Raw genomic sequence first — 112,619 nt, 5'->3', positions numbered from 1 at the left:
AAGACCCCAAGCCGTTCATCTGGACCAAGACCGCCGAGGAAATCCTCGACTCCCTCGCCCGCATCTGCCGACGGATCTCTGGCGCAGGACACTAGCCGGGCATCATGTGTAACCACCGCGGCAGGCAGTCGTGTACCGCCGTTCGACACGATCGGTCCATTCAAGGACGCGGCGACCAGCCCTGCTACACGAAGGCTCGTCGCGGCCCACCCCGTGCCGCGTCGGAATGCCTGATCGGTCTCACGCATGAGCCGGGCTAGGGGCTCCAGTAGGCGCCCATCGCGGGCGGTCTTGCCGATGGCAGCGAACATCGCTTGCTCATATCCGCTCCAGCAGCGGCTCGGCTCACTGGCGTACCTCAAATCCGAGGTGCACGTTATCGTGCTGACGGCCATCACCTCGACAGCCGCCTCCAGACAGCGCCGGGCCTCTGCCAAAGCCACCTCGTCGGCCACCGGCCCCAAGCGCAAGCACAGCGCCTCGATGAGCACATCTTTGTCGGACAGTCCCCGCAACAGGCCACGCACCACGTCCGGGTCGCTGTGCTGCGGAACGGCCCAGACAGCCAGCTCGCGGCGATGCGGCTGCCGCAGCTCACCGGCCAGGTCCGTGCCCGTACAGGACCACACCAGGGCCTCGGCGGCGAGCATCTGGGCGTACCACTCATGCCGGAACTCGACCCGCTGATGCCGGACCCGCACCACAGGCGACCTCAACGCCTCGTCCACTACGCCCACGGTCGCACCGAGCGCAATCAGTAGCTGGGCGGCACTGCGCTGTGCTTCCGCCAGCGGCAGCCACCCCGTCAACCGCTCGTCCATCAACATGGCCCAGTGGTGCAGCACCCGCCGTAGAGCCGTCGGCTGTGATGCCTGCTGCAACTGCTCGCCTATGTAGGCGGCCAGGAGGGCTGCTCGGCCCGCGTTCGTCGGTAGCCGCTGTGTCAGCTGTGCTGCCAGGGACAGCTCCAGGACGGTACTGAACGCCTTGCACTCCTCCTCGACGCTCCTTTCGTCCTCGGGACGTACTCCGTAGGACCGCAAGAGCGCCGCACGCTGCCGCGGGGCCGGATCGACCGTCCTCAGTCGTGCACCACCGATCACCACGGGCACGTGTACGAACTCGTGGCTGCTGGATACCACCGTCGCCTCAGCGCGGAGACACCACGAACTGACCTGCTGCATCAACCGATCTGAAACCGGACGGGACATTCGTTGATCGCATCCACGAGCAAGACGACTGGAAGCCTCTCCGACCGGCCGGCACGTACCAGAAAGTCCGCCGTCTGCGGGGTGAACGGAGCCACGCTCTCGTCGAGGCTGTCCTCCAATCGTCCTCCGTATACGCCCGCTCGCAGCAGGATGGGCAACCAGCTGGCCTGCGCCAGCCCCAGGGCGGCGTGGGCCAGGGTATGACTCTTGCCCGTTCCCGAGCTGCCGGCCACCTGGACATGACGCCCGGCCCGCAGCCAGGCCGCCAACTCCGTCGACGACAACCTTTCTGACCTGTCTTGATCCTCCAGCGTCAGCGCAACCAGCTCATGCAAACCCTCGCTCAAATATGAACCGAGGCGGGTCAGGTAAGCCTCCACCACCCGCTGGCCCGTTGCACTGCTGCTTTCGGACTGCGCCTCCCGGTCAGGCAGCGGTCGGCAGAACACTCGCATCGTGTCCTCGCCGAAGAACCGCCGCACCAGGTCCGGCAACGCAAACAGCATGTCGGACAACTGCTGCCGACCCCAGAGATCGATCACCAGATCCCGATGCTGCTCGCGTAGCCGCGTCAGCTCCAGGTCGACCTTCGTATCCCGCACGTCCGCCGTGGTGACGACCACCAGACGTCGGGCATCGAAGGGTCGGCTTCCACCGGCATACGCAAGCACAGCTTTGTGGAGATCAGAGGCCGTGAACTTCTCATACCTCTTGGCCTGATACACCGCAGCGGGCTGGGAAGCGAAGAACGCCACCACGTCGACCCCGTCCTGGGCCTGGCCGCCGCGCCCGAAGGGCCGGGCCTCGAGAGCATGGTCGGCCTGGACTGCCAACGCCACCACGAGATGCTCCAGGGCCTCCCAAGACAGCTCATGCGTACGAAGCAGTAAAGGCGCCGTGACCGTCAAGGGCGACAGGTCCGGCAGTGCCCTAGCTTGGTCCGCGCCATCTGGCCCGACGGCGGCATCGTCGTCGCCACCGACACTGTTCCCCCTCGGCACTGCTCCCCCCTACAAGATCCATGGGAGGTTCCCCTGTGCGGTCTCCCACCAGTGCTATCAGCGGAACGCCAAGATGCTCCCTGAAGCGCCGTCAGGCTACTCAACTTACTGCTCCTACCTGGCAAATGCGCTGATGTTTGCTGCTATGCCCCGACCGCAGAGGGCCGGCGGCTGAGTACGCCACCGCACGGCAGGCTCACGCTCGTGCCCAGCTGCCGGTGGAGCAGGGTCAGCCAAGAGGAGCGTTGTCAGTGCTGTACGCCATCATCGGCGCATGACCGCTACCTCCTCGCCGAAAGCCCGGGATGCTTCTGCAGGTGAGCCGCCACGCACAGGGGCGCTTACTCTTCCGGAACCGCTCGTCGGTCTGTGCCGGGCAGATCAGTACGAGCGTCAAAAGAAGTTCTGGCAGGAGCTGACGCAGCAGTGGCGTGCTGAGGTCGCCGCCTCGCTGGAACAGGTACGTGCGAAGATGGAGAAGCAGAACGCTGCCAACCGGGAGCTCCGGGACAACATCCTCACTGCTGTGCAGGCTGCCCCTGTTCCGCGCGAGCTGTCTGTAGCCGACGTCACGGTGCTGAAGAACCAGTGGGCGGACACGGTGGACGCCGCGCGCGTGGGCGTGCGGGATGCGACCGACAGAAGATGGCGCTGCACTGTGGAACCGGGACATGGCTCGTGGATGGCTCCGCCGAAGGACCGCAGCCGCACCGACCGGCCCAGCATGTGCGGGAAGTGCTCCGGCGCGGCCCCGCGGCCAGGAGAGCGACCCGCCTTCGAGCGATCCGTGGCGGCCATTTCTGCGCTGGCCGCTGAGCTCCACCCCGACTCTGGTGCGCCGGAGGAGATCAGCTACGGCAGCAACAAGCCGGTGACCTGGTGGCATCAGGTTCCTGCCGTTCAGCCCAGTACCGGAGAGTGGCATTGGGCAACCCATATGTGGGAGCAGCCTCCCAAGAGCCGCACCGGCCTGCGGATCAGGAACGGGAAAGCGGCTGGGATCAACGGCTGCCCGATCTGTAATTCCGGCCAAGCCGACGCCTCCAACAGCCTGGCTGCGTGGTATCCGGAACTCGCGGAGCAGTGGGTGCGTGGCCCGACGGGCCGGAACGCGCACAACACCCCCGTCGGGTCCAAGATCGAGGTGATGTGGCGCTGTACGTCCTCGCAAGGGAAGCATGAGGACTGGCCGGCACCGCCCAATCGCCGCACCGCGAAGGCGCTGCGGTCCGGCTGCCTGAAGTGCAGCAAGAACGTCTCCGCCAAGGCGCTGGCGCTCTACCACGAGCTGTGTACCCACCTGCCCGCCTTGGAGCTTGAGGCGCCGATTCCGCTCAATCCAGCGCCCGGCAAGCGGTACCGCGGCGCGCGGGTCGACATGTGGGAAGAGGCATTGCAGCTTGTTGTGGAGTTCGACGGCTGGAAGACCCACGGTCCTGAGTCCTGGCGCGATCGCGCAGCAGACGACCGCCTGAAGACCGAGCGTCTTGCCGCCGCTGGCCAGACGGTGATCCGAGTCCGCGAAGACCTCGACCCGGTTGGACCTCACGATGTCGTTGTCGGCTCAGGCTGGAGTGCGTGGAAGGTAGCGGCCGCAGTCGTGCTGCGTATCCACCAACTCGGCCTACACCCGCTACCTGGCCTCGCCAGCTACCTGGAGCGCGGCACGGAGATAGCGGCGGCCGATGTGGAGAAGGCTCTGCTAGGGATGCCGTACCGGCCCCGCCGGTTTCCCAAGGCTTCGAAAGTGGCCGCCGCGCCACGGCAACTGAAGGCCACCGAGCCGCATGCGGACAGCTGGCTGACACCGACGGGCCCCCCATACCGCAATCCGAAGAAGCGAGCTGGATCGCTGCGGGACTACCAGTGCAGGTGCAAGACGGTTGTCACCGGGCTTGCGCAGGCCGACGTCACTCGCGGGAACACCAAGAGCTGCGGATGCCGACAAGATGCGTCCCGTGCCCTCCCGCGAGGCCGGGTGGATCGGGAGCTGACCCAGGCGGCTCGCCACTGGGCGCGGAAGGCAGGAATCGAGGTCAGGTCAAATGGCGCGTTGGACGCTCGAGTCCTGGCCTCCTACCAGCTCCACGCTGTAGGCATGGGAAGTTTCCTCGGTGACGACAGCCTCATTTCCGAGAGCGTCGTACGCAGATGGGCCGATGATGAGGAGATCACTCTCAGTGCGCGCGGACGTCTGCCCCGGCACACCTGGCTCGACTACGCGGCTTCTGTACTGGCCCAGCTCGCGAAGGTTTCAGACGAGGACGCGTAGGTCATGGTGGATGCCCCGAAGCAACCGCCACTTCAATTGCGCTTTAGCACATGCATCATGATCCCTCTCAGAGTGTGGGATGAAAGGTAACAGTCGAGGAGGAAGCCCTGCACCTCAGTGGTGAGGCGCAGGGTGTCTTGCATCAGCAACCGGAGGCCCTCGGAATGTGTTCGTAGCCATGAGGTTAGCGTTTCTCGCTACCCGCCATGTCGTGACTCCTGACCAGCGTGCTGAGCCGCGTCGACCGCTCCGCCATTACCTGCGCGATCGCAGGGATGCGTCAAATCAGACACCGCCCCAGCCCGAACACAGATCGAACATCGTGCGGTTCCAGCCGAGACCGAGAGCTGCCGCGACAAGCACCTGAAGCTGTCGTCCCATCACTCAGGCATGACCGATCTGCTACACACTGTCAATGCTCGCTCTTCGGCCACATCTACCAACGACCGATTTCCCATCTGTCCGCACCCTTAGCCACCCTCATGCGGTGAAGCCCGTTTTTGCCCGTGTACTTGCCTGTCGCACCTACCGATGGGAAATGCGGCGGTCATGCGGGCTTAGGGGAGGAAGCGCACATGGATCCGTTGGCATTTCCCGTCCTTGCCGGAACGATGCTGACCGAGGCGGTCAGGTTTCTCTTCGACCGAGAAAGTGCAGTGTTGGACCGGCGCACAGGTCCAGCATCCGTGGAAGAACCGGAGCAAGTGCCGGGGCAGACAGAGCCCCTGCTGGTCAGGGCCTCAGCACTCACCGACGAGCGCGTAGCACGCATCACCGGGGCTCACGGCGCGCTCCGCGTTTACCTGTCGCGGCCCGAATTTCTCCAGGGAGATGACACCGAATTGCGGAAGGTCCTGGGGCGCCTCCGCCGAGACTTGGAGGAGGTATACGGACGCCGCTTGCCTTTCGACGATGAAAAGGAGGCAGACCGCCCCGGGGTGGAAGTCTCACAGCGGGCCGACTCTCTCCATGGCAAGCAGCTCGGCATGCGGGTCGGCCGTGACATCACAGAACGTGGTCGGGCACGAGTCGACCAGGAAGCCGGGACCATCGAAGAGACAGGTGAACAGGTCGGCATCGAGGTAGAGGGCACCATCGGCTGAGGCAGGGCGACAACAACATGAGCTTCGATGACAGCCGTACCGAAGACCGTCTACCGCAGACACTCCCCACGTCCAGGGGAAATGAGATGCCGCAGGACGAGCAGCCAGCGGCTCAAGTTCAGCCCTCGCCGGCATCACAGGCCTCTGGTCCCAAGCCGAACGGCTTGCCAACGCTGCCCCCACCACCTCCTGTGCCGCCCAGTATCCCTGCATCAACCGCACCAGCCCTCGGAATCCCGGCCGAGACCGGAGCCGCCGAGGATTCCTCCGACGACCACTTCTGGCGACGGCCTCCAGCAGGGGTACCGACCCGAGACGTGGTGGAGGCAGTCGGGCAGGCCGCCGTGCTGCAACGGGCCTTCAACAACTACGGCGAGCAGATCGGCACGAAGTACGTCTACGAGCAGACGCTCGACTCGCACGCCCCGATCTCGCCCGAGTACCTGGCTGTAGTCCGCGAAGTGTACGCAGAGCCCCGCCGTGAGGACCGCCTGGCGCCCAGCCCTTTCAAGCAGGCTCTTGAAGCCCTGCGTGCGGCAGGCTCTGTACTGGTCATCAACCGCCCGCCGAACAGCAGCCGGACCTTCACCGCCTACGCGCTGTTCGCTCATCTCCTGGACGACGGCGTCATCACCGAAGTACGCCCGCTGTCCTTCGGTGGCTCCAAACACTTCCCCACCAGACGTCTGCCGCACGACCGCCAATGCGGCTATCTGCTGGAACTGCCGCCCGACGAAGATGACTTCGCAGTCGATGCCTCCTTCGGAGGCAACCTGCACAAGCTCGTCGAGCGCCTCCAGCGACGGGACTGCCGGCTCGTCGTCCTCTCCCGCCCAGAGCAGTGGAGGCGTATCAGCCACGGGGCACCGAGCGGAGTCGCCCCGGAGTTAGGCACGGTGAGTCCGCGCGACATCGCCGAACGGTGGCTCCTCGGGCAGGAGCCTGACTTTCCAGTAGACCAGTGGCTTGATCACCAGGACATCAAGCCTCTCCTTGCCCGCCAAGCCCCGACCGATGTGCTCAACCTTGTGTACCTCATGCTGGACGAGCACCGGGCAGGCCAGTTCGTAGCGGCAGATGCGTCCTCCTCAGACCAAGCGCTCAGGCATCAGCGAGAAGGGTCTCTTCGCCGGACGTTCGAGGAGCAAGTGGCCTACGTTGCGGCTGCCCACAGCAACTGGGAAGAGGCGCTCTATCTCTGGCATGAACCTGAAGGGCGTTCCCGTACCAGCTTTCAGCGCAACTTTCTGCTGGCCGCAGCTGTTCTGCGCGGTGACCCGGTCGGGCATATCTACGCCAGGGCGGCGGAGCTGACCGAACAGCTCGACGGCGACAAAGTCGAGGTGGACGGCCAGCGGGAACCCGGGGTCATCGCCATGACGAGGGCCATCGAAGCACGGCGCGAGGAGAACGGCACCCTCACCTTCACCCGCCCGCACTGGGACGACGCCGTCATCGAGTACTTCTGGAACGACCGTCCCCTGGCTCGTACGACGTTCCTCAACTGGCTCGCACAGGCACCCGTCGCCGACACAAGCACGAGCAGGGAAGCACTGGAGATCATCAGCAAGGATGGGCGACTCGCCTTGGCAGAGCGCGTGGGACAGTTCGCTCTGCAATGGGCCGTGCGCCACCGACGCCAGACGCCGCTGGAGCGGATCGTCGAGGAGTGGTACAAGCATGGAACGGCCAAGGAGCTGTGGCCCATGGCCGTTGAACTCCTGGATTCCGCGGCCATCCACGCTGCCAGCGCGCCGTACATCCATTCCATGCTGCTGGCGTGGTCGAGTCGGAGCCAGCCCCATCTGCAAAGAGCAGTTGTAGAGGTGTGTACGGGCGCGTTCGGCCGCCGGCATACCGCCAAGGCGCTGCGGAGGCTCAGGAATGTGGCCGCGCAAGGTCATCCTGACGTGATCGACACCTTACGCGAGGCAGTACGCGTCCTGTGGGAGGACGGCACCGTACGGCAGATGCTGTTCGGGTACGTCGTCGATTGGTGCAAGGCGGAGACGACCAGCCAGTCCGTTGGACACCGCACGTTCACCGCGCTGGCCCTCAACGCCCCGCCCGAGGCAGCCGGCCTTCCGCCACTCCTCCAAGCCATGGTCGATGAGAACCCCGACGAAGAAGACGCGTTCCGCCCCACCGTGCAAGGGCTCGTAACAGGGTGGCGCACATTGCTGCGCCAGGCCGCGGGGCCGACAGGGGAACGAGACCTCGACAAGGCCGTTTTCACCTGGCTTGATGCGACCCTGGAACGGAACGAGCTCAAGTCCATCGTCTTCGACACCCTGCGCCAGACCGTGAACGTTCCTGGCACCGAAGGGCCGATCCTTCGCGAAACCCTGCGTACTTCTGCCCAGTGGTGGGTTCAGGGACAGGACCGCCCATACTCCGCGGAGAAGGAAGTTCTCAAGCGCGAGCTGTCCGCCTTGCTCGACCAGGACCTCATCGCCCGGCGCAATCAGCCAGTATCGTCTCAGCCACCGCCGTCAGACGCTGCAGGCGACAAACCCCAGGCCGATGCGGAAGCCGCCGCATGAGACGCCGGACGGCCAAAGTCCCTGCCCCTGTAGCAGCAGGCAATGCCAGTTGGACATCCGTCTTCACGGATCGTCTCAAGAGCATCGACCCCGTGCTGCCCTTCACCGCTGAGATCCGGGTGACCTGGCGCCGCACTGGTACCACCGCGCCAGCGAGTCGTCACACAGCATCGCGCCTCGCGAGAGTGGAGATCGAGAAGACGGCCCAGCAGTGTGACGTCCTCCGTCCCATGGCCGCTGATCAGGACATTCTCGTCGCCGTCCAAGGTCAACTGCCTCTCGTCGCTGACGGTGTGATGGTCACTGATGTGCAGGCGCGCGTCACTGTGGAGGACGCCATCCGGGAGGCCGCTCTCAGTGCGGAACGCCTGCGGCAGGAGTACCAGCGGCAACAAGAGCGCATCCGACGAGACCACGAGCTGGACGAGTTGGCACGGCGGCAGGTGCGCGCCCGCGAGACGTTCCTCCGGGAAGAGATTCTCGCCAACCCGGCCACCGCCCGTCTCTACGGGCTGTTGGAGGGGGCGTCGAAGCAGTGGTCCCGACTCGGCGGTCCGCCGTCGGGCACCGACCTCGACGACCTGGTGCGCGAGGTCCAGCAATGGCAACCAGGACAGCAATGGGTGACTGTCGCGCAAATACTCCACGACTTCGTCGCCAGCCTGACCACGGAAGGACGCAAAGAGCTACTCACCCTCCTCGCCGACGCTGTCCGCGCGTTCGGCGACGATCGCACCGCCCATCGCCTCGCCCTCCTCGCGGGCGAAGCGCGGTGAGGAGCGCTGTGCTGCGCTGGGTGCTCGACCCTGTCACCAGCGCGTTGGCTCTACGACTGCGTGTGCGAGAACGCGGCCGTTTATCCTACGACGCTGCCTGGCGCCTTGCTCGAGTGATGCGGCATCCGGACGAGATGGGCTACCGCCTTCATGGACACCGCGGCGAAGACACACAGTAGAAATCCGTGTCAACCGCCCAGTTGTAGACGCTCGCCTCATGCGGCGGCTACGCGCCCGCAACAGCCGAGCTGAGTACCTGCGCCCAACCTCCGAGCACTGCTGAACCAGCGGATACCTGAAACCTGATAGAGCGTCATGTAGCCCAAGAACCACACGGACTATACGCCGCTGCCCGGCATGTGGCCAGACATTCACATGACGCCTGCGCAGGGGGTTCAGGCCCATCTTGACCTGCAGGGAGGCGCTGCGGGCGGGGTGCTGCTGCCGATCCACTGGGGGACGTTCAACCTGGCTCCGCATCCGTGGGCGGAGCCGGGTGAGTGGATGAAGGACGCGGTCGAGGAGGTCGGGCAGGCGGTGGCGTTCCCGCGGCCGGGGGAGCCGTTCGAGCCGGCGGGGGAGCTGCCGGCGGAGGCGTGGTGGCGGGCGGTGTCGGCTCCGATCGCGCACCCGTGGCGCCGTCCCCGGATCACTGAAGGGGCGGCCGAGACGAGCAAGGGCGTTCTCGACCTTGCCGGTGATCGGTGACATCGGGTGAGGACGAGCTGGGCAGAGTCGTGGCCCTGCTGGCCCGTTTCTCGAGCGAGGAGCGTGATCGTGTGGTGCGCGTGCTGGACGGCCCGTTCCGGCGGGAGCCTTCGGTGAGTGCCCAACAGTTCGTGCCGTTGCCGACCAGAGCGGGTTCGTCCTCGGTTGTCGTCCGAACGCGCGTCGTGGGTGCCTGAGCATGCACCCGGAGGAGCCTCACTGGTTCGCCGGCGGGGCCTCTTCTGTTCTTCATCGGCTCACTCGGATGCAGCTGAAGCATTGAGCTTCTGCGGCGCTGACGCTCCCGGGTGAGCGTGACCGCGGCGATGGTGTCATGCGGTTGGGCCGCAGCGGAGGGCGCGCGTGCGGGAGCTGCTGGGGATGCCGGACGGCCGCCCCGTGCTCAGACTCGTCTGGGGCATGCCGAGCCTTCCGTGATGTCGTCGGGTTCCTCGCCCTCGGCCGTGTTCAGAACAGCGAGGGAATCTGCTGCGTCGGTGCTGTCTGCTGCTTCCGCCGTGTCCTCGGTCAGATCCTCGTGGAGAAGAGGTCAAGCGCGGGCCACCGCACCGCGGAGGGCGCGGTGGACGTGGTCAGGGAATGGGCGAGCACGGTCCTCGGACTGCTGGGAGAAGTGTCAATGTCGGTGCAGGTTTGTCAGTGGCGGCTCGTAGGATCCGTTCACCCGTTGTGGTGGGTTCAGGATCGGAGCGACGCACATGGCACAGCCCCGGCCGTGGGTCCTTGAGGATTCCGCGATCGATTCACAGGAGCAGGACCGCTTCGACCACCTGTCGGTGGCACAGGAGTTGTCCGTGATCTTGCGGGGGTCTCGTCAGTCCCTTGCAATCGGCCTGCTCGGACCGTTCGGTAGTGGCAAATCGTCCGTTGTCCGTCTGCTCGACGCGGAACTGAAGGGCAACAAGGACTGGGCGGTCGTTCATCTCAGTGCGGAGCGGCACAGCGGGACCGCCCGGGCCCGTGGACTGCTGTATGGGCTGCTGGACGACCTGAAGCGACAGGGTCTGATCAACGACAAGACCTGGCACAGCGAGCGGGTATGCCTGGAGAGCGGCCGGCAGCGGGTCGACTCGAGGCGCAGCGCGACGTCTGGCCAGCCGGGCACGTCCCGACGGAAGTACGTGATGGCCGCGCTGGAAGCGCTGGGCTGGATGGCGGCCACGCTCGGGTTCATCTGGCTGGTTGGCGCCGTCCTGGTCCTCATAGGCCGCGTGGTCGGCGTGGGTGCCGGCGTTTCGCCCTGGGCGTGGTTCGCCGCGCCCGGGGCCAGCCCGCTGGTGGCTGTCGCGTTCAGCGCCGCAGTCGCAGCCAATGTCCTGGGAACCGTGAAGGAAGGAGCCCTGGCCGCACTGAAGCGGTACGACATCACCTTGACCACCCCGCGTCCGGAGTCGACCGACGACCTGGAACAGGTCTTCGCCCGCCTCATCGGTGGCATCAGACGGCGCCTGGTCATCGCCATCGACGACATCGACCGTCTGTCTGCCACGGAAGTCCTCGAAGCACTCACGACTGTGCGGAGCCTGCTGCTGACCGGTACCCACCACACGCATCCGCCCGTGTTCCTGCTCTCCTGCGACGAGGACATCGTCCGGGAGGCCATCGTCGGAGTCCGGCCCGGTCTCGCGCATCGCCCTGCCCACACAGCCGAGCACGACAGCAGTCCGTCTCCGACCCCGGCGCCGGAGAGGAAGGCCACCGAAGAAGCTGCCCAGGAGTACCTGAACAAGCTGTTCACCGTGCGCATGGTCCTGCCCGCGCACCATGGGGGAGACCTCAGGGACTACGCCGAGCGTCTTCTGACACACCCCACGGAGCACGACGTTGTTGCGGCGCTGGGAGGTATGCGGCGAGTACACGACGTTCTCGACCTCCTCGTGCACCAGGAAGTCAAGGACCCCCGGCACGTCATCCGTCTGCTCAATGCGTTCCTCGCCGACTACGCCCTGGCGATGCGCCGCGAGCGACCGGATGAGACCGGCACCGCTCGTATTGCGCCCGGTGAAGTCACGGGCCATCCACTGACCCTGGCGCGCCTGACGGTCCTGCGTCACGACTTTCCCGGCCTATACCACGCGATCCGTACGGAGCACGACCTTCTCGCCGTCCTCGACGACGCTCTTCTCGGCTCCACCACGGCGGTGAACGACCCGCTCCTGCGAGCGTTCACCCAAACCATTCCGGCGCAGGACATTGCCGACGGCCAACAGACCGTTCGCCGTCTGACCACGACGGCCCAGCCCGGCCTCACCTACCTTCTCGCCACAGCCGGCCGGACACGCGCCGGCCGACCTGCGCATCTGATGCCGCTGCTCACCCTCGGCTCCACCCCCGCAAGCAGGCTTCTCGGCAGCGAGCAGGCAGCGGCGATCCACCGAGAACTCGTCCAGCGAGACACCGAAGCCTTCACCACTCGACTCATCGACACACAGGGCCGTCACCGCATACTGAGCGCCGCAGCCCACACCATCGCCCAGGCGCGCCAGGGCCTCGATGTGGAAAACGCTTTGATCGTTGCTGTCCAGGCACTCGGCCGGATCCCAGACCTTGCCGACCACGCGGCAGCGGACCCGCAGAGCGCCAGAGCACTGCAAGCGCTGACCGAGGAAATCGCCCGCAGGCGCGCCGATGCCGCCACTGCCATACCGGCCCATGATCTCATTGCCGTTCTGGATCTTTTCCCCGAGGCATACCTTCCCGCCCTGCACCAAGCGCTGAGCACGCCACCAGCGGCAGGACTCGAGGGAACAGCTGGCGCCGAATGGCCCACGTTCCTGTGGGCCCAGGCCTTGATCGCTCTGCCGACCGGCCGACACGCCGACCAGTTGCATGCGCCGCTGACCGCCTACCTCACCACTCTTGCCGACAACGGCAGCACCGGCGACCTCACGACCTGGATCACCGCCTACGAGGACGCCCCCGCGATACAGCGAGCGGCATGGCCGCCGCAAGCACACCAGGCACTACTCGCGATGGCAGCGCGCGTCGGCGATGACAAAGCAACCCAACGCGTGCACCAGATCACCGTCGAATCTGCGGACGTCCACCAGTGGCAGCGGCCTGTTGCCGAGGGGCTGTTGGCCTGGCTCGCCACCGATGACAACAACCTGCGAGCCAAGGCCGTCGAGCTCCTGGACCACGCCACTGTGCCTGAAAACGGATGGGGCCACCCGGCTGCGACACCTGCTGCGCCCGCCGACTCCACCCTGGCAGCACAAATTGCCGAGCGGGCAGCCGGATTCCTGGAAGACGATGACGATGCGGGCAGCTCCCAGGCCACTGCGAAGCTGTTGCACACCTGGCTTCCCACGATCGGCCACCACGCGGCCATCACCCCGGGCGCGCTGGTGAGCACCGTGACGGCCCGTGCAGTGGGAAATGCCGCGCACACCTGCCTGGACTTGGCCGCCGACGCCGCATCGATCATGGCTGACCTGCCGGAACAGGACGCGGCGGTCTGCGCGGTGGCCATCGTCGGCAACCTTCACGACCCCATCGTCACCGAGGCTGTACGCGACGCACTCGTGGAAGCAGTGGTCACCTACCTACGCCACACGCAACACAGTGAAGAGCCCGAGGTGCGAGAAGCAGCCGGGACGTGCGTGACCGCCCTGACAGTATCCCTGAACCAGCCTGACGAACGCGGAGCCCATGCTCGACGCTGTCTGCCCGCACTGATGACCACACAGCAGGGTCGTGCAGAAGGTTCCCGGCTCGCCGACCAGCTCATGATGCTGCTCGGTAACTACAACCAGCCCCACATTGCCGAGGTACTGGAGGGTCTGCAGGTGCTCTTCCGGGACCCCGACCTGCGCACAGCAAAGCTCGCCGGGGTACTGCAGCATCTGCAGAACTGGATCGGAAGCGCCCCGGTGCCGGCCGTCACGTTCGCCGCACATCACGCCCAGGACTCCGCGGTCAGTGTCACATGGCTCTCCTGGATCGCGCAGTTCTGGCAGCAGCTCCCGCCGCATGCCCGCACGTCAGCCGTTGCCGCTGCTGATCGGGGCGATCTGCGGGAAACTGCGCTGCCCAGCCTGCTCGTCCAGCAGATCCTGGACGGCAACGACACCATGGCCTGGGCACACGCCGCCTCTGTGTGGGACAAGGTCGCCCCCACCCAGCAGGCGTCCCTCCTTGCCGCAGCAAACGGCCGGTGCCCCGACCTCGCTGAAACGACGCCCTCGACCTCGCCGACACCGAACAGTTGCCGGCGCTCCTTGAGCTCATCGCACACAGCGGTCAGTTCACCGAAGCGGTCTGTGCTCACGTGCAGCAGCGTCTAACAGACCGCGATTGGGACGCGGCACGTATGACCGACATCGTCACCGCCGTTGCCGACTCCCCATCCGTTTGGGACGTGTTGTTCGAGGAAGCGGGCAGTGACCAGACGACACTCGGCCATGCCACCAGCTTCATCGGGGCGCTGATCTCAGAAAACCCGGACTGCGTTCCTGCCGCTTTCATCGAGCACATGGGAGCAGCGCTGCAGACGGCGACACCCGCGAACGCCTCCGCGCTGGGCCAGGCCGTCCGGCCCCTTCCCGACCTGGCCCGCCGACTGGGCCGCACACTGACCGGCCAAGGCAAGACTCCTGAAGGCAAGGAGCGAATGAGGGCGTTCAAGAGTGCTGCCGGAATCCGCTGATATCACCTTCAAATGAAGAGAGGCTCGCTCCTCCGGAACACCCCGCTCGCGCGGAGACCACCTGAATGGATGTCAGCTCTTGTAGTACGTCGTCTTGATGGCCTCGGCGATGAGCGCGCCCTTGGCCTTGTCGACGCTGCCGGTGCCGCCGTCGCACCGGTAGGCGGCGTTCTTTGCCACTGTGGTGTCGTCCTTGCCCTTGCGCATGTCGTTGCAGACGCCGACGGAACGACTGACGGCCCGGTCCCGCTTCACGGTGAGGGCGGGGTCGATCGTTCCACCGAAGATCCAGGTGGAGCGGAAGGAGGACGTAGTCGCTCGCCTCGGCCGCTCCCCGGACCGAGGCGACGCCGTGGTGATGGCCATGCGGGCGGAGAACCTCGCGTACTCCTCGGTCCAGTCCCCGGCGCAGCGCAGTGGCAGGCCGACGGCGGCGGCCTCCCGGTATGGACGTAGCTTCGGCAGCGGCCGGACAAGCGGGGGTGGACGTCGGTAGGCATGTTGTCCTGATCCACTCACTGACCCGGCTTCACCCTGGGATGATCAGGTCGTTACCGGACAGCAGCAGTAGGTGAGGGGGAGCGCGGTGTGGGACTTCGCGGAACTCAGTGAGGAAGCCAGCAAACTGGGAGGCCCTGCTGCCCTACGGGCTGCTTACATCGACAAGGGATTCCAGAAAGCCGTCCAACTGGCTGCCCAGAGCCTCCGGCAGGGGCGGATCCAGGGGTTCGTCGGTGGTGTCCTCGCCGTCGGTGTGTCAGCGGCCGGGTGGAAGGCGTTCAAGGCGTACTGCGACCGCACCGAGGCCGCGACCTCCGAGGCCGCGGCAGTGACCGCCGATACTGCGCCTGCCGCGGAGGAGGCCGTGATCGCGGAGGCGGAGGCGGTGATCGATGAGCCGGAGCCGGACCCCGCCACCGAGTCCTCGCCCTCGGCCGCGGCCCAGCCCGGCCCTGCGGCTGGCGAGCAGCCCAGAGCATAGGGAGGACGTCGTCGCCCGCCTCGGCCGCTCCACGGACCGAGGCGACGCGGTCGTGGTGGCCATGGGCGGAGAACCTCGCGCACTCCGCCATCCAGGCCCCCCACTCGACGCGGCGGCCGGCCGACGTCCGCCTCCCGGTACGGGGCAGCTTTGGCAGGGGGGTGCCCCTATGTGTTTGGTCAAGGTCCAAGGCCAGTAGGTTCATGCGGGCAAGGGCGGGCCGAGCCGTAGGGGTGTGCATGGGTGATAGCCAGGTCACGATCAAGCTCACGAGTGATGAGGCGCTGGTGCTGTCGCACTGGCTGGAGAAGCTCCAGATGACGGACCTCAGCCGTGTTGTCGACGATCCGGCGGTCTGGGTGCCGATCCATCGGATCGCCGGAACGCTCGACAAGGCACTTCCGGGGCTGTTCGCGCCTGACTATGACCAGCGGCTTGAGGCCGCTCGTCAGCGGCTTCGGCCGGAGGACTGATCGAGCGTTCTGGACTCCTCACCTGGCCGCAGCCGGTTGGGGCTCATAGAAGGTTCCGTCGCGGAGCATGGCGAAGAGGACGTCGGCCCGGCGTCGGGCGAGGCAGAGCAGGGCCTGAGTGTGCTGCTTTCCCTGGGCGATCTTTTTGTCGTAGTAGGCCCGCGAGGCCGGGTCGCCCAGGGCGGCGAACGCGGAGAGGAAGAAGGCCCGTTTGGGCTGCTTGTTTCCCCGGCTGGAGGGTTGTTCGCCGCGAATCGATGAGCCCGAGCTCCGGATTGCCGGAGCGAGACCCGCGTAAGCGGCGAGGTGGCCGGCGGTCGGGAACGTGCTGCCGTCGCCGACCTCGATCAGGTTCCTCGCTCCGGTCCTGACGCCGACTCCCAGCATCGAGGTCAGGACCTTAGCCACCGCACCCAGGCTGTGAAGTAGTGGTGGCTGCCGACCTGGCGGCCACTCACCTCCAACACCTTGTCCAGCGCCACCGCGTTCGGTCGACGAAGCACCCCTGCAAGCGCGGGGGACAGGCTTCCTGAGCTGGGCATTTAGGAGGGTCTTACGCTTCTTTTGCCCTCGGGTTACGGGTGGTCGACGAAATTCTGACACACGGGAAGGTCCGCAAGAGTCGGACTGCTCGCAACTGGCATGGGTGAATATCAATGATGATCGTTTCGATCTTCCTGTGCATATCGCTGCGCCCGGTGTGCTCCATGCTCGAGGATGAGTTTTCGTCAGCAGGAAGTCTATTGGCGACATGGGGGAGGGCGTAGTGAGTGATGGGCAGCTGTTCACGATGGCTTTGGACGCTGAGGGCAGCGACACTGCCGTGTTCGAGGTTGACGGCGAGTTCGGAGGATCGGATCTCGAGCTTGCGGCCGGTGGTGACGTCGTTGCACGGGCACGGGTGTCACTGTCCGAGGCCTTGGATCAGGTGAGGCCCGTGCTGGCACGTGTCGTGGAGACGACACGGGACCTGGGGCCGGAGGAAGTGGAGATCCAGTTCGGGTTGAAGATGGGGGGAGAGACCGGAGTGATCATTGCGAAGGGGACGGCAGAGGTGAACTTCGCCGTCCGTCTGGTCTGGCACCGCTCCGCCTGAGCCGCATGAGGGTCCAGCGTGAGGGTTTCATCGTCAAAGTCCGCCAGGGCACCTCGGACGAGGCCATCGGCGTCGGTTTCGTGGTGGGGGACAAGCAGCTGGTCACGTGTGCCCATGTCGTCAATGTGGCGCTGGGCCGGCAGAAGACTGACCGGAGGGATCCCCCGGAAGGAGCGCGGGTCCAGGTCGAGTTCGTCCTACTGGGCGATGCTGAAGGCGGGCCCGTCCGCAACTGCCGGATCAGCGCATGGGACCCGCCTTCCGCCACCGGCTCCGAGGGACGTGATGTGGCCGGGCTGACCGTTGTGGGAGGGGACGAGCTCCCTTCCAGAGCCGGCCCGGCCCGTCTGCTCGCCGCACAGTCGAGCGGTACAGGCGTCTTAGCATTCGGCTACCCGCGTGTGCCCGCACGCGGGACGAACGGTGCCTGGAGCTCTTGCGTCCTCAGAGGAGCTGTCGGCGGCGGCCTGATCCAGCTGGACGTCGGCAGCGAGGCGGCGTTGCGTGCACAGCCGGGCTACAGCGGATCGCCGGTAGTGGTCAAGGACCGGTGGGGCGACGCCGTCGTCGGGATGCTCACCATCGCCAGCAAGGACGGAGCAGCCGCGGACGCCTACGCCGTTCCGCTGTCGGAGATCGCCGCCGCCTGGCCGGAAGTGCTCGGCCGCACGGTCCTGCCGCCGTGCCCCTACCGCGGGCTGCAAGCCTTCACGGCCGCGGACGCTGAAGCCGGGCTGTTCGGGGGGCGGGACTGGGAGGTGCAGCGCCTCCGGGACATGGTCAAGACCCAGCCGCTCGCGATGGTGACCGGCCCTTCCGGAGTCGGCAAGTCGTCCCTCGTTGCCGCAGGGCTTCAGCCCGCCCTTGAGGAAGAAGGCTGGGCGGTGGCCTCATTCCGGCCCGGGGCATCACCCTACGAGTCCGTCGCACGGGCGCTCCTCGAACTTGAGCACCCCGATGCCCCGCCCACCCTTGAACAACTCGAGACCCGTACCGCCTTCCTGCGAAGAGACGGCTTCTGGAAGGTCGCCGAGCGCCTGGCCGTTCTCACAGGCCACCGCCTGCTGTTGATCGGCGACCAGTTCGAAGAGCTTTTCAGCGGTGGAGCGGACGCTCAGGAGCGGCTCGCGTTCCTGCGGCATCTGTTTCCTCCCGCAGATACTCTGCCGAGCCCAAGTGTGCGGCTCGTGTGCACTCTCCGAGCGGACTTCTTGCCCGACCTGCTCGAACTTCCCGACGTCGGCTCACGCTTCCAGGACCGCCAGCTGAACGTGTCACCGCTGGACAAAGACGCGCTCACCACGGTGATCGTGGAGCCGGCGAAACGCGCAGGCGTGATGTTCACCCCCGGACTCGCCGAGGCCATCGCCAACGAAGCAAGCAAATCCGCGGGAAGCCTGCCCCTGCTTGAGTTCGCCCTGACAGAACTGTGGCCGCTGCAACGGGACCGCCATATCAGCTTCGACAGCTACCACAGCGTCGATGGAGTCTCCGGAGCACTGAACCGGCACGCGGAGAAGGTCTACACCTTCCTGGTCGAGCAGTTTCCCGAGCCCCGGATCCGCCGAGCCCTGTTGTCCATGGTGCGCGCCCGCACAGGCTCCGCAAGCGCCGTCCGCGTAACAGCTCAGCGCGCTCACCTGGGCAGCGACTGGTTCATCGCCCAACTCCTGGCGCAGCCTGAGCACCGACTCGTCGTGATCGGACCAGGAGGGGCTGACACCGCCGAGATCGCACACGAGGCCCTCATCCGCGAGTGGAAGCGACTGGCCGGCTGGGTGGACGAGGATGCCGACTTCCAGCAGTGGCTCGCCGTCATGGAGGAACGCGCCAGCGAAGCGGACCTCCTGTCGGCACCTCGCGTGGCAGAGGCACAACGCTGGCTCGGCGAGCGGCACACCGACATACCCGAGGCCGTTCGCCGGCTCATCGAGCACAGCAGCTCGGAGATACTCCAGCAGCAGCGAACCCAAGAGTTGCTCAGCAAGTCACAGGAGCTCACCGAAGAACTCCAAGAGCGCTCACGCCAACTGGAGAAGAGGGCAGAGGAGCTCGAGCGGCAGAACCATGACATCGGGCTCAGGCACATGGAGACCGAAGAAGCCCGCCAGGTCCTGGAAGAACGCGCCGAGCAGCTCGCCGTCTCCATGCGCTACAAGTCCGAGTTCCTCGCCAACATGTCGCACGAGCTGCGTACGCCGCTCAACTCGCTGCTCATCCTGGCCAAGCTGCTCGCGGACAACGCGGAGACCAACCTCACCCCGAGGCAAGTGGAGTTCGCCGAGACCATCTACGGGGCCGGCTCCGACCTGCTCCAGCTCATCAACGACATCCTCGACCTGTCGAGAGTCGAAGCGGGCAAGATGGACGTCTCCCCGACCTGGATACCGCTGGTGCAGCTCGTCGACTACCTAGAGGCCATTTTCCGGCCATTGACCGAAGAGAAGAAACTCAGCTTCGCCGTGCGGGTCTCACCCGAACTGCCTCCCACGCTCTACACCGACCACCAGAGACTGCTTCAGGTGCTGCGGAACCTGCTTTCGAACGCGGTGAAGTTCACCGACTCCGGCACTGTGGAGCTTGTTATCCGGCTGGCGGCCTCTGACATGCCCGACACGATCCTCGAACTGTTCCGAGAGACAGGTGTAGTGCCGGACGGGAGCGAGTCAGTGATCGCGTTCTCGGTGAGCGACACCGGCATGGGCATCCCCCCGGACAAGGTGGGTGAAATCTTCGAGTCCCTGAAGCAGGACGGTAGGGTGAACCGTAGATACGGCGGATCGGGCCTGGGCCTGCCCGTCAGCCGAGAGATCGCCCGACTACTGCTCGGTGGCGAGATCTGGGTGACAAGCGAACCGGGCCGCGGTTCCACCTTCACCTTGTACCTGCCCCTTCACGCCTTTGCCCCAGAACCAGACAGCACACGAGATTTGCCTCGCGTGCCGGCCGAAGAGGCCGCTCTGACCCCTGTCTGGCGGCCAGCGGAACGAGGCCCAGAGCCAGCTCTGATCAGACTCCCCGGAACGCAGCCCAACCGCACCATCGCCTTCAGAGGCGAGACGGTGCTGATCGTCGATGACGACATCCGCACCGTGTTCGCGCTTGCCACCCTTCTGGAGGATCACGACCTGAACGTCCTGTACGCCGAGGACGGCTTGGAGAGCCTGGAAATCCTTCGGGAGAATACCGACGTTTCGGTGGTTCTCATGGACATCGCTATGCCACGGATGGACGGCCACACAGCCATCGAGACAATCCGCCACATGCCGCAGCTGAGGAAGCTGCCGATCATCGCACTGACCGCCAACGCCATGAACGGAGACCGCAAGAAGGCCCTGGCGTCCGGAGCCTCCGACTACATCTCCAAGCCTGTCGACCCGGACCACCTCCTCGCGAAGGTCGAGCAGTGGACACGATCAACGTGAGGCGTTCAGCGCTGCGGGGAGCGGAGGACGAGCAGGATGATCTCGCTGGGGGCGAAGCCGCGAAACGGCGGCCCGTCAGGCCTTTGTTGACTCCAAGAGTCAAGAACGGCTTCTGGCCCAAGAACCACACGGACTATACGCCGCTGCCCGGCATGTGGCCAGACATTCACATGACGCCTGCGCAGGGGGTTCAGGCCCACCTTGACCTGCAGGGAGGCGCTCCGGGAGGGGTGCTGCTGCCGATCCACTGGGGGACGTTCAACCTGGCGCCGCATCCGTGGGCGGAGCCGGGTGAGTGGACGAAGGACGCGGCCGAGGAGGTCGGGCAGACGGTGGCGTTCCCGCGGCCGGGGGAGCCGTTCGAGCCGGCGGGGAAGCTGCCGGTGGAGGCGTGGTGGCGGGCGGTCTCCGGTCCGATCGCGCACCCTTGGCGCCGTCCCCGGATCGCTCAAGGCGTGGCCGAGACGAGCAAGGGTGATCTCGACCTCGCGGGGGAGAGGTGACGTCGGTCGGGCAGGAGCTGGGGGAGATGGTCCAGATGCTGGAGCGTCTCCCTGCTGACGAGCAGGATCGTTTGCTGCGCGCCTTGGACGGAGCGTCCCGCGTGGAGTGCGAAGTCACTGCCCAGCGCGTCAGGCCCTTGCCGTCCCTGGAAGGCCCGTCTCGGGTTGTCGTCCGAACGCGCATCGTGCGGCGCTGAGCTTTGCAGGAGGGGGGGCCGACTGGGCAGGGGCCCGTCGGCGGATCGGCGGGCGGTGGCGGCTGGGCGGACCATGGCGCGCACCGTGGCGGTGTCCGGGGCTTGGAGGCCGCTGTGGGCGAGCGTGGCGAGGCGGCGGGTGATTAGGCTCCTCGACGATGTCCGTACGGCTGGAGACGGCAATCAGGGCGCGTTGGGACAGGCGTAGTCGAGCGCGGCCGCGGCGGCCGGGGCGCTGTCTCGCATGCGAGACGTCTCGGTGTCGGCGGTGACCGCGCAGTGGATCGCGGCCAGGACGCCGGGCGATGTCCAGGAGCCGGTCACCGCATTTTCCTCTCGGGGCTGACCATTGGTCTGGCCGCCGAACTCAATCAGTTCGCTGCGCGCGTCGCGAGGTCAGGTGTCGCCTTCCGGTAGAGACCAGTCCACAACACGCAGCCCGGCCCTCTTCAGCTGGTCAGGGGTTATACCGAGTCGTTGTATCGGCGTTTTCCCATGCCGTGCGAGCCAGTGTTTCCTCCGAGTACGTTCCTCCGGACTGAGCGCCTCCCAACTGTCGCGGTGAAGGCCAGCGTCGGCGGTCGAGCCGGCCTCGTTCGTGGCCTGCTGTATGTACGCGAACTCGCGGGGGCTGGTCGCCAGAGTGATGAGCGCCCAGGCGGTCGGGTAGTCGAGGGACGGGCCGTGCTGTCGTATGAGGTGGTGGGCGCGCCACTGGCGCAGTGGGGCGAGGATCCAGCGTCTGGTGCGTACGGTCATGCCGTATCGGCTCCGGGTTGAGTGTCGAAGGTGGACAGCCAGCGGCCGGCCATGTTCTGGAGATCGATGCTGCCGAGCGTGCGCAGGGTCTGGGTAAGGGCGCGCAGGAAGACCTCACGCTGGTGTGGGGTGTGAAGATCGGTAAGCAGCTGCTCGACAAACCAGGCCACTTCCGCGTGCAGGCCGTCGCGGGTGGAGTCCCGTGGCGGCCTGAGGTCTTTCACGGCGGTGGACAGCTGAGCAAGTTCGCCGAGGCGCTCGGGGTACTGGTCGATCCACCACACAACGTGCTGGTCCGGATCGGACAGGATGGCCTGGAGGAAGGCGATGCGGTGGAGGGTCTCCTCTCGTTCGAGAGCGTCCTGTTGCGCGCGTCGGAGGTGCTCTTCGGCCAGGGTCCGGTCCGCGGCGGCGACCGTCAGGTGTGCGGTGCCCCGCGTCTCGAGCCACGGCTCGGGAGACATCGGGCGCGCGATCGTCGCGTTTACGGCATCCCGCGCCGCGAGCAGCTCCTGCACGGAGTAATGGCGAAGGATCCGGGCGGTGTGCTCGCGCAGGTGATGCCGAGCGAGTGCAGCTGGAGCATGGTGTCCTGCCGTCGTTTCGCCCAGAGGATGCCAGGTGCCCTCGATCCGTACGGTGAAGTGGACGCCGGTCATCCGACTGGGCATGTGCTCATCCTCGATGAGCACATGCCGCCCGGCCTGCTCCTCGGCCGGGACCGCCGCCACTCCTGGCGGGGCGGGCGGCGGTCCCGGCAGCCGGTTCCGCCTGGAGAACAGGCTCATGCGTCGGGCGTACTCAACTCATCTGGCGACGGCTGTGATTCACCAGGCGTTTCCGATGGCTGGGCCGGGTCTGGGGCAGCGGGCAGGAGATGGCCGAGTACCGCTATACGCCGTGTGCGACCGGGGCCGGTCGGCACGCTCTGTCCCACCAGCAACTCGGAGACGCGAGCGTCCCTCAGGCGCCCTGACAAGACGGCCACGGCGATACCGACGGCGTGCTCCTCCGGCACTGCCGGCGAGTCCAGCCAGGCGGCCAGCGATGTCAGGGCCTGGTCGGCGGCGGGTTCATGGCGCCAGGCCGCGCGCCATCCGCGGACAAATAGCTGATCCTCCGAGCCATTTTCGTCGCTCGCGGTCAGGTCGTTCACCAGCGCCAAGGCGAGTGGTGTCTCGCCCGGCAGACTAGTCAGGTCGGTCAGTGCGAGAAACGCCTGCGCCCCGGCCTGGCGGATCACAGCATCGTCGGTCTCGGCCCAGTCGACGATCTCACCCAGAACCAAATTGCGGAGTTTCGGCTCGGCGGCGAGCTCACGAATCGCCCGCGCGACAGCATCGGCTCCCCGCCGGTCCGCGCGGCTCGCCAGGAGCCTCAGGCGGGTGAGAGCGACACGCGGGTAGGCACGCCCAAGCTCGCCCGCGCAGACGTCGGCCACCGTCCGGGCGAGCGCTTCGCTCAGGTTCTTCTGGTTCGCGGCGTCGTAGAGGTACTTGCGGACCGCCACACCGATTCCCGGATGCGTCGCGGTGCTCTCCAGGATGCCTGCGGCCAGGCGGCGGTGGGTCTCGCTGTCCGAGGCGATCCACTGTGTGACGATCCGCAGGACCGCTTGCCCTCCTGGACCCGTGGCCAGGCGGGTGAGCGCGTCGGCGACCTGCGCACGATACTTGACCGCGACGCCTTTCGGCCCGGTGATCTGCGATGCCCACTGCAGCAGTTCGTCCCGCAGGTGCGGTCGCTGGGCCCAGACGTGTGAGAGAACGGCCTCGTCCAAGCCATGGCGTACGTCGCTGAGCGACAATCCGTCGTCGTCGGTCCGCTTCGCCTCGATGATCTCCAGGCGCGTTTCCAGATCGGGGCCGGCCAGAGCACCGCCGGGTGGCAGTTCGCCCTTCACCCGCTCGAAGAGCTGGTCGGCGGCGGCCATGACGACATCGGCGGAGAGTCCGTCCAGCAGAGCGGTCGCGATGAGCAGCGCCCGGTCGCGAAGGTGCTCAGCTCCGTCGTGCTCCTTGAACCAGCCGAGCAGATGAGCCTGCCACTCCTCGAACTCCTCCTTCACCTCACTCTGGGCGTCATCGTCCGCTTCAGCGATGATCTCGGCCAGCCAGACCGCGTCGTCGGGTGACGAGGCAGGAGTCAGCAGTCCTGCCAGATCGGAGCCGTCGGCCAGCCAGGGGAGCCGCTCGGCGTTGAGCTCCTTGAGGTGGGACCGCGCTACGTCCAAGGCCGGAGGCGCCATGTGCTCGATCTGCGGGATGGACGCCAGCGTCCCGGGCCGCCACGTGGCGGGGACGGCCAGGATCACGAGGTACGCCCCGGCACCGAGTGCTTCCTTCTGGTACCCGCTCAAACCCTGGTAGAAGTCCGCAGGCAGGCTGCTGTAGCCGGACAGGTCCAGCACGAACCCATGCTGAGGCGTGGCGGGGAGCTGCTCCGTACGCGGGCGATCCCAGTCCAGGACAAGGCTGTGGATGTTCTCCGGATCCACCCCGACGTCGCGGAGCACGCGCAGAGCCGTGGTCCGGCGCCCGGTGTCGACGGGGCCGGTCAGCACTATGACATTGTGCTGACCGGCCGGTCGCTTCAGCAGCCGAACCGCTTGCGTGACCTGCCGTCCCCCAGAAGCGGTTGCCCCCTCGGCGTGGACGTAGGCGCGCTCCACGAGGCGGGCCTCGTCCGCGTCGATTCCTACGGACCCCAGGTACTCCCAGCCGCGGACGTAGCGGTGGTGGTGCTCCTCATAGTCCCCGGCCACCTGCGTGACCACGGCGTTCTCGGAGGCTTCGGCCTCCTGCCGGATTTGATCCTCGGCGGGCTCGGCCACGGCGCTCATGACCGCCTCGGGTTGATGGTGATCTGGTCGCGGCCCACCTGCGTGATCCGGGACTTCCCCGTTGCCTTCGCCCGCTGGCTGACCGCTCCGACCTCCGGTGCGGCCTGCGGGTTCTCGGCCAGCCATTGCTTCAGGTACGCGAGCAGTTCCTGTCCGGCCTCAGGGTCCTCATCCGCCAGGTCTTGCAGGCGCACGGCCCATGCCGATGACAGGTCTCCAGCGCGAGCCTCCCGCTCTTCCTCCGGCAGGGCCAGGAGTGTCTCGCGGTCCCGGTCGAGCCGGCCGAGTTGACGGGCTGCGGTTCTGTCACCATCGCGCCCGAACCAATCCCTGATCCCGCGCCATCCGTCCCCCGTCATGGCCACGACCAGCGCAGATGCCGCAGTGGTCCCCACCGTGGCCAGTTCCCCTGATACGTCCAAGATCATTCCCGTCTCTGCGTCCTTGCGGCAACGAGACCCATATGTTCCCTCTCGCCCCCTGACCCCCATGAGCCCTCTCCGGAACCTGACGCATTCATAGCGCTACATGGCTGGAAAGCGGCAGCCGCCAGCGAGGTGCCGGCCTGGGCGCCCCGGCTCCCGCACATTCCGGGCGGCAAGAAATTCGTGGGAACTTGCCTTCAGCGCTCCAGCCGGTAGCAGCAACTCTTAGAAAGCCGCTGGTGAGAGGCCGTTGTCAGTGCCTGGCCCTATTCTTCGCTGTCACTACGACTCCTCCGGTAACTCGGAGGCCGAGGAAGCAACTTGAGGGTTTCCGTTTGGCCGTGAGCACGGCCCCTGCCTCAGCTGATCACCGGGGCAATGGGGGATGGATGTTTCCCGATCTGGTAGTGGAGGTGTCCGGGCCGCTGGCCTGCTTCACCCGGCCCGAGCTGAAGGTGGAGCGGGTGTCGTACCCGGTGATGACTCCGTCGGCCGCAGTGGGGGTGCTGGAGGCGATCTTCTGGAAGCCGGAGATGGTGTACGTCATCACGGCGATCGAGGTGCTGAAGCCGATCGAGTGGACGAAGATCCGGCGGAACGAGGTGAAGTCCGTGATCAGCGCAACAGCATGCTCCTGCGCGATGTGCACTACCGGATCCGCGCGCAGATCCTGCGTGCTCCGCACGCCGCGGACGTGCCCGAGCAGAAGTACCGCGATCAGCTCCGCCGACGCGTCGACAAGGGCGCCTGCTTCTCCGAGCCCTATCTCGGCTGCCGGGAGTTCAGCGCCTTTTTCGGACCGCAGACGGACGCCCGGCCGATCGACCGCGACGAAGAACTCGGCGTCATGCTGCACTCCATCATCCTCCCAGCCTCCGGCGGGGAGCGGTACCGCTGGTTCCACGCGCAGCTGCACCAGGGCGTGATGCCGGTGCCTGTCGCCCCGCTGGGCGCGGACAAGGAGCGGGGGATGCGGTTGAGTCGCTGTGGGCTGAAAGAATCAAGAACGACTTCTGGCCCAAGAACCACACGGACTATACGCCGCTGCCTGGCATGTGGCCAGACATTCACATGACGCCTGCGCAGGGGGTCCAGGCGCACCTTGACCTGCAGGGAGGCGCTCCGGGCGGTGTGATGCTGCCGATCCACTGGGGCACGTTCAACCTGGCTCCGCATCCGTGGGCGGAGCCGGGGGAGTGGACGAAGGACGCGGCGGAGGAGGCGGGGCAGGCGGTGGCGTTTCCTCGTCCTGGTGAGCCGTTCGAGCCGGCGGGGAAGCTGCCCGCGGATGCTTGGTGGCGCGGGGTGTCTCAGCCGATCGCTCATCCGTGGCGCCGGCCGAAGCCGACTCCTGTCGAGGCGCCCGAGCGTGATCTCGATCTGGCGGGTGATCGGTGACGTCGGGTGAGGACGAGCTGGGCAGAGTCGTGGCCTTGCTGGCTCGTCTCTCGGGCGAGGAGCGCGACCGTGTGGTGCGCGCTCTGGATGGTCCGTCCCGGCGGGAGCCTTCGGTGAGCACGCCACGTTTCGTGCCCTTGCCGACCAGAGCGAGATCGTTTGCGGTTGTCGTCCGAACAGGCATCGTGGAGGGCTGAGCCTGCAGATCAAGCGGGCTGGATATCGGGTGAGGCGACGGCGGTCATCTCACCCGAAGCACGCCTCAGCACCGTGGCACTGGTCGCCTGCTCGCCCACTCCCTCACTCTCTTGATCGTCTCGTCCGGCGTAGGCATCGCCGAGTACACCACAAACTCCGCGTAGTTCGGATTGTCGATCGGCAGCGGCGGCAGAGGATGCTCGCGTAGCCTGGCCACCAGGTATCCGGCCGCTAGCAGATCGCGGGACTTCTCGATGTCGAGATCGACCTTGTCCGCGTGCCAGTAGGAACCGTCGTATTCGATGGCCAGCTTGTGCTCCTCGAATGTCTCAACCGTGATGTCGACGAGCCAGTTTGCGCGCCGGGCGAATGCCTCGTGTCGTATCGACTGGCCAGACGAGGCCCGACCGAAGGCCCGCTCAGCAGCGGACCAGTGATCGAGCTCTATACGGGACTTACCGTGCTCTCGGCACTCGGGGCAGCCGCTGCCGTTCGCCCGTGAGGGCAGGGGCGCCTGCCATGTGTGATCTGGGTTCGCGGAGCAGATCCAGGCCGGTGTGAACGAGGTCTGGGCGGTGGGCCGCACCTGCCACGCGGACAGAGGATTCGTGGGTGACCATTCCTCCGCCAGATCAGGGAAGTGGCAGGCGAGCGAGTCGAGGATGGTGCGGCATTCCGGGCAGCGCAGACGTTGGCCCTGCTCCCGGCGGGCCGGTGTCTCCTGCCATTCATGGCCGCAGTCTTCATTCCGCCACCACACGAGCTTGCGTGAACGGGGCGACACCTTCGACAACTGAGTCTTGCCGTTCTTGGCCGGGTGCCACTGTGCGGCGATTTCGGTGTTGAGTCCGAAGGCATCGGGATCGGCCTCGACTGCCTCGAGACGCGTCGCGCGTGTGTCCTGGCCGCGGCAGGACGGGCAGCCGTTACGCAGATACGTGAGCGGCGACTGGCGAGGGCGATGCCCTCGTGGGCAGCGTAGCTGGCGCTGCTGGTAGTCCGCGACCATCACGATGCGGGGATCCGCGTCATCGTCCCAGGCGGCGAGTAGCTCAGGTATGTCTGCGACCGGCGTCGTCTGGTAGCGGGCGTGCTGCGCTTTCCATTCGGCGCGTCGCTTCGGTTCGCACTCCGGACACTCGCTCATGTTGACCATGTCGAGGATCCGTTTCCTGAACTGCAGTCCGCAGTCGGGGCAGCGCCAGGCCGCTTCCCGCAGAGCCTTGACGGTGACGGTTTCCCAGGTGGCGGTGTCGTTCTCCTCATGGTCCCACCAGTCGAGGACGGGCAGTTCGCTGTCCTTGAGGAGATTGCGCTGCTTGGACCCGGCGCGCTTCGTCGTCTGCCGCTCACGCCGAGGGTTGATCTGGCACTGGCAGCCGAACCCGATGTCCCCGAGTCGCTCGGCGCTCACACGACCGCAGTACCGGCACCGGACATGGTGCGGGTCGTCAGAGAAGGAGGGGGTGGTCAGTGCGCTGAGGTAGTCGTATCCGTTCTTCTCGGCGTGCTCCCGCGCCTTGGCCTCGGGAACCGGGCTCAGGTCCACGTACGCACCCATGGCCTGCCGAGCCTTGCGCGCCCACTGCCGCCAGTAGCAGGCCCGGCACGTCGCTTCCCCGTACGTGTTCTTTTCCAGGGTGTACTCGAAGCGGTAGTGCGCCTCGCAGCCGCATGCCAGGCATCGGGTCAGGCGCCACGCTTTCGGCTTCGTGAAGGGCTCCAGCGGCTCCAGGCCGCCCTCACGCAGCATGTGCGTGATGTGAGTGTCGCACCAGGTGCTTTTCGTGCGTGTGGAGAATGCAGCAGGCTCCCCGCAGTCCGGCTCGGAGCACAGTTGGGGCGACTTACGGGGCAACGTGGAACTCATGCGAGGATTTTCGCAGGTCGGCGACTTCAACGGCACGAGAACAGCTCGTTGCCGATGGTTCGGCAACGAGCTGGTGCATGGTTAGCGGCGAGAGGTCGAGGGCCTCGGTGGCACCGATGCTCACCTCGGCCATTGAGGACCCAGGTCCACAGTCTGCTGGTGGGAGAGCAGGCCGGCGACGGCCTGGACTATGTCACTCATGTGATCGCGACGGCCGAGGGGGACGGGTCTGCGCCCGCCGGTTCTTGAGGTGGGCGATGCCGTGCCTGACCCAGATGCGTCGGGAAGAGTACGCCGTGTGCTGTCGCTCCCGGGGGAGAGAGACTGCAGTGGTGGTGGTCATGCGGTTAGGCCGCATCAGCGGACGTAAATGCGGGAGCTGCTGGGGCCGTCCCGTGCTCAGGCTCGTCTGACGAGCCTGAGCACGGGACGGTGCGGTCCGGACGATCAGACTGCCTTCGGCTGGGAGTCGGCGAGGTCGTTCAGAACCGCGTTGACCACGGGCCAGCACATGTCCAGGGTGTCGCGGTCCGGGGCGTGAGCTTCCCGGATCTCGGCGCGCGGATGCACGAAGTTGCGGTACTTGCGCAACTCGTGGCAGAAGCGTTCGACGTCGGCCCCGATCCAGCCGGCGTCGTGACAGGTCTTGATCAGGGAATCCAGGCTCACCCTGTCGGGGGAGGTGCGACCGAGCAGGGAAGCGTCACGCTCGTGAACGACGTGGACGAGGACGCCTTCGAGGAGGCTGCCGAGCATGATGATGGCGGCCACGTGGGCGCCGTTGGCGTAGCAGGTGTGGGCCTCGTCCAGGCGGTGCTGGAGGAGGACGGCCATGTTCTTGTCCGTGATGAGGTCGGTCATGGTGGCTCGGAGTTCGACTGGGCCCTGGCTGCCCGGATGGGCGAGAGAGGGGTCGCAGGCGACGAGGCGGGGGCGGCCGCCGGGGTTCTCCAGGCGTACGCCCTCATGGATAAGGAAGGCGTTGACGGCAGAGATGACGACGGGGAGTTGTTCGGGCTCGTCGAGGTACTCGCGGGGGTCGGCGAGCCGGAGCAGGACCCTCTCCAGCTCGGTGGGGTCCTCGCGGCGCTCGGTGAGCTGTGCGAGGGCCCACTCCATGCGGTACTCGCCGTCGTACTCCGGCACGCGCTGCCAGCCGGCGTGTTCCAGGAACCGGGCGATCTCATAGCCCTTGCGGTAGTAGAGGTGTTCGTCGCCGCAGATGACGCGGGCCAGTTCCTCCAGGGTGTTGGCATCCAGGATGCCGAGAGGGGAGTGCGGGGTCATGCCGAGCCTTCCGTGATGTCTTCGAGTTCCTCGTCCTCGGCCGTTTGCAGGACAGCGAGGGGATCTGCTGCGGCGGTGGTGTCCGCGGCTTCCGCCGTGTCCTCGGTCAGGTCCTCGTCGGAGGAGAGGTCGAGCGGGGTCCACTGCACAGCGGCGGGCGCGGTGGATGGGGTGGGGGAGCGGGCGTCGTCGAAGGTGGCCGGATGGATGCCCAGCCGGTTCAGCTCCGCCCACAGCCCGGTCAGTGACTCGTCGGGGTCGAAACGGAACTCGCTCTCTCGGATACGCCAGAACGTCCAGCCCACCCGCTGGAGTTCACGGTCGCGCCGTTGGTCGCGCCGGATCTGCCCGGGCGTGGAGTGGAATCGGTCGCCGTCGCACTCCACCGCCAGACGGCTGCGGGCACCCACCACCACGAGGTCGATGCGCCTGTTCCCAGCGGGGAACTGCGGGATGACGTGGTAGCCGCGTGCCTTCAGGCGCAGGTAGACCTGCTGCTCGAAGAGGGACTCGAACGGATCCTGCGGGATATCCGCCGAGACGTCGCCGATCTGGTCGGCGCTCGCCAGAACGGCGGGCGGGTTCTCCATGTAGGCGAGGAGGTTGAACCGGAGGTCTTCGTTCTTCAGGCGGTCCGGCGGAATCGAGTAGAACAGCCGCATCTGGTCCTGCGCCCGGGAGGCGGCGACGTTGTACGCCTGCCGTTCGCTGCGTGCACCGCCCGCGATGCGTGGCGGGTTCGTCGCCACCATCGACAGCAGGATGACGTGCCGCTCGTCTCCCTGGAACGAGGCGGGATTGCCCACCCGAATCTGGTGGCGTTCGCGTACCGGCGCCGGAATCCTCTCGTTGATCAACTGTTCCAGCAGCTTGACCTGCCCCACCGGGCCTTGCAGGGTGATGACGCCCATGGTCTTGTCCTGGTAGGCGGGATCCTCGACCAGCCGGGCCAGGCAATCGGCGACTGCCTCGGCTTCCTTGGGGTTGCGTAGGCGACTGTCGCGGCCCTGGGTGACGGCTCCCTCGACGAAGTGCGTCACGAGCGGGTCAAGGCGCTCACCGCCGAACTGCCGAAGCGGCTGCAGCTTGTCGTTGTAGAAGGTCCGGGAGGACCAGCCGATGATCTCGGGCATGCAGCGGAAGTGCTCTTCCAGCCGGATCACCTTCGGGAAGAACGTGGACAGCAGCTGGTAGAGATTGGTGGCAGGGGTGTAGAGCTGGCGCAGCATGGGCGGCATGTCCGGTAGATGCGTGAGGAGCCGGTCCTGAATCGCCTGGAGCCGGCCCATGCCGCTGACCGGAGGCGCGCACTGCTTGTCGTCACCGACGACAATCACGCGGGGAGCGAGCCACAGCAGGAACAGCGCGTCCATGCCGGCCTGGCTGGCTTCATCGACGATGACGACGTCGAAGACGTCGCGCTTGGGCGACACCATCTCCGCCACCTGAGAGATAGGCATCACCCATGCGGGCACCGCTCCCTGCGCCGTCCGCATGGCGTCGTGCGCTGCGGCACGGTAGCGGCCCGCGTTGCGTCCCTTGCCCTTGCCGTACGAAGCCATGTGATTGCGGTATGCCTGCAGCGCCGAACGCTGCTCCTGCGTCATGCGCTCCAGGCAATGCAATCTGCCCCATGCGGCCGCAAGATCGCCGGTTAGTGCCTCCAGACGGCGCTCGCACTCAGCCAACTCGCCTTCCAGCTGACGCTCTCTCCCCGGCGTGCGTAGGCGCTTCACGAACGCGGAGGCCGTCGCCCAGGCCCATGCCTCGGCCAGGGAGCCCAGTCGCTTTTCCCAGGTCGGGACGTCGGGATCCTCCGTCAGCTGGTCCGCGAGCAGCGGGTGTGCCCGGCGTAGACTGTCCAGGAGCACAGCGCATCGTCGCTGGCTGTGCTCGCGCCGATGCGCCTCCCGCAACGCGTCAAGTTCCTTGGAATAGCGCTCGGTGTCCTGTTCCCGGATGGCGTGTGCTGCGGCCAGCGCCTCGGGGGCGGGATGCGAACCCTCCGACGGTGTACGCAACTGCGCTTCCCACGTGGCCAGTCGGATCAGTGCCTCGTCCGCGGCCCGCCGATCCGACAGTGCCGCCAGTGCATCGGTGAAGTCCTGCCAGGCCATGCGTGAGGTGAGATCGATGTGCAGGCCGTGGTGGACGAGGACGTCGTCGATGCGCTCGCGGGAGGCACCGAAGGCGTCGACCTGCCTCAGGCGTGTGTATGCCTCCGTCAATGACGCCAGTCGGAGTTCCAAAGGACCGTCGGAGAGGGGGGCGCCTACCTGCGCCCACCGGTGCGCGATCGCGTCCACGATGGAGAGCGCCTGCAAGTGCGCGAGGACAGCGTCGAGTTCGCTCGTCGTACCGGGCGAATGACCATCGACAGAGCAGACGTCGAGGAGGTCCTGGGCATCCTTCTGAGCCTTCGAGGCCAGGAGGCTGCCGCGCTTGCGCAGCCTGCCGCCCCCGGCGAGATGGGCTCGCAGGGCGGCGCCGGCGGTGCTGAACGCGTCGGCCTGCTGCCCCGTGAGCGCCTGGGGCAGGACCACGCGCCGTGTGATGACGGCTTCCAGCTGCTGTGACACCTCGGTGAGCTGGTCGTTGAGAGCGTCCACCTGACGCCACATGGCGAAGTTTTCGCGTGACAGACGGTCGGACAGGGCTTTCGTCGTCCACTTGCCGGTGTCCCAGTGCCTGGCGCTTGACGGCAGGCCGAGGTGGTGCAGGGCCGTACGGCAATCGCTCGCGAGCGAGGCCAGTTCGTCGGTGACGGAGGTGTCGAGTTGCGCGAGACTGTCGCGGATGCCGATCGCCTCGAGGGACAGGCCATCGTCGGTGATGCGTCCCGCCTCAATAGCCTGACTCAGATCCTCGGGAGAGGGGAGGGTGTCGGGATCCGGCAAAGTACCTCCGGCCCGGGGTTCCGCGGCGCCCTCGCGCAGCAGGCTCAGCAGTTCGGCTGCCTGGGCGGGTGACAGCGGAGGGAAGGAGGACGCCGGATCGCCCTCCGGAACCAGGCCGATCCAGGAGTGGTGCTCGGCGTTGTCGCGGACGCGCTGCACGATGTCAGCGAGAACACCCCCGTACCCTGGAGCGATCTCCGGGTGCCGGTACACCTCTGCCTCCCGCAGTGAGATCACCTCCTCGGTGAGTGTGGCGATCCGTTCACGTACCTCCTCGCGCTGCCCCGCAAGTTGGCGGATCTCGTCCCGCAGCTGCTCCGGATCGCTGGCAGCGACCTGGTCAGTCAGGGCGTTGATCGTCCGCTCCAGTTCGTCCGCCCCGTCCTGGCGGGCGGAGCTGAGCAGGAGGACGCATAAGTCGCGTACGGCAGGAGGAAGTTTGTCTCGCAGGACGGTCAGGGCCTGGTCCCGGGCGCTGGTCACCAGGACCCTCTGCCCCTGGGCCAGCAATGCCGAGACGAGGTTGGCGATGGTGTGCGTCTTGCCGGTCCCTGGTGGACCCTGCACGACTACGCCGGTGTCGTGTTCCAGGCGCCGCAGCACACTGCGCTGGCGTTCGTTGGTCTTGCCCGGGAAGAGCGGGTCGTCCCCGAACAGGGGCGGGATCTCTCGCCCGTCCCAGTTCGCACGAGCGTCGGCGTCCAGGGGCAGCACCAGCTGTGCCAGCGCCAACGGTGCGTACGCTTCCGACGCCACGCTGTCGGCGATTCGCTCATAGAAATTCAACAGGGCGTTTCGGTCCCGGGGGCGCAACACCAGCGCCGGGGCGTACGTGAGGCGTGCCCCCGGCTCCGGCTCGCGGGGAGGCTGCCACTCGGCGCTGAACGTAACAGGACGCTGCAGTACGCGTTCCTGCCACTGGGCCAGGTGTTCCAAGGTTTCCGAGCCGAGGAGGTGCAGCGGCTGGGCCGCGATCTCCTCGGCGAGCGCGGCCGACCGCTCGGGGATCCAGCCGTCGTCGGTGTCGAGAAACGCCTGGTCCTCCAGCCGTACCGCCCCTTCGACCGTCAGCCGGACAGTGAGCCGGGCGGTTTTGCGGTCCACCGAAGTCTCCACCCGGTGGGTGAGGATGTGACGATGGACTGCGTCGCCGCGTGGGTCACTCCATGTCAACAGGCCTGTGACCAGAACGAGTTCGAGCTGGTCATCCTGCTGGGTCAGTTTCTGGTGCCAGTGGTAGACCTGCTCGTACAGCTCCCGCAGGGCCCGCTCGGCGCGCTCCCGCTCGGCCCAGCGTCGCCACCGGGCCAACCACGGTCCGTAGGCCCGCAACACTTCGGCCGCGTCTTCGCGGCGAACGCTGTGGTCGTCGGCCTCCTCCCGCCATTGGCGACCGTCCTCGGCCCGCACCAACTCCTTCCCCGGTCCCTCGCTCGCGAGCGGCGGATCCTCACCGTCCGCGTCCTGGCACAGTTCAGGGGACACCCACCCGTCAAGCACTTCCGGCAGCGGCGGCGGGGCTGCCTGGGGCACGTGGTCGAGGGTGAGCAGGATGCCGTCGGGCCGGTCGACGGGGCGCCGTGCAGAGGCCGGCAGACTGGCGAGCCACAAACGCTCCCGCGAACGCCGGTCGTCCCGTAGACGCTGGTGGCTGCTTTGGACGACCTCTCGCAAGAAGCCGATCAGCCCAGTGGTCTGCCCGATGACATCAGGGCTGTTCGCGGCGTACCGTGGCACCTTTACCTGTCTCCCCTCAGCTGGTGACGAACGTTCCAGAATCGGGTGACCGGGGAGGCACGACAACACGGTTCGGGAGAATGGCGTGATCCACACGCTGTATAGGCTGGATTGACGCACTGTAATTGGACGGCGAGGGGCTCGCTTCTGAGGGGCCCGCGCAGAGCGTGGGGCCGTTGCGTAGCGATTCAGGTCCTTGCACCGCCTTCCCTTTGGGGGCCCTTCTCGCGTTGTCGTCCGAGCACGCGTTGTGGAGAGCTGAGCTTGGAGGGGGGAGCCGCGCAGTGCCCGGCGGTACTGCGCAGCCAATGTCGGTGGCAACGTCTAGAGTCCGGCACATGGCTGCTTCGTCAACTGAGCTCAAGGCTGAGGAACCCCTGGCGCCGGTGTACCCCTTTAATGCGCCAGGGGAGCCGATCACCCTCTACGACGGACCCATTGGACCGGCCGGGGCTGAGGTGCCCGGGGTTGTCCAGTACGACTGCTCCCCGAAGCCCGGGGTCTCTTGGCGGTTGCGTACCGAGGACTATGACCCCACCTCTATGGACAGGACTGAGCTGAGTCTGCTCGACCTCGGCATCGAACTACCGGTGTCCGCCAGAGACGCTGTGAGCGGCTGGTCCAACGGCACTTCCTACGGGGACCCCACCGCCCCGCTCGACCGTGTTGTTGCCCACTGGTTCAATCTGCCCCGATGGCGTGGATCAGCCCACCTTGAGGCGCATGTCACTGATGGGACGCCGCGATTGGTGTCGGCCGGACGCAGTGTGTATGAGGCTGACGGGTGGAGGATCACGCTCGACGTCCGCCCCGATCACAAGGCCGTCTTCTCTGATGTGCGCCAGGCCGACGTCTACGTCATGACCCATGTGATGGAGATCCGTCGGTTGGACGGAGCCACGTTCACGTCCGCCGAGGTCACCCCGGTTCTCAGTGCGCTGCACGTCGGACTGTCCTTCGCGCTCGGCCGGTGGGTCGCCCCCGCCCTGCCCGTCGGCCTGAACGACCAGGAGCATACGGTGTGGGGCCAGTGGGGCCCGATGCTCTGCGACCCGGCACGCCGCATCAGCTCCGGCTGGTGGTACCCCGAAGACCAGAAGTCCTTGGCAGATCTGCTGGCCTGCCTCCTGCCCACCTTCCGCGATCCCGGCAAGGGGCAGGCGCTTCGCCTGCAGATGCAGTACGCGATCACTGCCATTGCCGATCGAGGATTTGTCGAACAGCGGATCATGAGTGGAGCTGCCGGACTGGAGCATGTGATGTGGCAGGAACTCGTGCTTAGCGGTCGGCTCACTGAAGCCGAGTACGCATCCCGCGCACGGCCGGCTCATGACAAGCTGCGTATGCTCCTGACGGAGTCCGGGGTCGACCTGAGGGTGCGCACAGACCGTCTGCCTGCAGCCGCTGCCTATGCGACCAGACAGCAGGTAGACGGGGTTCGGCCGGCGGACGGCGCCGACGTCGTCACCCGAGTCCGTAACCGTCTTGTGCATCCCAAGGAGACACAAGAGCCCGTCTACGGGGTCAAAGGACTGGTCGCCGACACCTGGCTCCTGACCCGCCACTACCTCGCGCTGTTGGTGCTCCGCTCGATCGGCTATCGCGGCTCCTACCAGGACCTCTCCAGGACCAACAGGTGGGTCGGTGAGACCGAGCCTGTCCCATGGGCGTGAGGTCGCGCAAGCCTTCAGGAGCCGACAGCGCTCTCTCCGGGCAAGGCCGACTGCCCCCGCATCCCGGGGGCCCCGCGCCGGGGTCATTCCTCCATACGCTGCAGGTCGGCCGCCCGGTGGTCACCCGCGGATGCCAACCCGTCGACGAGGCGTCGCCACCGTGCGATCTGGTCCGGAGACATGGCATCACGTGAGTGAAGCGTCCGGAGCCAGTCGGGGAGGTACCAGCACCTGTTAGCGGCGATGTGATGACTACTGTCGATCAGTCGCTCCGCCAGGCGGAGTCCCGTGTCCCTCTGCCATGTGAGCGGGGCGCACTTGCCGAGTTGTGCGAGTGCATCGAGGGCCTTCGGTTCCTGACGGGCGAGTACTGCCCAGCGGTCCAGAAGGCTGGTGAGGGCGTCAGGATGGAGCCAGTCCTGCCGGGCGCGAGCCAGGGTCGCGTCGATGTCGGTGTCACTTATGTCGATTTCGGGCGCGGGCAGGAGCGACCCCAGCGCGAGGCCGTCCCAGTGATGGCTGGTGCGCAGTCCGGTGCCGTCGCCGATGGCGTCGAGGGCGGCCTTCATGACGACGGGCCAGATGGCAGGGAGGGACGGGCGCAGGCCGTCGTCGTAGGTGAAGAGTATGGCGAGATCGCGGAGGAACTGGTGCAGGGCGCGGCTGTTAGTAGAGAAGTCCTGTGCGTGTACTTTGAGCGGCTCGGTGTTGCCGCTGACCGCTAGGTCGACGATGACGCGCGCGCTTCGCCTGCTGTGTCGGTTTTCGTACCCCTCTTTGGCCCAGTGGTCGGTGGCGCGGATGTGGGCGGCGAGCAGGGTTTCGGTGAGCCTGTTCGCCCGATCCGCCACACAACTGTCGCTGAGGGAAGCCGCGCCGGCGGCCACGAGCGGAGGGATCAGCGAGATCAGGTACAGCTGTTCCGTATCGACCTCGGGCAGCGTTCGCTCGTAGGGGCCGTCGAGCCGGGGACGCTCCCGTGTGCCGGTCTTCGGGTCCCAGCCGCCCAGTCGACAGTCCCGCAGTCCCGCCTCCACGGCGTCTAGCGCCACCTGGTGGCGGCAGGGGCCCGGCTGTCGGTCGGTGTCGCATGGCGCGGCCCAGACGTATTCGAGAGCCCGGGCGAACGCCATGCGCACCTCGTCGAAGTGGTTCGTGCTGCAGCGGGTCAAGACGTCGATGATCGCCTGCCGGTCGAGGACGGCATCGTCGGAGGTCACCGCTAGGAGCGCCGCCAGGCCGGTCGCCGCGGACCGGTCGGCTCCCATCGAGTAGTAGGAGGAGGCGGCGTACCCGGTACGGCTCGGTTCGGTGATCGCCTCGATCAGGACGGTCGTCGCCCATCGCAGGTCGTCAACCGGAACCCGGAGCCGTCCGCGAGCCTGTGCGACGGCAGCGGTGGCGGCGACGGCGGCGATCGGGTCAAGCCGGTCGAGAGGAAGACCGGGTGTGTCGTCGCCCAAGGACCGCGCCTCGGCTATGTCGGCCAGAAGCGTGTCGGGAGGGGCGGTGCGACCGTCGGATCCGGCGTAGGTGTTCTGCAGGCGCAGGGCCCGGCCGGCCCGGTCGAGCATCTCGGTGTCGGGCCGCATGCGAGTCGCCAGCGGCTCGGGATGCTGGTACTGCACGGTCAAGTTGCCGGATCCGGCGGTTTCCAGGCGGAAGTTCTCCGGCCTGAACGTCGCTGCCCACACCTGCACCGAGGCGAGGAAGTGGTCGGCCTCCGAGTCGTCCTGAGAGTCGGCGACCATTTCCTCCGCGCGGCGGATGAGTTCCTCTCCGGTGGCCGCGAGCTCGTCCACCCGGCCATGGTCCCCCGAGAGGACCGCGCGCATAGTGAGTTCGGCGGCGACATCGCGCGGGCTGCTTCGACGACGGGACCGCCCCACGAGATCGGTCTCGTCCGGGCCTTGTACGTGCAGTACTCCTTCACCGGCGACTCGCACAAACTCCAGCTGCCACACGTTCGGATCCCGCATCCAGGGGATCAGTAGATCGCCGGCCTGCTCCAGATGGCGCACCAGGAACCCGACGGCCAGACCGGGCATGGCCAAGTTGTTGCAGTCGCGCAACAGAAGCTCCACGACCTGGGCGGGAGAGATGCCGACCACGGCCACGAGTTGGTCCGCGAGGCGCTCGACCGCGAGCAGCGCACTCACACACGGGTACGGGCCGATCGACCCTCCCCGGTACCAGGCCCATACGTGTCCATCCCCGACACAGTGCCGAACTCCCACCCCCGGCAGATCCAGTTCTGCTCCGGTCGGCTCGTCAGCGGATGCTCGAACATCGTCGCCGTGCACCCCGACCCGGACGGCCGCAGCGTGGTCAAGCATCCGGTTGATCAGGGCCAGTGCAGGGAGGGTGTGCGCCTTCAGGAGCGGCCAGAAGGGCCCCCGATACCACCCCGCCATCTGTTCGGTGATGCTTCCGCGGGCGCGGTGATGTCGGATGCCGTCGTCGAACGGGTACGAGTGGGACCAGCCGTATCTGTCCTCCTCAGGGTCGTGCTGTTCGATGTAGTAGGACTCGGCCAGGGCCAACAGCAGATCCGGCTGACGCCTGGCCATTTCCGTCGCGGCCCAGAAGCTCTCCACGGCGGGCTCGAGACGCGCACCGTCGTCATCGGCGATTCCCCTGAGGAACGCCTCGGCGCGCCTGTCAAGGTCGGTGCCGAGCATCGCCAGGGCTTCCACTGCGAATTCGTCCGAGTGCTCCGGATCGGATGCGAGCACGCGGTCCCGCAGCGCCTGCCGGATCGGGATTGGCTCGCTTGTCTCGGCCTGCACTAGTCCACACAGCCACGCCAGCACCAGTTCGCGGACTCTGCGGCCCACGCCATGGGCGGTCCGTGAGTCGCTGTCGGAGCCGGTGTCGTGTGGGTGGCAGAAGGCCAGCTCGACAAGGGGCGCGAGTATCAGCGGGTCGCCGACGCCATGGGGCGCGTAACGCTGCATGGCCAGCCGGATTACCGTGCGCAAGCCGGCTTGCTGGTCCATCTGCAGCGCGGGCCATACACGGCCGAGTACCTTTCCGGCGGCACCGAGGGTGAGCACTGCCTCCCACGGCACGTCCGACCACCGCTCGCCATGGTCGGACGCGATCCCGTCGAAGACGGCGCGCAGGTGGGCGAGCGACCGTTCGACGTCATCGGCGCCGAGTAGATGGGCCTGGCACGCGATACGTGCGGCACGCAGCGCCCAACGCGGTGCGTCAGCGGTTGAGAGGAGAGCGAAGCCGTCCGTGACGAGCAGCCGCACCACCGCCATGTCTCGCACGAGATCGCTGGCGAACCGATCAGACGGGCTCCAGGCGCTGGTCGCGCCGAGCGGCGCCAGCAGACCGTCGGAGCGCAGGGAGGGCAAGGCGGCCGGGTCCGGGGGCACGGCGGTTTCGCGGGGAAGTAGTTGGCGTCTGGCCAGTGCCTGGAGAGACTGGTCGCGAGCGTCGGGGGAGGGACCTCCCGCCGTCATCATCTCTCCGCGGCGTACAAGATTGCGCCAGACGGCGGCGAACAGATCGGCCTCCGACGCTGCCCCCTGAGGGGCCGCCACGCCCGGGCCCGCGCGCAACAGCATGTCCACCAGACCAGGTCTGCCCAGCAACCACCGCGTCCGCTCGTCACCAGCCCACTGCCGCAGCTGCGGAAAGACCTCGACGAGCCGCGTGGTCTCGGCTGGAGTCAGCCGGGGGACCTCGTGCTCGCGGACGAGGTCCTCGACGATTCCGTCGTCCCGCGTCACGCTCTCCGCAGCCTGAACGAGCACGTCACGTGCGGCTCCCGAACCGTCGGCACGGGTGACCGTCACCACGCCGAGTCCGGCGGCCATGGCCGCCCGCGCGAGGTCCGAGAGCAGCTGGGCGCGTCCTTCCAGCACCGACTCCGCGCCGTCGACGACCAGCAGACGCCCCTTGCCCACCGCAGAGGCACCCAGCACCGTTGCGAGGCGGGCGCCGAGCAGCGCCTCGAATTCCGCAAGCGTTGCGGGGACCTCTCGCAGGTTCAGCACGGTGACCGCGACTCCGTCGGCTCGCAGCCGCTCAGCGGTACGCAGGGCCAAGGCCGACTTGCCGGCGTCGGGCTCTCCATGGATGACCAGCGCGGTCGCCCGCGAGGCGACTGCCCTCGCTTCGGCGGCCAGAGCATTTCCGGCTTCGGCGCGCTCCAGTTCGAGGTTCTCGCCGGCGCCGGTCAACCGGAACCGGACGAGGTTCTCGGCTGTTTCCGACAGGGCGTCGAGTGCACGCCAAGCCGGGGCATAGGACGGGGAGCGGTCGACGACCGCAGCCCCAGAGAGCTGCCTCCGGAGCATGCTCTCGGTGACGGTGGCCGCTGTCGGGGCGTAACTCCGGGACAGTCTCTCCAACGCTTCAAAGAGGGTGGCGGAGCTCTCCACGGAGGCATCTGGGACGATACTCCGCAGGCGGGCCACGGCCGCCGTACGGTCGGACTCGTCGGCCCCCTCCAGCCTCAGCTGCCACAACCAGAGCACGTGAAGGAATCGCCAGGTCAACCCTGCGGTAGGTATTTGGGTGCTTACCTTCGGGCTGCTGGCCGCCTGGGCGATCAACGCGTCCAGATGGCTCAGCCGCCTGCGAACTGCTTCAGTCGTGCGTCCCGGCTGCTTCATTACCGCACGGAACGACTCCTCATCGGGCTGCCCCCGCGCGATCACGGTCAGCTCATTCACCTGCCGTACGGCAGGACTGGTGCTGGCCACAGCGAGCGCCAGCCGCCAACGTCCCGCGCCGGCCTCGGCCCAATGATCCGTGACGATCCGCAAGTAGGACACGAGCAGGTCCGCCGTGGAGTCGTCGCTGGTCGTGAACGCCGGGGCCCGGCGCACACCGATCGACAACCGCCGCTGTCCTCCGTCGGACGTGTCTCCAACGACGATCAGGTCGTCCACGGGACTGAAACTGCTGTCCTGAAAGCGGATGGATACCGGCGTCACGTCATCACCCAGTGCCGGTACGGGATCGCCGAGGAGGAGGTGCGCCAGCAGGACGGCACCGAAGTTGTGCTCCAAGACCGTGCCACCGCCACCGGTCGCGTACGGGCTGGCCACCTGCTCTACTGCGTCACTCCCCGCCATCTCCGCATCATAGGACGCGCCACCGACACCACAGACAGGCATTCATACGAGTCGCGTCTGCTCCGGTGCGACGGATCCGCCCGCAGTGCTGTACCTCAGGGCGTGCAAGGTCTGCCGAACCTGCAAAGGAGAGGGGCTGACGTACATCCTGCATGGCCTTCCAGACCTGCTCCTACTCCTCGGGTCGGGACACCAGCCGTCGAGACGTAGAACGCGTGTTTGTCCTTCTTCCCGCCGGAATCTCTCTGATCTGCCAGCGGCGCCCGAAGGCGTCCTGACGGTGCTCTACGTTCCCTGATGCCCCGCGGCATTGAGACCACCATCTGCCTTCGGCCATTTTGTTGAGCCATCTCGGCTCACCCTCTGAATTCATTTCAGGTGGGTGGAAGCTCGTCGTGCGGTGTACGCCAGCACCGCACCCGCTGGTTTCTGCGTTGATGAGGTGAGCCACGCCGTTGCCTCTGCGTGGAGCGGTGGCCCTGCTGGCTCGTCTTTCGGGTGAGGAGCGTGAACGTGCGCTCCGTGCTCTGGACGGCCCATCCCGGCGGGGGACTTCGGTGAGTGCCCAACGGTTCGTACCCTTGCCGCCCAGACGATGCCGTCCTACGGAGCGCGGAAGAGCCCGCCACCCGATTAGGTGGCGGGCTTCGTCGTGACCCGCCAGCCGTCAGCGGGGTTGTCTGTCCGTGGATGACTTCGCTGACGCCGACTTCTCGTCCGCCCCTCGCCTGCCGCTGCTGACGGCGGCGGAGGCCCGTGAGGCGGTGGGCTACCTGCAGCTCCTGGAGCAGTTGGACCTCACGCCCCGGGGCGAGGCTGCCGGTCAGCTGGCGGCGGATCTGGCTCGGCGGCTGCCTGCGGACTAGGCAGGCTCACATCTCGGGCCAGGGCTCACATTCCTGGATGCACTCGTCATGCTTCCACGCGCAGCAGTTGCCGCCGCGCGTCGTGCCTCGATCGACGAATTCGGTGATGATGCGTCCGTCCTCGATGCGTGACACGCCCACCTGCCTGCCGAAGTCGATCTTCAGGCCATCGAGCTCTATCGACATGCACTTGATCGCGTACTTGGCAGCAGCTTCTGGGTACTGGGCAAACAGTTCGTTGAGTGCGTCGAAGAACTCGGGGTCGCTCTGCGGCCCGCAGCCAGCCTTGGCCTTCATGGCAACACTCCTGAAGAGGTAGGGCTTCGCCCCCTGGCGAGTGCTGTGTACTCGTCGAATTCTCATCGTCTCGCGGTGATCTGGCTCGTGCCACCGCGTGGGCCCTGGCCGGCTGTCCCGGGCCAGGGCGAGTGTCTGCTGCGGCCTACGGGGCAGGGTTGTACTGGACGACATCGAAATCGCAGCGGCCGCCAGCATTGACCTTCATGGCGTCGATCTCGTCCTGGTCGGCGCGGAGGCATGGGAGACGACGATCGTGCTTACGCCCCCGCTCCATGACGACTGTGCCCGGGTCGACCCCCTTCGTCCCGGGGGCGGATCCTTCGGCCCGCTCCGGCCCGGCGGATGTGACGGCCCGTTCAGTGCTGCGGGGAGCGGAGGATGAGCAGGGTGATCTCACTGGGGGCGAAGACGCGGAAGGGCGGGCCCCAGAAGCCGGTGCCGCGGCTGGTGTAGAGGAGGGTGCGAGCGCCGTGGTGGCTGAGGCCGGCGACGGTGGGTTGGTCGAGGCGGACCAAGTGGTGGAAGGGCCAGATCTGGCCGCCGTGCGTGTGGCCGGAGAGCTGGAGGTCGATGCCAGCGGCCGCCGCGCGGTCGATGAACTTGGGCTGGTGCGCCAGGAGCAGCACGGGCAGGCCGGGGTCGGTGCCGTCCAGGGCGCCGTCGAGGTGGGCGCGGTGACCCGCCAGGCCGGAGGACTCGGCGGTGACGTCGTCGACACCTGCGACCACGAGGGTGTCACCACCGCGTTCGAGCAGCAAGTGCCGGTTGCGCAGCGGCTCCCAGCCCAGCTCGTCCATCAGGTCGACCCAGCCCTGCGCCTCGCTGTAGTACTCGTGGTTGCCGGTCACGTACACCCGGGCCCGGGTCGCCCGCACGGTGCCGAGCGGTGCGGCCTGGGCGCGACGGCGTTCGGCCGTGCCGTCCGCGATGTCACCGGTGTGGCAGACCAGATCGGCCTCCAAGGTGTTCACCGTCTCGCACACCCGGGCCGACCAGCGGGCTCGGTCCAGCGGGCCGTAGTGGGTGTCGGTGATGAGGGCGACGCGGAAGCCGTCCAGGCCGGGACCCAGCCGTGGGAGTGGCACCTCGACTCGGCGCACGCGGGGCACACGGCGGGCCTCGGCGTACTCCCAGCCGAGCAGCACGGCGGTGACGCCGAGGACGGCCCAGGCGACGATCCGGGCCCGGTCCTGGCTCTCACCGACGCCGGCCACGGTCAGGACGAGCCGCAGGACGACGCCGAGCAGGACGGACCAGGTGAACAGGACCCAACTCGCGCCCAGCAGAGTGTCGCCGATGATCGCCGCCCGGTCCTGCTGACGCCGTCCGTGGCCGCGCGCCATCGCGAACGGCATCCCGACAAGTCCGAGGACGAACAGGGCGGTGCCGAGCAGGGTGGCGGGCAGCGGCCAGTTCTGGCCGCCGTACAGGAGCACCCAGCAGGGCACAGCGAACAGGAGGACCGGGGCGACCAGGGGGACGTAACGCATCAGGCGCTGCAGCCGGCTCTGCCGCCGCACGGGCGCTTCACCCTCGGTGGGACGGGTGTCGCTGGTGTCGGTCACGCTTGCCTCCCCGACCGGGCCGCTGTCCCGCGCACTGTATCCGCTCGCCTCGCGACGGGTCGGACGGGCGTTCACGGAAGCGCGCTCACGGGGCGAGGAGGAACGGTGGATCAGTACGCGCCGACGGGTCGTTGGGCTTCTGTTGACTCCAAGAATCAAGAACGGCTTTTGGCCGGACATCCACATGACGCCCGAGGAGGGCATGCGCGCCCACCTGGACCTCCAGGGAGGCCGGCCGGGCGGCGCGATGCTGCCGGTCCACTGGGGGACCTTCAACCTGGCGCCGCACGCGTGGGCGGAACCGGGGGAGTGGACGAAGGAGGCGGCCGAGGAGGTCGGGCAGGCGGTGGCGTTCCCGCGGCCGGGGGAGCCGTTCGAGCCGACGGGGAAGCTGCCGACGGAGCCGTGGTGGCGGGCGGTGTCCGGTCCGATCGCGCGCCCCTGGCGGCGTCCCCGGAGCGCTGAGGTCGTGGCCGAGACGAGCGAGGGCGATCTCGACCTCGCCGGTGAGCGGTGACGTCGGTCGGGTCGGATCGTTCGCTGCCGGCCTTGGGCGGGACGCCCCCGGCAGAGCGTGAGGTCGCTGCGCAGCGATGGACGGCGCCGCGCTCACGTTTCTGGTATCCACCACGACCCGCCCGTTCTGGTCGTCCTCCGAAAACGCATGGGTCGAAGCCGGAGACTTCCAGCTCGGCATGGCCCTGCGAACCACCGACGGCGACTGGGCGACCCTCACAGCCACCCGATGTCTCGAGAAGCGCCGGCGCGCACACGGCCTCACACTGACTGAGATCCACACGTACTGCGTGCTGGCGGGCGAGATCCCCGTACTCGTCCACGACTGCCCGACGACAGGAGGGAACGCACTCGGGGGACCAAGGTTCCGAAGGCCTGCCAGGGCCTGGACATCGCTCACGTTCGCGCGAACCACTTCCCTGGCGGTAGTGGAGTCACGCCCCAGAAGGGTCTCCGGCCGTCCGGCACGAGTGATGCCGAGTTGGAGAGCATCCCCCGAGGGAAGCCCCGTCACTGCTGGTCGTCACTGCTGGTCGTCACCGTGGAGCGTCGCGCAGGTCCCGGATGTACCGGTCGAACCGTGTGCCGGCCCGGCTACGCGTCTGACGCCCCCTCTGGCGGTGGATCCGCAGCGCGAGCGCCCCCACCCGTGGTCGCCCGGCTCGACAAGGACGCGAAGGCGCCACCGAGGGGCTCCTTCCGTGGATCACCCCGCTTGCGGGCCCGGACGTCGAGGCAGGAAGGGAACACCGCGGCTCCACCGGCACCTGTGCACGCAGACGACCTGGGCCGGCACGCCGATCGCCCCCTTCCCTGCCTGGGGCGCTGCTCCGGCCGGGTGACATACGGGGCGCGGCCCGGCACCCGGGCGGGGAAGCTGGCGTCATGACACCCGCCACAAGGCGGCTCGCCGTCGCTCTGCTCGTCTGGCTCGCCATCGCCCCCGGGGCGGTCGCAGTGTCCCCGGCCGGCGGGGGGCCCGGGGTCTCGGGCGGGCCTGTCCCGACCGCCGACGACCCACTGCCGGCATTCGAGAAGGCCGCCCGTCCCCTGCGCACCACCGATCCCTCGGGCCCTTTCGAGGACCTGCGTCCCTTCGGGCAGGCGGTCGGCGGCGCCGTGGTGGTCGGCATCGGCGAGGCCGCCCACGGCTCCCGCGACTTCGTCACCTTCAGGCACCGGGCGTTGCGGTACCTGGTCGAGGAGAAGGGCTTCCGCTCCTTCGTCCTGGAGGTCGACTGGAGTGCCGGGCTCCGTCTGGACGACTACCTGCGTACCGGTCGCGGCGATCCCGTCCGGATCATGTCCGAGGAGTTCCAGAACGCCTACCTGCTGCTGCACAGCCAGGATTACCTGGACATGTTCCGGTGGATGCGCGCGTACAACGTCGCCCACCCCGACGACCCGCTCAGGTTCGTCGGCACCGACAACGCCTACGCCGGACCGGAGCTGTACGACCGGGTCGTCGACCACGTCCGGCGGGCCCACCCCGACCTGCTGCCCGCCGTCACCGAGCGGTACCGGGGACTGCGTCCCAGCCTGCCCGTCGGCGAGTGGATGCGCGCCGCCACGACCGCGCCCCTGGACGAGCGCCGTGCCCGGGCCGAGCACACCGGCCGAGTCCTCGCGCTGCTCCGCGCCCGCGAATCCGCCGGGACGGACGACGACCACGCCTGGGCGGTCCAGCACGCCACCGCCGTCGACCAGGTGGCGCGCATGTATGCCTTCGATCTCGCGGACCCCCGGGCCGTGCCGGCGGCCATGGCCTACCGCGACACCGTCATGGCGGAGAACACCCTGTGGTGGCACCGCCACGTCGGCCACCGGCTGGTGCTCGGCGGGCACAACAGCCATCTGTACACCAGCAGTTCCACCCCCGCCCTTCCCGTCACCCAAGGCTCGGTGCTCAGACGGCGGCTGGGCGCGGGCTACCTGGCGGTGGCCCTCTCCTTCGGCCGGGGTGCCGTGCACGCCACCGGACAGGGCTTGCAGAACCCGGTCGACGAAGACGTCGAGCGGTTCGAGGTGGAGCCCGCCGCCGTCGGCTCGGTGGAGCACACCCTGGACCGGGTGAGCCGCCGCGACTGGTACCTCGACCTGCGCACCGCACCACCCGCCGCCCGTACCTGGCTGGCCACGCCCCGGCCCAAACGGGAGATCGGCACGGACTTCCCTCCGCCCGGCGACCGGGTCGGCCTGCTGGGATCGGCGGACCTGGTGGTGCACCTGCACGAGATCCGGCCGAGCCGAAGGCTCGGCCGGGACGCGGCCGGACAGCGCCCCCACGCGCCCGGCGCGTCCGCCGACCCGCTGCCCGCCCTGGAAAAGGCCGTCCGCCCCCTGCACACCGTGGAGCCCGTCGGCCCCTTCGGCGACCTGCTCCCCCTGGGAAGGACGGTGGGCGACGCGCACCTGGTCGGCATCGGACAGGCCGCCCACGGCGGTCACGACTTCCTCGCCTTCCAGCACCGGGCGTTCCGGTACCTGGTCGAGGAGAAGGGCTTCCGCTCCTTCGTCCTCGAAGCACCCTGGAGCGCCGGGCTCCGTCTGGACGACTACCTGCGTACCGGGCACGGCGATCCCGCCCGGATCATGTCCGAGGAGTTCCAGAACGCCTATCTGTTCATGCACACCCGCGAAGTCCTGGACCTGATCCGGTGGATGCGCGCGTACAACGTCGCCCACCCCGACGATCCGCTCGGATTCGCCGGCAACGACAGCAGTTACGCGAGTCCCGATCTGTACGACCGGGTCGTCGGCCACGTCCGGCGGGCCCACCCCGACCTGCTGCCCGCCGTCACCGAGCTGTACCGGGGACTGCGCCCCGCCCTGCCCGCCGGCGAGTACATGGCGGCCTCCATCAAGGAGCCTCTGACCGTGCGGCGGGAGAAGGCCGAACGCACCGGACGCGTTCTGGAACTGCTGCGCGCCCGGAACCCGGCCGATCGCACCGCGGCCGGGGACGACCACACCCGGGCGGTGCGGAACGCGGAGGCCGTCGACCAGGTCGCACGCCAGTACGCCTTCGACTACGACGACCCGGCCGACGCACGCGAGGCCATGGTCCACCGCGACACCGTCATGGCGGAGAACACCCTCTGGAGGCTCCGGCAGACCGGCGACCGGACGGTGCTGGCCGCCCACAACGGCCATGTGTATCTGCAGGGCTTCGACCCGGACTGGCCCGTCACCCAGGGCGGTCTGCTCCGCCACGCGCTGGGGAACGGCTACCGGGCCGTGGGCCTGGCCTTCGGCCACGGATCCTTCAACGCCACCGACCAGGACGTCACCGAGCCCCGTGACGAAGACGCGCAGACGTTCCACGCGAGGCCCGCTGCCGGCTCGGTCGAGTACACCCTGGACCGGGTGGGCCACCGCGACTGGTACCTCGACCTGCGCACCGCACCGCCCGCCGTCCGCACCTGGCTGGACACCCCCCGGCCCAAACGCGAGATCGGTACGCACTGGCCCCGGGACCCGGACCAGGTCGACCTGCTCAGGTCGGCGGACGCGGTGGTGTACCTGCGTGAGATCCGGCCGAGCCGCCTGCTGCCACGCGACTGGTCTCCCGCGGCACGGACCCGGGGGAGCGCTCAGCCGCTGGACGCGGATGAGGGTTCTGTGGGAAACGCCGCGGTGCGTGGGTCAGCCGACTGCTATCGGTGAAAGCCGTACGAATACGGCCCCTGTATGCCCGCCTGCCGCCTGCCGCGTTCCGTCCGGGTGCCCCGCACGGCGGTTCATCGTGCCGCCGTTGTGGACGACGGTCACGGTCCGGCCGTCGCGCGGATCCCGTACCCGGGCTGTGCCGTCGGCGGGCGCCGACGCCGAGAAGTGGCTGTCCGGCGCGAAGCTGTCTCCCGTGACCGGTGCCGTGCGACCGGTCGGCTCGACCGCACACGTTGCCGTGGTCGGGACAGTCCGCCGAGTTCTGTGAGCAGGGCGCGGGCCTCGGACTCGTCAGGGCCGGCAGTCGCCTGTCACAGCCGGGCAGCCAGGGGCACCGGTACGGCCTCCTCCTCGGCGAGGACCGCGAGCTCGGCCAGGCGTCGCGCCCTGCCCGAAGGCAGCGGGGTGGTGGCCGCTTCCACCGTGGCACGGACGGCGAGCACGCGGCGGGAGGGGGTGTTGAGGTCAAGCGGCCGGGCGGGCCCAGTGCCGCTCAGAGTGCTGTGTCTGCCCTGCTCGGCGCCTGAAGTGGGCGTTTTTATAGGACATGTGTTTCTATTGTGTCGCTCGAAGATCATTTGTGGCTCGATCCGCCGGGGAACGACATCGGCGGATCGTGGGCCGCGACCATGGAAAGTACGCACATGAGAACCACCTGGCATGCCCGGGCGCAGGCATGCTGACCGCCACCGCCGTGCTCCCGGCCGCGCCGAACGCCGTCCCCGACGGGTGCCCGGCCGTCGGGGCCACCCGCACCGGACGGAAGAAGACCGAGGTCAAGAAGGCCGCGAAGCTCATCCGGACCTGTGCCGAGCGCCGCAAGCCGGCCTCGGTGCACCGCACGGCGGTCGCGTCCCTGCGGGGCATCCCGGCCCTGAAGAAGGCCGGCAAGTGCTGATCATGGAGGGCCAGTGATTGCGACAGCGGCGGTTCTCGTGGACATCGTCCTGATCCTGACGCACCGCGTACGTGCCTCGCAGGAGTCGGTGAAGGACACGTCGTGGCCCTACATGGCCGCGGGCCTCGCGGGATGTGCGGCGGGCTGGCTCGTCATCGGCCGGCCGGAGACGGCCTGGGACGACCTGTTCCTGACGCTGATCTGCGGCGTGGTCGTCGCCTCCGAGGCCGCTCATGCGGCCCGGACCCTGTCCGGGCGGACGTGGGCGGGCTGGGCTACGGCCCTCGTGAGCGGGGCGGCAGCGGCCACCTGGCTCCTGCCGGACCCTCTGCCGTTCACCTGACATCCCACCTCGCCCACCGGGCCAGGGCAGGCCCCGTACCGGGGGCCGGCCCCGGTGAACCCGGACCGGCCGCCGGTCGGTGGATCCGAAGGCGACGCCGACGCCCATCCCCGTGGCCTTGCGCCGGTTGCCGGTTGCCGGTTGCCGGTTGTCGGTGGCGGGCGGTGCCCGGTGCGCTCGTGCGTCCGGGGCACCGTCCCCGGAGCACTGAGGACGTGGCCGAGGCGAGTACAAGGTGTCTCGACCTCGCGTGCGGCAGGACACCGATCTTCCGGTGATGGTCGTGATCGCGCTGGAGGAACCTCCGGTCGCCCCGGCGTGACGCTGTTCCACCCGACAGACCTCGCACCGGCGAGTGGTCGTCCATCAGGCTCTGGTCGGCCGGCACCCGAGCAACGGGACAGCCGGCCGGCTCCCGCCGGACGGGAGCGGTGAACCGTTCAGCGCGACTCCCGACCGGCGGCGCCGCCCGGAACCGGATCGCCGGCGGAACGGACGCGCGGAGCGGCCGGGTGGGCTTCGGGTCCGCGGCCTTTCCCGAGTGATCCCCTCACCGGTTTATCGGTCTGTCGTACGAAGCCTCATACCAGAGCGGGACGTTGCCCGGGGGACTTTGTCAACTGCCCACCGCACATGATGCGCAGGCGACTACTGTCAGTGTCCGTCGGGTGACGTAGGGCCGGATCCCCCGGTCCGCCCGGCCGGCACCGCGATGGCGCACGCCCGTGTGGCGTCGCCTGTCCGCGTGGCGCCCGCCACCCGCGCGGGCTCCCCGCGCCCGACGGACCAACGGACCAGTACGAGGACCCCGATGTCTCACCTCCGCGCCCCCGCCGCGCGAGCAGACCGCCGTGAGGGCGGGCGGCACGGCCGGCCGTCCCCACGTACCGCCCCCGCGCCGCACGAGACCCGCATACGGCCCCAACTCCTGCGGCTCGCCGTGCTGCCGCCCGTCGCGGTCGCCCTCGCGGCGTGCGCGGTCGTGCTGTTCACCGTCCGTTCCACCGGCGTCCGGCCCGGTGTCGTCCTGTGGGGCGTACTCGCCGGAGCCGTCTCGGTGACCGCCGCGGCCGTCGTCATCGCCGCCGTCGCCGCCGACCGTGCCGCGCGGTCCGTGCGCGACCGCGTCGACGCGCTGCGCCGCGGCACCGCGCGCCGGGAGGACGACCTGCGTGCCGTGGTCGAGGCGTTGCGCCGCGGCGAGACCCCGTCCCGGCGCACGCCGCGCGGCGGACCGCCGGACGACGCCGACGACTTCGAACTGCTCGCCGCCGACCTCTCCCGCGCCCACGACGGCGCCGTCACCGCCGTCGTCCGGGCCGCCCAGCTCTCCAGCCAGACCGGCAGCGAACAGAAGCTGGAGGTCTTCGTCAACCTCGCCCGGCGCCTGCAGTCCCTCGTCCACCGCGAGATCTCCCTCCTGGACGAGCTGGAGAACGAGATCGAGGACCCCGACCTCCTCAAGGGCCTCTTCCACGTCGACCACCTCGCCACCCGCATCCGCCGCCACGCCGAGAACCTCGCCGTGCTCGGCGGCGCCGTCTCCCGCCGGCAGTGGAGCAACCCGGTGGACATGACCGAGGTGCTCCGTTCGGCCATCGCCGAGGTCGAGCAGTACTCCCGTGTCCGGCTGGTCCCGCCGGTCGAGGGCACCCTGCGCGGCCACGCCGTCGCCGACGTCATCCACCTGCTGGCCGAACTCGTCGAGAACGCCACCCTGTTCTCCGCCCCGCAGACCCAGGTGCTGATGCGGGCCGGCCTCGTCACCTCGGGCCTCGCCGTGGAGGTCGAGGACCGCGGACTCGGCATGCCCGTCGCCGAGCAGAACCGGATGAACGCCCTGCTCGCCGACCCCGACCAGGTCAACGTCGCCCGCCTGCTGGCGGACGGCCGCATCGGGCTGTACGTGGTCTCGCAGCTCGCCAGACGGCACGGGATCACCGTACGGCTGCAGAGCAACATCTACGGCGGGGTCCAGGCCGTACTGGTCGTCCCGCAGGCCTTGTTGGGCACGGCGCCGGACGTCCCGGCCGCCGGAGGACTGCCGCAGGAGACCCCGGGGCCCGCGCCGTCGCTCGTCCCGCCCCCGCGGCAGCCCCGACCGCCGGCCACCCCCCTGTCGCCCGCGCCCGCGGCGCCCGTGCCCGCTCCCGCCGCATCCGGCCCCGCGGCGTCCGCCTCCGCCGTACCGGCCTCCCGGGAGCCCGCCCCCGGTGCGCCGATGTCTTCCGGGACCCTGGCGCCCCCGACGGCGGAGACCGGGGCACCCGTGCCGCTGCCCGTGCGCCGCGCCCGCGAGAACCGGGCCAACCCGGCCGCCGCCGTGCCGGGGATCCGGCCCGGTGACCGGGGCGCCCTCGCCGAGCACGCGGCCACCCCGCCCGTCCCGCGGCACAGCGCCGTGCGCGGCATCATGGGCAAGCCCCGGCTGCCCCGCCGCCGCGCCCACGAGCACATCGCGCCGCAGCTGCGCGGCGGTCCCGCGCCGCGCCCGGAGACCGACCCGGAGAACCCCGTCGGTCACGACCCCGGCCTGATGGCGGCCTTCCAGCGTGGCGTCGGCCTCGCCGAGGCCCAACAGTACGAGGAGCAGGCCTCCTTGGAGCCGACACCCACGGAACCGCCCCGCACCGCGCTCCCCGAAGCGCACCGCCTGCCCGCGCCCCGCGCCGGCCGCACCGCCCCGCACGACGGGAGCGGACCGGCCGGATGACAGCACCCCTGCCCGCACCCACCCCCACGACCAGCGCTCCCGCAGACCTTCGTACCCCAAGGAGTCGATCCACCATGGCGAGCGATGCGCCGACCGGCCACGTGTCCGACCTCGACTGGCTGATGAGCGGCCTCGTGCAGCGCGTACCGCACACCACCAGTGCGGTGCTCCTGTCCTGCGACGGACTGGTGAAGTCCGTCCACGGCCTGGACGCGGACAGCGCCGACCACATGGCGGCCCTGGCCTCCGGCCTGTACTCCCTCGGCCGCAGCGCCGGCGTCCGGTTCGGTGACGGCGGAGACGTACGGCAGGTCGTCGTCGAACTCGACTCGACCCTGCTCTTCGTCACCACCGCCGGTTCCGGCACCTGCCTCGCCGTACTGGCCGGCCGCGAGGCCGACGCGGCCGTGCTCGGCTACGAGATGGCGATGCTGGTCAAGAGCGTCCGCCCCTACCTGGTCACCGCGCCCCGGCAGCACGCCGCCGAACCCCCGGCGATGAGGCCTTGAGGGTGGCCGCGGCCGGCGACGGGCCCTGGCTCGACGATGCCGCCGGACGGCTGGTGCGCCCCTTCACCGTCAGCAACGGCCGTACCCGGCCCACCGTCGCGCTCGACCTGATGTCCCAGGTGATGGCCACCGGGGCGACCCCCCTCGGCTACCTCGGACCCGAGCACGCGCAGGCCCTCGACCTGTGCCGGGCGCCCCTCCCGGTCGCCGAGCTCGCCGCTCACCTGAGGCTGCCGGTCGCGGTCACCAAGGTGCTGCTGTCGGACCTCGTCGACTGCGGCGCGCTGACCACCAAACCCCCCGCCGCGTTCCACCACGACCCCACGGACCGGGCCCTTCTGGAGGCAGTGCTCGATGGACTACGACGACAGCTCTGACCACGGCCACGGCCACGACGACGCCACCGACCCGTTCCCCACCGCGCTGAAGATCCTCGTGGCGGGCGGGTTCGGCGTCGGCAAGACGACCTTCGTCGGCGCCGTCAGCGAGATCGCACCGCTGAGCACGGAGGAACTGCTCACCACCGTCAGCGCCGCGACCGACCGCCTCGACGGCATCGAGAACAAGCTCGAAACCACCGTGGCCATGGACTTCGGCCGCATCACCCTCGACCCGCGGCACGTTCTGTACCTGTTCGGGACCCCCGGCCAGGAACGGTTCTGGTTCATGTGGGACGAGCTGTGCGAGGGCGCGCTCGGGGCGGTGGTCATCGCCGACACCCGGCGCCTGGAGGAGTCCTTCGCCGCCGTCGACTTCTTCGAGGAACGCGGCCTCGGCTTCGTCGTCGCGATCAACGAGTTCGACGGCGCCCACCGCTACGACCCCGAGGAGGTGCGCGCGGCCATGGACCTCCATCCCGAGATCCCCGTCGTGCGCTGCGACGCCCGGATCTCCAGCTCCGGCGTGCAGACGCTGCTCACCCTCGTACGCCACCTCATCGCCCACACACCCGCCTCCACGACGGGGTACGGCGTCAGGTGACGCCCGGGCGACCCCGCGCACACCGTCCCGCACCCACCACCACCGGAGCCGCACATGACGCACGTCCACAGTGACGGAGCCCGCCCATGAGCTACGACCCGCCGCGCCCGGCCGGACGTCTGCTGCTCACCCCCGAGGACCGGGAGGCCCCCGCCCGGGTGCGCCGACTGCGCCGGCTCGGCCTGGCGGAACGCCCGGACCCGGCCCTCGACACCTTCGCGGCCCATCTCGCGGGGCTCGTCGAGGCGCCGTACGCGATGGTCAACTTCCTGGTCGAGGGCGGCCAGTTCTTCGCGGGCCTGCGGGTGCCCGAGGTCCCTCCGGTGCGGCGGGGCGACGGCACCAGTCCCGAGTTCGGCCGCGTCCAGCCCCGCGACCACGGCTTCTGCCCCCACGTGGTGGCCCGGCGCAGAGCGCTGGTCCTGGAGGACGTGCGCGACTACCCGCGCTTCGCGGGCAACGCCGTCGTCGACGAGTTCGGCATCCACTCCTACCTCGGCGCACCGCTCGTCGACAGCACGGGCACGGTGCTGGGCACGGTGTCCGTCGCCGATGTGCGGCCCCGGACCTGGGGGAAGGCGGGCCTGGAGACCGTCAAGGCATCGGCCGCCGACCTCGTACGGCGCATCGAGCGCAGCGCCGAGGACGGGCTGCCGCTGTGAGCCGCCGAGGAGCGGCACGGCCGGCGCGCGGGGCGTGAAGGAAAGCTGCGGCCGGGCTTAAGAAAGGCTCGATGGACCGGGGACGGTGCCGTACGGCAGATTGCTGTGCGATTCCACTTCCCTCCCCGGACGCGGGCCGCTTCGGCATGCCCCGCGCCGGGACCACACCCGTCAGGAGCCGTTGCGTTGAAGGCGCTGGTCAAGGAGAAGGCGGAGCCCGGGCTCCGGCTCGCGGACGTCCCCGAGCCCGCCGTGGGACCCGGTGACGTGCTCATCAAGGTGCTGCGCACCGGCATCTGCGGCACCGACCTGCACATCCGGGCCTGGGACGGCTGGGCGCGACAGGCCATCCGCACCCCGCTCGTCGTCGGGCACGAGTTCGTCGGCGAGGTCGTCGAGACCGGGCGGGACGTCACCGACGTCAAGGCCGGCGACCGGGTCAGCGGCGAAGGGCACCTCGTGTGCGGCAAGTGCCGCAACTGCCTGGCCGGACGGCGCCACCTGTGCCGCGCCACGGTCGGCCTCGGCGTCGGCCGGGACGGGGCGTTCGCCGAGTACGTCGCCCTGCCCGCCGCCAACGTCTGGGTGCACCGCGTCCCCGTCGACCTCGACGTCGCCGCGATCTTCGACCCGTTCGGCAACGCCGTGCACACCGCCCTGTCCTTCCCGCTGGTCGGCGAGGACGTCCTCGTCACCGGCGCCGGACCGATCGGCCTGATGGCCGCCGCCGTGGCCCGGCACGCGGGCGCCCGCAACGTCGTGATCACCGACGTGAGCGAGGAACGCCTGGAGCTGGCCCGCAAGGTCGGCGTGAGCCTCGCCCTGAACGTGGCCGAGGCGACCATCGCCGACGGACAGCGCGAACTGGGCCTGCGCGAGGGCTTCGACATCGGTCTGGAGATGTCCGGCCGCCCCGAGGCGATGCGCGACATGATCGCCAACATGACGCACGGCGGCCGCATCGCGATGCTCGGCCTGCCCTCCGAGGAGTTCCCCGTCGACTGGGCCCGGATCGTCACCTCGATGATCACGATCAAGGGCATCTACGGCCGCGAGATGTTCGAGACCTGGTACGCCATGTCGGTGCTGCTCGAAGGCGGCCTCGACCTCGCGCCCGTGATCACCGGCCGCTACGGCCACCGCGACTTCGAGGCGGCCTTCGCCGACGCCGCCAGCGGCAGGGGCGGCAAGGTCATCCTCGACTGGACCGCGTAAGTCACCGCGTAAGTCACCTGCTTTCCAAGGAGCTTCTGAGATGTTCGACTCCGTGCGCGACGACCTGCGCGCCACCCTCGACGAGATCCGCGCCGCCGGCCTGCACAAGCCCGAGCGCGTCATCGGCACCCCGCAGTCCGCGACCGTGAACGTCACCGCCGGCGGCCGGCCCGGCGAGGTCCTCAACTTCTGCGCCAACAACTACCTCGGCCTCGCCGACCACCCCGAGGTCGTCGCCGCCGCCCACGAGGCGCTGGACCGCTGGGGCTACGGCATGGCGTCCGTCCGCTTCATCTGCGGCACCCAGGAGGTCCACAAGGAGCTGGAGGCACGCCTCTCCGCGTTCCTCGGCCAGGAGGACACGATCCTCTACTCCTCCTGCTTCGACGCCAACGGCGGCGTCTTCGAGACCCTCCTCGGCCCCGAGGACGCGGTGATCTCCGACGCCCTGAACCACGCCTCGATCATCGACGGCATCCGCCTGTCCAAGGCCAGGCGCCTGCGCTACGCCAACCGCGACATGACCGACCTGGAGGCGCAGCTCAAGGCCGCCGGCGACGCCCGCCGCAAGCTGATCGTCACCGACGGCGTCTTCTCCATGGACGGCTACGTCGCCCCGCTCGCCGAGATCTGCGACCTCGCCGACCGCTACGACGCCATGGTCATGGTCGACGACTCGCACGCCGTCGGCTTCGTCGGCCCCGGCGGACGCGGCACCCCCGAGCTGCACGGCGTCATGGACCGCGTCGACATCATCACCGGCACCCTCGGCAAGGCCCTCGGCGGCGCCTCCGGCGGCTACGTCGCCGCCCGCGCCGAGATCGTCGCCCTGCTGCGCCAGCGCTCCCGGCCGTACCTCTTCTCCAACACCCTGGCCCCGGTGATCGCCGCCGCCTCGCTCAAGGTGCTCGACCTGCTGGAGTCGGCCGACGACCTGCGCGTCCGCCTCGCCGAGAACACGGCCCTGTTCCGCCGACGGATGACCGAGGAGGGCTTCGACGTCCTCCCCGGCGACCACGCCATCGCGCCGGTGATGATCGGGGACGCGGCGGAGGCGGGCCGCATGGCCGAGCTGCTGCTGGAGCGCGGGGTGTACGTGATCGGCTTCTCCTATCCGGTCGTCCCGCAGGGCCAGGCCCGCATCCGCGTGCAGCTGTCCGCCGCGCACTCCACCGAGGACGTGAACCGCGCGGTGGACGCCTTCGTGGCGGCACGAGGGGAGCTGGGCGCCTGACGCAGGCCGGGCCGGCACCGTCCGGCCCGCGGCGTCCGGCCTGAGAGAATCGGTCCCGTGATCGAAGCGCGGCGGCTGCACATCCTCCGAGCGGTGGCGGACCACCGCACCGTGACGGCGGCCGCCGCCGCGCTCTACCTCACCCCGTCGGCGGTCTCCCAGCAGCTGACCGCCCTGGAACAGGAGACCGGGCACCGCCTGGTCGAGCGCGGCGCCAGGGGCGTACGGCTGACCCCGGCCGGCGAGATCCTGCTCAGCCACACCAACGCCGTCCTCGCCCAGCTGGAGCGGGCCGAGGCCGAGCTGGCCGCGTACAGCTCGGGCGAGGCCGGCACGGTCATGGTCGCCTCCTTCGCGACCGGCATCACCCTCGTCGTCGCGCCCGCGCTGGCCCGCCTCGCCCGGTCGGCGCCGGGCATCCGCATCCGTGTCCGGGACGCCGAGGGCGACGCCAGCCTGCCGATGGTCCTGGACCGCCAGGTCGACGTGGCGGTCGCCGTCGAGTACCGGGGGGCGCCGTCCGCCGACGACCCGCGGCTGACCCACGTCCCGCTGTACGCGGAACCGTTCGACGCCGTCGTGCCGGTCACCCACCGCCTCGCCGACGCCGCGGAGGTGCCGCTCGCGGAGCTGGCCAAGGACCCGTGGATCGGCCCCTACCCCGGCAACCCCTGCCACGACGTGGTCGTCCTGGCCTGCGAGGCCGCCGGTTTCCAGCCCCGCCTCGAACACTCCTCGGACGACTTCCGCGCGGTGGTGTCCCTCGCCGCGGCCGACGCGGGCGTGGCGCTCGTCCCGCGCTCGGCGCTGCTCGGAATGGATCTGGCCGGCGTGGTGGTCCGCCCCGTCGACGGCGTAGCCCCCACCCGCCGGGTCTTCGCGGCCGTACGCCGGGGAGCCGAGGGGCATCCCCTGATCCGTCCGGTGCTGGACGCGCTGGAGGCGGTCGCCGAACGGTAGGGGCGCCGCGCGCCGAGACGCCGGCCGGCCGTCGGGAACCGGCCACCCGGCCCCCGCAGTCTGGGCTGTCATGCGCGTGACGATGATCCTCCCGGCCCTGACCGAGGCGACGAGCCCGCTGTTCCGGCCCATCAAGTACTCGCTGTTCCCGCCGCTCGGCCTCGCCACCCTCGCCGGCTACCTGGACCCCGACGACGAGGTCACCCTCCACGACGAGCACGTGGAACGCCTCGACCTGCCCGCCATGCCCACCCCCGACCTGCTGGTGATCCAGCCGTACATCACCTCGGCGCGGCGCGGCTACGAGATCGCCGACCACTTCCGTGCCCGCGGCGCCCACGTCGCCATGGGCGGCCTGCACGTCACCTCGTTGCCCGACGAGGCGGCGGCCCACGCCGACACCGTCTTCACCGGCCCCGGCGAGGACACCTGGCCGCTGTTCCTGAAGGACTTCCGCGACGGCGTACCGGCCCGCCGCTACGACTCCACCCGGCGCACCCTCGCCGGACTGCCCCCGGTGCGCCGCGACCTGATCAAGCGTCACCTCTACCTCGTCCCCAACTCCCTCGTCGTCTCGCGCGGCTGCCCGCACCACTGCGACTTCTGCTACAAGGACGCCTTCTTCGAGGGCGGCAAGTCCTTCTACACCCAGGCCGTCGACGACGCCCTCGCCGAGATCGAGCGCCTGCCCGGCCGCCACCTCTACTTCCTCGACGACCACCTCCTCGGCAACCCGCGCTTCGCCGAGGCCCTCTTCGACGGCATGAAGGGCATGGGCCGGCTGTGGCAGGCGGCCGGCACGGTCAACTCCGTCCTGAAACCGGGCCTGCTGGAGCGGGCGGCCGAGGCGGGGCTGCGCAGCCTCTTCGTCGGCTTCGAGACCGTCAACGACGCCAACCTCGCCGAGCGCCGCAAGAACCAGAACATCGGCACGGACTACGGGGCGGCGGTACGGCGCCTGCACGACGCGGGGGTGATGGTCAACGCCAGCTTCGTCTTCGGGCTCGACCAGGACGGCCCCGACGTCTTCGACCGGACGGTCGAGTGGGCGGTCGAACAGGGCGTCGAGACGGCCACCTTCCACATCATGACGCCCTACCCGTCGACCGGGCTGTGGCGGCAACTGGAGTCCGAGGGCCGCATCCTGCACCGCGACTGGGACCTGTACGACACCCGCCACGTCGTCCACCGGCCCAGGGGCATGACGGCCGAACAGCTGGAGGAGGGCTACTGGCGGGCCTACCGCGACTTCTACCGCTGGTCCAGCATCTGGCGGGGCTCGGCGGCCCAGCCCGGCGCGCACGAGCGGCTGCGGCACCTCGCGTACGCCGGGGGCTGGAAGAAGTTCGAGCCCGCCTGGGACCTGCTGATCAGGTCGAAGCGGGTGGTACGGGCGCTGCCGATGCTGGAGCGCACGCTGAGCGCGTTCGGCGGGCGTTCCGGAGCCGAGTGAACCGCGTTTCTCATCTGGGATAGCATCCCGGATATGAAACAGTCTGAGACGGTGCGCGGGTCCGTCCCCGTACCGGACCCCGTCGACGTCCGGATCGGCGCGCGGCTCGCCGAGCTGCGGGCCGAGCGCGGCTGGTCGCTGGGTGAGCTGGCGGAGCGCAGCGGGGTGAGCCGGTCCACCCTGTCCCGGGCCGAGCGGGCGGAGATCAGCCCCACCGCGTCCGTCCTGAACCGCCTGTGCGCGGTGTACGGGCGGACCATGTCCCGGCTGCTCGGCGAGGTCGAGGCGGAACCGGCGCCGCTGGTGCGCGCCGGTGAGCAGCCGCTGTGGGAGGACCGCGCCGCCGGATTCGTCCGCAGATCGGTGTCCCCGCCGCATGCGGGCCTGCGCGGCGAACTCGTCGAGGGGCGGCTCACCGCCGGCGCCGACATCGCCTACGACCGGCCCCCCGTGCCCGGCCTCGAACAGCACATCTGGGTCCTGGAAGGGACGCTGGAGGTGACGGCGCAGGACACCGTGCACCGGCTCGCCACCGGCGACTGCCTGCGGCTGCGGGTGTGGGGACCGACCCGGTTCCGGTGCGCCGGACCGGCGGACGCGCGCTACGTGCTGGCGGTGGTGCTGCCGTGATCGTCACCCGCGTCGACGGGACCCGGCTGACCGCGCTGCTGGAGGAGCTGGCCGACCTGCTGGCCGACACCGTGGACGGCGGCGCCTCCGTCGGCTTCCTGGCGCCGCTCGGCCACGACGAGGCCCTCGCCTGGTGGCGGGAGCGGGCCGTCGCCGTGGCCGCCGGGCGGCTCGCCGTATGGGTGGCGCACGAAGGGGACCGGGTGGCCGGGACGGTGAGCCTCGCCCTGCCCGACAAACCCAACAGCCGCCACCGCGCCGAGCTGGTGAAACTCATGGTGTCCCGCGACGCCCGAGGCCGCGGACTCGGCCGACGGCTGCTGGCCGTCGCCGAGGAGGCCGCCGCCCGGACCGGCATCACCCTGCTCCACCTGGACACCGAGACCGGCAGCCCCGCCGAGCACCTCTACCGCTCCGCCGGGTGGACGCGGGCCGGGACGATCCCCGACTACGCGGCGAGCCCGGACGGGGTGCTGCGGCCGACGACCCTCTACTTCAAGCAGGTCGGCGCCCTCGCGGCCGACGGTGACTCCCCGCCGGGTGTCAGTGGCGGCGGCTACGGTGCCTGACATGCCGGATGCCGAAGACGTACGCCGTATCGCCCTGTCCCTGCCGGACACCACGGAGAAGACCGCCTGGAGCATGCCCACGTTCCGGGTCGCGGGCAAGATGTTCGCCACGCTGCCCGAGGACGAGACCTCCATGGCGGTGCGCTGCCCCAAGGAGGAGCGCGCCGAACTGGTGCTGGCCGAGCCGGACAAGTTCTGGATCGCCGGTCACGAGGCCCAGTTCGCGTGGGTGCGGGTGCGCCTCGCCGTGCTCGACGGCGAGGACGAGCTGCGCGACGTCCTCGCCGACTCCTGGCGCCAGGCCGCCCCCTCCCGCCTGCTGGAGGCGCACCCCCGGCTGGGGCTCCCGGCCGGGGGCTGAGCCGCGGGGCGCCGGCCGCGGCGAAAAGCGGTGCGCGACCACCGGCCCGAGTGCGGTATGGTTTTCCTGCGCGTTCGGCCAGGGGAAACCCCAGGTCACACGGGCAACGGGACGTGGCGCAGCTTGGTAGCGCACTTGACTGGGGGTCAAGGGGTCGCAGGTTCAAATCCTGTCGTCCCGACAGAGCGAAGGGTCTTCGCGGGCGAAAGCCCGCGGGACCCTTCTGTCGGTTCTCGGCGGTCGTCCGTCGGTTCCGGAGACGGGTGAGGGCCCGGCAGGCCGATGCCCGCCGGGCCCTCACGCGGTGCCGGACCCGTCAGATCACGCACCCCACATGCGCCAGCGCCTGCTTCAGCAACACTCCGTGCCCACCCGGCATCTCGCTCTGCACCGCCTCGGACAGGGCCTCCCGCGGGCTGAACCACACCAGGTCCAGCGCGTCCTGCCGGGGCCGGCAGTCGCCCGTCACCGGCACGACGTAGGCGAGGGAGACCGCGTGCTGCCGCGGGTCGTGGTACGGCGTGACACCGTGCGTGGGGAAGTACTCCGCCACCGTGAAGGGCTGCAGCGAGGACGGCACCCGGGGCAGCGCCACCGGGCCGAGGTCCTTCTCCAGATGGCGCAGCAGCGCGTCGCGGACCCGCTCGTGGTGCAGCACCCGGCCGGAGACCAGCGTCCGGCTGACCGTGCCGTCGGGCCCGATGCGCAGCAGCAGACCCACGCTGGTGACTTCACCGCTGTCGTCGACGCGCACGGGCACGGCCTCGACGTACAGGATCGGCATGCGGGCGCGCGCCATCTCGAGTTCGTCGGTCGTCAGCCAGCCCGGCGTGGTTTCGGTCATGTCAGACATCGCTTGATCATACTTTCAGCGTCTCGTGCTTCCTGGGCGCCGCTCCGGGACTGTGACCGTCCCCACGCCGCTCAGCCGTCGTCCGGGGGATCGCCGGGCAGCCCGTACACCCGGCGTGCGTTGTCGCGTCCCGTCCAGCGCGCGATGCGCAGCGCGTCCGGCAGGGCGATCTCGTCGGCGTCCACCCGTTCCTGGAGCAGCCCGGCGAGCCCCTGCCGGAAGGACAGCGCCCCGAGGTGGTGGAACTCGGCCACCCCGTAGGCGTCGGAGCTGTACAGCAGCTTGCGGAAGGGCGTGATCTCCAGCGCCTCCGCCAGGACCGCCCCCGCCCGGGCGGGGCCGACGTGGTGCAGGGTGAGGCCCACATCGAGGTACACCCGCTCGAAGACCGCCGACAGGTAGGCCGCCTGCCGCTGGTAGGGCCAGCAGTGCAGCAGCAGGACCGGGACCGTCCCGGCGGTCAGGTGGAGCCAGTCGGTCAGATGGGTGGGGTCGACGCGGTGCATGCGGATGTCGCTGTCGCCGAACCCGGTGTGCAGCTGCAGCGGCCGTCCGAGGTCGACGGCGGTCCACAGCAGATGCCGTACGAGCACCGGGTCGTCGAGCCGGCCGCCGCGCGCCAGCCAGGTCCGGGCGGCCCGCGTCACCTCCCCGGCCGACGGGCGGGCCGGGTCGAGGTCGAAGCCGGTGCGGTAGGCGGCCACCGACTTCACGCCCACCACGCCCGGCCGCCGCACCGCCTCCCACGCGGCCGTGCGGAACGCCTCCGCGTACGCGTCCGGCTCCACGCCACCGGCCGCCACCGCCTCCGCGACGCCCTCCAGCCGGACGACCTCGTACGCCGCCGCGCCCGCCGCCCCGGCCAGCTCGGCGGGCGTGGTGATGCGGTGCGGGGCGTACCCGGTGTCGACGCAGAACACGTCCGTGCCCGCGGCGCGCAGGAACCGCCGGTTCACCTCGGCGGCGCCGAGCTCGGACCGCCGGGCCAGGTACGCGTCGGGCGGTGCGTGGCGCGGCAGGTCCAGCAGGGGCGCGCAGTGCCGGCGGACGGCGAGACCGACGGGGCTGTCGAAGGGGGAGACGCCGGGCCACGCCTCGCCCTCGGTGAGGAGGGACGCGAAGCCCGCCCGGTCCAGGTCGTCGGTGACGGCACCGTGGCAGTGGTGGTCGACCAGATGCAGGGCGGCGAGGGTCTCGTGGACGGGGCCCGGGGCCATGTCAGTACACCCAGCGGTAGGCCGCCGCCACCCGGTCGTCGTCCAGCCCGTCGACCGCCGCGACCTCCCCGTGCCGTACGGCGGTCACCGCGTCGGCCAGGACCGGTCCCAGCGCGCTGCGGAGCACGTCGTCCGCGCGGAACGCCTCGACCGACTCCGCGAGCGAGAGCGGCAGCCGGCGCACACCCCGGGCCGTCGCCTCGGCCGCGTCGAGCCGCGCCGGGTCGCCGGTGATCTCCTCGGGCAGGGGCGTGGACGAGGCCAGGCCGTCCAGCCCCGCGGCGATCGTGCAGGCGAGCGCGAGATACGGATTGGCGGCCAGGTCGACCGGCTTGACCTCCAGGTTCGCCGCCCGGTCGCGCACCCCGGCCGTGCCGGTGACCACGCGCAGGGCCGCCTCGCGGGTCTCGCGGCCCCACGCGGTGAACACCCCGGCCCACTGGGACGGTCTGAGCCGCAGACGGCTGGCCGGGCTCGGCGCGGTCACCGCGGTGAGCCCCGGCAGGTGGGCGAGCACCCCGGCGACCAGCGACTCGGCCTCGGCCGTCATGCCGTACCGGCCCGCACCGCCCGCGTGCAGGTTCCGCCCGTCCCGCCAGGCCGAGAGGTGGAGATGACCGCCGTTGCCGACGCCCCGCGCCGACACCGCGGGGGAGAAGGAGACCCGCATCCCGTGCCGCCGGGCCACCGCCCGGATCGTCTGGCGCACCAGGACGCTGCGGTCGGCCGCCGCCACCGGGTCGAGGGCGCCCACCGAGACCTCGAACTGCCCCGCCGCGTACTCGGGATGGAGCTGCTCCACGTCCACGCCCTGCGCCGCCAGGGCGGCCAGCAGATCGGCGGCGCAGTCGCTCAGCTCGACCTGCCGGGTCGCCCCGTACGCCGGCCCCGTCACCGCGGGCACGAACGCGTCATCGGGCGTGTCGCCCCGGCCGAGGACCCACTCGATCTCGACGGCGGCCTTGAACGAGACCCCGTGCCGCTCGGCGGCCTCCCTCACCGTCCGGCGCAGGACGGTCCGCCCGCACGCCGGATGCGGCTCGCCCTCCTGCGTGATCCGGTCCACCGGCGCCCACGCCCAGCCGGGCTGCGCCGCGAGGACGGTCAGCCGGTCCAGGTCGGGGTAGAGGCGCAGGTCGCCGTCCGGGGAGCCGAGGACGTCCGTCGTGACGATCGCGTCGTTCGCGAGGAAGGTGTCGAACACCGGTGACATCCCGACGCCCCAGGCCGCGGCCGAGGCGAGCTTCGCGGTGGGCACGGTCTTCACCCGGCCGATCCCGGCGGTGTCGACGTACGCCAGGACGACACCGTGCACGCCCCGCCCGGACAGCTCACCGCTCAGCGAGGCGGCCCGCTCGGCGTCACCGGGGCGTCCGCCGGGGACGGGGTCGGCGAGCGTGGTCATACGTCCTCCCTGGCGGGACGGAATGCGGTACCCACCGGGCTTCGCGCGTGCGCCGCCCGTCGCGGACCATTGTGCCGCCCGGTCGATCACGGTGTCCCGGGATCCGGCGAGGACGCGCGGCGCCGCCCCGCGCCCGAGGACGCGGGGCGGGTGCTCGGCGGCGCGGTCAGTCGAGGTTGCCGGGTTGCGGGGAGGGGGTCTTGCCCGCCAGGACGGTCTTCAGCCGTTCGGTGCCCTGCTGCGTCGCCTGCTGCACGGAGTCGGTCGCGCCGCCGTTCAGGCCGCCGCCCGTGACGGCGACGGCGTTGATGCCGACGCGCACGGCGGCGACGTCCAGGGTGAGGGTCGCGGGGTTGCCGCCGGCGGTGCCCTGCACCGTCACGTGCACGCCCGCGCGGGCGTCGCCCACCTTCGGCACGGAGGCCTCGGTCACCTGCACCGTCCGCTTGTCACCGGAGCCGTCGGTCGCGGTGAACTGGTCGCAGGTCTGCGGCAGCGAGGCCATCCACTTCAGGGAGGTGTCCAGCTGGGTGCGGTGGTAGGCGGCGACCTGCTCCAGCAGCCGGGAGTCGCCCTGCTCGAAACCGGTGAGCGCCGACGCCCCGGACGGCTTGCCCAGCAGATCGCCGGAGTAGAGCCGGTCGAGCAGCTGCTGGCACTCCGCGGCGTCGGCCTTCGCGGAGAGGAAGGCGGCCACGTCGACCTTGCCGACGAGCAGGTGGTCGTGCCACTTGTCCGCGTCCTGCACCTGGTTCCAGTCGTCCTCCACGTCCGCCTCCGTGATCAGCGCGGCCTTCGCGCCGGACTCGGTGAGGGCCGAGGGCGAGGGGGACGGGGAGGCCGTGGAGGAGCCGGTCGGGGATCCGGTGGGCGAGCCTGTGGGGGATCCGGTGGGTGCTTTTCGCGCCGCGTCCTGTTCGGCGACGGCGGGCGACGCGGCCCTGGCGGCCTCCCCGGCGGCGGTGTCCGAGGCGGCGCCCGACGCACCGCCGTCGTCCGAACAGGCCGCCGTGGCCAGCAGCGCGCCGGCCGCGAGCGCGGAGGCGAGGAGACGGACGGGGTGGGACGGACGACGGCTCATCGCGGATGCCTCCTGGAGGACGTGACACGGTGTCCTCAGGGCATCACCACGGCGATGGGGGCACCAGCGCACGGGGCCGTCCGGGTGACGGCGCGGCCGTCGGCCGAGCGGCCCGGCCCGGGGCGCCGTCGAAGCACGGGCCGTTCCCCGGCCGTCGGGGCGTCGCGCTCGGCGTGGCCCTACGGCTTCAGCGGGTCGTGGCCGATCGTCATCAGCCGGTGCCTGAGCCGGGTGTCGTCGGCCTGGGGCTCGTTCTCCAGGTCCGTCTGCGAGGTCACGGTGTCCACGACCTTGCGCATGGCGCGCAGGTCGTCCTCCGTCAGGTCCGTGCGCCGTTTCTGCAGGATCGCGAGGACGTGCTGCCCGAGCGGCGGGCCCGCGTCGTCCGGCAGTGGTTCGGTCAGCTCGCCGGAGTCCCGTACCCGGAGCCAGTCCGCGAGCTCGGCGGACGTCATGTTCACCACGCGGTGGAAGTCCTCCCACAGCGCGTCGAGTTCGTGGGCGTCGGCCATGGTGCCCCTCTTTCGTCGTGCGGATGTGCGTGGGCGCGGCGTCAGGGCAGTCGCGCGGCGCGCCCACCGTCCCCCGCCGCCCGGTCTCCGGGGATACGGAGCAGAGCGACGCGCTCCTCCTCGCGGGTGCCTTCCCACACGCCCGACGCCTGTCCCGTCTCCAGGGCCAGTGCCAGGCACGGGGCGGTCACCGGTCACCGGGCACAGACGCGCTCGGCGGCCGCGATGTCCCGCAGGGCCGGTCCGGCCGTGCCCACCGGGAGGAACGGTTCGGTGTCCTCACCCACGCGGGCGGCGCGGCGCAACCACTCCATGCGGCCGCGGGTGCCCATGGGACACATGGGCAAACGCCCCGGCCGCTCAGCGGGCGAGCACGCCGTCCAGGAAGCGCGTGACGTCCGTGAACACCTCCTCCCGGTCGGTCTCGTTGAAGACCTCGTGCCGGGCGCCCGGGTAGATCCGCTCGGTGAGGTCGCCGCCGCTGAGCCGCTCGACGCCGACGCGGCTGCCGGGCAGCGGCACCAGCCGGTCGTCGTCGCCGTGCACCCACAGCAGCGGCAGCCGGCCGACGTCACCGCCCTCGGCGACGGTCTCCAGCGTCCGGACGAAGGCCTCCAGCGTCGGCCGCTTCATCGGGCCGTGCCACACCAGCGGGTCCGCCGCGTACGCCGCGCCGACCGCCGGGTCCCGGGAGAGCGAGGAGGGGCTGATCGGGGTGTCGGGGATCTCGTCCAGGGCGAGCAGGCGGCGCGGCAGCTCCCAGTCGCCGATGACCGGGCCGGACAGCACCAGCGCGGTCAGTCCGCCGGGGTGGCGCTGGGCGTAGCGGGAGGCGATCAGGCCGCCCATGGAATGGCCGATCACGACGACGGGCAGGCCGGGGTGGGCGGTCCGGGCGAGTTCCGCCACGGCGTGCACGTCGGTGACCACGTCCTCGAAGTCCTCGATCAGCACCCGCTCGCCGTCCGACGCGCCGTGCCCCATGTGGTCGGGGGCGTAGACGGCCGCGCCGTGCGACGTCAGGACGCCGGCGACCTCCTCGTAGCGGCCGGAGTGCTCCCCGTACCCGTGGACCAGCAGCGCCGCGTACCGGGGCCGCTCGGCGGGCCATTCACGGACGGCGATCCGCCCCCGGGTACCGGACAGGACGTGCTCGCGGGCCTCGGACATGTCTCCTCCAGCTGCGTCGGTGCAGGTCACCCGCAGGATCTTCCCAGGGAGGCGGACGGAGGTCTATAGTCCAAAACTAGCAGTGCTAATTTCGGCTGCGGGAATGAAGGAAGAAGACTCGCGGAGGTCGGCCCGGCGGCACACCGCCCGGCGACCGAGCGACGACGGTCAGGAGTCACCCCGTGCGTCCCGTCCACTTCGCGGCCGCCCGCCGCACCCCGATCGGCAAGCTGCGCGGCGCCCTGTCCTCCGTGCGGCCCGACGACCTCGCCGCCACCGTGATCCGCGGCCTGGTCGCCGACGTGCCCGCGCTCGACCCCGCCCGCATCGACGACGTGTACTGGGGCGCCGCCAACCAGGCCGGCGAGGACAACCGCAACGTCGCCCGCATGGCCGCCCTGCTCGCCGGCCTGCCCGAGACCGTGCCCGGCGCCACGGTGAACCGGCTGTGCGCCTCCGGCCTCGAAGCCGTCACCACCGCCGCCCGCACCATCGCCGCGGGCGAGGCCGACATCGTGCTCGCGGGCGGCTCGGAGTCGATGAGCCGCGCCCCCTTCGTCCTGCCCCGCCCCGACGAGGCCCTGCCGCACCGCATCGAGACCGCCGACACCCGGCTCGGCTGGCGTCTGGTCAACCCGGCGATGAAGGACCTGCACGGCCTGCTGGCCATGGGCGAGACGGCCGAGGAGGTCGCCGCGCGCTACGACGTGTCGCGCGAACGCCAGGACGAGTTCGCCCTGCGCAGCCACCGCCTGGCCGCCGAGGCCCGCAAGAACGGCCACTTCGACGCCGAGATCCTGCCCGTCGAACGCCCCGACGGCGTGGTCGTCGACACCGACGAGTGCGTCCGCGAGGACACCTCCGTCGAGAAGCTGGCCCGCCTCAAGCCTGTCTTCCGCGCCGGCGGCACGGTCACCGCGGGCAACGCCTCCCCGATGAACGACGGCGCCGCCGGCCTCCTGCTGGTCAGTGAGGAGGCCCTGAACGACCTGGGCCTGGAGTCCCTCGGCCGCTACGTGGCCGGCGGCTCGGCCGGCGTCCACCCGGACGTCATGGGCATCGGCCCGGTCCCCGCCACCCGCAAGGTCCTCGCCCGCGCCGGCTGGAGCGTCGACGACATCGCGGAGGCCGAGTTCAACGAGGCGTTCGCCGCCCAGGCCCTCGCCTGCGTCGACCAGCTCGGCATCGACCCGGACCTGGTCAACCCCACCGGCGGCGCCATCGCGCTGGGCCACCCGCTCGGCTGCTCCGGCGCCCGCATCCTCACCACCCTGCTCCACCGCATGCGGCGCACCGACGCCGCCCGCGGACTCGCCACCATGTGCGTCGGCGTGGGGCAGGGCAGCGCGGTGCTGGTCGAACGGGCCTGACCGCCCGACCGCCCGACCGCCCGCCGTCCCGACCCCTGCAGAGCCGCAGCAAGGAAACGGAGCAACACCCCATGGCAACCCTCTCCGTCGCCGCCATCCTCGCCGAGAACGCCCGGCGCCGTCCCGACAAGGAGGCGCTGGTCGAGGGCGACCTGCGGCTGACCTTCGCCGAGGTGTGGCAGCGGGCCCGCGCCCAGGCGGGCGCCCTGCTGGGCCTGGGCGTCCGGCCGGGGGACCGGGTCGCCCTGATGGCGCCGAACACCGCCGACTTCCCGCAGGCGTACTACGCGATCGCCGCGGCCGGCGCCGTCGTCGTCCCGGTCCACCTGCTGCTGTCCCCGGCGGAGGTGGAGCACGTCCTCACCGACAGCGGCGCCGGCCTGCTGCTGGTGCACCCGGCGCAGGCGGAGACGGGAGCGGCCGCCGCCCGGAAGGCCGGGGTGCGGGTCGTCGTCCTGGGCGACGAACTCGGCAAGCTCGCCGCGGACGCCGAACCGCTGCCCTCGTACGTCACCCGCGCCGCCGACGACCCGGCCGTCGTCTTCTACACCAGCGGCACCACCGGCGTGCCCAAGGGCGCGGTGCTCAGCCACTTCAACCTGGTGATGAACGCGACCGTCAACGCCTTCGACGCCAACGACATCCGCCCCGACGACATCGCGCTCGGCGCCCTGCCGCTGTTCCACGCCTTCGGCCAGACCGTCTCCCTGAACTCCACCTGGCGGGCCGGGGCGACCCTCGTCCTGCTGCCCCGCTTCGACGCGGCGCGCGCGATCGAGCTGATGGTGGAGGAGAAGGTCAACACCTTCCACGGCGTGCCCACCATGTTCGTCGCCCTCGCCGCCGCGGCGGCCGAGGCCGGCGCCCTGCCCGAGCTGCGGGTGTGCGTCTCCGGCGGCGCCTCCCTGCCCGTCGCCGTGCTGGAGCGGTTCGAGCAGGCCTTCGGAGCGAAGATCTACGAGGGGTACGGACTGTCCGAGACCTCGCCCGCGGCGGCCGTCAACCAGCCGGTGTTCGGCGCCAGGCCCGGCACCATCGGCCACCCGCTGTGGGGCGTGGACGTCGAGATCGCCCGCGCGGAGACCGAGGACCGCGTCGAACTGCTGCCGCCCGGCGAGCTCGGCGAGGTCGTCGTGCGCGGCCACAACGTCTTCTCCGGCTACCTCGGCCGCCCCGAGGCCACCGCCGAGGCGCTCGTCGACGGCTGGTTCCGCACCGGGGACCTCGGCACCAAGGACGACGAGGGCTTCCTGCGGATCGTCGACCGGAAGAAGGACGTCGTCATCCGGGGCGGCTACAACGTCTATCCCCGCGAGGTCGAGGAGGTGCTGATGCGCCACCCCGGCATCGCCCAGGTCGCCGTCATCGGCCTGCCGGACGACCTGCACGGCGAGGAGGTGTGCGCCGTGGTCGTCCCCGCGCCCGGCGCGACGCCGGACGGCGCCGAGATCACCGAATGGTCCCGGCAGCACCTCGGCAAGTACAAGTACCCGCGCCGGGTGGAGTTCACCGACGCGCTGCCGCTGGGCCCGAGCATGAAGGTGCTGAAGCGGGAACTGCGGGCCCGGTACGCAGGCCGTCGGTGATCATCTGACGAGACGGTCCTTACGGACACCGGCCGGGTCCGCATAGCATCGGCGTCCGAATGGACACCATGACGCTCTGGCACCTCACCGGCTGGGAGTTCGCCGCCCTCGCCCTCGCGGCCCTGCTCGTCGGCTTCTCCAAGACCGCCGTGAGCGGGGCCAACACGGTCAGCCTGGCGGTCTTCGCGGCCGTCCTGCCGGCCCGCGCCTCCACCGGCGTCCTGCTGCCCGTCCTGATCGCCGGGGACGTCCTGGCCGTCCTCACCTACCGGCGCCACGCGCACTGGCCCACGCTGTGGCGGCTGTTCCCGGCGGTGGGGGTCGGCGTGGTCGTCGGCACCGTGTTCCTGGTGTGGGCCGACGACGCGGTCGTACGGACGTCGATCGGCGTGATCCTGCTGTTCATGGCCGGCGTGACGGTGTGGCGCCGGCGGCGGGCCGACGTGGACGGGCCGCCGGACGCGGTCACCTCCCGGGCCGGCCGGGCCAAGGCCCGCTCGTACGGTGTCCTCGGCGGCTTCACCACCATGGTCGCCAACGCGGGCGGCCCGGTGATGTCGATGTACCTGCTCTCCGCGGGCTTCCGCAAGCTCGGCTTCCTCGGTACCTCGGCCTTCTTCTTCCTGATCGTCAACGTCTCCAAGCTGCCCTTCAGCGCCGGTCTTGGCCTGATCGACGGCCGTTCGCTGCTCCTGGACGCCGCGCTCGTGGTGTTCGTGGTGCCCGGTGCGCTGATCGGCAAGTGGGCTGTGAGCAGGATCGACCAGCGGCTCTTCGAGCAACTGGTCATCGCGGCCACGGTGGTGGGCGGCCTGCAACTGCTCCTGCGCTAGGCGGTGCGGGCCGTGCCGGCGGTCAGACGGTACCGGCGATGGCCGCGTCGAGCGCGTCGAGCGCGGCGGCGGCCTCGCCCTGCCGCGGGCTTCTCAGCGCGGCGAGGGCGTCGCGGGCGGCGAGCAGTGTCTGTCGGGCCTCGGGGTGCCCCATGGCGCAGAGCACGTGCCCCAGGTCCAGCCGGGTCCCCTCCGTCCAGGCCGGCATCTGCGCGGCGTCGAAGGCGGCGAGGGCCTGCCGCAACGGCTCCTCGGCCTCGTGCCAGCGTTCCAGGGCCGCCAGATCGTTGCCGATCTGCAGCTGGGCGACCGCGTGGTACAACGCGAGCACCCGGCCCATCCGGCCCGGAACCCCTGCCCGGTCCGGAATCCCCGTGCGGCAGATCCGCTCGCTGCGACGGTGGATGTCCAGTGCCTCGGACGCCCGTCCGGCCTGGCGCAGCAGGGTGCCGAGGGAGTTGAGGGCCGTCAGTTCGGCCAGCCGGCCCTGCGGCGACTCCTCGGAGGCGAGGCAGCGTGCTCCCTCGCGCAGGCGTTCCTGGGCCTCCTCCGCGTGGCCCAGCCGGTTCAGTGCGCCCGCGCCGTAACCGAGTGCCCAGCCCTCCTGGAGCCGGTCCCCGCACTCGCGGGCCGCCGTGAGCGCGGCGTCGGCGCTCGCCAGAGCGGTGTGGGGATCGTGCACGCACAGGTTGCAGGCCCAGGCGAGGTAGTTGAGGTGCACCGCCTCCTCCCGCCTGCTGCCCAGCGAGCGGGCGGAGTCGGAGGAGAGCCGGAACACCTCCACCCACTGTTCCCAGTGCTGAGTGAGGTCGGAGAACCAGTGCATCGCCGCCGCCGTGTCCAGGACCTGCCGGTGCCGGCCGGCGTCATGGGCCCGGCGCAGTGCGGCGAGCCACTGGGCCCGTTCGGCCTCCAGCCAGGCCCGTGCCTCGTCCTGGCCGGTGGGCGCCGTGTCCGGGTCCGGATCGCCCTGCGGCGCGACGCGTTCGCGGTGGACGTTCTCGGGGCCGGTGTTTTCCTGGTCGGCGTTCTCGTGGTCGACGTCGAAGTGCAGCGCGGCGGCGGTGGCCCGGCGCAGCATCCAGGACTCGGTCCGGTCCAGGGCGGCGTCGCGGACCTCGGGGCCGTCCTCGGCCTCCACCTGCTCGGCCGCGTAGAGCCTGAGCAGGTCGTGGAAGCGGTACCGCTCGGTGTCGGCATCGCTCTGGAGCAGCCCGGCGTCGGTCAGTTCCTCGGCGCAGGCGACCGTGTCGTCGTAGGAGAGGCCGGCCAGGAGCGCGGCGGTCTCGGGGCTGAAGTCCGCTCCGGCGGCCAGCGCGGCGCGTCGCAGCACCGTCCGTGACTCCGGGGGCAGTTGCCGGTAGGAGAGCGCGAAGGCGGCCCGCACCCGCAGGCTTCCGGCCTGGAGGCCGTCGAGGCGCCGGCCCTCGGCGGCGAGGCGGGCGACGAGCTTGCCGAGGCGTTCGTGCGGCCGGCCGAGGAGCCGCTGGCCGGCGATCCGCACGGCCAGCGGCAGGTGCCCGCACAGGTCGGCGAGGTCGCGTGCGGCCTGCGCCTCCGCGCGCACCCGGTCCGGGCCGATGATGCGGGTCAGCAGTTCCACCGCCTCCTCGCGCCGCAGCAGGGCCAGATCGGCGCGGTGGACGGACTCCAGACCCGCCAGGGCATGGCGGCTGGTGACGATGGTCAGGGACGGACCGGTGCCGGGCAGCAGGGGGCCGACCTGCTCCTCGTCGGCCGCGTTGTCCAGGAGCAGGAGCAGGCGCCGCTCGCCGGCCAGGGACCGCCACAGACCGGCACGGTCCTCGGTGCCGGCCGGGATCGCCGCGTCGGCGACCCCCACCGCGCCGAGCAGCCGGGCCAGCGCGTCCCGGGGGGCGGTCGGCTCGGGGTCCATGCCGTGCAGGTCCAACGCGAACTGCCCGTCCGGGAAGTGCGGGGCGAGGCGGTGCGCGGCGTGCACCGCGAACGCGGTCTTGCCGAGCCCGGGCTGCCCGGCGACCACGGTGACCACCGGCCGGTCCGGACCGGCGCCCAGCGCCAGCTCCAGCAGCCCGGCGAGGGCCGGGCCGCGGGCGGTGAAGTCCTGGATGTCGCGCGGCAGGGCCAGGATGCCGGGGTCGGCCGGGCCGGTGGCCGGCCGGGGGCGTGGACGGCCGAGGGCGGCGGCCTTCTCCAGGCCCGCCGCCTCGTCGCCGTCCACACCCAGCGCTTCGGCCAGCGCCTGCACCGTACGGCGCTGAGGCCCCCGGGTGCGCCCGCGCTCCATGTCGGCCAGGGCCCTGACGCTCACCCCGGCCGCGTGGGACAGCGCCTCCTGGCTCAGCCCGGCGCGGACCCGCAGGGTGCGCAACCGCTGCCCGAAGTCCCCCGTCGAAGGCGTGCCGTCGTGCACCGTGCGTGTCCCCGATCGTCCGGCTCGTCCGGACGCGAGCCACCGGCAGAAGTATCGCCGACGGTACTTCTGCCGGGAGAACCGCCTGGGCGGCGACGGCCGGAAGTGATCGACTGAAGACCGACACGGAACGCTCCTCCCGGACCTGACCGACCCGGGGCCTCGGCGGACGGATCCGCCGGGGCAGCGAGCAGGTGCCGGCCCGGAAGCGGCTCGGTCCACCCGCTGTCGAACGACCGTGGCATCCATGCCGTAGCTCACCGAACGGGGATCTCTCACATGAACGTCAGCACTCTGCGTCCGCGCTCCGCGCTGCTCGCCGTCGCGGGCACCGCCCTCGTCCTGTCCCTCACCGCCTGCCAGAGCGACGGGGACACCGGATCGACGTCCGCGCCGGCCGCCACGGCCACGGTGGCGTCGTCCCCGGTGGCCGCCGGGGCGACGACCGGGGCGACGGCCGGCGAGGGCACCGGCGCGTCCGGCACGACGGGGTCGGCCGGCTCCGCGCACTCGGCGGGATCGAAGGGCACGGCGGGCGGCTCCACCGACACCTCCGCGGGCGCGTCCGGGACGACCGGCAAGCAGGTCACGGCCTCCGCCCCGGTCTGCACCGCCGGGGACGTCCGCGTCACCGCCGCCACGCAGGACGGCCCGCCCTACACCCACCTCGTCCTCACGGCCAAGAACACCAGCGGGCACTCCTGCCGGCTGACGGGCTTCCCGCACATCCAGTTCCTGGAGAGCCACAAGCAGGACGTCCCGGCCGTGGCCAAGAGCAAGCCGGCCTCGCCGGTCGTGCTCCAGGCGGGAGCCCCGGCCTACGCCCTGGTGAAGCTGTCGGACGGCGGGGCCGACGAGGACACCGAACCCGTCTCGGCGTTCTCCGTCATGCTGGAGGGCGACTCCACGGTCATCGCCGTCACCGCACCCGGCAGCGAGGGTGTCGCCGTCGACCCGGCGAAGGCGCTCACCGGCTACTGGACGCCCGAACTCCGCAACGGGGCGGACGACTTCTGAGTCCCGCCGCAGGGAACGACACCCACCTGAGGTGACGCGACCGCACCGGCGCAGGCGCCGAGAACCGGGCCCGCGCCGGTGCGGCCGCGTCCACCGCCCCGCCCCCGGCTCCCGCGGTGTTCCGCGGGAGCCGGCGGCATGTCCGGACCGGGCACCTCGTACCCTCGACGCCATGCCGACCCCGCACGTCCTCGTCCTCGGCGGCACCACCGAGGCCCGCCGCCTCGCCGCCCTCCTCGCGGACCGGCCCGGGGTGCGGGTGACGACCTCGCTGGCGGGGCGGGTGACCCGGCCGGGCCCGGTCGACGGCGAGGTGCGCGTCGGCGGGTTCGGCGGTCCGGACGGGCTCGCCGCGTGGCTGCGCGAACAGCGCGTGGACGCCCTCGTCGACGCGACCCACCCCTTCGCCGGGACCATCACGGCGAACGCGGTACGCGCCGCGGCGGTCTGCGGCACCCCCGTGGTGATCCTGCGCCGGCCGGGCTGGCACCCCGGCCCCGGTGACCGGTGGCACCCGGTCGCGTCCCTCCCGGAGGCGGCCGGCCTGCTGCCGGAGCTCGGCCGTCGCGTCTTCCTGACCACCGGCCGCCTGGGCCTGGGGGCCTTCGCGCACCTGACCGGCCTCCACTTCCTCGCCCGCTCGGTGGAGCCCCCCGAGCCCCCCCTTCCGCCGGACACCCGGGTGTTGCTGGCCCGCGGCCCGTTCACGGTGGCCGACGAGACCGCCCTCCTCCGCGACCACCGCATCGACGTGCTGGTGACCAAGGACAGCGGGGGAGCGGCCACCGTGGCCAAACTGACGGCGGCCCGGGACCTCGCCCTGCCGGTGGTGGTCGTGCGCCGGCCACCGCTGCCGGAGGGCGTGCCGGTGGTGCCCGACGTGCCCGGCGTCCTGGAGCGGCTGGGCCTCGGCACGCCCTGACGGGAGCACGCCCGCGCGGTGCTCCGCCGGGCCGAGCCCCGCCGCCTCGGCGCGCCGCCGCCTCGAAGGCCGGCAGCAGCACCGGGCGGGCAGGCCGCTGCCCGGGTCCTCGACCAGCAGCCGCTCGGCGACAGGACCTAGCGGTCCTTCGGGTTGCGCCGCAGCAGGTACGTGTCCATGATCCAGCCCTTGCGCTCCCGGGCCTCGGCGCGCAGCCGCTCGATGCGGGGCGCGGCCTCGGCGATCGGGCCGGAGGCGAGGATCTCGTCCGGGGTGCCCAGGTAGGCGCCCCAGTAGATGTCGATGTCCTGGTCCGCGTACTGCCGGAAGGTCTGGTGGGCGTCCAGCATCACCACCACGTCGTCCACACCCTCCGGGAAGCCCTCGGCGAGGCGCCGCCCCGTCGTGATCTGCACCGGGCGCGCGACCCGGTTCAACCCGGTCCGGTGCCGGGCGACGAGCGAGGAGACGCTGCTGATGCCGGGCACGACGTCGTACTCGAACGTCACGGTGCCCCGGTCCAGGATCTCCTCCAGGATGCCCAGCGTGCTGTCGTACAGCGCCGGATCGCCCCAGACCAGGAACGCGCCGCTCTCGTCCTCGCCCAGTTCCTCGGCGATCAGCCGCTCGTAGATGCCGGCGCGGGCGCTGCGCCAGTCCCCGACGGCGGGGGAGTACGCCGAGCCGCCCGCGGCGCGGTCCCGCTCCGGGTCGCGCGCCTCCACCACCCGGTACGTGCCCTCCGGTACGTGCGCCTCCAGCATGTCCCGGCGCAGTCGCACCAGGTCCGCCTTGGCCTCGCCCTTGTCCAGGACGAAGAACACGTCCGTGCTCCGCAGCGCCCTGACCGCCTGCAGGGTGAGCTGGTCGGGGTCGCCCGCGCCGATACCGATGACATGAATCTTCCGCACGCCCCGAGTCTGCCGTACGGCACTGACGACGCCCCGACCGGGCTGCCCCGGCCCCGGCGGCGCGGGTCCCGGTCCTGCGGCGGTGTGGATCGAGGTCTACGGTGCGGTGTCCGACCCCGGTCGGCGCGGATCCCGGCTCGCGGCTCGGCCGCGGGCCCCAGAGGGGCGTCAGCCCCGCAGCCGCGGTGCCCGGGCCCCCGCGTCCACCGGCGCGCCGTCCTCCACGTCCCGGGCCAGCTCCCGGGCCCACGCGGCGACCGCGGCCAGGTCCATCCCGTACGGCCGCGCCCGCCCGGCCCCCGACGCCGCCCACTCCGTCACGGCCCCGGCCCCGCGCCGCAGCAGCCTGGCCCCGCCGGTGACGTTGCCGCGGGCCGCGTGCGTGAGCCCGACGGCCAGCTGGGCCAGGCCCCGCCACAGCTCCCGCTCCTCCTCGGGGCCCGACTTCCAGGCGTCCTCGAAGACCTCGTGCGCGTGGAAGGGCTTGCCCTCCTCCAGCAGCCGCTGCGCCTCGGCCACCGTCTCGCCGGGGGCCCGTACGACACCCTCGGGCTGGCGGGGGACGCCGTCGGCGCCGTACGGCAGCGGGCGGCCGAGCCCGTCCCGCGGCCGGGCGTTGCGGGCCCGCCCCTCGTCGTCGCGGTCCCGCGTGTCCGCCGGGCGGTCCGAGGCTGTGCTGTCGGCAGGGCTGTCCATGGGGCCGATTGTCCCCCGGCCGTCCCCGCTTAGGTATGACCCCGGGCGTGGGGTAAAGTGCTGTCCGCGTGATCGCGCGGTGCACCGCACGTGAGCGCATCGGGACGTGGCGCAGCTTGGTAGCGCACTTGACTGGGGGTCAAGGGGTCGCAGGTTCAAATCCTGTCGTCCCGACTCGTGAGAGTCGCAGACCGAAGGCCGGTTCGGAGAGATCCGAACCGGCCTTCGGTCGTTCCGGGGCCTCCCGGCGCCGGTCGTGGTGTGCGGGGGAGCGGGTGAGCGGCGCGGGCGTCGCTCAGTCCCTCGGCCGGGCCCCGGCGGCGGTGAGCAGTTCCACGGTCTCGGGATACGGCCCCTTCACCGCCCAGTCGAGCGGGGACAGGCCCGTGCCGTGGTCCTCCCGCAGGTTCGGGTCGGCGCCGTGCTCCAGGAGCGCCCGCACCGCCTCGGTGTGGCCCCAGCAGGCCGCCCCGCACAGCGGGGTGCCCTCCGAGCCGGTACCGCTCTCCGTGTCGGGCGAGGCCCCGGCCGCCAGCAGCACGCGGACGATGCCGGCGTCGCCGTTCACCGCCGCCTGGTACAGCGGCGTGGTGCCCGCGGAGTCGGCCGTCTCGGCGGGCGCGCCCGCGCGCAGCAACGCCCGCACCCGCGCGAGATCGCCGATCAGCACGGCGACCACGAGACGCCCGGACAGTTTCTTTCGCCGTCGTCTGTTCACGACCGCCGAGCCTAGCGGGCGGTCGTACGGCGCTGTCGGAGGAGATCGCACCCGGTGGCGTTCGGCGACCCCTGGGCGCACCCGGGTGTTCTGCCGGCGGCAGAACGACGGCGCGCCCGGGCCCGACGACGACTACGGTCCGGCTGTATGACGACAGTGACGACGCGCACGATCGAGTACCCCGCCGACGGCCTGACGATGACCGGACACCTCGCGTTGCCGGCCGGCACCGGCCGCCGGCCCGCGGTGCTGCTCGGACCGGAGGGCCCGGGGCTCGGCGACGTCGAGCGGAGCCGGGCCGACGCGCTGGCCGGACTGGGATACGTGGCGCTGGCCTTCGACCTCCACGGCGGGCGCTACCTGGCCGACCCCGAGGACATGCTGGCCCGGTGCCTGCCGCTGCTCGCCGACCCCGAGAGGATGCGGGGCATCGGCCACGCGGCGCTCGACGTGCTGCGTGCCGAACCGCGGACCGACCCCGACCGCATCGCCGTCGTCGGCTACGGCACCGGCGGTGCCATCGGGCTGGAACTCGGACGCGACGGCGTCGACCTGCGGGCGATCGGGACGGTCAACGGCCTGACCACGGGCCGGCCGGGCGAGGCGGCGCGCATCCGCTGCCCGGTGTGGGCCGGGGTCGGGTCGGAGGACCCGATCATGCCGCGCGCGCAGCGCGACGCGTTCGCCGCCGAGATGCAGGCCGCGGGCGTCGACTGGCGCCTCGTGGTCTACGGCGGCGCCCTGCACGCCTTCCACCACCCGCCGGTCGACCAGCCCACGCTCCCCGGCGTCGGCCCCCACCCCCGGCACGCGCGGCGAGCCTGGCGCGACGTCGTGGACCTGCTCGCCGAATGCGTGCCCGTGACGGAGTGATCCGGCGGGCAGCCGACGGGCACCCCCGACTCGCCCCGTACCTCGCCCGCCCGGCCCCGCGGTCCTGCCCCTTCCGCACCCCGCGCACCCGGCCGACGGCGTACGGCTGCTGCGCGCGGTCCCGTACGCCGTGCGCGACGGCGGCCGGCCCCTGGAACTCGACGTGTGGCTCTCCGCCCCGCTGGACGACCTCACCGCGGCGCTGACGTGGCTGCGCACGCGTGCCGCCGGCCTCGGCATCGACCCCGAACGGGTCGTCGCCCGGGGCGAGTCCGCGGGTGGCCGCCTCGCCGCCCTCCTCGTCCTCACCGCCGTCCCGCTCCTGCGCGGCCGCGTCGTCTGGTACGGCGCGACCGACCTCACCGCCGCCCGCCGCACACCCCCGAGGCGGCGCTGCTCGGCGCCCCCGCCGCCGATGCCCCGGAACGCGCCCGCGAAGCCAGCCCGGTCGTCCGCGTCACGCCGGACGCCCCGCCCTTCCTGATCCTGCACGGAGAAGCGGACACGGTCATCCCCGTCACCCAGGGCCAGGCCCTGGCGTCGGCGCTCCGGGCGGCCGGCACCGAGGCCGGCTCCCGGGCCGTCGCCGGAGCCGGTCGCCTGTGGATCGGGGCGGCCGAGGCGGACGGGGAACACTGCTTCACCTCCTCCCTCGACTTCGTACGCGGCCGGACGGAGTGATAGAAGCGGGCATGACCACCTCGCACCGCCCCGCACCGCCGGACGGCCTCCGATGACCGCCGGCATCGACACCCCGGACCGCCGGGGCCGCACCGGACTCGACCGCGCCGGCCAGGACCTGACCGGCAACCCGCGCGTCAGGATCCGCGACGTCCGGCTGCTCTCCAGCCACTGGTACGTCGAACGCACCACGACCTTCGACCTCCGGCGCGCCGACGGCACCTGGAGCACCCAGGAACGCGAGACGCACGACCGCGGCAACGGCGCCACCGTGCTGCTGTACGACACCGCACGCGGAACGGTCCTGCTCACCCGCCAGTTCCGCCTGCCCGCGTACGTCAACGGGCACCCCGACGGCATGCTGATCGAAACCCCCGGCGGGGTGCTCGACGACGAGGACGAGCATCCCGAGGTCGCCGTGCGGCGCGAGGTCGTCGAGGAGACCGGGCACACCGTCGGCGAGGTCCGGCACGTCTTCGACGTGTACATGAGCCCCGGCTCGGTCACCGAACGCGTCAGCTTCTACGCCGCCGCCTACGGCCCCGCCACCCTCACCCACGAGGGCGGCGGACTGCCCGAGGAGGGCGAGGACATCGAGACCCTCGAACTCCCCTTCCGTCGCGCCCTGGAGATGATCCGATCCGGCGAGATCGCCGACGCCAAGACCATCATGCTGCTCCAGTGGGCGGCGCTGGAGGGCCCGTTCGCCGGCGCCCGCGCGGCCGCGGCGGACACCGGGGACGCCTGATCCTCACGCTCCGACCAGCAGATGGAAGTCGAACGAGTACCGGGACGCCCGGTAGAGGTGCGTCCCGTACTCGACCGGCCGTCCGGTGTCGTCGTACGCCGTGCGCCGCACGGTCAGCAGGGCGGCGCCCTCCGCCTCGTCGAGGCGGGCGGCCTCCTCGCGGGTGGCCGGACGGGCGCCGACGGTCTGGCGGGCGCTGTGCAGGGTGATGCCGGCCGCGCGCATCATCCGGTACAGGCCCGTCGACTCCAGGCGGCCGGTGTCGAGGTCCAGGAGGTCCACCGGCAGGTAGTTGCACAGCACCGCCACCGGCAGGCCGTGGGTGAGGCGCAGCCGTTCCAGGACGGCGACCTCGCCGCCCTCCGCGACGCCCAGGGCGGCGGCCACCTCGGCGGTCGCCGGGACGGCCTCGTTGCGGATCACCCGCGTGGCCGGGTCCTGTCCGGCCGCCTCCAGGTCGTCGTACAGGCTGCTCAGCTTCAGGGGGCGTCGGACCCTGCTGTGCACCACCTGCGTGCCGACCCCGCGCCGCCGGACCACCAGCCCCTTGTCGACCAGGGCCTGGACGGCCTGGCGGACCGTGGGCCGGGACAGGCCGAGGCGGACGCAGAGGTCGATCTCGTTGCCCAGCAGGTTCCCCGGGACGAGGACGCCTTGCTCGATCGCCGCCTCCAGCTGCTGGGCCAGCTGGTGGTACAGCGGCACCGGACTGCTCCGGTCCAGGACGACGGCCGGCGTGCCGGACGCGGGGGCGGGCACGGCACGGGCGGGGCCGCCGGTCGTCGTCATGGGCGTACCTCCCTGGTACGAGGGGCGGGGTGTCAGAGGTGACGGCGGCGGTCGGCGACGGCGCGCTCGTACTGGGCGCGGGCGTCGACGGCGGCCGGACGGGCGGAGACCTCGGCCACCGGCACGTCCCACCAGGCCTCGGCCCCGGGAGCGGTCGCCGCCGGGTCCGTCTCGACGTAGACGCAGGTCGGGCGGGTCGCCCCACGGGCCGTCGTCAGCGCCTCCCGCAGCTCGCGCACCGTCTTGGCGCGCAGCACCTCCATGCCGAGGCTGGCCGCGTTGGCGGCGAGGTCGACGGGCAGCGGGGCGCCCGTGAAGGTGCCGTCGGCGGCGCGGTGGCGGTAGGCGGTGCCGAAGCGCTCGGCGCCGACCGACTCGGACAGGCCGCCGATGGAGGCGTAGCCGTGGTTCTGCACGACGACCAGCTTGACCGGCAGGTCCTCCTGCACGGCCGTGACGATCTCCGTCGGGTTCATCAGATACGTGCCGTCGCCGACCAGCGCCCACACGGGCGTGCCGGGCGCCGCCTGCTGCACGCCGAGCGCGGCCGGGATCTCGTAGCCCATGCACGAGTAGCCGTACTCCAGGTGGTACTGGCGCGGGGAGCGGGCCCGCCAGAGCTTGTGCAGGTCGCCGGGGAGCGAACCGGCCGCGTTGATCACCACGTCCTCGTCGCCCACCACCGCGTCCAGCGCGCCCAGCACATGGGTCTGCGTCGGGACGGCGTTGTCGTCCTCCGCCCGCAGGGCGGCCTCCACGACCCGCTCCCAGCGCTCCTTGCCCGCGCGGTACTCCGCCTCGTACGACGGGGCCACCCGGTGTCCCGCGAGGGCGTCCGTCAGCAGGGTGAGGCCGGTGCGGGCGTCGCAGACCAGGGTGCGGGCGGCGAGCTTGTGGGCGTCGAAGGCGGTGATGTTGAGGTTCAGGAAGCGGACGTCCGGGCGCTGGAAGAGGGTGCCGGAGGCCGTGGTGAAGTCCGTGTGGCGGGTGCCGACACCGATCACCAGGTCCGCGGTGCGGGCCAGGTCGTCGCTGACGGCGGTGCCGGTGTGGCCGATGCCGCCGAGGTCGGCCGGGTGGTCGTGGCGCAGGGAGCCCTTGCCCGCCTGGGTGGAGGCGACCGGGATGCCGGTGGCGTCCACGAACGCCCTCAGCGCCTCCTCGGCCTCGCTGTGGTGGACGCCGCCGCCCGCGACGATCAACGGGCGTTCGGCGGCGCGGACCGCCCGGACCGCCTCGGCCAGCTCCGCCGGGTCGGGGGCGGGACGCCGTACGCGCCAGACGCGGTCGGCGAAGAACTCCTCGGGCCAGTCGTACGCCTGGGCCTGCACGTCCTGGGGGAGGGCGAGGGTGACCGCGCCGGTCTCGGCCGGGTCGCTCAGCACCCGCATCGCCTGGAGCGCGGAGGCGATCAGGGCGTCCGGGCGGGTGACGCGGTCGAAGTACCGGGACACCGGGCGCAGGGCGTCGTTGACGGACACGTCGGCCTCGACGGGGTGTTCCAGCTGCTGGAGCAGCGGGTCTGCGGCGTGCGAGGCGAAGTAGTCGCCGGGGAGCAGGAGGACCGGCAGGCGGTTGATCGTGGCGAGGGCGGCGCCGGTGACCAGGTTGGTGGCGCCCGGGCCGATGGAGGTCGTCACGGCCTGTGCGGACAGCCGGTTGAGCTGGCGGGCGTGGCCGACGGCCGCGTGCACCATGGCCTGTTCGTTGCGGCCCTGGTGGAACGGCATGACGTCGGCGTACTCGACGAGGGCCTGTCCGAGGCCGGCCACGTTGCCGTGGCCGAAGACGCCCCAGGTGCCGGTGATCAGCCGGTGCCGTACGCCGTCGCGTTCGGTGTACTGGGCGGCCAGGAAGCGCATCAGGGCCTGGGCGGTGGTCAGTCGGCGGGTGGCGGTGGCGTTCATGCGGACCTCTCCGGTGAGGTGTAGAGGGGGAGCCGGGGGTCGACCGGCTGCCCGGGCCAGGTGTCGCGGATCCAGGCGTGGTCGGGGTGGTCGCGGATCAGCCAGGCGCGTTCCGCGTCCGGGCCCGCCATGACGTTGAGGTAGTACATGTGGTGGCCCGGTGCGGCCATCGACGGTCCGTGCCAGCCGTCGGGGATCAGGACCACGTCCCCGTCGCGGACCTCGGCCAGCACGTCCGTGCCCCGTCCGCGCCCGGAGGGCGAGACCCGCTGGTAACCGAGGCCGGGAGTACCGTCGTGGCCGGCGAACTCGAAGTAGTAGATCTCCTCCAGCACCGACTCCTCGCCGGGGCGGTGCTCGTCGTGCTTGTGCGGCGGGAACGAGGACCAGTTGCCGCCCGGGGTGATCACCTCGACCGCGATCAGCCTGTCGCAGTCGAAGACGCCCGCGGCACCGAAGTTGTTGACCTGCCGCGAGCAGGAGCCGGTGCCCCGCAGCTCCACCGGCACGGACGACGCCGGGCCGTGGCGGGCGGGCAGGCGGCGGGTGCAGCGGGCGCCGGTGAGGGCGAACCGGCCGCCGTCGGCGGACGTCACCGTCGTCCGGGCGTCGCGCGGTACGTACGCGAAGTCGGTGACGCCGCTGAACACGTCGGCCCGGCCGGTGAGTTCGAAGGTGGCCTGGCCGAAGTCGTCGGCGGTGGCGACCGAGCAGGCACCGGCGAGCGGGAGGACGATCCACTCGCTGTCGCCGCTGTCGAAGGTGTGGCCGCCGCCGGGCGGCAGGTGGAGCACACGCAGACCGGAGTAGCCCCAACCGGCCTTCTCGGGCGTCACGTCCACGGCGTACGGGCCACTCGCCGCCTTGCCCGCGGGAAGGTGATACGTCATCAGGTCCTCTCCTGAGTCACAGCTCCTGGGACACAGCTCCTGGGACACAGCTCTTGATACACAGCTCTCGGGTCACAACAGGCCGACGGCGGTGTCGACCGCCTGTTCCACCGTGCCCTCGGCGGGGTAGAGCAGTGAGCGGCCGACGACCATGCCCTGCACGGTGGGGAGTCTGAGCGCCTTGCGCCAGCGTTCGTAGGCGGTGACCTGGTCCGCGGGGGAGCCGCCTATGTCGCCGCCGAGCAGGACCGCGGGCAGCGTGGAGGCCTCCAGGGCCTCGCCCATGTCGTCCGGGTCGTGGGTGACGGGCAGTTTCAGCCACGTGTAGGCGGAGGTGCCGCCGAGGCCCGAGGCGATGGCGACGGAGCGCGTGACGGCCTCGGCGGACAGGTCGTTGCACACCCGGCCGTCGATCCGGCGGGAGATGAACGGCTCGACGAACACGGGCAGTCCGTGGGCAGCCATGGCGTCGACCGCGCGGGCCGCGGACTCCAGGGTGGTCAGCGAGCCGGGGTCGTCGTAGTCGATGCGCAGCAGCAGCTTGCCCGCGTCGAAGCGTAGGCGGGCGATGTCCTCGGCGCGGTGCCCGGTGAAGCGGTCGTCCATCTCGAAGGCGGCGCCCGCGAGGCCGCCGCGGTTCATCGAGCCCATGACGATCTTGTTCTCCAGCGCCCCGAGCAGCAGCAGGTCCTCCAGCACGTCGGCGGTGGCGAGCACTCCGTCGACGCCGGGCCGCGACAGTGCGGTGCACAGGCGTTCCAGCAGGTCGGCCCGGTTGGCCATGGCGAGCCGCCGGTCGCCGACGGCGAGCGCGCCGCGCGCCGGATGGTCCGCGGCCACGATCATCAGGCGCCCGGAGTCGCCGATCAGCGGACGGCGCACCCGGCGGGCCGCCGCCTCGGCGACGGCCTCCGGGTGCCGGGCTCTGACCGCCGTGAGGTCGGGGATGCTGAGGGACAAGGCAACGCTCCGTTCAGGGGGTGGATCGCGCGAGGAGGCCGTCGACCTCCGCCCCGGTGGGCATCGCGGAGGAGCAGGCGAGACGGGAGGCGACGAGGGCACCGGCCGCGTTGGCGTACCGCATGGTCCGCTCCAGGTCCCAGCCGGACAGCAGGCCGTGGCAGAGGGAACCGCCGAACGCGTCGCCCGCGCCGAGGCCGTTGACCACCTCGACCGGCACCGGGGGGACCTCGGCCGTCCGCCCGTCGCGGTGCACGGCGAGCACGCCCTTGGGGCCCTGCTTGACGACGGCCAGCTCCACGCCCGCGGCCAGGAGCGCCTCGGCGCAGGCCCACGGTTCGCGCACGCCCGTGGCGACCTCGCACTCGTCGAGGTTGCCGACGGCGACGGTCGCGTGCCGCAGCGCCTCGGCGTAGTACGGGCGGGCCTGGTCGGGGTCGGTCCAGAACACCGGCCGCCAGTCCAGGTCGAACACCGTGGTCCCGGCCTCGGCGCGGTGGGCGAGGGCGCCCAGGGTCGCCGTACGGCTCGGCTCCTCGCTCAGCCCGGTGCCGGTGACCCAGAAGACGCGGGCCGCGCGGATCGCGTCGAGGTCCAGCTCCTCCGGGTGGATCTCCAGGTCGGGGGCCTTGGGACGGCGGTAGAAGTACAGCGGGAAGTCGTCCGGCGGGAAGATCTCGCAGAAGGTGACGGGTGTCGGGTACGCGGCGACCGGGGTGACCCAGCGGTCGTCGACGCCGAACTCCCCGAGGGCCCGGTGCAGGTAGTGGCCGAAGGGGTCGTCGCCGGTGCGGGTGATGACGGCCGTGGCGCGGCCCAGGCGGGCGGCGGCGACCGCGACGTTCGCGGCGGAACCGCCGAGGAACTTGCCGAAGGTCTCGACCTCCGCCAGGGGTACACCCGTCTGAAGGGGGTAGAGATCGACCCCGATGCGGCCCATCGTGATCAGATCGAATTGCCGGACTGACTCGGCCATGTACGACGCTCCTCGGGCTGGGCGGGAGGGAGGGGGCCTGCCGCCTCCCAGGTGTAAGGCGGCGAGACGACCTTGTCAATGCTTTGTACTTACATTCGGACTAGCTCGTGAAGTGATGTCTTGACAAAGCATTGACAGCGGGCCCCTCAAGGACTTGTATCCGGTCCCAGCGCAACAGCCCTTCTTCTCCGGTCCGACACACGGCTCCCGTCGCACAGTGAGGTGCAGGAAAGATGGTCCGCTCTTCGCACGCCCGCTCCCGCAGACTCGCCCCCGCCGTGGCCCTCGCCGCGGCACTGGCCCTCGCCGGCTGCTCCAGCGGCTCCGGGGGCAGGAAGGCCGACGAGAAGGGGGACTCCGGCGCCGCCGCGGGCAAGGCGGGCACCCCCCGCATGACGGTCGCCCTGGTCACCCATCAGGCGCCCGGCGACACCTTCTGGGACATCGTCCGCAAGGGCGCCGAGGCCGCCGCCGCCAAGGACAACATCAAGCTCGTCTACTCCGCCGACCCCAACGCGGGCAACCAGGCCAACCTGGTGCAGAACGCGATCGACCAGAAGGTCGACGGCATCGCGGTCACCCTCGCCAAGCCGGACGCCCTGCGCGGTGTCCTCGCCAAGGCGGAGCAGGCCGGCATACCCGTCGTCGGCCTCAACTCCGGCCTCGCCGACTGGAAGAAGCTCGGCCTGACGGAGTTCTTCGGGCAGGACGAGAGCGTGGCGGGCGAGGCCTTCGGCAAGAAGCTGAACGAGGTCGGAGCGAAGAACGCCGTCTGCGTGATCCACGAGCAGGGCAACGTCGGCCTGACCCAGCGCTGCGACGGTGTGAAGAAGACCTTCGAGGGCACGGTCGAGAACCTCTACGTCAACGGCACCGACATGCCGTCCGTGAAGTCGACGATCACCGCGAAGCTGAAGCAGGACGGCACCGTCGACCACGTCGTCACGCTCGGCGCCCCCTTCGCCATGACCGCGACGCAGTCGGTGGAGGAGACCGGCGGCAAGGCGAAGGTCGCCACCTTCGACCTCAACAAGGAACTCACCGGTGCCATCGACAAGGGCGCCATCGAGTTCGCCGTCGACCAGCAGCCCTACCTCCAGGGCTACTTGGCGGTCGACGGCCTGTGGCTGTACAAGAACAACGGCAACTACAGCGGCGGCGGCGAGCAGCCGGTGCTGACCGGCCCGGCCTTCGTCGACAAGTCCAATGTCGAGGCCGTCGCCGAGTTCGCCTCGAAGGGCACCCGGTGATGAGCGCCGGCCCGCAGGCCGGACCGGCGGTGACCGCGCGGCCGGCCCCCGGCCCCGGACCGGGTGACGGACGCGCCCGACGGCGCCCGCTCGCGCTGCGGCTGCTCGCCCGGCCCGAGGTCGGGGTCCTCCTCGGCGCCGTCGCCGTGTTCGTCTTCTTCCTGATCGCCGCGCCCTCGGTCCGCGACGGCGGCTCCCTGGCGACGGTCCTCTACCAGTCGTCCACCATCGGCATCATGGCGCTGCCCGTCGCCCTGCTGATGATCGGCGGCGAGTTCGACCTGTCCGCCGGCGTCGCCGTGGTCACCTCGGCGCTCACCGCGAGCATGCTCAGTTACCAGCTGACCATGAACGTCTGGACGGGCGTGGTCGTCGCCCTCGCGCTCTCCCTGGGCGTCGGCGCGTTCAACGGCTGGGTGCTGGTGAGGACCGGACTGCCGAGCTTCCTCGTCACCCTCGGCACCTTCCTGATCCTCCAGGGCACGAACCTCGCCGTCACCAAGCTCGTCACCGGCAACGTCGCCACCGACGACATCAGCGACATGGACGGCTTCGGCCAGGCCGAGGCGCTCTTCGCCTCGTCCTTCGGCGTCGGCGGCGTCCAGGTGAAGATCACCGTCGTGTGGTGGCTGGTCTTCGCCGCGCTGGCCACCTGGGTGCTGCTGCGCACCAGGTACGGCAACTGGGTCTTCGCGGTCGGCGGTGACAAGGAGTCCGCCCGAGCGGTCGGCGTCCCCGTCACCTTCACCAAGATCACGCTGTTCATGCTGGTCGGCTTCGGCGCCTGGTTCGTCGGCATGCACCAGCTGTTCTCCTTCAACACCGTGCAGTCCGGCGAGGGCGTCGGCCAGGAGCTGATCTACATCGCCGCGGCCGTCATCGGCGGCTGCCTGCTCACCGGCGGCCACGGCTCCGCCGTCGGCCCGGTCTTCGGTGCCTTCATGTTCGGCATGGTGAACCAGGGCATCGTCTACGCCGGCTGGAACCCGGACTGGTTCAAGGCGTTCCTCGGCGTGATGCTGCTCGGCGCCGTCCTCGTCAATCTGTGGGTCCGCCGCGCGGCGACCCGGAGGTGATCGGAAAATGACCGGCAAGACCACCGGCACCCACGACGCCGCCCTCGCGGACACCGCCCCCGAGGACACCGGCCGACCGCTCGTCGAACTGCGCGGCGCCGGCAAGTCCTACGGCACCGTCCGCGCCCTGCACGGCGTCGACCTCACCGTCCTCCCCGGCCGGGTGACCTGCGTGCTCGGCGACAACGGCGCCGGCAAGTCCACCCTCATCAAGATCATCTCCGGGCTGCACCGGCCCACCGAGGGCGACCTCCTCGTCGACGGCGGACCGGCGCGCTTCACCGGCCCCCGCGACGCCCTCGCCCGGGGCATCGCCACCGTCTACCAGGACCTCGCCACCGTGCCGCTGATGCCGGTGTGGCGGAACTTCTTCCTCGGCTCCGAGCTGACCAAGGGCCCCTGGCCCGTCCGCCGCCTCGACATCGCCCGCATGAAGAAGACCGCCGACGAGGAACTGCGCGGGATGGGCATCGTCCTGGACGACCTGGAACAGCCCGTCGGCACCCTCTCCGGCGGCCAGCGCCAGTGCGTCGCCATCGCCCGCGCCGTCCACTTCGGCGCCCGCGTCCTCATCCTCGACGAGCCCACCGCCGCCCTCGGCGTCAAGCAGTCCGGCGTGGTCCTCAAGTACATCGCCGCCGCCCGCGAACGCGGCCTCGGCGTCGTCCTCGTCACCCACAACCCCCACCACGCCCACCTGGTCGGCGACCACTTCAGCGTGCTGCGCCTGGGCACCCTCGAACTCAGCGCCGCCCGCGCCGCGATCACCCTCGAGGAGCTCACCCACCACATGGCCGGCGGCGCCGAACTCGCCGCGCTCGAGCACGAACTGGCGCAGGCCGGCGGGGTCGGCGCGGCGGCACTTCCGGGACCGGATGCGGAGACTCCCGCGACCGGTACCACCGCGTCCGCGATTCCCGCGCCGGGTACCACCGCGTCCGCGCCCCCCGCGTCCGGCACCGACGGTCCGGGCCGGCCGTCCGGCGCGGGGTGAGGCACGGACCGTCGTCCGGCGCGGGGTGGTGCGCGAACCGCCGTCCGGCCTCTCCGAGCCGGGCCCGGTGCGCACGGCGGCCCAGCGGCTCTGCATGGTCCCGTTCGCCGTCGCCGAGCGGGAGGTACGCCCCTGCGCACCGGACGAGCCGCCGCCCGTCACGGCCCGCACCCGCGGGTGCGGGTTCCTGCGCTCCCGCGGAGCCCGACGGCCCGCCCCCTCCTCCCGCCGTGCCGCCCGTCCGCCGGCGCACGGGCGGCACGGCGGGAGCGCTCTCGGGCGGAGGCGCCCGCGTGTGTCACTGCGTCTATCGTGGTGCGCACAGGTCCAGGCGGATCCCCCGCAGAGCGATCACGGACGTACAGGCAGACGTACAGAAGGAGCGCCCGCCTTGCCGGAGCGGACCGTGGGGCCCCGCCCCACGCTGGAAGCCGTCGCGGCGCGCGCCGGCGTGTCCCGCGCGACGGCCTCCCGGGTCGTCAACGGGGGCGCGGGCGTGCGTCCCGCGCTGGCCGACAAGGTGCGCCTGGCGGTCGAGGAACTGGGCTACGTCCCCAATCACGCGGCCCGCACCCTGGTCACCCGGCGCAACGGCGCGGTGGCGGTGATCATCGCCGAGCCGGAGTTCCGGGTGTTCTCCGACCCGTTCTTCGCACAGCAGATACGGGGGATCAGCCGGGAGCTGACCGCGCACGACACGCAGCTCGTGCTGCTGTGGGCGGAGGGCTCCGGCGACCACGAGCGGATCGGGCGCTACCTGGGCGGCGGGCACGTCGACGGCGCGCTCGCCTTCTCCCTCCACGACGACCGGTTGCCGGCGCTGATCGCACGGACCGGGGTCCCGGCGGTCCTGGGAGGCCGCCCGGCGGCGGGTGAGGGTCCGAGCATTCCGTTCGTGGACTGCGACAACCGCGGCGGCGCGCGGGAGGCGGTGCGGCATCTGGTCTCCCTGGGCCGCCGGCACATCGCGCACATCGCGGGCCCGCGCGACCAGACCTCGGCGGTGGACCGGATCCGCGGTTACCGCGACGTCCTGGCCGACGCCGATCCGCTGCTGATGTGCCAGGGCGACTTCACCGAGGCGAGCGGCGCCCGCGCGATGGCCGAACTGCTGGAGCGGTGCCCCGGGACCGATGCGGTCTTCGCGGCCAACGACACGATGGCCCTGGGCGCGCTGCGCACGCTGCGCGAGCGCGGGATGCGGGTGCCGCAGGACGTGGCGGTGGTCGGGTTCGACGACATGGCGTCGGTGGCCCTGGCCGCGGATCCGCCGCTCACCACCGTCCGCCAGGACATCGAGGGCATGGGACGGATCATGGTCAGGCTGCTGATGCGGCTGCTGGACGCACCGGACGACGACGTCCCCGCGTCCGTGATCACCTCGACGGCACTGGTCCGCCGGGCCTCCGCCTGACCGGCCGCGAACCGGACCGACGGGACGCCGCGGCGATGCCCGGCGGTCTTCTACGCGGCACCGGCCTGGACGCCGGTACGGCTCGCCCGACCGTCGACGAGCCCGCCACCGGGGTCCGGAGATCCGCTCCGACCTGACCTGGCATGCCCGGCTTCGGTGCACGGCCGCCGAAGCGACGCGGCACGCGCGCGACGGCCGGACCATGCCTACGCGCGGTCCCGCACGATGATCTTTCCGGTGTTCTCGCCGTGCAGCATGCCCAGGAACGCGGCCACGATGTGCTCGAACCCGTCCACCACCGTCTGGTCCAGCGCCAGCCGGCCGCTCTGCAGATGAGGGACCGCGAACTCGTACAGCTCGTCCTGCAGGTCGCGGTAGTTGTTGACCAGGAAGCCCTCCATGCGGAGGCTCTTCTCCACGATGTCCGAGTGGTCGAAGTGCGGCGGAGGCGCGTCCGGGGTGTTGTAGTGGCTGATGGTGCCGATCCGGACGATGCGCCCGAACTCGCGCAGTGCGCCCACCGCGGCGGCCAGTTGTTCGCCGCCGACGTTGTCGACGAAGACGTCGATGCCGTCCGGTGCGGCCTTGGCGAGCAGTTCGGCGGCGGGGCCGTCGTGGTAGTCGAACGCCGCGTCGTAGCCCACCTCCCGGATCAGGTGGTCGACCTTGGCCGCCGAGCCCGCGCTGCCCACGAGCCGGCCGGCGCCCAGCAGCCGGGCGAACCGGCCGGTGGCCGTGCCGACGCCGCCGGCCGCGGCGGAGACGAAGAGGTCGTCGCCCTCGCGGAGCCGGGCGATGCGGGTGAGGCCCACGTAGGCGGTCAGTCCGGTGCCGCCGAGGACGCTCAGGTACGCCGACAGGGGAACCCCGTCGAAGCGGGGGAGTCTGCGGATCTCCTCGGGCCGGACCACGGAGTGCGTGCGCCAGCCCTGCCGGTGGAACACGATCTCGCCCTCGGGCAGCTCCGGCGTCCGCGAGGCGACGACGCGCCCGAGGGTCCGGCCCTCGAGCGGTGCGTGGAGCGCGAAGCCGCCGGGCACGTCGTCCATCATCTCGCGGTGGTACGGGTCGACGGACCAGTAGAGGTTCTTCACGAGCGCGGTGCCGACCGCGGGATCGGGAATCGCGGACTCGACGAAGGCGAAATGCTCGGTGGTGGGGAAACCGTGGGGGCGGGCGGTCTGCTGGACGGTGATCGCGTTCTCGGTCATGACGGGACCGTAGGACGGGAATGGAGCCCTCGGGCAGGCGGTTGGGCTCATGTGACGCCCCGTTCCATGAGCAGTTCTCATACCTTGAGGTGAGCGCCCTGTGGCCCGCACGACCGACACCGATCTCGCTCCGCACGAACTGCGCATCCTGGTGGCGGTCGCGGACGCCGGCGGCTTCTCGGCCGGGGCCGGGGCACTCGGCCTGACCCAGTCCGCGGTCTCCCACTCGGTGCGCGGCAGCGAGCGCAAGATCGGCGCCGTTCTGTTCGAACGGGACCGCAGCGGTGCGCGACCCACTCCGGCGGGGGAGAAGGCCGTGGCGCATGCGCGCCGTACCCTGCGGCTGCTGGACGTGCTCGTCGCCGAGGCGCGGCAGGCCGCCCGGTCCGAGGCGACGCAGGGGCCGGAGGGACCGCTACGGATCGCGGCCTTCCGCAGCACCGCGCTGCACCTGTTGCCGCCGGTCCTGCAGCGGCTGCGCGCGCGGTGTCCCGGGATCGAGCCGCAGGTGCGGATCGTCCGCGAGGTCGGGCGCGGCACGGCGGGCGAGGTGGCCGACGGGCGGTCGGATCTCGCCATCGCCACCTTGGGCGGAGCGCAGCTGCCGGCGGGGCTGGTGGCGAGCGGACTCTTCGAAGAGAGCTACTCCCTGGTGCATCCGGCCGGACACCCGGCTCCGCGCTCGCTGCCGCTCGTCGACTGGGCCGAGAACTGCGGCTCGTACACCCGCGCCTGGTGGGGCGCGCAGGACTGGATCCCGAGGGCCACGACCGAGGCCGAGGACGACGGAGCAGTGCTCTCGCTCGTGAGCGGGGGGCACGGAATGGCGATCATGCCCGCGCTCTCCCTGGTCGGGGCACCGGACTCGATCGAGATCACCGATCTCGGTCCGGAGCGTCCGACGCGCCGTGTCGGCTATGTGACCACGCCGGAGCTCGCCGGCTCCGCCGTCGTGCGCGCTCTGGTGCGGGAACTGCGGGCCGCCGGCTCCGCCGTCTCCCACGCATCTCGCCCGTTCCCGGAGAAGGCCGCGGGGACGTCCGGGCGGTAGACGAACATCGAGGGGCGACAGGGGCGCCGGCAGCCCACGGCCACGTGGCTGTCCGAGGCCGTGTTCCGCGGGACGGATAGGTGACGGATAAGTTTGGTGCACCGTACAAGGAGATGCATGATGCCCGAGCGCCGCAGAGTTCTGTTCGTGACCGACCTCGCCTACCAGGCACGGGGGCGACGCTACTGCGACGAGGACATCTTCCTGACCTCCCGATTGCGCGACGGCTTCGACATCGGCCTGTGCCACCCGCTGGACGCCGCCGCGCTGATGGACGCCTTCGACGTGGTCGTGATCCGCAACAGCGGGCCCGTGTTGCACTACCAGAAGGAGTACGAGGCCTTCCGGGAGCAGGCCGTGGCCCGTGGTGTCCGGGTCTACAACCCGTTGTCCGGCCGGGGCGACATGGCCGGCAAGCAGTACCTGCTGGACCTGACCGCCGCTGGACACCCGGTCATCCCCACCATCGACCGGCCCGAGGACCTGCACGTGCTGCCCGAGGCCGGCCGGTACGCGGTCAAGCCGAAAGCGGGCGCGGACTCCATCGGCCTGACCTTCGTGCCCCGGGAGCAGTTGAGCGACCTCGCCTACGGCGACATCCTGGTCCAGCCGCGCGTCGACTTCCGCTACGAGGTGTCCTTCTACTACGTCGACGACACCTTCCAGTACGCCCTTCACGCCCCCGATCCCGAGCGGCGCTGGGTCCTCGAGCCGTACGAGCCCACCGACGCCGACCTGGCCTTCGCCCGGCGCTTCATCGACTGGAACACCCTCGACCACGGCATCCAGCGCGTGGACGCCTGCCGCACCCGGGAGGGCGAGCTGCTCCTCGTGGAGCTGGAGGACCTCAACCCGTACCTGTCCCTGGACCTGGTCTCCGACCGGACCCGTGAGTCGTTCGTGGCGAGCATGACGGCATCCCTGCACCGGTTCCTGGACGCTCGGCCCGGCGTCTGAGGCGGCATCCGAGGCGGCGTACGAGCCCTCAAGGGCGATCGCGGCCCTGGGCGGGCACGCCCCGACACGGGTCCGGGGCCACCGGCGTCAGGCGACGGCCGCCGTCGAGACCGAGGACGCCGTGGCCGTGTTCATGGTGAGCGAGCCGGCCCGTACCTGACCGGCGTCCGGCGCGCGCCGACCGGGCCCGCACCGGAGGACCCCGCCGGGCCGGCCGCGGGTCACCGCCCCCGGCGCGACAGCCAGGCGGCGGTCAGGGAGCCGGAGACGTTGTGCCAGACGGAGAAGACCGCGGCCGGCAGTGCCGCCAGCGGGCTGAAGTGGGCGGTGGCCAGCGAAGCGGCGAGGCCGGAGTTCTGCATGCCGACCTCGAAGGCCATCGCGCGGCTCGCCGGTTCGCCGAGCCGTCCCAGGCGCCCCGCGCCGTAACCGAGCGCCAGCCCCAGGCCGTTGTGCAGCACGACGGCGAGGAACACCATTGCGGCCGCCGACTTGATGGCGTCGGCGCTGCCCGCGACGACCACGGCCACGATCACGGAGATCGTCAGCGCGGACAGCCACGGCAGCACGGGCAGCGCCCGCTGCACGTACCGCCCCGCCACCAGCCGCACGACGACGCCCGCGAGGATCGGCAGCAGCACCGTCTTGAGGATGTCCGTCACCATGGAACCGGCGTCGACCGGGAGGTACTCACCGGCCAGCAGCAGCGTCAGCGGCGGGGTGACCAGCGGGGCGACGAGCGTGGAGACGGTGGCCACCGAGACCGAGAGGGCGACGTCGCCACGGGCCAGATAGGTCACCACGTTGGAGGCGGTGCCGCTGGGCGCGCAGCCGACCAGGATCACACCGGCGGCGAGCTGCGGCGAGAGGTGGAGCAGGTGGGCGATGGCCCAGCCGAGCCCCGGCATGATGACGTAGTGCGCCACCAGCCCGAGGGCCACCGCCCAGGGGCGCCTGGCGACCCCGCGGAAGTCCTGCGGGGTCATGGTGACGCCCATGCAGAACATCACCACTCCCAGCAGGTAGGGCACCGCCTCGCCCCAGCCGGTGAAGCCTCCCGGGAGCAGGAGGCCGAGGGCGCCGGCCGCGAGGACGAGGAGCGGGAAGACGGTGACGGCGCGGCGCGCGGAGCGGTCGCCGGTGGCATCGTCGCTGAGGTGTTCGGGTCGTTCGGTTCGCACCGTGCGAGGTAACGCCCGGTGGCGGGCGTGACGCAACGCCGTCTCGCGATGTGATCATCGGGCCGGTGACTGAGTCCCGCTCCGCGGATGGGGTAGGCTTGACCTGCGTGATCACACGGACCGCCCATCAGCGCGGTCCGTGCGAAGCACAGCGGGACGTGGCGCAGCTTGGTAGCGCACTTGACTGGGGGTCAAGGGGTCGCAGGTTCAAATCCTGTCGTCCCGACTCGAACGAGTCGTGGATCAGGGCCGGTTCCGGAGTACTCTCCGGAACCGGCCCTGATCGTTTTCGGGCGGTGGCTCGAAGGAGCCGTCCCGGTCGCGGGGCAGGGTCGTCCCGCCCCGCGCCGGGCCCGTCTCAGGGATGCGCGGTGAGCACCCGCCAGTCCGCGGTGCCGATGTCGGCCGGCGTCCCGTCCAGGACGCGGGCCGTGCGGGTGGCCGGGTCCAGGGTGACGGTGGCGAGACTGGCCCAGCGCTGCCCGAGGGGTTTGCCGGGATCGGGGAGGCAGGTGACCGGGGGTTCGTCCGCGCCGGTGACGAGCAGGGCGGCCAACGAGTCGGTGTCGGTGGGGAGTTCGGAAGCCCGGCCCAGGCGGGAGGCGACGAGGTCGCGGCGTTCGGTCGAGTCGGGCTGGTAGAGCCAGGACTTCTCGTCGGCGGTGAGGGCGGGCGTGAGGAAGTGGTTGGTGCGCAGCAGGACGCCACGTTCGTCCGGACGGATCTCGTGGACGCCCACCGGGCTCATGTCGAGGAGGGCGGCGTCCCCCGCCGCGTCGAAGAGGGCGAAGGAACCGGAGGAGGCGAGCGGGGCGGAGCGTACGAGGTCGACGGCCTCGGCGACGCTGCCCGCCTCGGCGAGGACGAGGGCGGCCAGCACGTGCATGGGGACGCCGCCGACGGTGTCGCGCAGGTGGCCGAGGATGTTGAAGTGCAGGGCGAGGCCCGCGCTGTTCAGGCCCATCTTGCCGAGGATGCCGTGCTCGGTGAGACCGACGACGGTGTGGCGGGCGCCCCGGGACGTCAGGGTGTGCCAGTGCTCGGACAGTTCGACGTGCCAGTCCCAGGTCTGGACCCCGACGCCGGCGTGGACGATCGTGGTGCACTCCCCGGGCGGTACGGCGGTGGAACGGGCCAGGATCTCGGTGCGGGCGTTGAGGGCGCCGACCTGCCACTCCTCGACGCCGGCGCCGTGGGCGATGCCGGCGATCTCGGCGCGGGCGGCGGGGCGGAAGTCGCCGATGGCGTCGAGGGCGCGTTCGCCGTCGGCGCGGGCGTCGTCCAGGGTGATGCCGCCGAGGGCGAAGAGACGGGCGTAGACGTCGAGCGCGGCGGGGATGCCGGTGCGCAGCTGTTCGCCGCGGGCGGTGCCGCGCTCGTACGGGTCGCCGGCGGACACGGTGAGGTGGAGGCGCTGGTCGGGGCGGGGGATGGTGGTCACTCGGGGTTCCTCAGGGGCGGTGCGGGAAATGGGGCGTACGTCAGGAGGCGGTGCGGGGATGGCGGCGTACGTCGCCGCCGACGACGGTGGCGAGGACGGGGTTGCGGACCTGCTCCTGGGGAGTGAGGTCGAGCGGGTTGTCGGCGAGGACGGTCAGGTCGGCGAGGAAGCCCGGGGCGATCCGGCCGAGTTCGTGCTCGGCGCCCGCGGCGCGCGCGGCGGCCCGGGTCATGCCGAGGTACGCCTCGCGGGCGGTGATCGCTTGCGCGGGCTGGACGGGCGCGGTGTCCGGTTCCTCCACGGGGCGGCGCAGCTGGCACTCGGCGAGGCCGGTGCGCGGGTCGCCGGGGCCGATCGGCCAGTCGGAGCCGAGGGCGACGACCGCGTGGTGGTCGAGCAGGTCGCGGGTGCGCCAGCCGCGTGCGGCGCGCTCCGGACCGATCCGGCGGGACCAGTTGTCGGTGCCGTCGGCACGGGTGTGCCGGGTGCCGTGCACGGGCTGGAGGCTGGCGACGACGCCGAGCTCGGCGAACCGGTCGAGCAGGTCGTCGGGGAGGGACTCGAGGTGTTCGACGCGGTGCGGGGCGCGGCCCGCCGGGCCCGCTTCCTCGATGACGTCGAGGGCGTGGCGTACGGCCTGGTCGCCGATGGCGTGGGTGGCGGTGGGGATCCCGCGCTCGGTGAAGAAACGGACGGCGGCGCGATAGGCGTCCAGGTCGCGCCACAGGGGGGCGTGGTTCTCACCGTGGCAGTCGGGACGGTCGAACCAGGCGGTGCCGTTGTCGGCGGTGCCGTCCAGCATGAACTTGGCGCCCTCGACGTGCCAGCGGCGTCCGGCCAGCCGCTGCTGGTCGGCGATCCGCTGCCACACGTCGGGGGTGGAGTCGGCGGGGACGAGCGGCGAGCAGCGGATGCGCAGGGGGAGGTCGCCGTGGGCCTCGATGTGCCGGTAGACGTCGTGGGAGGGGTCGGTGAAGTCCAGGGCGTGCAGGCCGGTGAGGCCGCCGCGGGCGAGGATCTCCAGTTGCTCACGGACGTACTCGGCGGCCGTGGCGACGGGGACGTCGGGGTAGTGGGCGAAGACCAGGTCCATGGCCTGGAGTTCGAGGACGTAGCCGGTCGGCCGGCCGTCGGATCCGGTGACGACGCAGGAGGCGTCGGTGAAGGTCTCCTCGCCGGTCAGGCCCGCGCGTTCCACCGCCTCGGGGCTGATGACCAGCGCGTGGGCGTCCTGGGTCATCAAGGAGACGGGACGGCCGGGGAAGCGCTCGCCGAGCACGGCGCCGTGGGGCTCGCCGCCCAGGGCGGTGAAGACGTTGACGTCGAGGTCGTACCCGGTGATCCAGGCGCCGTCCGGGGCGTCCCGCTCGGCCTCGCCGACGCGGACGAGGACCTCCTCCAGGGTGCCGGCCCCGGACAGGTCCACACCCTGGCCGATCTCGATGGAGCCCCACACCGGGTGCGCGTGCACGTCGACGAGGCCGGGCAGGACGGTGGCGCCGGGGAAGTCGTGGACCGCGGTGGCCGGGCCGCGCAGTGCGGCGATCTCCTCGGCGGGGCCGACGGCGGTGATCCGGCCGCCGGTGACGGCGAGGGCGTCGGCGGGCCGCCCGGTCCGCTCGACGGGGTGGTCCGGGGTTTCGAGGGTTTCGATGCGGGCGGCCGTCACGATGACGTCGGCGTACACAGGATCGTGTCCTTCGGGAGGAGGGATTCGGGGCTGTCGGTGACGATGGTCCGCAGGGCGCGGGCGGTGGCCCAGTAGGTGAGGGCGGCGACGCCCATACCGGCCGGGATCGCCAGGTCGACACCGCCCAGCATGGTCGCGAGCGGGCCGGTGAAGAAGGTGGTGCTCACCCACATCAGCGACACGAGGCCGCCGGCGAGCAGGGCGAGCAGCCCCGGCCAGTGGACGCCGCCGCGGTACCAGAACGGGCCGCCGCGCTCCTCGCCCAGCAGCCGTGCGCCGTCGTAGCGGTTGCGGCGCAGCGCCATGTCGGTGACGGCCACCGCCATCAGCGGGCCGGTGATCACGACGACCAGCTGGAGCATCGTGTTGACGCTGTCCAGGAAGTCGAAGACGAGGAGCGCGTAGAGCGTCATCGCGGTGCCGACGGCGCCGATCACGAGGACCGCGGGGATGCGGGCGACCCGCGCCCACACCGACTGGACGGAGAGGCTGGCGCTGTAGGCCGTCATCCCGGTGTTGGCGATCGTGTTGACGATGACGGCCACCACGAAGACGGGCACGAACCAGCCCGGCAGCAGCGTCTCCAGGGCCGCCTGCGGGTCGGCCATGTCGAGGCTGGTGGCCGCCAGCGCGCCCACCGAGGTGAAGACGGCGCTCGGCAGGTAGGCGCCGAGGGCCGTCCAGCCCGCGATGGAGGTGATCGAGCTGGAACGCGGCAGGTAGCGGGCCAGGTCCGGGCTGTTGGTGTAGGAGAGCGCGGTCGACCCGATGAGCGCGAAGCCGGTGCCGAACGCGGATGCCAGGGCGGCGCCGTGCAGCGGGTCGGCGGGGGCGTACGACCAGTCCACCGCGTTGATCACGTACCCGGACACCACGACGAACACGACGGTGAGCAGGACGCTCAGCGCGGTGTAGAGGCGGACGATCGTCGCGTAGCCGTAGATCGCGACGAGCACGGTGACGCCCGCGATCAGGCAGATCATCACGGCGTCCAGGGCCGGGGAGTCGGGCAGCCCCCACTGCCCGGCCAGGCCGATTCCGGCGACCGAGGCGGCGGACCAGTTCAGGGCGAGGAAGGCGGGGGCGAGCAGCCAGCTGGTGACGATCAGGACCGGCTTGTTGCCGATGATCCCGAAGAACGCCCGGGAGATCACGGAACCGCTGGTTCCGGCCGCGGGGCCGGCCGCGGCGACGACGCCGGTACAGACCCACAGCAGGTTCCCGACCAGGATCACCCCGATGGCCTGGGGCAGGGAGAGCCCCATCAGGATCAGCGAGGCGCCCACCGGAAGACACAGATAGCTGACGTTGGGGGCCGCCCAGACGGCGAAGAGCTGGCGGGGGCGTCCGACGCGTTCCTCGTCGGAGACCAGATCGATGCCCCGGGTCTCCGGCTGACCGGCACGTTCTGAGGGGTGTGTGGTCATCCTGGCCTCTCGGGTGACGCCGGCCCCGCTTATTGGGCGACTGTCCTATAACTGTTGGGCGCCAATCCAATAGGGTGATCCGTATGACGTCAACCCCCCAGCGGCAGCCGAGGCGGATCAGGAAGTCACCGGAGGAGCGCCGCGCGGAGATCGTGCGCACCGCGGCACGCATCGCCCTCGCCCAGGGTCTGGAACTGGTCACCCTGCGCCGCGTCGCGGACGAACTGGGGGTGCGGCCGAGTCTGATCGGCCACTACTTCCCCGCCTCCGACGACCTGGTGGCCGAAGCCTTCGCCCACGCCGCGACCCGGGAACGCGACTCCCTGCTGCCGCGGGAGGAGGACGGACTGCCGCCGGTCGACCGGATCGCCCTGTTCCTCGAACGGCTCACCAACGGCGAGTACGCCGATCTGAGCCGGCTGTGGCTCAACGCCCGCCACCTCAGCCGCTTCAAGCCGTCGCTGACGCAGGCCGTCGAGGCGCAGGAGACGGGGACGCGAGGGGAGCTCGTCGCGCTGATCGAGGAAGCCGGCCTCGGCACCACCGGGGGCGCGCTCAGGGCGGCGCTGCACATCCTGATCGCCGTCGACGGCGTGGGCACCTACGCCAACGCCGCCCCCGGCGACGAAATTCTCCAGGCCGCCCCGGACCTCGGCGACCTGGTGATCGAGACGGCCGAGATGCACCTCGGACTCCCCCCGGGCACACTACGAGAACGGGCTCGGGCACACGACCGCGCCGCGTCGTCCCGCCCACCGCGCGGCCGGAACCGCGAGGCCCCCCTCCGGCCTGACGAGGACCCGTCGGCGCGCCTGCCCGCGCAGGGGGAGCGACCGGCCGGCGCCACGGTGCGTGCCCGACGTCCCCGGCCGGAGTGACGGGCCGTTCGGGAACCGGGGTTGCAGGCGGTGTCCGGCGGTGAAACGCGTACGCACCAGGGGAGTTGGGGTGCATGGGTGAGATCCGGGTGGAGAGCGAGTTCGCTCCGCTGCGTACCGTGGTGCTCGCGCGGAGCGAGGTGTGCATCCCGGCGTCCGCGCGCGAGGACCCCGACATGCGCTTCCTCCCCCACGGCACCGTGGAGTTCACGGGCGACCTGCGTGAGGCGGACCCCCGGCGACAGGCCGCGTGGGAGGCCGAACGCGAGGCGTTCGCCGCGGTTCTGCGCCGGCACGGCGTCCGGATCCTGCGCCCACGGCCGCTGACCCGCGCCGAGAAGTCCGCGGCCGGGAACCGGGGGTACGCCAACTTCTTCGCCCGCGACCCCTTCTTCACCGTCGGTGAGCATGTGATCGAGGGCTCGATGCGGTTCCGGCACCGCCGCGGTGAGGTCCTGCCGATGCGCGAGGTGTTCCGCGAGCACGTCTACCCCGCGAACGGGAGCTACGTCGCCGTGCCCGCGCCGGAGGTCGCGGCACCGGACGACCCGTCCCTGGGGCCGGGACCCTTCCTCGAGGGCGGCGACGTCCTCGTCCTCGGACGGCACGTCTTCGTCGGTGCCTCCGGGCTGGCGTCCAACACCCTCGGCGCGGACTGGCTGCGCAAATACCTCGCGCCGCACGGCTGCACCGTGGAACAGGTCCGTCTCCACGAGACGATCCTCCATCTCGACTGCGCCCTCGGCCTGGTGCGCGACGGGCTGATGGTGGTGTGCGAGGAAGCGTTCCCCGACGGCGTCCCCGAGGTGTTGCACGGGTGGGACCGCGTGGACGTGTCACTGGCGGACGCCGGCCGGCTCGCGACGAACGGGCTGCCGCTCGGGCCGGACGTGTACGTCACCGACCCCGAGTTCGGCCGGATCGGTGAGCAGTTGGAGCGCCGGGGCGTGACGGTCGAGTACGTCGACTTCTCCGTCAGCCGGTCGCTCGGCGGCGCCTTCCGGTGCAGCACGCAGCCCTTGCGCCGCACAGCCTGAGGCCCCGGCGCGCGCCGTGCGCCGCGGGCGCCCGCCGTGCCGGGGCCGGGTCCGTCCCCGCGGACCGGGGCGCGCGAGGGCGGTGACGCAGTGGAAGGACGTGTTCCGACCCGTGGAGGTGACCGTCCGTATGCGTCTGCTGCTCGTGCGCCACGGCCGGACCCCGTCCAACCTCAAGCACCTGCTGGACACCGCGGCGCCGGGCCCCGGGCTGACACCGCTGGGCCAGGGGCAGGCCGCCGCGCTGCCGCGGGCCCTGGCGGCGGAGCGCATCGGTGCCCTGTACGCCTCCACGCTCGTGCGCACCAGGCTGACCGCCGCACCGCCGCACCGCTGGCCGCCGGGACGGGCCTCGCTCCCGGGCCCTGGACGACCGCCGTTCCCGGGTGGCCTGACCACAGCGTGGACGCCCCCTTGACGCCCCCGGGACACCGGTCGACACTTCCCAGGTAATCCTAGTGAACAGGTAGGGAAACATGGGGAGTGTCCAGCCGGTCGCCGCCGACGTGAGCTGCCCGCCGGGACCGTCCCCCCTGCTCACCTCCCGCCGTCACATCGACCTCCTCCGCGTCTGCAGCGCCGTCGGCTCGCCGAGCTGAGCCGAGCCGCGCGCTGTGCCCGCCCGCGGCCCGCCCGCCGCCGCTTCCGCCACGCGTGTCCCCACGCGCCCGCACCCGAGGAGAACCATGTCCGTCATCCCGCTCGCACCCGCCCCCGCCTTCCGGGGACGGATCGGCCGCGACCCCCGCAGCGGCCACTACGCCGTGCCGCGCCGCTACCGGCTCCACCTGTCGCCCGGCCACGACGACTGTCTGCGCATCGCCGTCGTGCACAGCCTCCTCGGGCTCGACGAGGTGTGCCCGGTGACCGTCCTCGACCCCGGCTCCGGCTGTGCCGACGGCGGTCACCCCGCGCTGCGTCCGCTGTACGAGGCGAGCGCCCACCACTACCGGGGCCCGGCCGTCGCGCCGGTGCTCAGCGACGACTGGTCGGGCCGGATCGTGAGCACGCACGCGCCCGACATCATGCGCGACCTCGCCCGGCACTTCGCCTCCGCCGGCCCCGAGCTGTACCCGTGCGGCGAGGACGCCGCGATCGAGGCCGTCGAACAGCTCTGCGTCCGGGCGGCCGACCCGGCGGTGCGGGACCTGCTGGAGGAACGGCTGACCGCCCACCCGTACGTCCTGGGGGAGCGGCTCACCGCGGCCGACGTCGAGGTGTGGGTGGCCCTCACCCGGCCCGGCACCGCCGCGCACCGCACGGACGACCACCCCGCCCTGTGGTCCCACGTACGGCGCCTGAGCGCCCACCCGGCCTTCGCGCGCCACCGCGGGGACCGTCCCGACTGACGGGACGGCGTTGACACGAGCACGGTCAACTGCCTTACTTACGGACCAAGAACGGTCATGAGCGTCAGCGACAAGCCCTGGCTGGCTGACCGGCAACCCTCGCTCCGCGGTGGGGTGCCCCAGGTGACGACCGGACCGGACGACACTTCGGTAAGCGCGAGGCCCACGGGGCCGGAACAGTGACGGTGACGGACATGTACGCAGCTCCCAGGACGGCGGACCGCCGCCCCCAGGGCACCGTACGCCCGTACCCGAGCCCGCTCGTCGCCGACCGGACCGTCGATCTGCTCCGCGTCAGCAGCGCACTGTGTACCGACCGCGGCCGCGGCCGCCGCCAGGGCTGACCTCCTTCCCGGACCTCACCCCTCGCAGCGGCCGCCCGGCCACGACGAACACCGCCCGTGCGGTGTGCCGTTGTCCGTCCCGCCCCGGTCCCGTGCCCTGCCCCGTGCGCCGCCCCGCGCCGCGGAGCGGCTCCCGCCGCGCCGTAGCGCCGTAGCGGCCCACCGCCGTCCGCACGACCCCGGGGTGTCCGAATCCACCGGAGTCCTCCCATGAGCGAACCCCCGGGTGCCGCCGTGTCCCTCGCCGAGGCACCGGCCACCACCGACAGCCCCCGGCCGCCCACCACCCAGCGGGTACTGCCGCTGCGCCGGCCGGGACGCTGGATCGCCACCGCCGCCGTCCTGGTCGTCGGCGCCCAGATCGTCCACGGCCTGGTCACCAACCCCTTCTACCAGTGGGACCGCTTCCGTTACTGGTTCCTGCGGCCCACGATCCTCGACGGTCTCCTCGTCACCCTCGAAGTGGCCGCGCTCAGCGCCGTGCTCGGCCTGCTGGGCGGCGTCCTGCTCGCCCTCGCCCGGCTCTCCGGCAGCCCGGTCCTGCGCGCCGCGAGCTGGACCTACACCTGGCTGTTCCGGTCCGTCCCGCTGATCGTCGTCCTGATCTTCCTCTACAACTTCTCGGCCCTGTACCGGACGTTGAGCCTGGGCGTCCCCTTCGGACCGGCCTTCGTGACCTTCGACGAGTCGCGGCTCGCCACCGACCTGGCCGTCGCCGTCGTCGGCCTCAGCCTCAACGAGGCGGCGTACGCCTCCGAGGTGGTCCGCGGCGGCATCCTCTCCGTCGACCAGGGCCAGCACGAGGCGGCCGCCGCCCTCGGCCTGCCCAAGGGCTACCAGTTCCGCCGGATCGTCCTGCCGCAGGCCCTGCGGTCCATCACCCCGAACTACGTCAACCAGCTCATCGGCCTGATCAAGGGCACGTCCCTGGTGTTCTACGTGTCCCTGCTCGACCTGTTCGGCTCGGTGCAGACCATGGGCAGCACCTACCCCGGTGACATCGTGCCGCTGCTGCTGGTCGCCACCGTCTGGTACCTCGTCCTCACCAGTGCCGTGTCCGTCGTCCAGTTCTACGTCGAGCGGTACTTCGCCCGGGGCGCGACCCGCACCCTGCCGCCGACGCCCCTGCAGAAGGCGCGCGCCGGCCTGGCCGAGGTCCGGGCCCGGCTGCGCCGGGAGGCCGCCGTATGACCACCGCCACCGACATCACCCCGGCCGCCCTCGAGGTGCACGGTGTCCACAAGTGGTACGGGACCCACCACGTGCTCGACGGCATCGACCTGACGGTACGGCCCGGTGAGGTCACCGTCGTCCTCGGCCCGTCCGGCTCCGGCAAGTCGACCCTGCTGCGGGTCGTCAACCACCTGGAGAAACCCGACCTCGGCCACGTCAGCGTCGGCGGCGAACCGATCGGCGTACGGCGCCACGGCACCCGGCTGAGGGAACTCGGCGAGCGGGCCATCCTGCGCCAGCGCGGCCGGATCGGCTTCGTCTTCCAGAACTTCAACCTCTTCCCGCACCTGACCGTCCTCGACAACGTCGCCTCCGCGCCCGTCGCCACCGGCAAGCTCCCCCGCGACGAGGCCCGGCAGTTGGCCCGCGACCTGCTCACCCGCGTCGGCCTCGGCGACCGCACCGGCGCCTACCCCCGGCAGCTGTCGGGCGGCCAGCAGCAGCGCGTCGCCATCGCCCGCGCCCTCGCCCTGCGGCCCGGCATCATCCTCTTCGACGAGCCGACCTCGGCCCTCGACCCCGAACTGGTCGGCGAGGTCCTCGCCGTCATCAAGGACCTGGCGACCAGCGGCACCACCCTCGTCATCGTCACCCACGAGATCGGCTTCGCCCGCGAGGTCGCCGACCGCGTCGTCTTCATGGACGGCGGCCGGATCGTCGAGCAGGGCCCGCCCTCCGAGGTCCTGGACCGCCCGCGGCACGAACGCACCCGGGACTTCCTCGCCAAGGTCCTCTGACCCGCACCGCTCCACGCACCCCTCTCCCTCCCGGCGATTCCCTCCCAGCGACAAGGACAGCCATGCCCCACCACCTTTCCCGACGCGGTCTGTTCCGCGGTATCACGGCGGCGACCGCCGCGACCGCCCTCGCCACCGGGCTCGCCGCCTGCGCCGGAGACAGCGAAGCAGCCACCACGACCGACGCCAAGGGCACGGTGACGGTGGGTCGGCTCTCCAACGGCGCCGCGAAGGAGACCACGCTGAAGGTCGCGGAAGTGAAGTCGATCAGCTCCCGCGTCCCCGAGTCGGTCCGCAGGAGCGGAAAACTCGTCATCGGCGTCGGCGCCCTGCCCGACGGCTTCCCGCCGCTGGCGTACGTCGGCGACGACCAGAAGACCGTCACCGGCGCCGAACCCGACCTGGCCCGACTGGTCGCCGCCGTGCTCGGACTGGAGCCCGAACTGAAGAACTCCACCTGGGAGAACATGTTCGTCGGCATCGACAGCGGCCGCACCGACGTCGCCTTCGCCAACATCACCGACACCGAGGAACGCAAGCGCAAGTACGACTTCGCCTCCTACCGCAAGGACGACGTCGGCTTCGAGGTGCCGAAGAACAGCACCTGGAACTTCGACGGCGACTACCGCAACCTCGCGGGCAGGACCGTCGCCGTCGACAACGGCACCAACCAGGAGAAGATCCTCCTGGAGTGGCAGGCGAAGCTGCAGCAGGAGGGCAAGCGGCTCACCGTCAAGCACTACGCCGGCAAGAGCAGCACCTACCTGGCGCTGACCGGCGGGAAGATCGACGCCTACCTCGCGGCCAACCCGGGCGTCGCCTACCACATCACCCAGACGGCGAAGTCCCCCAACGCCACGCGCAGCGCGGGCACGTACTCGGGAGCCGGCGCCTCCCTCCAGGGGCTGATCGCGGCCACCACCAAGAAGGACAACGGCCTCGCCCAGCCGATCGCGGACGCCATCGACCACCTGATCGAGAACGGCCAGTACGCGAAGTGGCTGGCCGCCTGGAACCTCTCCAGCGAGGCCGTCGAGTCCTCCCAGGTCAATCCGCCCGGGCTCCCGCTCGACAACTCCTGACGCCACGTCATCCCCTCGCTCCCGCAGTCGGTTTCGTCCGCAGGAAAGGAACCCGCACCCGTGACCCAGCCGACCGGCCTCCGCGTCGACGCGGCCCCGGCCGCCCCCGCACCGCACCCCCTCGACAACGCCGTCTGGGCCGCCCTGACCGGCCCGCACGCCTCCTTCGCCGAACGCCTCGGCAAGGCCGCCCGCTACCCGTCGGACGTGGCCGTCTTCGCCGCCCTGGAGGACCCCGCCGACCCGGTCGCCTGGGCCGACCTGCACCGCCTCGTCGGCCCCGGCGCGGCGGTCGCGGTGCCCGGCGCGCCCGCCGTCCCCGAGGGCTGGCGGGCCTCCGACGGCGTGCCCGGCGTCCAGCTCGTCGACACCGCCCTGCACGCCGAACCCGACCCCGAGGCCGTACGGCTCGGACCCGCCGACGCCCTCGAGATCCTCGACCTGGTCGCCCGCACCAGGCCCGGCCCGTTCCTGCCCCGCACCGTGCTCCTCGGCACCTACCTCGGCATCCGGCACCGGGGCCGGCTGATCGCCCTGGCCGGCGAACGCCTCAAGCTGCCCGGCTGGACCGAGATCAGCGCCGTGTGCACCGACCCGGACCACCGCGGCCGGGGCCTCGCCACCCGCCTGGTCCGCGCCGTCGCCGCCGGCATCCGTGAACGCGGCGACACCCCGTTCCTGCACGCCGCCGCGAGCAACACCCGGGCCATCGGGCTGTACGAGTCCCTCGGCTTCACCCTGCGCCGCCACACCGCGTTCCGCGACGTGATCACACCCGCCACGGCCGCCGCGCCCAGGGCGTGGTGACGGGCGGGGAGAACACGGCCACCCCGCCCGCCCGGCGAAGTCCGGCGTTCCCCTACGACGACCAGGAAGGCACACCCGTGTCCACCACTCCTCCCACCCCCCTGCACCTCGCCGTCGCCCTGGACGGCACCGGCTGGCACCCCGCCTCCTGGCGCGAGCCGGTGGCCCGCCCCGCGGAACTGTTCACCGCGGCCTACTGGGCCGGCCTCGTCGCCGAGGCCGAGCGCGGCCTGCTCGACTTCGTGACCATCGAGGACGGTCTCGGCCCGCAGTCCTCCCACCTCCTCGGCCCGGACGAGCGCACCGACCAGGTCCGCGGCCGGCTCGACGCCGTCCTGATCGCCTCCCGCGTCGCGCCCCTGACCCGGCACATCGGGCTGGTGCCGACCGTGGTCGCCACCCACACCGAGCCGTTCCACATCTCCAAGGCGATCGCCACGCTCGACTACGTCAGCACCGGCCGCGCCGGTCTGCGCGTGCAGATCTCCGCACGCCCCGACGAGGCCGCCCACTTCGGCCGCCGCACCGCCCCGCGCATCGACGGCTACGAGAGCCCGGCCGCGCGCGAGCTGGTGACCGGGCTGTTCGACGAGGCCGCCGACCACGTCGAGGTGATCCGCCGGCTCTGGGACAGCTGGGAGGACGACGCGGAGATCCGGGACGCGGCCACCGGCCGCTTCGTCGACCGGGACAAACTGCACTACATCGACTTCCGGGGCCCGCACTTCAGCGTCAAGGGCCCCTCCATCACCCCCCGGCCCCCGCAGGGCCAGCCCCTGGTCACCGCCCTCGCCCACTGGACCGTGCCGTACCGGCTCGTCGCCCGGCAGGCCGACATCGGCTACGTCACCCCGCACGACACCGGCCAGGCGCGGGCGATCGTCGCCGAGATCCGCGCCGAGCAGGAAGCGGCCGGGCGCGCCGCCGAACCGCTGCACGTCTTCGCCGACCTGGTGGTCTTCCTGGACGACGGCCCCGCCGAGGCCGCCGCCCGCAAGGACCGCCTGGACGAGCTCGCCGGAGCGCCGTACCCGAGCGACGCCCGCGTCTTCACCGGCACTCCCGTACAACTCGCCGACCTGCTGGAGGAGTTCGCGACCGCCGGACTGACCGGCTTCCGCCTGCGCCCCGCCGTCCTCGGCCACGACCTGCCGGCGATCACCCGCCGGCTGGTCCCCGAACTGCGGCGCCGCGGACTCTTCCGCGACGCCTACGAGGCGGACACCCTGCGCGGACTGCTCGGCCTCGCCCGCCCCGCCAACCGCTACGCCGCCACCGCGACCGCCTGAACCGACAGGACACCCGCCATGACCAAGCCGCTGAAGCAGATCCACCTGGCCGCGCACTTCCCCGGCGTCAACAACACCACCGTGTGGAGCGACCCGCGAGCCGGCAGCCACATCGAGTTCAGCTCCTTCGCGCACTTCGCGCGGACCGCCGAACGGGCCAAGTTCGACTTCCTGTTCCTCGCCGAGGGCCTGCGCCTGCGCGAACAGGGCGGGCAGATCTACGACCTGGACGTCGTCGGCCGCCCCGACACCTTCACGGTCCTCGCCGCGCTCGCCGCCGTCACCGACCGCCTCGGCCTGACCGGCACCATCAACTCCACCTTCAACGAGCCCTACGAGGTGGCCCGTCAGTTCGCGAGCCTGGACCACCTCTCCGACGGGCGCTCCGCATGGAACGTCGTCACCTCCTGGGACGCGTTCACCGGCGAGAACTTCCGCCGCGGCGGCTTCCTGCCGCAGGAGGAGCGCTACTCCCGCGCCCGCGAGTTCCTGGCCACGGCGAACGAACTCTTCGACTCCTGGCGCGGGGACGAGATCGTCGCCGACCCGGCCACCGGCACCTTCCTGAGCGATGCCAAGGCCGGCGCCTTCGTCCACCGGGGACAGCACTTCGACATCCACGGCCGCTTCAACGTCCCGCGCTCCCCGCAGGGCCGCCCGGTGATCTTCCAGGCCGGGGACTCCGAGGAGGGCCGCGAGTTCGCCGCCGCCGACGCGGACGCCATCTTCAGCCGGTACGCCACCCTCGACGAGGGCCGGGCCTTCCACCGGGACGTCAAGAGCCGTCTCGCCAAGTACGGCCGCCGCCCCGAGGACCTGCTCATCCTGCCCGCCGCCACCTTCGTCCTCGGCGACACCGACGCGGAGGCCGAGGAACGGGCCCGCGAGGTCCGCCGGCAGCAGGTCAGCGGGGCCACCGCACTCAAGCACCTGGAGTTCGTCTGGAACCGGGACCTGTCCGGCTACGACCCCGAGGGCCCGCTGCCCGACGTCGACCCGGACGTCGGCGAGGACCACATCGCGCGCGGCCGGGCCCAGGTGCGGATGTACCGGGACCCGCTGGCCACCGCCCGCGAATGGCGCGCGCTCGCCGAGGCCAACAAGTGGTCCATCCGCGACCTCGTCATCCACACCGGCAACCGCCAGACCTTCGTCGGCTCCCCGGCCACCGTGGCCCGCACCATCAACGAGTTCGTGCAGGCCGACGCCGCCGACGGGTTCATCCTCGTCCCGCACATCACCCCGGCCGGCCTCGACGAGTTCGCGGACGAGGTCGTCCCGCTGCTCCAGGAACAGGGCGTCTTCCGCGCCGACTACGAGGGCACCACCCTGCGCGACCACCTCGGCCTCGCCCACCCCGACGCGGTGCGCGCCGGCGAACGGGCGGCGTCGTGACGTTCCCCGCCGTCACGCCGCCGCGGCGGTAGCGGCCGTGTCCGCCGTCACCGCGCGGCGGACACGGCACGGGCCGGGGACGTCGCACGCCGTCCGGCCCGGCGCTCGGCGAATCCACCGCCCGCCGACGGCAGATCACCCCGCCCGTCGCCGCGGGGGGCGGGGCACCCGTCGGATCGCCGAGAGACTCACCCTCTCCGTCCGCACCGTCGGCGACCACCCCTGCGGCGCCGGCGGCCGCGGCGCCCTGCCCCGGCTGGTCGGCCCGCCGACGGCACAGCCCGCCTGACGGTGCGGCACAAGGCCCTGGACGTCGAGCCCCGCCCGGTCGCCTGATGCACCGTCAGGCAGCCCCGAACGCCGAGAACGCCCACCCGGTGGCCCGGTGCACCGCGTCGCCCGGCAGCGCGGCCCGCGCGTCGCGCAGCGACTCCGCCAGGGACAGTCCGGCGTCCAGACCCTTGTGCAGCGCGAGCATCAGCGGCACCACCGCGGCGTCGTTGACCGGCGCGCTGCACGCCACCACCCCGGCCGTGCCCAGCGGCAGCAGCGCGGTGACCAGCCCGAGCAGCTCGTCCGCGCCGACGGACGCGAACCGGGCGGTGTCGCAGCAGGACAGGATGATCCGGTACGGGCTGCGGTCCAGACGTTCCAGGTCGTGCACGATGAGCGGACCGTCGGCCATCCGCAGCGACGAGAACAGCGGACTGTCCGCACGGAACGTGCCGTGCGCGGCGATGTGCGCCAGCGCGGCCCCGTCCAGCTCCCGCAGCACCCGCGGCACCCGCGCCTCGTCCCCCTCCAGCACGACCGGAGCCCCGCGCGGATGCCCGACGGGCGCCCCTCGCCCGCTTTCCCGCACGTCGCCCGGCCCGGCGTGCGGCGGCAACGCCTGCGCCCCCTCGCCCGCCGTCGCGCCCACGGACCCGTTCCGAACGGCCCGCGCCCCACGCCCCCCGCGCTCGTCAGGAACGTACCGGCCACCGAGCACCGGGCCCACGCCCCGGCCGGCGAGTTCCGTGACCTCGGCGCCGCCCGTCGCCAGCCCCGGGCCGCGCACCAGCACCCGCCGGCCGCCGGGCGGCGGCGCCGTCTCGTGGGCGCGCAGCCAGCTGCTCGCCGACGGCGACACGCTCAGCACCCGCTCCCGCAGCGCGGGCAGCAGCGCCCACGGCACCCGGTGCAGCCGCGCCGGCGGGACGATCACGACCGGGCCGGTGCCCAGATGCGCCGCCGCCGGGCCGAGCAGCAGCTCCTGCAGGCGCATCCCCGCGGCCTCCACCACCGGCAGCCGCGCCTCCGCGCCCGGATGGGCCAGCCGCCGCAGCCCCGCCTGCACGTGCTCGGCCTCCCGCTCCGCCCGGGCCAGCAGCCCCGCCTCGAACCGCCGTACCCGCCCCTGACCGCACAGCAGCACGTGCACCCGCCCGTCGAGCACGGCCAGTTCCACCAGTCGTACGCCGTCACCGAGCCGCCGCAGCAGCCGGCCGACGTCGAACCGGTGCCCGTCCCCGGACGCCTCGCCCCGCATGTGCAGGGTGCGGGAGCGGATCTCCCGTTCCAGGCGCCGCTGTTCGCGCTCCAGGGCGGGGACGGGCCGGCCGCCGTCCAGCCGGGCCTCCTCCGCGCGGGCGGCGATCTCCCGGAACGCCGTCATGCCGCTCAGCAGCGCCGGGTCGGCCGGAGGCCGGGTGGGCGGCGCCGACAGCACGGTCGCCCGCCACCGCTCGCTCCACACCAGCAGCCGCCGCGGCCCGCCCGAGGCCAGGCTCGCCCACTGCGCCATCGCCGCCAGCTCCGCGCCCTGCGCGGTGGCCCGCGCCCGCAGCTCCGAGGCGCCCAGCGTCATCCGGTGGTCGTCCAGGACGTCCAGCCCCCGCCGGCAGGCCTCGAGCACGCCCCGCGTCGACCCCGCCGCCCGGGCCCGCAGCGCCTGTGCCGCCCAGCCCGTCATCCGCGCCAGCGGCGGCCCGCCGCGGCGGCTGCGCGCGGCGACGGCCAGGTGCCGTTCCGCGTCGGCCGTCCGGCCCAGGCCGAGTGCGATCCGGCCCGCCAGCAGCGACGCCTCCGGCGCGGCCGGCGCCCCGAACGCGGCCAGCCGTTCCGCCACCGCCGCAGCGTCCGCGACCAGCCGGCCCGACCCCCGCCCCGCCGCGACCCGCGCCTCGATCAACACCAGCCGGGCGTGCGTCTCGTACCAGGTGCGCCGCTGCGCGGCGAACAGCCGGACCGCGAGCGCCGCGCGCGCGATCGCGGTCTGCGCGTCGTCCGCCAGCCGTGCCGCCCGCGCGGCGACCAGCAGCAGCTCGGCCTTGCGCGTGGACTGCCCGCCGATACCGTCCAGCGCGGCGATCGCCGCGTCCGCCTCGGCCAGCGCCTCCCGCGCGAGCCCCGCCGCCAGCAGCACCTCGCAGCGCCGGATGGTCAGCATGAACGTCGGTGTGCCCAGCTTCGCGTACCGCTCCTCGGCCTCGTCCAGCAGCCGCAGCGCCGCCGGCACGTCACCCGACCGGAACGCCGCGAGCCCCCGGCTCTCCACCGCGTCGGCCTTGTCGTGCTCCTGGCCGGTCGTGTCCCACAGCGCCTCCGCCGCCGCGAAGTCCGCCTCCGCCCGCTCCACCGCGCCCAGCGCCAGGTGCACGGTCGCCCGCAGCGTCAGCGCCCGCGCCGTCCAGATCACGTCGTCCGCCTGCCGCAGCACCGGTATCGCCCGCCGCACGTCCTCCAGCGCCTCGCCGTGCCGGCCCAGCACCCACCACACGTACGCCCGCCGGAACAGCACCCGCGCCCTGGTGTGCCCGGTGCCGCGGGCCACGCCCCGCTCGAACGCCGCCAGGCCGTCCCGGGTGCGCCCGGCGTGCACGAGGGCCACCCCGAGCGTGGCCAGCACGTCCGCCTCCCGCTCGGCCGAGTCCGCCCGGGCCGCGAGCTCGCGGGCGCGCCGCAGATGGGCCAGTGCCCGCCGCGTGTCGCCGAAGTCCCGCTGCCAGATGCCGATCACCTGGTGGGCGACGGAGGCGTGCAGCGGCGACGGAGCGGCGTCGAGCACCTCTCCCGCCCGCTCCACGGCCTCGTTGGGGGCGGCGAACACCATCGGCAGCAGTCCGAGAACCGAGTCGTCTCCCGCTGTCACCCCACGGATGGTAGTGCTCCGCAACCACGCCCCACAGGTTCGAGTCTGTATCAATCGGCCACCCCCCGACTCTGATTGACGACCGCCGACACCCGCGAACACCGCGAACGACCGCCGGCGGCCCTCGCCACGCCAGCCGCCCAGTGGAGGACCCCGCATGGCACCACAGCGATTCCGCGAGCAGTTCGACCAGATCCAGCGCTCGATGCCCGACGTCCCGCTGGCGATGGGGCCGGACGACTCCGCGGAGTTCTTCTACGAGAAGGGCGTCGTCCTCGCCCGCGACGGCGCGGAGGCCCGCCTGGTCGAGGACACCGTGCGCGAGCACTTCACCACGTTCGCCGGTCTGACCCCGGACCACGTACGCCGGGCGAGCCCCGAGACCAACCGCACCGGCGTCACCCGCATCCGGGTCGGCGACCCCGGCGAGGGGGGGGGGGGCCGCGCCCCCGCCCGCGCGCCCCCCCCCCCCCCCCCCCCAAACGGGGGGGGGCCCGGCGGGGCCCCCCCGCTTAACCCCCAAACACCCCGGGCCGTATCCCGGGAAC

At 71.2% G+C, this 112,619-nt stretch carries 89 protein-coding genes, 3 tRNA genes, 10 pseudogenes and 1 riboswitch; of the genes and pseudogenes, 64 read left to right on the top strand and 38 right to left on the bottom strand.

The features are described 5' to 3' along the window. A partial coding sequence (locus ACIRFH_RS24620; protein ID WP_403524616.1) for a hypothetical protein occupies positions 1-1,184 on the bottom strand: 1,184 nt, incomplete at its 3' end. Then, on the bottom strand, positions 1,184-2,050 hold the full coding sequence (locus ACIRFH_RS24615) for a hypothetical protein (protein ID WP_403524613.1): 867 nt from the start codon (positions 2,048-2,050) through the stop codon (positions 1,184-1,186). The genes ACIRFH_RS24620 and ACIRFH_RS24615, both read right to left, overlap by 1 nt. Before the next feature lie 436 nt (positions 2,051-2,486). On the opposite strand from ACIRFH_RS24615, the gene ACIRFH_RS24610 reads away from it, so the two are divergent. From ACIRFH_RS24610 to ACIRFH_RS24580, 7 genes and pseudogenes are all read left to right on the top strand, one after another. Beyond that, entirely contained in the window at positions 2,487-4,484 is a 1,998-nt protein-coding gene (locus tag ACIRFH_RS24610) for a hypothetical protein (protein ID WP_403524611.1), read from the top strand. Positions 4,485-5,095: 611 nt separating this feature from the next. Next, positions 5,096-5,587 (top strand): hypothetical protein, encoded by a 492-nt coding sequence (locus ACIRFH_RS24605; RefSeq protein WP_403524608.1) that lies wholly within the window; start codon positions 5,096-5,098, stop codon positions 5,585-5,587. 317 nt (positions 5,588-5,904) lie between these two features. After that, complete coding sequence (locus ACIRFH_RS24600; protein ID WP_403524606.1) at positions 5,905-8,130, top strand: hypothetical protein; 2,226 nt, start codon at positions 5,905-5,907, stop codon at positions 8,128-8,130. Between the two features lie 185 nt (positions 8,131-8,315). After that, positions 8,316-8,906 carry a hypothetical protein gene (locus ACIRFH_RS24595; RefSeq protein ID WP_403524604.1) on the top strand — a complete coding sequence of 197 codons (591 nt, stop codon included), beginning with the start codon at positions 8,316-8,318 and terminating at the stop codon, positions 8,904-8,906. 360 nt (positions 8,907-9,266) lie between these two features. Next, positions 9,267-9,614: pseudogene (locus ACIRFH_RS24590) on the top strand (MBL fold metallo-hydrolase); the annotation flags it as partial. A gap of 719 nt (positions 9,615-10,333) precedes the next feature. Next, a complete protein-coding gene (locus ACIRFH_RS24585; RefSeq protein WP_403524601.1) occupies positions 10,334-13,921 on the top strand; it encodes a P-loop NTPase fold protein in 3,588 nt (1,195 codons plus the stop codon). A gap of 26 nt (positions 13,922-13,947) precedes the next feature. Next, a complete protein-coding gene (locus tag ACIRFH_RS24580; RefSeq protein ID WP_403524598.1) occupies positions 13,948-14,283 on the top strand; it encodes a hypothetical protein in 336 nt (111 codons plus the stop codon). Positions 14,284-14,355: 72 nt separating this feature from the next. Here ACIRFH_RS24580 and ACIRFH_RS24575 read toward each other — a convergent pair whose 3' ends face one another. Then, on the bottom strand, positions 14,356-14,649 hold the full coding sequence (locus tag ACIRFH_RS24575; RefSeq protein ID WP_403524596.1) for a hypothetical protein: 294 nt from the start codon (positions 14,647-14,649) through the stop codon (positions 14,356-14,358). A gap of 220 nt (positions 14,650-14,869) precedes the next feature. On the opposite strand from ACIRFH_RS24575, the gene ACIRFH_RS24570 reads away from it, so the two are divergent. Then, entirely contained in the window at positions 14,870-15,265 is a 396-nt protein-coding gene (locus tag ACIRFH_RS24570; RefSeq protein WP_403524593.1) for a hypothetical protein, read from the top strand. A gap of 203 nt (positions 15,266-15,468) precedes the next feature. Continuing rightward, positions 15,469-15,738, top strand: a complete 270-nt coding sequence (locus ACIRFH_RS24565; protein WP_403524590.1) for a hypothetical protein — start codon at positions 15,469-15,471, stop codon at positions 15,736-15,738. Positions 15,739-15,756: 18 nt separating this feature from the next. Here the strand turns inward: ACIRFH_RS24565 and ACIRFH_RS24560 are convergent. Beyond that, positions 15,757-16,146: pseudogene (locus ACIRFH_RS24560) on the bottom strand (transposase); the annotation flags it as partial. Positions 16,147-16,504: 358 nt separating this feature from the next. Here ACIRFH_RS24560 and ACIRFH_RS24555 point away from each other — a divergent pair. The 4 genes and pseudogenes from ACIRFH_RS24555 to ACIRFH_RS24540 form a co-directional block, all read left to right on the top strand. Further along, complete coding sequence (locus tag ACIRFH_RS24555) at positions 16,505-16,834, top strand: CU044_2847 family protein (RefSeq protein WP_388070843.1); 330 nt, start codon at positions 16,505-16,507, stop codon at positions 16,832-16,834. A 5-nt stretch (positions 16,835-16,839) separates the two neighbouring features. Next, positions 16,840-18,609 (top strand): annotated as a pseudogene (locus ACIRFH_RS24550) (AAA family ATPase); the annotation flags it as partial. 126 nt (positions 18,610-18,735) lie between these two features. After that, positions 18,736-20,259: pseudogene (locus ACIRFH_RS24545) on the top strand (response regulator); the annotation flags it as partial. A gap of 155 nt (positions 20,260-20,414) precedes the next feature. Next, a pseudogene (locus ACIRFH_RS24540) lies at positions 20,415-20,762 on the top strand (MBL fold metallo-hydrolase); the annotation flags it as partial. 380 nt (positions 20,763-21,142) lie between these two features. Here the strand turns inward: ACIRFH_RS24540 and ACIRFH_RS24535 are convergent. The 4 genes from ACIRFH_RS24535 to ACIRFH_RS24520 all read right to left on the bottom strand — a co-directional run bounded on the left by ACIRFH_RS24535 (position 21,143) and on the right by ACIRFH_RS24520 (position 24,988). Continuing rightward, positions 21,143-21,283, bottom strand: a complete 141-nt coding sequence (locus tag ACIRFH_RS24535; RefSeq protein ID WP_356554614.1) for a hypothetical protein — start codon at positions 21,281-21,283, stop codon at positions 21,143-21,145. Between the two features lie 431 nt (positions 21,284-21,714). Then, positions 21,715-22,506 carry a hypothetical protein gene (locus ACIRFH_RS24530; RefSeq protein ID WP_403524587.1) on the bottom strand — a complete coding sequence of 264 codons (792 nt, stop codon included), beginning with the start codon at positions 22,504-22,506 and terminating at the stop codon, positions 21,715-21,717. Beyond that, entirely contained in the window at positions 22,503-24,560 is a 2,058-nt protein-coding gene (locus ACIRFH_RS24525; protein WP_403524584.1) for a hypothetical protein, read from the bottom strand. The genes ACIRFH_RS24530 and ACIRFH_RS24525 overlap by 4 nt, the downstream gene beginning before the upstream one ends. Next, positions 24,557-24,988, bottom strand: coding sequence for a hypothetical protein (locus tag ACIRFH_RS24520; RefSeq protein ID WP_403524581.1), 432 nt, complete (start codon positions 24,986-24,988; stop codon positions 24,557-24,559). Before ACIRFH_RS24520 ends, ACIRFH_RS24525 begins: the two co-directional genes overlap by 4 nt. A 386-nt stretch (positions 24,989-25,374) precedes the next feature. On the opposite strand from ACIRFH_RS24520, the pseudogene cas5c reads away from it, so the two are divergent. Further along, positions 25,375-26,060 (top strand): annotated as a pseudogene (gene cas5c / locus ACIRFH_RS24515) (type I-C CRISPR-associated protein Cas5c). Beyond that, positions 26,042-26,383: pseudogene (locus tag ACIRFH_RS24510) on the top strand (MBL fold metallo-hydrolase); the annotation flags it as partial. The pseudogenes cas5c and ACIRFH_RS24510, both read left to right, overlap by 19 nt. 262 nt (positions 26,384-26,645) lie before the next feature. Here ACIRFH_RS24510 and ACIRFH_RS24505 read toward each other — a convergent pair. The 3 genes from ACIRFH_RS24505 to ACIRFH_RS24495 form a co-directional block, all read right to left on the bottom strand. Then, positions 26,646-28,334 carry a zinc-ribbon domain-containing protein gene (locus tag ACIRFH_RS24505; RefSeq protein ID WP_403524578.1) on the bottom strand — a complete coding sequence of 563 codons (1,689 nt, stop codon included), beginning with the start codon at positions 28,332-28,334 and terminating at the stop codon, positions 26,646-26,648. Between the two features lie 564 nt (positions 28,335-28,898). Continuing rightward, positions 28,899-29,738 (bottom strand): hypothetical protein, encoded by an 840-nt coding sequence (locus tag ACIRFH_RS24500; protein ID WP_403524576.1) that lies wholly within the window; start codon positions 29,736-29,738, stop codon positions 28,899-28,901. Further along, positions 29,735-34,372 (bottom strand): AAA domain-containing protein, encoded by a 4,638-nt coding sequence (locus tag ACIRFH_RS24495; protein ID WP_403524573.1) that lies wholly within the window; start codon positions 34,370-34,372, stop codon positions 29,735-29,737. Before ACIRFH_RS24495 ends, ACIRFH_RS24500 begins: the two co-directional genes overlap by 4 nt. 338 nt (positions 34,373-34,710) lie before the next feature. Between ACIRFH_RS24495 and ACIRFH_RS24490 the strand changes: the two genes are divergently transcribed. Beyond that, positions 34,711-36,045, top strand: coding sequence for a hypothetical protein (locus tag ACIRFH_RS24490; protein WP_403524570.1), 1,335 nt, complete (start codon positions 34,711-34,713; stop codon positions 36,043-36,045). An 83-nt stretch (positions 36,046-36,128) separates the two neighbouring features. Here ACIRFH_RS24490 and ACIRFH_RS24485 read toward each other — a convergent pair whose 3' ends face one another. Next, on the bottom strand, positions 36,129-41,141 hold the full coding sequence (locus tag ACIRFH_RS24485; RefSeq protein ID WP_403524567.1) for a hypothetical protein: 5,013 nt from the start codon (positions 41,139-41,141) through the stop codon (positions 36,129-36,131). Positions 41,142-41,827: 686 nt separating this feature from the next. On the opposite strand from ACIRFH_RS24485, the gene ACIRFH_RS24480 reads away from it, so the two are divergent. Continuing rightward, on the top strand, positions 41,828-42,007 hold the full coding sequence (locus tag ACIRFH_RS24480; protein WP_403524564.1) for a hypothetical protein: 180 nt from the start codon (positions 41,828-41,830) through the stop codon (positions 42,005-42,007). Positions 42,008-42,013: 6 nt separating this feature from the next. On the opposite strand, the gene ACIRFH_RS24475 is transcribed toward ACIRFH_RS24480, so the two are convergent. Both ACIRFH_RS24475 and ACIRFH_RS24470 read right to left on the bottom strand, forming a co-directional pair. Further along, positions 42,014-42,304 (bottom strand): hypothetical protein, encoded by a 291-nt coding sequence (locus ACIRFH_RS24475; protein ID WP_403524561.1) that lies wholly within the window; start codon positions 42,302-42,304, stop codon positions 42,014-42,016. 359 nt (positions 42,305-42,663) lie between these two features. Continuing rightward, positions 42,664-43,872, bottom strand: coding sequence for a metallophosphoesterase (locus ACIRFH_RS24470; protein WP_403524558.1), 1,209 nt, complete (start codon positions 43,870-43,872; stop codon positions 42,664-42,666). 166 nt (positions 43,873-44,038) lie between these two features. Here ACIRFH_RS24470 and ACIRFH_RS24465 point away from each other — a divergent pair. After that, positions 44,039-44,389: pseudogene (locus tag ACIRFH_RS24465) on the top strand (MBL fold metallo-hydrolase); the annotation flags it as partial. Positions 44,390-45,273: 884 nt separating this feature from the next. Then, a complete protein-coding gene (locus ACIRFH_RS24460) occupies positions 45,274-48,054 on the top strand; it encodes an erythromycin esterase family protein (protein ID WP_403524556.1) in 2,781 nt (926 codons plus the stop codon). A gap of 314 nt (positions 48,055-48,368) precedes the next feature. Here ACIRFH_RS24460 and ACIRFH_RS24455 read toward each other — a convergent pair whose 3' ends face one another. Further along, positions 48,369-48,500, bottom strand: a complete 132-nt coding sequence (locus ACIRFH_RS24455) for a hypothetical protein (protein ID WP_403524553.1) — start codon at positions 48,498-48,500, stop codon at positions 48,369-48,371. Between the two features lie 233 nt (positions 48,501-48,733). On the opposite strand from ACIRFH_RS24455, the gene ACIRFH_RS24450 reads away from it, so the two are divergent. The 15 genes from ACIRFH_RS24450 to ACIRFH_RS24380 all read left to right on the top strand — a co-directional run bounded on the left by ACIRFH_RS24450 (position 48,734) and on the right by ACIRFH_RS24380 (position 60,766). Next, positions 48,734-48,955, top strand: coding sequence for a hypothetical protein (locus ACIRFH_RS24450; protein ID WP_403524550.1), 222 nt, complete (start codon positions 48,734-48,736; stop codon positions 48,953-48,955). A 13-nt stretch (positions 48,956-48,968) separates the two neighbouring features. Continuing rightward, positions 48,969-49,298 carry a hypothetical protein gene (locus ACIRFH_RS24445; RefSeq protein WP_403524547.1) on the top strand — a complete coding sequence of 110 codons (330 nt, stop codon included), beginning with the start codon at positions 48,969-48,971 and terminating at the stop codon, positions 49,296-49,298. 811 nt (positions 49,299-50,109) lie between these two features. Further along, positions 50,110-52,011 (top strand): ATP-binding protein, encoded by a 1,902-nt coding sequence (locus ACIRFH_RS24440; RefSeq protein WP_403524544.1) that lies wholly within the window; start codon positions 50,110-50,112, stop codon positions 52,009-52,011. A gap of 74 nt (positions 52,012-52,085) precedes the next feature. After that, positions 52,086-52,520: a roadblock/LC7 domain-containing protein gene (locus ACIRFH_RS24435; protein ID WP_403524542.1), complete on the top strand. Its 435-nt coding sequence runs from the start codon at positions 52,086-52,088 to the stop codon at positions 52,518-52,520. A 2-nt stretch (positions 52,521-52,522) separates the two neighbouring features. Further along, positions 52,523-52,897 (top strand): DUF742 domain-containing protein, encoded by a 375-nt coding sequence (locus ACIRFH_RS24430; protein ID WP_019330485.1) that lies wholly within the window; start codon positions 52,523-52,525, stop codon positions 52,895-52,897. Continuing rightward, complete coding sequence (locus ACIRFH_RS24425; RefSeq protein WP_403524539.1) at positions 52,875-53,501, top strand: GTP-binding protein; 627 nt, start codon at positions 52,875-52,877, stop codon at positions 53,499-53,501. The genes ACIRFH_RS24430 and ACIRFH_RS24425 overlap by 23 nt, the downstream gene beginning before the upstream one ends. A gap of 86 nt (positions 53,502-53,587) precedes the next feature. After that, positions 53,588-54,163: a GAF domain-containing protein gene (locus ACIRFH_RS24420; protein ID WP_403524536.1), complete on the top strand. Its 576-nt coding sequence runs from the start codon at positions 53,588-53,590 to the stop codon at positions 54,161-54,163. A gap of 186 nt (positions 54,164-54,349) precedes the next feature. Beyond that, positions 54,350-55,378 carry an L-threonine 3-dehydrogenase gene (gene tdh, locus ACIRFH_RS24415; protein WP_403524533.1) on the top strand — a complete coding sequence of 343 codons (1,029 nt, stop codon included), beginning with the start codon at positions 54,350-54,352 and terminating at the stop codon, positions 55,376-55,378. Positions 55,379-55,418: 40 nt separating this feature from the next. Then, positions 55,419-56,612: a glycine C-acetyltransferase gene (locus ACIRFH_RS24410; protein ID WP_403524530.1), complete on the top strand. Its 1,194-nt coding sequence runs from the start codon at positions 55,419-55,421 to the stop codon at positions 56,610-56,612. A 57-nt stretch (positions 56,613-56,669) separates the two neighbouring features. Continuing rightward, positions 56,670-57,572: a LysR family transcriptional regulator gene (locus ACIRFH_RS24405; protein ID WP_403524527.1), complete on the top strand. Its 903-nt coding sequence runs from the start codon at positions 56,670-56,672 to the stop codon at positions 57,570-57,572. A gap of 70 nt (positions 57,573-57,642) precedes the next feature. After that, the gene (locus ACIRFH_RS24400) at positions 57,643-59,025 is read left to right on the top strand and encodes a B12-binding domain-containing radical SAM protein (RefSeq protein ID WP_403524524.1); all 1,383 of its coding nucleotides are present in this window, start codon (positions 57,643-57,645) and stop codon (positions 59,023-59,025) included. Between the two features lie 33 nt (positions 59,026-59,058). Further along, positions 59,059-59,655, top strand: coding sequence for a helix-turn-helix domain-containing protein (locus ACIRFH_RS24395; RefSeq protein ID WP_403524521.1), 597 nt, complete (start codon positions 59,059-59,061; stop codon positions 59,653-59,655). Continuing rightward, a complete protein-coding gene (locus ACIRFH_RS24390; protein ID WP_403524518.1) occupies positions 59,652-60,224 on the top strand; it encodes a GNAT family N-acetyltransferase in 573 nt (190 codons plus the stop codon). Before ACIRFH_RS24395 ends, ACIRFH_RS24390 begins: the two co-directional genes overlap by 4 nt. 1 nt (position 60,225) lies before the next feature. After that, entirely contained in the window at positions 60,226-60,585 is a 360-nt protein-coding gene (locus ACIRFH_RS24385) for an MmcQ/YjbR family DNA-binding protein (RefSeq protein WP_403524516.1), read from the top strand. Between the two features lie 107 nt (positions 60,586-60,692). Next, positions 60,693-60,766: transfer RNA gene (locus ACIRFH_RS24380), tRNA-Pro, on the top strand. Between the two features lie 135 nt (positions 60,767-60,901). Here the strand turns inward: ACIRFH_RS24380 and ACIRFH_RS24375 are convergent. The 8 genes from ACIRFH_RS24375 to ACIRFH_RS24340 all read right to left on the bottom strand — a co-directional run bounded on the left by ACIRFH_RS24375 (position 60,902) and on the right by ACIRFH_RS24340 (position 66,823). Next, positions 60,902-61,429, bottom strand: coding sequence for an NUDIX hydrolase family protein (locus ACIRFH_RS24375; RefSeq protein WP_356201226.1), 528 nt, complete (start codon positions 61,427-61,429; stop codon positions 60,902-60,904). Positions 61,430-61,509: 80 nt separating this feature from the next. Continuing rightward, on the bottom strand, positions 61,510-62,655 hold the full coding sequence (locus ACIRFH_RS24370; RefSeq protein ID WP_403524513.1) for an amidohydrolase family protein: 1,146 nt from the start codon (positions 62,653-62,655) through the stop codon (positions 61,510-61,512). A 1-nt stretch (position 62,656) separates the two neighbouring features. After that, the gene (locus tag ACIRFH_RS24365; RefSeq protein ID WP_403524511.1) at positions 62,657-64,060 is read right to left on the bottom strand and encodes a glutamine synthetase; all 1,404 of its coding nucleotides are present in this window, start codon (positions 64,058-64,060) and stop codon (positions 62,657-62,659) included. Positions 64,061-64,226: 166 nt separating this feature from the next. Beyond that, positions 64,227-65,141, bottom strand: coding sequence for a hypothetical protein (locus ACIRFH_RS24360; RefSeq protein WP_403524508.1), 915 nt, complete (start codon positions 65,139-65,141; stop codon positions 64,227-64,229). A 179-nt stretch (positions 65,142-65,320) separates the two neighbouring features. Continuing rightward, positions 65,321-65,653, bottom strand: a complete 333-nt coding sequence (locus tag ACIRFH_RS24355) for a DUF3140 domain-containing protein (protein ID WP_403524505.1) — start codon at positions 65,651-65,653, stop codon at positions 65,321-65,323. Positions 65,654-65,694: 41 nt separating this feature from the next. After that, the gene (locus ACIRFH_RS24350; RefSeq protein WP_403524502.1) at positions 65,695-65,844 is read right to left on the bottom strand and encodes a WhiB family transcriptional regulator; all 150 of its coding nucleotides are present in this window, start codon (positions 65,842-65,844) and stop codon (positions 65,695-65,697) included. A 3-nt stretch (positions 65,845-65,847) separates the two neighbouring features. After that, positions 65,848-65,985 carry a hypothetical protein gene (locus ACIRFH_RS24345; protein WP_403524499.1) on the bottom strand — a complete coding sequence of 46 codons (138 nt, stop codon included), beginning with the start codon at positions 65,983-65,985 and terminating at the stop codon, positions 65,848-65,850. Positions 65,986-66,013: 28 nt separating this feature from the next. After that, entirely contained in the window at positions 66,014-66,823 is an 810-nt protein-coding gene (locus ACIRFH_RS24340) for a lysophospholipase (RefSeq protein WP_403524496.1), read from the bottom strand. A 182-nt stretch (positions 66,824-67,005) separates the two neighbouring features. On the opposite strand from ACIRFH_RS24340, the gene ACIRFH_RS24335 reads away from it, so the two are divergent. The 3 genes from ACIRFH_RS24335 (at position 67,006) to ACIRFH_RS24325 (ending at position 70,612) form a co-directional block, all read left to right on the top strand. Further along, a complete protein-coding gene (locus ACIRFH_RS24335) occupies positions 67,006-68,193 on the top strand; it encodes a thiolase family protein (protein WP_403524493.1) in 1,188 nt (395 codons plus the stop codon). 71 nt (positions 68,194-68,264) lie between these two features. Then, complete coding sequence (locus ACIRFH_RS24330; RefSeq protein WP_403524490.1) at positions 68,265-69,779, top strand: long-chain fatty acid--CoA ligase; 1,515 nt, start codon at positions 68,265-68,267, stop codon at positions 69,777-69,779. 59 nt (positions 69,780-69,838) lie between these two features. Continuing rightward, positions 69,839-70,612: a sulfite exporter TauE/SafE family protein gene (locus ACIRFH_RS24325; protein ID WP_403524488.1), complete on the top strand. Its 774-nt coding sequence runs from the start codon at positions 69,839-69,841 to the stop codon at positions 70,610-70,612. A 22-nt stretch (positions 70,613-70,634) separates the two neighbouring features. Here ACIRFH_RS24325 and ACIRFH_RS24320 read toward each other — a convergent pair whose 3' ends face one another. Next, positions 70,635-73,007 (bottom strand): helix-turn-helix domain-containing protein, encoded by a 2,373-nt coding sequence (locus ACIRFH_RS24320; RefSeq protein ID WP_403524486.1) that lies wholly within the window; start codon positions 73,005-73,007, stop codon positions 70,635-70,637. A gap of 279 nt (positions 73,008-73,286) precedes the next feature. On the opposite strand from ACIRFH_RS24320, the gene ACIRFH_RS24315 reads away from it, so the two are divergent. Both ACIRFH_RS24315 and ACIRFH_RS24310 read left to right on the top strand, forming a co-directional pair. Next, positions 73,287-74,024 carry a DUF4232 domain-containing protein gene (locus ACIRFH_RS24315; RefSeq protein WP_403524483.1) on the top strand — a complete coding sequence of 246 codons (738 nt, stop codon included), beginning with the start codon at positions 73,287-73,289 and terminating at the stop codon, positions 74,022-74,024. 172 nt (positions 74,025-74,196) lie between these two features. After that, complete coding sequence (locus ACIRFH_RS24310) at positions 74,197-74,946, top strand: cobalt-precorrin-6A reductase (RefSeq protein ID WP_403524481.1); 750 nt, start codon at positions 74,197-74,199, stop codon at positions 74,944-74,946. 137 nt (positions 74,947-75,083) lie between these two features. Here ACIRFH_RS24310 and cobF read toward each other — a convergent pair whose 3' ends face one another. Both cobF and ACIRFH_RS24300 read right to left on the bottom strand, forming a co-directional pair. Continuing rightward, positions 75,084-75,857 carry a precorrin-6A synthase (deacetylating) gene (gene cobF / locus ACIRFH_RS24305; RefSeq protein WP_403524478.1) on the bottom strand — a complete coding sequence of 258 codons (774 nt, stop codon included), beginning with the start codon at positions 75,855-75,857 and terminating at the stop codon, positions 75,084-75,086. Between the two features lie 168 nt (positions 75,858-76,025). Further along, positions 76,026-76,553: a DUF309 domain-containing protein gene (locus ACIRFH_RS24300; protein ID WP_403524475.1), complete on the bottom strand. Its 528-nt coding sequence runs from the start codon at positions 76,551-76,553 to the stop codon at positions 76,026-76,028. 100 nt (positions 76,554-76,653) lie between these two features. On the opposite strand from ACIRFH_RS24300, the gene ACIRFH_RS24295 reads away from it, so the two are divergent. Next, positions 76,654-76,727: transfer RNA gene (locus ACIRFH_RS24295), tRNA-Pro, on the top strand. Positions 76,728-76,848: 121 nt separating this feature from the next. Here the strand turns inward: ACIRFH_RS24295 and ACIRFH_RS24290 are convergent. Further along, positions 76,849-77,271 carry an ankyrin repeat domain-containing protein gene (locus ACIRFH_RS24290; protein WP_403524472.1) on the bottom strand — a complete coding sequence of 141 codons (423 nt, stop codon included), beginning with the start codon at positions 77,269-77,271 and terminating at the stop codon, positions 76,849-76,851. A 147-nt stretch (positions 77,272-77,418) separates the two neighbouring features. Between ACIRFH_RS24290 and ACIRFH_RS24285 the strand changes: the two genes are divergently transcribed. The 4 genes from ACIRFH_RS24285 (at position 77,419) to ACIRFH_RS24270 (ending at position 79,573) form a co-directional block, all read left to right on the top strand. Next, on the top strand, positions 77,419-78,144 hold the full coding sequence (locus tag ACIRFH_RS24285) for a dienelactone hydrolase family protein (protein WP_403524469.1): 726 nt from the start codon (positions 77,419-77,421) through the stop codon (positions 78,142-78,144). 130 nt (positions 78,145-78,274) lie between these two features. Beyond that, positions 78,275-78,628 (top strand): alpha/beta hydrolase, encoded by a 354-nt coding sequence (locus tag ACIRFH_RS24280; protein ID WP_403524467.1) that lies wholly within the window; start codon positions 78,275-78,277, stop codon positions 78,626-78,628. Beyond that, complete coding sequence (locus tag ACIRFH_RS24275) at positions 78,538-78,825, top strand: prolyl oligopeptidase family serine peptidase (protein ID WP_403524625.1); 288 nt, start codon at positions 78,538-78,540, stop codon at positions 78,823-78,825. Before ACIRFH_RS24280 ends, ACIRFH_RS24275 begins: the two co-directional genes overlap by 91 nt. Before the next feature lie 52 nt (positions 78,826-78,877). Continuing rightward, positions 78,878-79,573 (top strand): NUDIX domain-containing protein, encoded by a 696-nt coding sequence (locus ACIRFH_RS24270; RefSeq protein WP_403524464.1) that lies wholly within the window; start codon positions 78,878-78,880, stop codon positions 79,571-79,573. Positions 79,574-79,576: 3 nt separating this feature from the next. Here the strand turns inward: ACIRFH_RS24270 and ACIRFH_RS24265 are convergent, their stop codons facing one another. The 5 genes from ACIRFH_RS24265 to iolC all read right to left on the bottom strand — a co-directional run bounded on the left by ACIRFH_RS24265 (position 79,577) and on the right by iolC (position 85,095). Beyond that, entirely contained in the window at positions 79,577-80,362 is a 786-nt protein-coding gene (locus ACIRFH_RS24265; RefSeq protein ID WP_403524461.1) for a GntR family transcriptional regulator, read from the bottom strand. A 32-nt stretch (positions 80,363-80,394) separates the two neighbouring features. After that, positions 80,395-82,269, bottom strand: coding sequence for a 3D-(3,5/4)-trihydroxycyclohexane-1,2-dione acylhydrolase (decyclizing) (gene iolD / locus ACIRFH_RS24260; protein WP_403524458.1), 1,875 nt, complete (start codon positions 82,267-82,269; stop codon positions 80,395-80,397). Continuing rightward, positions 82,266-83,159 carry a 5-deoxy-glucuronate isomerase gene (iolB, locus tag ACIRFH_RS24255; protein WP_403524456.1) on the bottom strand — a complete coding sequence of 298 codons (894 nt, stop codon included), beginning with the start codon at positions 83,157-83,159 and terminating at the stop codon, positions 82,266-82,268. The genes iolD and iolB overlap by 4 nt, the downstream gene beginning before the upstream one ends. A gap of 72 nt (positions 83,160-83,231) precedes the next feature. After that, positions 83,232-84,119, bottom strand: a complete 888-nt coding sequence (locus ACIRFH_RS24250) for a deoxyribose-phosphate aldolase (RefSeq protein ID WP_403524453.1) — start codon at positions 84,117-84,119, stop codon at positions 83,232-83,234. 13 nt (positions 84,120-84,132) lie between these two features. Beyond that, entirely contained in the window at positions 84,133-85,095 is a 963-nt protein-coding gene (gene iolC / locus ACIRFH_RS24245) for a 5-dehydro-2-deoxygluconokinase (protein WP_403524450.1), read from the bottom strand. A 233-nt stretch (positions 85,096-85,328) separates the two neighbouring features. Between iolC and ACIRFH_RS24240 the strand changes: the two genes are divergently transcribed. From ACIRFH_RS24240 to ACIRFH_RS24225, 4 genes are all read left to right on the top strand, one after another. Continuing rightward, complete coding sequence (locus ACIRFH_RS24240) at positions 85,329-86,345, top strand: sugar ABC transporter substrate-binding protein (RefSeq protein WP_403524447.1); 1,017 nt, start codon at positions 85,329-85,331, stop codon at positions 86,343-86,345. Then, positions 86,345-87,421, top strand: a complete 1,077-nt coding sequence (locus ACIRFH_RS24235) for an ABC transporter permease (protein WP_403524445.1) — start codon at positions 86,345-86,347, stop codon at positions 87,419-87,421. Before ACIRFH_RS24240 ends, ACIRFH_RS24235 begins: the two co-directional genes overlap by 1 nt. Positions 87,422-87,428: 7 nt before the next feature. Further along, positions 87,429-88,415: an ATP-binding cassette domain-containing protein gene (locus ACIRFH_RS24230; RefSeq protein WP_403524442.1), complete on the top strand. Its 987-nt coding sequence runs from the start codon at positions 87,429-87,431 to the stop codon at positions 88,413-88,415. Between the two features lie 391 nt (positions 88,416-88,806). Beyond that, a complete protein-coding gene (locus ACIRFH_RS24225) occupies positions 88,807-89,829 on the top strand; it encodes a LacI family DNA-binding transcriptional regulator (protein WP_403524439.1) in 1,023 nt (340 codons plus the stop codon). Between the two features lie 206 nt (positions 89,830-90,035). Here the strand turns inward: ACIRFH_RS24225 and ACIRFH_RS24220 are convergent, their stop codons facing one another. Then, the gene (locus tag ACIRFH_RS24220; RefSeq protein WP_403524436.1) at positions 90,036-91,040 is read right to left on the bottom strand and encodes an NADP-dependent oxidoreductase; all 1,005 of its coding nucleotides are present in this window, start codon (positions 91,038-91,040) and stop codon (positions 90,036-90,038) included. Positions 91,041-91,140: 100 nt separating this feature from the next. On the opposite strand from ACIRFH_RS24220, the gene ACIRFH_RS24215 reads away from it, so the two are divergent. Both ACIRFH_RS24215 and ACIRFH_RS24210 read left to right on the top strand, forming a co-directional pair. Continuing rightward, positions 91,141-92,091 (top strand): LysR family transcriptional regulator, encoded by a 951-nt coding sequence (locus ACIRFH_RS24215; RefSeq protein WP_403524433.1) that lies wholly within the window; start codon positions 91,141-91,143, stop codon positions 92,089-92,091. Between the two features lie 120 nt (positions 92,092-92,211). After that, positions 92,212-93,048: a hypothetical protein gene (locus ACIRFH_RS24210; RefSeq protein ID WP_403524622.1), complete on the top strand. Its 837-nt coding sequence runs from the start codon at positions 92,212-92,214 to the stop codon at positions 93,046-93,048. A 221-nt stretch (positions 93,049-93,269) separates the two neighbouring features. Here the strand turns inward: ACIRFH_RS24210 and ACIRFH_RS24205 are convergent, their stop codons facing one another. Then, complete coding sequence (locus ACIRFH_RS24205; RefSeq protein ID WP_403524430.1) at positions 93,270-94,229, bottom strand: bile acid:sodium symporter family protein; 960 nt, start codon at positions 94,227-94,229, stop codon at positions 93,270-93,272. A gap of 152 nt (positions 94,230-94,381) precedes the next feature. Between ACIRFH_RS24205 and ACIRFH_RS24200 the strand changes: the two genes are divergently transcribed. Further along, positions 94,382-94,455, top strand: a tRNA-Pro gene (locus ACIRFH_RS24200). A 132-nt stretch (positions 94,456-94,587) separates the two neighbouring features. Here the strand turns inward: ACIRFH_RS24200 and ACIRFH_RS24195 are convergent. Genes ACIRFH_RS24195 through ACIRFH_RS24185 form a run of 3 tightly spaced genes read right to left on the bottom strand, consistent with a single transcriptional unit; the run spans position 94,588 to position 98,787 of the window. Beyond that, positions 94,588-95,670 carry a C45 family autoproteolytic acyltransferase/hydolase gene (locus ACIRFH_RS24195; protein WP_403524427.1) on the bottom strand — a complete coding sequence of 361 codons (1,083 nt, stop codon included), beginning with the start codon at positions 95,668-95,670 and terminating at the stop codon, positions 94,588-94,590. 40 nt (positions 95,671-95,710) lie between these two features. After that, positions 95,711-97,357: an amidohydrolase gene (locus ACIRFH_RS24190; RefSeq protein WP_403524424.1), complete on the bottom strand. Its 1,647-nt coding sequence runs from the start codon at positions 97,355-97,357 to the stop codon at positions 95,711-95,713. Further along, positions 97,336-98,787, bottom strand: a complete 1,452-nt coding sequence (locus ACIRFH_RS24185) for a purine-cytosine permease family protein (RefSeq protein WP_403524422.1) — start codon at positions 98,785-98,787, stop codon at positions 97,336-97,338. The genes ACIRFH_RS24190 and ACIRFH_RS24185 overlap by 22 nt, the downstream gene beginning before the upstream one ends. 83 nt (positions 98,788-98,870) lie before the next feature. Here ACIRFH_RS24185 and ACIRFH_RS24180 point away from each other — a divergent pair, with 83 nt between their 5' ends. The 12 genes and pseudogenes from ACIRFH_RS24180 (at position 98,871) to ACIRFH_RS24125 (ending at position 108,938) form a co-directional block, all read left to right on the top strand. Further along, the gene (locus ACIRFH_RS24180; protein WP_403524419.1) at positions 98,871-99,665 is read left to right on the top strand and encodes a TetR/AcrR family transcriptional regulator; all 795 of its coding nucleotides are present in this window, start codon (positions 98,871-98,873) and stop codon (positions 99,663-99,665) included. A 74-nt stretch (positions 99,666-99,739) separates the two neighbouring features. Next, positions 99,740-100,702 (top strand): dimethylarginine dimethylaminohydrolase family protein, encoded by a 963-nt coding sequence (locus ACIRFH_RS24175; RefSeq protein ID WP_403524416.1) that lies wholly within the window; start codon positions 99,740-99,742, stop codon positions 100,700-100,702. A gap of 130 nt (positions 100,703-100,832) precedes the next feature. Then, positions 100,833-101,027, top strand: a pseudogene (locus ACIRFH_RS24170) (histidine phosphatase family protein); the annotation flags it as partial. 151 nt (positions 101,028-101,178) lie between these two features. Next, positions 101,179-101,301: a putative leader peptide gene (locus ACIRFH_RS24165; RefSeq protein WP_403524413.1), complete on the top strand. Its 123-nt coding sequence runs from the start codon at positions 101,179-101,181 to the stop codon at positions 101,299-101,301. Between the two features lie 87 nt (positions 101,302-101,388). Next, positions 101,389-102,051 (top strand): glutathione S-transferase C-terminal domain-containing protein, encoded by a 663-nt coding sequence (locus tag ACIRFH_RS24160; RefSeq protein WP_403524410.1) that lies wholly within the window; start codon positions 101,389-101,391, stop codon positions 102,049-102,051. Positions 102,052-102,104: 53 nt separating this feature from the next. Continuing rightward, a riboswitch (SAM riboswitch) is annotated at positions 102,105-102,214 on the top strand. A 31-nt stretch (positions 102,215-102,245) separates the two neighbouring features. Then, on the top strand, positions 102,246-102,395 hold the full coding sequence (locus tag ACIRFH_RS24155; protein ID WP_403524407.1) for a hypothetical protein: 150 nt from the start codon (positions 102,246-102,248) through the stop codon (positions 102,393-102,395). A gap of 210 nt (positions 102,396-102,605) precedes the next feature. Continuing rightward, positions 102,606-103,586 carry an amino acid ABC transporter permease gene (locus tag ACIRFH_RS24150; protein ID WP_403524404.1) on the top strand — a complete coding sequence of 327 codons (981 nt, stop codon included), beginning with the start codon at positions 102,606-102,608 and terminating at the stop codon, positions 103,584-103,586. Beyond that, a complete protein-coding gene (locus tag ACIRFH_RS24145; RefSeq protein ID WP_403524401.1) occupies positions 103,583-104,365 on the top strand; it encodes an amino acid ABC transporter ATP-binding protein in 783 nt (260 codons plus the stop codon). The genes ACIRFH_RS24150 and ACIRFH_RS24145 overlap by 4 nt, the downstream gene beginning before the upstream one ends. 62 nt (positions 104,366-104,427) lie before the next feature. Next, positions 104,428-105,447 (top strand): transporter substrate-binding domain-containing protein, encoded by a 1,020-nt coding sequence (locus tag ACIRFH_RS24140; RefSeq protein ID WP_403524399.1) that lies wholly within the window; start codon positions 104,428-104,430, stop codon positions 105,445-105,447. 60 nt (positions 105,448-105,507) lie between these two features. Next, the gene (locus ACIRFH_RS24135) at positions 105,508-106,254 is read left to right on the top strand and encodes a GNAT family N-acetyltransferase (protein WP_403524397.1); all 747 of its coding nucleotides are present in this window, start codon (positions 105,508-105,510) and stop codon (positions 106,252-106,254) included. Between the two features lie 77 nt (positions 106,255-106,331). Then, positions 106,332-107,543, top strand: a complete 1,212-nt coding sequence (locus ACIRFH_RS24130; protein ID WP_403524395.1) for an LLM class flavin-dependent oxidoreductase — start codon at positions 106,332-106,334, stop codon at positions 107,541-107,543. Positions 107,544-107,561: 18 nt separating this feature from the next. Further along, positions 107,562-108,938, top strand: a complete 1,377-nt coding sequence (locus tag ACIRFH_RS24125; RefSeq protein ID WP_403524392.1) for an NtaA/DmoA family FMN-dependent monooxygenase — start codon at positions 107,562-107,564, stop codon at positions 108,936-108,938. Positions 108,939-109,281: 343 nt separating this feature from the next. Here ACIRFH_RS24125 and ACIRFH_RS24120 read toward each other — a convergent pair whose 3' ends face one another. Beyond that, entirely contained in the window at positions 109,282-112,032 is a 2,751-nt protein-coding gene (locus tag ACIRFH_RS24120; RefSeq protein WP_403524619.1) for a CHAT domain-containing protein, read from the bottom strand. 196 nt (positions 112,033-112,228) lie between these two features. Between ACIRFH_RS24120 and ACIRFH_RS24115 the strand changes: the two are divergent. After that, a pseudogene (locus ACIRFH_RS24115) lies at positions 112,229-112,619 on the top strand (hypothetical protein); the annotation flags it as partial.

It is taken from the genome of Streptomyces sp. NPDC093586 (assembly GCF_044764905.1).
Classification (GTDB): Bacteria; Actinomycetota; Actinomycetes; order Streptomycetales; family Streptomycetaceae; genus Streptomyces.
Note: the sequence above shows the minus strand (reverse complement) of the source record. Positions and strands in the feature narration are given on the sequence as shown.

What these genes read in the sequence shown, in the direction of transcription:
- ACIRFH_RS24180 (WP_403524419.1), top strand. Translation starts at nt 98,871, where the DNA reads ATGACGTCAACCCCCCAGCGGCAGCCGAGGCGGATCAGGAAGTCACCG.
- ACIRFH_RS24610 (WP_403524611.1), top strand. Translation starts at nt 2,487, where the DNA reads ATGACCGCTACCTCCTCGCCGAAAGCCCGGGATGCTTCTGCAGGTGAG.
- ACIRFH_RS24605 (WP_403524608.1), top strand. Translation starts at nt 5,096, where the DNA reads ATGCTGACCGAGGCGGTCAGGTTTCTCTTCGACCGAGAAAGTGCAGTG.
- ACIRFH_RS24150 (WP_403524404.1), top strand. Translation starts at nt 102,606, where the DNA reads ATGAGCGAACCCCCGGGTGCCGCCGTGTCCCTCGCCGAGGCACCGGCC.
- ACIRFH_RS24525 (WP_403524584.1), bottom strand. Translation starts at nt 24,560, where the DNA reads ATGAGCGCCGTGGCCGAGCCCGCCGAGGATCAAATCCGGCAGGAGGCC.
- ACIRFH_RS24160 (WP_403524410.1), top strand. Translation starts at nt 101,389, where the DNA reads ATGTCCGTCATCCCGCTCGCACCCGCCCCCGCCTTCCGGGGACGGATC.
- iolC (WP_403524450.1), bottom strand. Translation starts at nt 85,095, where the DNA reads ATGGCCGAGTCAGTCCGGCAATTCGATCTGATCACGATGGGCCGCATC.
- ACIRFH_RS24485 (WP_403524567.1), bottom strand. Translation starts at nt 41,141, where the DNA reads ATGGCGGGGAGTGACGCAGTAGAGCAGGTGGCCAGCCCGTACGCGACC.
- ACIRFH_RS24500 (WP_403524576.1), bottom strand. Translation starts at nt 29,738, where the DNA reads ATGACCCCGCACTCCCCTCTCGGCATCCTGGATGCCAACACCCTGGAG.
- ACIRFH_RS24220 (WP_403524436.1), bottom strand. Translation starts at nt 91,040, where the DNA reads ATGACCGAGAACGCGATCACCGTCCAGCAGACCGCCCGCCCCCACGGT.
- ACIRFH_RS24235 (WP_403524445.1), top strand. Translation starts at nt 86,345, where the DNA reads ATGAGCGCCGGCCCGCAGGCCGGACCGGCGGTGACCGCGCGGCCGGCC.
- ACIRFH_RS24395 (WP_403524521.1), top strand. Translation starts at nt 59,059, where the DNA reads ATGAAACAGTCTGAGACGGTGCGCGGGTCCGTCCCCGTACCGGACCCC.
- ACIRFH_RS24300 (WP_403524475.1), bottom strand. Translation starts at nt 76,553, where the DNA reads ATGGACAGCCCTGCCGACAGCACAGCCTCGGACCGCCCGGCGGACACG.
- ACIRFH_RS24240 (WP_403524447.1), top strand. Translation starts at nt 85,329, where the DNA reads ATGGTCCGCTCTTCGCACGCCCGCTCCCGCAGACTCGCCCCCGCCGTG.
- ACIRFH_RS24355 (WP_403524505.1), bottom strand. Translation starts at nt 65,653, where the DNA reads ATGGCCGACGCCCACGAACTCGACGCGCTGTGGGAGGACTTCCACCGC.
- ACIRFH_RS24120 (WP_403524619.1), bottom strand. Translation starts at nt 112,032, where the DNA reads ATGGTGTTCGCCGCCCCCAACGAGGCCGTGGAGCGGGCGGGAGAGGTG.
- iolB (WP_403524456.1), bottom strand. Translation starts at nt 83,159, where the DNA reads ATGACGTATCACCTTCCCGCGGGCAAGGCGGCGAGTGGCCCGTACGCC.
- ACIRFH_RS24140 (WP_403524399.1), top strand. Translation starts at nt 104,428, where the DNA reads ATGCCCCACCACCTTTCCCGACGCGGTCTGTTCCGCGGTATCACGGCG.
- ACIRFH_RS24175 (WP_403524416.1), top strand. Translation starts at nt 99,740, where the DNA reads ATGGGTGAGATCCGGGTGGAGAGCGAGTTCGCTCCGCTGCGTACCGTG.
- ACIRFH_RS24440 (WP_403524544.1), top strand. Translation starts at nt 50,110, where the DNA reads ATGTCTCACCTCCGCGCCCCCGCCGCGCGAGCAGACCGCCGTGAGGGC.
- ACIRFH_RS24505 (WP_403524578.1), bottom strand. Translation starts at nt 28,334, where the DNA reads ATGCTGCGTGAGGGCGGCCTGGAGCCGCTGGAGCCCTTCACGAAGCCG.
- ACIRFH_RS24420 (WP_403524536.1), top strand. Translation starts at nt 53,588, where the DNA reads ATGAGCTACGACCCGCCGCGCCCGGCCGGACGTCTGCTGCTCACCCCC.
- ACIRFH_RS24475 (WP_403524561.1), bottom strand. Translation starts at nt 42,304, where the DNA reads ATGAAGGCCAAGGCTGGCTGCGGGCCGCAGAGCGACCCCGAGTTCTTC.
- ACIRFH_RS24330 (WP_403524490.1), top strand. Translation starts at nt 68,265, where the DNA reads ATGGCAACCCTCTCCGTCGCCGCCATCCTCGCCGAGAACGCCCGGCGC.
- ACIRFH_RS24125 (WP_403524392.1), top strand. Translation starts at nt 107,562, where the DNA reads ATGACCAAGCCGCTGAAGCAGATCCACCTGGCCGCGCACTTCCCCGGC.
- ACIRFH_RS24230 (WP_403524442.1), top strand. Translation starts at nt 87,429, where the DNA reads ATGACCGGCAAGACCACCGGCACCCACGACGCCGCCCTCGCGGACACC.
- ACIRFH_RS24210 (WP_403524622.1), top strand. Translation starts at nt 92,212, where the DNA reads ATGCCCGAGCGCCGCAGAGTTCTGTTCGTGACCGACCTCGCCTACCAG.
- ACIRFH_RS24385 (WP_403524516.1), top strand. Translation starts at nt 60,226, where the DNA reads ATGCCGGATGCCGAAGACGTACGCCGTATCGCCCTGTCCCTGCCGGAC.
- ACIRFH_RS24520 (WP_403524581.1), bottom strand. Translation starts at nt 24,988, where the DNA reads ATGATCTTGGACGTATCAGGGGAACTGGCCACGGTGGGGACCACTGCG.
- ACIRFH_RS24575 (WP_403524596.1), bottom strand. Translation starts at nt 14,649, where the DNA reads ATGGCCATCACCACGGCGTCGCCTCGGTCCGGGGAGCGGCCGAGGCGA.
- ACIRFH_RS24370 (WP_403524513.1), bottom strand. Translation starts at nt 62,655, where the DNA reads ATGGCCCCGGGCCCCGTCCACGAGACCCTCGCCGCCCTGCATCTGGTC.
- ACIRFH_RS24315 (WP_403524483.1), top strand. Translation starts at nt 73,287, where the DNA reads ATGAACGTCAGCACTCTGCGTCCGCGCTCCGCGCTGCTCGCCGTCGCG.
- ACIRFH_RS24460 (WP_403524556.1), top strand. Translation starts at nt 45,274, where the DNA reads ATGACACCCGCCACAAGGCGGCTCGCCGTCGCTCTGCTCGTCTGGCTC.
- ACIRFH_RS24450 (WP_403524550.1), top strand. Translation starts at nt 48,734, where the DNA reads ATGCTGACCGCCACCGCCGTGCTCCCGGCCGCGCCGAACGCCGTCCCC.
- ACIRFH_RS24400 (WP_403524524.1), top strand. Translation starts at nt 57,643, where the DNA reads ATGCGCGTGACGATGATCCTCCCGGCCCTGACCGAGGCGACGAGCCCG.
- ACIRFH_RS24565 (WP_403524590.1), top strand. Translation starts at nt 15,469, where the DNA reads ATGCGGGCAAGGGCGGGCCGAGCCGTAGGGGTGTGCATGGGTGATAGC.
- ACIRFH_RS24155 (WP_403524407.1), top strand. Translation starts at nt 102,246, where the DNA reads ATGTACGCAGCTCCCAGGACGGCGGACCGCCGCCCCCAGGGCACCGTA.
- ACIRFH_RS24425 (WP_403524539.1), top strand. Translation starts at nt 52,875, where the DNA reads ATGGACTACGACGACAGCTCTGACCACGGCCACGGCCACGACGACGCC.
- ACIRFH_RS24145 (WP_403524401.1), top strand. Translation starts at nt 103,583, where the DNA reads ATGACCACCGCCACCGACATCACCCCGGCCGCCCTCGAGGTGCACGGT.
- ACIRFH_RS24325 (WP_403524488.1), top strand. Translation starts at nt 69,839, where the DNA reads ATGGACACCATGACGCTCTGGCACCTCACCGGCTGGGAGTTCGCCGCC.
- ACIRFH_RS24310 (WP_403524481.1), top strand. Translation starts at nt 74,197, where the DNA reads ATGCCGACCCCGCACGTCCTCGTCCTCGGCGGCACCACCGAGGCCCGC.
- ACIRFH_RS24360 (WP_403524508.1), bottom strand. Translation starts at nt 65,141, where the DNA reads ATGAGCCGTCGTCCGTCCCACCCCGTCCGTCTCCTCGCCTCCGCGCTC.
- ACIRFH_RS24265 (WP_403524461.1), bottom strand. Translation starts at nt 80,362, where the DNA reads ATGACGACGACCGGCGGCCCCGCCCGTGCCGTGCCCGCCCCCGCGTCC.
- ACIRFH_RS24410 (WP_403524530.1), top strand. Translation starts at nt 55,419, where the DNA reads ATGTTCGACTCCGTGCGCGACGACCTGCGCGCCACCCTCGACGAGATC.
- ACIRFH_RS24490 (WP_403524570.1), top strand. Translation starts at nt 34,711, where the DNA reads ATGGCTGCTTCGTCAACTGAGCTCAAGGCTGAGGAACCCCTGGCGCCG.
- ACIRFH_RS24375 (WP_356201226.1), bottom strand. Translation starts at nt 61,429, where the DNA reads ATGACCGAAACCACGCCGGGCTGGCTGACGACCGACGAACTCGAGATG.
- ACIRFH_RS24580 (WP_403524598.1), top strand. Translation starts at nt 13,948, where the DNA reads ATGACCGACATCGTCACCGCCGTTGCCGACTCCCCATCCGTTTGGGAC.
- ACIRFH_RS24340 (WP_403524496.1), bottom strand. Translation starts at nt 66,823, where the DNA reads ATGTCCGAGGCCCGCGAGCACGTCCTGTCCGGTACCCGGGGGCGGATC.
- ACIRFH_RS24365 (WP_403524511.1), bottom strand. Translation starts at nt 64,060, where the DNA reads ATGACCACGCTCGCCGACCCCGTCCCCGGCGGACGCCCCGGTGACGCC.
- ACIRFH_RS24530 (WP_403524587.1), bottom strand. Translation starts at nt 22,506, where the DNA reads ATGAGCCTGTTCTCCAGGCGGAACCGGCTGCCGGGACCGCCGCCCGCC.
- ACIRFH_RS24270 (WP_403524464.1), top strand. Translation starts at nt 78,878, where the DNA reads ATGACCGCCGGCATCGACACCCCGGACCGCCGGGGCCGCACCGGACTC.
- ACIRFH_RS24185 (WP_403524422.1), bottom strand. Translation starts at nt 98,787, where the DNA reads ATGACCACACACCCCTCAGAACGTGCCGGTCAGCCGGAGACCCGGGGC.
- ACIRFH_RS24435 (WP_403524542.1), top strand. Translation starts at nt 52,086, where the DNA reads ATGGCGAGCGATGCGCCGACCGGCCACGTGTCCGACCTCGACTGGCTG.
- iolD (WP_403524458.1), bottom strand. Translation starts at nt 82,269, where the DNA reads ATGAACGCCACCGCCACCCGCCGACTGACCACCGCCCAGGCCCTGATG.
- ACIRFH_RS24585 (WP_403524601.1), top strand. Translation starts at nt 10,334, where the DNA reads ATGGCACAGCCCCGGCCGTGGGTCCTTGAGGATTCCGCGATCGATTCA.
- ACIRFH_RS24345 (WP_403524499.1), bottom strand. Translation starts at nt 65,985, where the DNA reads ATGGGCACCCGCGGCCGCATGGAGTGGTTGCGCCGCGCCGCCCGCGTG.
- ACIRFH_RS24165 (WP_403524413.1), top strand. Translation starts at nt 101,179, where the DNA reads ATGGGGAGTGTCCAGCCGGTCGCCGCCGACGTGAGCTGCCCGCCGGGA.
- ACIRFH_RS24285 (WP_403524469.1), top strand. Translation starts at nt 77,419, where the DNA reads ATGACGACAGTGACGACGCGCACGATCGAGTACCCCGCCGACGGCCTG.